Annotated in this window: 107 protein-coding genes, 1 tRNA gene and 1 riboswitch (1 of these 109 cut by a window edge); of the genes, 42 read left to right on the forward strand and 66 right to left on the reverse strand. The window is 67.1% G+C overall.

The window, feature by feature from the left end; genetic code table 11:
* Positions 1–34 precede the first annotated feature (34 nt).
* From ACRDNQ_RS06565 to ACRDNQ_RS06590, 6 genes are all read left to right on the forward strand, one after another.
* Complete coding sequence (locus ACRDNQ_RS06565) at positions 35–757, forward strand: adenylate kinase (RefSeq protein ID WP_431829079.1); 723 nt, start codon at positions 35–37, stop codon at positions 755–757.
* Between the two features lie 34 nt (positions 758–791).
* Positions 792–1,073, forward strand: coding sequence for a DUF4212 domain-containing protein (locus tag ACRDNQ_RS06570; RefSeq protein WP_431827856.1), 282 nt, complete (start codon positions 792–794; stop codon positions 1,071–1,073).
* Positions 1,074–1,089: 16 nt separating this feature from the next.
* Positions 1,090–2,856 (forward strand): sodium:solute symporter family protein, encoded by a 1,767-nt coding sequence (locus ACRDNQ_RS06575; protein WP_431827857.1) that lies wholly within the window; start codon positions 1,090–1,092, stop codon positions 2,854–2,856.
* A gap of 97 nt (positions 2,857–2,953) precedes the next feature.
* A complete protein-coding gene (locus ACRDNQ_RS06580) occupies positions 2,954–4,780 on the forward strand; it encodes a DUF294 nucleotidyltransferase-like domain-containing protein (protein WP_431827858.1) in 1,827 nt (608 codons plus the stop codon).
* Between the two features lie 30 nt (positions 4,781–4,810).
* Positions 4,811–5,332, forward strand: a complete 522-nt coding sequence (locus ACRDNQ_RS06585; protein WP_431827859.1) for a hypothetical protein — start codon at positions 4,811–4,813, stop codon at positions 5,330–5,332.
* 4 nt (positions 5,333–5,336) lie between these two features.
* Positions 5,337–7,163 carry a 3'-5' exonuclease gene (locus tag ACRDNQ_RS06590; protein WP_431827860.1) on the forward strand — a complete coding sequence of 609 codons (1,827 nt, stop codon included), beginning with the start codon at positions 5,337–5,339 and terminating at the stop codon, positions 7,161–7,163.
* 9 nt (positions 7,164–7,172) lie between these two features.
* Here the strand turns inward: ACRDNQ_RS06590 and ACRDNQ_RS06595 are convergent, their stop codons facing one another.
* Positions 7,173–7,445 (reverse strand): DUF6455 family protein, encoded by a 273-nt coding sequence (locus ACRDNQ_RS06595; protein WP_431827861.1) that lies wholly within the window; start codon positions 7,443–7,445, stop codon positions 7,173–7,175.
* A gap of 78 nt (positions 7,446–7,523) precedes the next feature.
* The gene (locus tag ACRDNQ_RS06600; protein ID WP_431827862.1) at positions 7,524–8,288 is read right to left on the reverse strand and encodes a M48 family metallopeptidase; all 765 of its coding nucleotides are present in this window, start codon (positions 8,286–8,288) and stop codon (positions 7,524–7,526) included.
* Between the two features lie 106 nt (positions 8,289–8,394).
* Between ACRDNQ_RS06600 and ACRDNQ_RS06605 the strand changes: the two genes are divergently transcribed.
* The 4 genes from ACRDNQ_RS06605 to ACRDNQ_RS06620 all read left to right on the forward strand — a co-directional run bounded on the left by ACRDNQ_RS06605 (position 8,395) and on the right by ACRDNQ_RS06620 (position 10,384).
* A complete protein-coding gene (locus ACRDNQ_RS06605; RefSeq protein ID WP_431827863.1) occupies positions 8,395–8,760 on the forward strand; it encodes a thiol-disulfide oxidoreductase DCC family protein in 366 nt (121 codons plus the stop codon).
* A gap of 39 nt (positions 8,761–8,799) precedes the next feature.
* Positions 8,800–9,039 (forward strand): hypothetical protein, encoded by a 240-nt coding sequence (locus tag ACRDNQ_RS06610; RefSeq protein WP_431827864.1) that lies wholly within the window; start codon positions 8,800–8,802, stop codon positions 9,037–9,039.
* Positions 9,040–9,116: 77 nt separating this feature from the next.
* Complete coding sequence (locus ACRDNQ_RS06615; protein WP_431827865.1) at positions 9,117–9,695, forward strand: nitroreductase family protein; 579 nt, start codon at positions 9,117–9,119, stop codon at positions 9,693–9,695.
* Positions 9,695–10,384 carry an EI24 domain-containing protein gene (locus ACRDNQ_RS06620; RefSeq protein WP_431827866.1) on the forward strand — a complete coding sequence of 230 codons (690 nt, stop codon included), beginning with the start codon at positions 9,695–9,697 and terminating at the stop codon, positions 10,382–10,384. Before ACRDNQ_RS06615 ends, ACRDNQ_RS06620 begins: the two co-directional genes overlap by 1 nt.
* A 17-nt stretch (positions 10,385–10,401) precedes the next feature.
* Here the strand turns inward: ACRDNQ_RS06620 and ACRDNQ_RS06625 are convergent, their stop codons facing one another.
* Entirely contained in the window at positions 10,402–10,689 is a 288-nt protein-coding gene (locus ACRDNQ_RS06625) for a DUF1467 family protein (protein ID WP_431827867.1), read from the reverse strand.
* Positions 10,689–11,093, reverse strand: a complete 405-nt coding sequence (gene mce / locus ACRDNQ_RS06630; RefSeq protein ID WP_431827868.1) for a methylmalonyl-CoA epimerase — start codon at positions 11,091–11,093, stop codon at positions 10,689–10,691. The genes ACRDNQ_RS06625 and mce overlap by 1 nt, the downstream gene beginning before the upstream one ends.
* Before the next feature lie 137 nt (positions 11,094–11,230).
* Between mce and ACRDNQ_RS06635 the strand changes: the two genes are divergently transcribed.
* The 4 genes from ACRDNQ_RS06635 to modC all read left to right on the forward strand — a co-directional run bounded on the left by ACRDNQ_RS06635 (position 11,231) and on the right by modC (position 14,242).
* Positions 11,231–11,614 carry a winged helix-turn-helix domain-containing protein gene (locus ACRDNQ_RS06635; RefSeq protein ID WP_431827869.1) on the forward strand — a complete coding sequence of 128 codons (384 nt, stop codon included), beginning with the start codon at positions 11,231–11,233 and terminating at the stop codon, positions 11,612–11,614.
* 69 nt (positions 11,615–11,683) lie between these two features.
* Positions 11,684–12,451 carry a molybdate ABC transporter substrate-binding protein gene (gene modA / locus ACRDNQ_RS06640; RefSeq protein ID WP_431827870.1) on the forward strand — a complete coding sequence of 256 codons (768 nt, stop codon included), beginning with the start codon at positions 11,684–11,686 and terminating at the stop codon, positions 12,449–12,451.
* 4 nt (positions 12,452–12,455) lie between these two features.
* Positions 12,456–13,154: a molybdate ABC transporter permease subunit gene (modB, locus tag ACRDNQ_RS06645; protein ID WP_431827871.1), complete on the forward strand. Its 699-nt coding sequence runs from the start codon at positions 12,456–12,458 to the stop codon at positions 13,152–13,154.
* The gene (gene modC, locus ACRDNQ_RS06650) at positions 13,151–14,242 is read left to right on the forward strand and encodes a molybdenum ABC transporter ATP-binding protein (RefSeq protein WP_431827872.1); all 1,092 of its coding nucleotides are present in this window, start codon (positions 13,151–13,153) and stop codon (positions 14,240–14,242) included. Before modB ends, modC begins: the two co-directional genes overlap by 4 nt.
* On the opposite strand, the gene ACRDNQ_RS06655 is transcribed toward modC, so the two are convergent.
* The 10 genes from ACRDNQ_RS06655 to ACRDNQ_RS06700 form a co-directional block, all read right to left on the reverse strand.
* The gene (locus ACRDNQ_RS06655; protein ID WP_431827873.1) at positions 14,239–16,140 is read right to left on the reverse strand and encodes a beta-galactosidase; all 1,902 of its coding nucleotides are present in this window, start codon (positions 16,138–16,140) and stop codon (positions 14,239–14,241) included. The genes modC and ACRDNQ_RS06655 overlap by 4 nt on opposite strands.
* The gene (locus tag ACRDNQ_RS06660; RefSeq protein ID WP_431827874.1) at positions 16,137–16,997 is read right to left on the reverse strand and encodes an SMP-30/gluconolactonase/LRE family protein; all 861 of its coding nucleotides are present in this window, start codon (positions 16,995–16,997) and stop codon (positions 16,137–16,139) included. Before ACRDNQ_RS06660 ends, ACRDNQ_RS06655 begins: the two co-directional genes overlap by 4 nt.
* On the reverse strand, positions 16,994–17,596 hold the full coding sequence (locus ACRDNQ_RS06665; protein WP_431827875.1) for a 2-dehydro-3-deoxy-6-phosphogalactonate aldolase: 603 nt from the start codon (positions 17,594–17,596) through the stop codon (positions 16,994–16,996). The genes ACRDNQ_RS06660 and ACRDNQ_RS06665 overlap by 4 nt, the downstream gene beginning before the upstream one ends.
* Entirely contained in the window at positions 17,593–18,435 is an 843-nt protein-coding gene (locus ACRDNQ_RS06670) for a 2-dehydro-3-deoxygalactonokinase (RefSeq protein WP_431829080.1), read from the reverse strand. Before ACRDNQ_RS06670 ends, ACRDNQ_RS06665 begins: the two co-directional genes overlap by 4 nt.
* A gap of 68 nt (positions 18,436–18,503) precedes the next feature.
* Positions 18,504–19,271: an SDR family NAD(P)-dependent oxidoreductase gene (locus ACRDNQ_RS06675; protein WP_431827876.1), complete on the reverse strand. Its 768-nt coding sequence runs from the start codon at positions 19,269–19,271 to the stop codon at positions 18,504–18,506.
* A gap of 4 nt (positions 19,272–19,275) precedes the next feature.
* Positions 19,276–20,982: an IlvD/Edd family dehydratase gene (locus ACRDNQ_RS06680; RefSeq protein WP_431827877.1), complete on the reverse strand. Its 1,707-nt coding sequence runs from the start codon at positions 20,980–20,982 to the stop codon at positions 19,276–19,278.
* 46 nt (positions 20,983–21,028) lie between these two features.
* Positions 21,029–22,375, reverse strand: a complete 1,347-nt coding sequence (gene melA, locus ACRDNQ_RS06685) for an alpha-glucosidase/alpha-galactosidase (protein WP_431827878.1) — start codon at positions 22,373–22,375, stop codon at positions 21,029–21,031.
* Complete coding sequence (locus ACRDNQ_RS06690) at positions 22,372–23,217, reverse strand: carbohydrate ABC transporter permease (protein WP_431827879.1); 846 nt, start codon at positions 23,215–23,217, stop codon at positions 22,372–22,374. The genes melA and ACRDNQ_RS06690 overlap by 4 nt, the downstream gene beginning before the upstream one ends.
* 1 nt (position 23,218) lies before the next feature.
* A complete protein-coding gene (locus ACRDNQ_RS06695) occupies positions 23,219–24,148 on the reverse strand; it encodes a carbohydrate ABC transporter permease (protein ID WP_431827880.1) in 930 nt (309 codons plus the stop codon).
* 103 nt (positions 24,149–24,251) lie between these two features.
* Positions 24,252–25,502, reverse strand: a complete 1,251-nt coding sequence (locus ACRDNQ_RS06700; RefSeq protein ID WP_431827881.1) for an ABC transporter substrate-binding protein — start codon at positions 25,500–25,502, stop codon at positions 24,252–24,254.
* 164 nt (positions 25,503–25,666) lie between these two features.
* Here ACRDNQ_RS06700 and ACRDNQ_RS06705 point away from each other — a divergent pair, with 164 nt between their 5' ends.
* Together ACRDNQ_RS06705 and ACRDNQ_RS06710 are read left to right on the forward strand one after the other, a co-directional pair.
* Positions 25,667–26,497, forward strand: coding sequence for an IclR family transcriptional regulator (locus tag ACRDNQ_RS06705; protein WP_431827882.1), 831 nt, complete (start codon positions 25,667–25,669; stop codon positions 26,495–26,497).
* Position 26,498: 1 nt separating this feature from the next.
* Positions 26,499–27,557: an ABC transporter ATP-binding protein gene (locus tag ACRDNQ_RS06710; protein WP_431827883.1), complete on the forward strand. Its 1,059-nt coding sequence runs from the start codon at positions 26,499–26,501 to the stop codon at positions 27,555–27,557.
* A 3-nt stretch (positions 27,558–27,560) separates the two neighbouring features.
* On the opposite strand, the gene ACRDNQ_RS06715 is transcribed toward ACRDNQ_RS06710, so the two are convergent.
* Entirely contained in the window at positions 27,561–28,406 is an 846-nt protein-coding gene (locus tag ACRDNQ_RS06715) for an MBL fold metallo-hydrolase (RefSeq protein WP_431827884.1), read from the reverse strand.
* Entirely contained in the window at positions 28,403–29,326 is a 924-nt protein-coding gene (locus ACRDNQ_RS06720; protein ID WP_431827885.1) for a hydrogen peroxide-inducible genes activator, read from the reverse strand. Before ACRDNQ_RS06720 ends, ACRDNQ_RS06715 begins: the two co-directional genes overlap by 4 nt.
* A gap of 159 nt (positions 29,327–29,485) precedes the next feature.
* On the opposite strand from ACRDNQ_RS06720, the gene katG reads away from it, so the two are divergent.
* Positions 29,486–31,657 carry a catalase/peroxidase HPI gene (gene katG / locus ACRDNQ_RS06725; protein ID WP_431827886.1) on the forward strand — a complete coding sequence of 724 codons (2,172 nt, stop codon included), beginning with the start codon at positions 29,486–29,488 and terminating at the stop codon, positions 31,655–31,657.
* A gap of 75 nt (positions 31,658–31,732) precedes the next feature.
* Here katG and ACRDNQ_RS06730 read toward each other — a convergent pair whose 3' ends face one another.
* From ACRDNQ_RS06730 to ACRDNQ_RS06745, 4 genes are all read right to left on the reverse strand, one after another.
* Entirely contained in the window at positions 31,733–32,365 is a 633-nt protein-coding gene (locus tag ACRDNQ_RS06730; RefSeq protein WP_431827887.1) for a nucleoside/nucleotide kinase family protein, read from the reverse strand.
* A 2-nt stretch (positions 32,366–32,367) separates the two neighbouring features.
* A complete protein-coding gene (locus ACRDNQ_RS06735; RefSeq protein WP_431827888.1) occupies positions 32,368–33,144 on the reverse strand; it encodes an ATP-binding cassette domain-containing protein in 777 nt (258 codons plus the stop codon).
* Positions 33,144–34,217, reverse strand: a complete 1,074-nt coding sequence (locus ACRDNQ_RS06740; protein WP_431827889.1) for an ABC transporter permease — start codon at positions 34,215–34,217, stop codon at positions 33,144–33,146. The genes ACRDNQ_RS06735 and ACRDNQ_RS06740 overlap by 1 nt, the downstream gene beginning before the upstream one ends.
* 121 nt (positions 34,218–34,338) lie before the next feature.
* Positions 34,339–35,301, reverse strand: a complete 963-nt coding sequence (locus ACRDNQ_RS06745; RefSeq protein WP_431829081.1) for a sugar ABC transporter substrate-binding protein — start codon at positions 35,299–35,301, stop codon at positions 34,339–34,341.
* A gap of 265 nt (positions 35,302–35,566) precedes the next feature.
* On the opposite strand from ACRDNQ_RS06745, the gene ACRDNQ_RS06750 reads away from it, so the two are divergent.
* Positions 35,567–36,832, forward strand: a complete 1,266-nt coding sequence (locus ACRDNQ_RS06750; protein WP_431827890.1) for an ROK family transcriptional regulator — start codon at positions 35,567–35,569, stop codon at positions 36,830–36,832.
* A gap of 10 nt (positions 36,833–36,842) precedes the next feature.
* On the opposite strand, the gene atzF is transcribed toward ACRDNQ_RS06750, so the two are convergent.
* Genes atzF through ACRDNQ_RS06795 form a run of 9 tightly spaced genes read right to left on the reverse strand, consistent with a single transcriptional unit; the run spans position 36,843 to position 46,062 of the window.
* Positions 36,843–38,657: an allophanate hydrolase gene (gene atzF / locus ACRDNQ_RS06755; protein ID WP_431827891.1), complete on the reverse strand. Its 1,815-nt coding sequence runs from the start codon at positions 38,655–38,657 to the stop codon at positions 36,843–36,845.
* A complete protein-coding gene (locus tag ACRDNQ_RS06760) occupies positions 38,654–39,007 on the reverse strand; it encodes a cupin domain-containing protein (RefSeq protein ID WP_431827892.1) in 354 nt (117 codons plus the stop codon). The genes atzF and ACRDNQ_RS06760 overlap by 4 nt, the downstream gene beginning before the upstream one ends.
* Positions 39,000–39,668, reverse strand: coding sequence for a cysteine hydrolase family protein (locus ACRDNQ_RS06765; protein WP_431827893.1), 669 nt, complete (start codon positions 39,666–39,668; stop codon positions 39,000–39,002). Before ACRDNQ_RS06765 ends, ACRDNQ_RS06760 begins: the two co-directional genes overlap by 8 nt.
* Positions 39,668–41,197: an ABC transporter ATP-binding protein gene (locus tag ACRDNQ_RS06770; RefSeq protein ID WP_431827894.1), complete on the reverse strand. Its 1,530-nt coding sequence runs from the start codon at positions 41,195–41,197 to the stop codon at positions 39,668–39,670. Before ACRDNQ_RS06770 ends, ACRDNQ_RS06765 begins: the two co-directional genes overlap by 1 nt.
* A complete protein-coding gene (gene biuH / locus ACRDNQ_RS06775) occupies positions 41,194–41,871 on the reverse strand; it encodes a biuret amidohydrolase (protein WP_431827895.1) in 678 nt (225 codons plus the stop codon). Before biuH ends, ACRDNQ_RS06770 begins: the two co-directional genes overlap by 4 nt.
* A complete protein-coding gene (locus ACRDNQ_RS06780; RefSeq protein WP_431827896.1) occupies positions 41,868–42,878 on the reverse strand; it encodes a formamidase in 1,011 nt (336 codons plus the stop codon). Before ACRDNQ_RS06780 ends, biuH begins: the two co-directional genes overlap by 4 nt.
* A gap of 10 nt (positions 42,879–42,888) precedes the next feature.
* Complete coding sequence (locus ACRDNQ_RS06785; protein ID WP_431827897.1) at positions 42,889–43,812, reverse strand: ABC transporter permease; 924 nt, start codon at positions 43,810–43,812, stop codon at positions 42,889–42,891.
* On the reverse strand, positions 43,812–44,906 hold the full coding sequence (locus ACRDNQ_RS06790; RefSeq protein ID WP_431827898.1) for an ABC transporter permease: 1,095 nt from the start codon (positions 44,904–44,906) through the stop codon (positions 43,812–43,814). Before ACRDNQ_RS06790 ends, ACRDNQ_RS06785 begins: the two co-directional genes overlap by 1 nt.
* A 34-nt stretch (positions 44,907–44,940) precedes the next feature.
* Positions 44,941–46,062, reverse strand: coding sequence for a BMP family ABC transporter substrate-binding protein (locus ACRDNQ_RS06795; RefSeq protein ID WP_431827899.1), 1,122 nt, complete (start codon positions 46,060–46,062; stop codon positions 44,941–44,943).
* Positions 46,063–46,214: 152 nt separating this feature from the next.
* Here ACRDNQ_RS06795 and ACRDNQ_RS06800 point away from each other — a divergent pair, with 152 nt between their 5' ends.
* The 3 genes from ACRDNQ_RS06800 (at position 46,215) to ACRDNQ_RS06810 (ending at position 48,495) form a co-directional block, all read left to right on the forward strand.
* Positions 46,215–47,117, forward strand: coding sequence for a LysR family transcriptional regulator (locus ACRDNQ_RS06800; protein WP_431827900.1), 903 nt, complete (start codon positions 46,215–46,217; stop codon positions 47,115–47,117).
* Between the two features lie 125 nt (positions 47,118–47,242).
* Complete coding sequence (locus tag ACRDNQ_RS06805; RefSeq protein WP_431827901.1) at positions 47,243–47,836, forward strand: DUF308 domain-containing protein; 594 nt, start codon at positions 47,243–47,245, stop codon at positions 47,834–47,836.
* 62 nt (positions 47,837–47,898) lie between these two features.
* Positions 47,899–48,495: a DUF2238 domain-containing protein gene (locus ACRDNQ_RS06810; RefSeq protein WP_431827902.1), complete on the forward strand. Its 597-nt coding sequence runs from the start codon at positions 47,899–47,901 to the stop codon at positions 48,493–48,495.
* On the opposite strand, the gene arfB is transcribed toward ACRDNQ_RS06810, so the two are convergent.
* The 6 genes from arfB to ACRDNQ_RS06840 form a co-directional block, all read right to left on the reverse strand.
* On the reverse strand, positions 48,492–48,905 hold the full coding sequence (gene arfB, locus ACRDNQ_RS06815) for an alternative ribosome rescue aminoacyl-tRNA hydrolase ArfB (RefSeq protein ID WP_431827903.1): 414 nt from the start codon (positions 48,903–48,905) through the stop codon (positions 48,492–48,494). The two genes, ACRDNQ_RS06810 and arfB, sit on opposite strands and share 4 nt — an antisense overlap.
* A 251-nt stretch (positions 48,906–49,156) precedes the next feature.
* Entirely contained in the window at positions 49,157–49,777 is a 621-nt protein-coding gene (locus tag ACRDNQ_RS06820) for a queuosine precursor transporter (protein ID WP_431827904.1), read from the reverse strand.
* A gap of 66 nt (positions 49,778–49,843) precedes the next feature.
* Positions 49,844–50,725, reverse strand: a complete 882-nt coding sequence (locus tag ACRDNQ_RS06825; RefSeq protein ID WP_431827905.1) for an esterase-like activity of phytase family protein — start codon at positions 50,723–50,725, stop codon at positions 49,844–49,846.
* Positions 50,701–51,561, reverse strand: coding sequence for a penicillin-insensitive murein endopeptidase (gene mepA, locus ACRDNQ_RS06830; RefSeq protein WP_431827906.1), 861 nt, complete (start codon positions 51,559–51,561; stop codon positions 50,701–50,703). The genes ACRDNQ_RS06825 and mepA overlap by 25 nt, the downstream gene beginning before the upstream one ends.
* Positions 51,537–52,931 (reverse strand): MFS transporter, encoded by a 1,395-nt coding sequence (locus ACRDNQ_RS06835; RefSeq protein ID WP_431827907.1) that lies wholly within the window; start codon positions 52,929–52,931, stop codon positions 51,537–51,539. Before ACRDNQ_RS06835 ends, mepA begins: the two co-directional genes overlap by 25 nt.
* 28 nt (positions 52,932–52,959) lie before the next feature.
* Positions 52,960–53,490, reverse strand: a complete 531-nt coding sequence (locus ACRDNQ_RS06840; protein ID WP_431827908.1) for an acyl-CoA thioesterase — start codon at positions 53,488–53,490, stop codon at positions 52,960–52,962.
* 135 nt (positions 53,491–53,625) lie between these two features.
* Here ACRDNQ_RS06840 and ACRDNQ_RS06845 point away from each other — a divergent pair, with 135 nt between their 5' ends.
* The 3 genes from ACRDNQ_RS06845 to yaaA all read left to right on the forward strand — a co-directional run bounded on the left by ACRDNQ_RS06845 (position 53,626) and on the right by yaaA (position 56,896).
* Positions 53,626–53,916, forward strand: coding sequence for a YggT family protein (locus tag ACRDNQ_RS06845; RefSeq protein WP_431827909.1), 291 nt, complete (start codon positions 53,626–53,628; stop codon positions 53,914–53,916).
* Positions 53,917–54,012: 96 nt separating this feature from the next.
* A complete protein-coding gene (gene recQ / locus ACRDNQ_RS06850) occupies positions 54,013–56,049 on the forward strand; it encodes a DNA helicase RecQ (protein ID WP_431827910.1) in 2,037 nt (678 codons plus the stop codon).
* Positions 56,050–56,101: 52 nt separating this feature from the next.
* Entirely contained in the window at positions 56,102–56,896 is a 795-nt protein-coding gene (gene yaaA / locus ACRDNQ_RS06855; protein ID WP_431827911.1) for a peroxide stress protein YaaA, read from the forward strand.
* Here yaaA and ACRDNQ_RS06860 read toward each other — a convergent pair.
* From ACRDNQ_RS06860 to aroC, 4 genes are all read right to left on the reverse strand, one after another.
* Positions 56,860–59,766 (reverse strand): ATP-binding protein, encoded by a 2,907-nt coding sequence (locus ACRDNQ_RS06860; RefSeq protein ID WP_431827912.1) that lies wholly within the window; start codon positions 59,764–59,766, stop codon positions 56,860–56,862. The genes yaaA and ACRDNQ_RS06860 overlap by 37 nt on opposite strands.
* A 90-nt stretch (positions 59,767–59,856) precedes the next feature.
* Positions 59,857–61,032, reverse strand: coding sequence for an acetyl-CoA C-acyltransferase family protein (locus ACRDNQ_RS06865; RefSeq protein ID WP_431827913.1), 1,176 nt, complete (start codon positions 61,030–61,032; stop codon positions 59,857–59,859).
* A 91-nt stretch (positions 61,033–61,123) separates the two neighbouring features.
* A complete protein-coding gene (locus ACRDNQ_RS06870) occupies positions 61,124–61,549 on the reverse strand; it encodes a MarR family winged helix-turn-helix transcriptional regulator (RefSeq protein ID WP_431827914.1) in 426 nt (141 codons plus the stop codon).
* A 97-nt stretch (positions 61,550–61,646) separates the two neighbouring features.
* A complete protein-coding gene (gene aroC, locus ACRDNQ_RS06875) occupies positions 61,647–62,747 on the reverse strand; it encodes a chorismate synthase (protein ID WP_431827915.1) in 1,101 nt (366 codons plus the stop codon).
* 214 nt (positions 62,748–62,961) lie between these two features.
* On the opposite strand from aroC, the gene ACRDNQ_RS06880 reads away from it, so the two are divergent.
* The 6 genes from ACRDNQ_RS06880 to ACRDNQ_RS06905 all read left to right on the forward strand — a co-directional run bounded on the left by ACRDNQ_RS06880 (position 62,962) and on the right by ACRDNQ_RS06905 (position 68,545).
* On the forward strand, positions 62,962–63,546 hold the full coding sequence (locus ACRDNQ_RS06880; RefSeq protein WP_431827916.1) for a hypothetical protein: 585 nt from the start codon (positions 62,962–62,964) through the stop codon (positions 63,544–63,546).
* A gap of 18 nt (positions 63,547–63,564) precedes the next feature.
* Entirely contained in the window at positions 63,565–63,912 is a 348-nt protein-coding gene (locus tag ACRDNQ_RS06885) for a YciI family protein (protein ID WP_431827917.1), read from the forward strand.
* Positions 63,909–64,961: an RNA polymerase sigma factor gene (locus ACRDNQ_RS06890; RefSeq protein ID WP_431827918.1), complete on the forward strand. Its 1,053-nt coding sequence runs from the start codon at positions 63,909–63,911 to the stop codon at positions 64,959–64,961. The genes ACRDNQ_RS06885 and ACRDNQ_RS06890 overlap by 4 nt, the downstream gene beginning before the upstream one ends.
* Before the next feature lie 214 nt (positions 64,962–65,175).
* Positions 65,176–65,282: riboswitch (TPP riboswitch) on the forward strand.
* 53 nt (positions 65,283–65,335) lie between these two features.
* A complete protein-coding gene (gene thiB, locus ACRDNQ_RS06895; protein ID WP_431829082.1) occupies positions 65,336–66,313 on the forward strand; it encodes a thiamine ABC transporter substrate binding subunit in 978 nt (325 codons plus the stop codon).
* The gene (locus ACRDNQ_RS06900) at positions 66,289–67,857 is read left to right on the forward strand and encodes a thiamine/thiamine pyrophosphate ABC transporter permease ThiP (protein WP_431827919.1); all 1,569 of its coding nucleotides are present in this window, start codon (positions 66,289–66,291) and stop codon (positions 67,855–67,857) included. The genes thiB and ACRDNQ_RS06900 overlap by 25 nt, the downstream gene beginning before the upstream one ends.
* The gene (locus ACRDNQ_RS06905) at positions 67,850–68,545 is read left to right on the forward strand and encodes a thiamine ABC transporter ATP-binding protein (RefSeq protein WP_431827920.1); all 696 of its coding nucleotides are present in this window, start codon (positions 67,850–67,852) and stop codon (positions 68,543–68,545) included. Before ACRDNQ_RS06900 ends, ACRDNQ_RS06905 begins: the two co-directional genes overlap by 8 nt.
* Before the next feature lie 53 nt (positions 68,546–68,598).
* On the opposite strand, the gene ACRDNQ_RS06910 is transcribed toward ACRDNQ_RS06905, so the two are convergent.
* The 8 genes from ACRDNQ_RS06910 to dapF form a co-directional block, all read right to left on the reverse strand.
* Positions 68,599–69,426 (reverse strand): cytochrome c1, encoded by an 828-nt coding sequence (locus tag ACRDNQ_RS06910; protein ID WP_431827921.1) that lies wholly within the window; start codon positions 69,424–69,426, stop codon positions 68,599–68,601.
* Positions 69,427–69,444: 18 nt separating this feature from the next.
* Positions 69,445–70,794, reverse strand: coding sequence for a cytochrome b (petB, locus tag ACRDNQ_RS06915; RefSeq protein ID WP_431827922.1), 1,350 nt, complete (start codon positions 70,792–70,794; stop codon positions 69,445–69,447).
* Positions 70,795–70,807: 13 nt separating this feature from the next.
* The gene (gene petA, locus ACRDNQ_RS06920) at positions 70,808–71,371 is read right to left on the reverse strand and encodes a ubiquinol-cytochrome c reductase iron-sulfur subunit (RefSeq protein WP_431827923.1); all 564 of its coding nucleotides are present in this window, start codon (positions 71,369–71,371) and stop codon (positions 70,808–70,810) included.
* 155 nt (positions 71,372–71,526) lie between these two features.
* A complete protein-coding gene (locus ACRDNQ_RS06925) occupies positions 71,527–72,174 on the reverse strand; it encodes a LysE family translocator (protein WP_431827924.1) in 648 nt (215 codons plus the stop codon).
* Positions 72,171–72,776: a glutathione S-transferase gene (locus ACRDNQ_RS06930; protein WP_431827925.1), complete on the reverse strand. Its 606-nt coding sequence runs from the start codon at positions 72,774–72,776 to the stop codon at positions 72,171–72,173. Before ACRDNQ_RS06930 ends, ACRDNQ_RS06925 begins: the two co-directional genes overlap by 4 nt.
* A complete protein-coding gene (locus ACRDNQ_RS06935; RefSeq protein ID WP_431827926.1) occupies positions 72,776–73,054 on the reverse strand; it encodes a hypothetical protein in 279 nt (92 codons plus the stop codon). The genes ACRDNQ_RS06930 and ACRDNQ_RS06935 overlap by 1 nt, the downstream gene beginning before the upstream one ends.
* A gap of 143 nt (positions 73,055–73,197) precedes the next feature.
* Entirely contained in the window at positions 73,198–74,466 is a 1,269-nt protein-coding gene (gene mtaB, locus ACRDNQ_RS06940; protein WP_431827927.1) for a tRNA (N(6)-L-threonylcarbamoyladenosine(37)-C(2))-methylthiotransferase MtaB, read from the reverse strand.
* Positions 74,463–75,260 (reverse strand): diaminopimelate epimerase, encoded by a 798-nt coding sequence (gene dapF, locus ACRDNQ_RS06945; RefSeq protein ID WP_431829083.1) that lies wholly within the window; start codon positions 75,258–75,260, stop codon positions 74,463–74,465. Before dapF ends, mtaB begins: the two co-directional genes overlap by 4 nt.
* 177 nt (positions 75,261–75,437) lie before the next feature.
* On the opposite strand from dapF, the gene ACRDNQ_RS06950 reads away from it, so the two are divergent.
* Positions 75,438–75,513, forward strand: a tRNA-Lys gene (locus ACRDNQ_RS06950).
* 370 nt (positions 75,514–75,883) lie between these two features.
* Here the strand turns inward: ACRDNQ_RS06950 and ACRDNQ_RS06955 are convergent.
* From ACRDNQ_RS06955 to ACRDNQ_RS07020, 14 genes are all read right to left on the reverse strand, one after another.
* Positions 75,884–77,863, reverse strand: coding sequence for a cytochrome c3 family protein (locus ACRDNQ_RS06955; RefSeq protein ID WP_431827928.1), 1,980 nt, complete (start codon positions 77,861–77,863; stop codon positions 75,884–75,886).
* Entirely contained in the window at positions 77,860–79,173 is a 1,314-nt protein-coding gene (locus ACRDNQ_RS06960) for a hypothetical protein (RefSeq protein ID WP_431827929.1), read from the reverse strand. Before ACRDNQ_RS06960 ends, ACRDNQ_RS06955 begins: the two co-directional genes overlap by 4 nt.
* Positions 79,170–80,738 carry a VWA domain-containing protein gene (locus ACRDNQ_RS06965; RefSeq protein WP_431827930.1) on the reverse strand — a complete coding sequence of 523 codons (1,569 nt, stop codon included), beginning with the start codon at positions 80,736–80,738 and terminating at the stop codon, positions 79,170–79,172. The genes ACRDNQ_RS06960 and ACRDNQ_RS06965 overlap by 4 nt, the downstream gene beginning before the upstream one ends.
* Positions 80,738–81,751 carry a vWA domain-containing protein gene (locus ACRDNQ_RS06970; RefSeq protein ID WP_431827931.1) on the reverse strand — a complete coding sequence of 338 codons (1,014 nt, stop codon included), beginning with the start codon at positions 81,749–81,751 and terminating at the stop codon, positions 80,738–80,740. The genes ACRDNQ_RS06965 and ACRDNQ_RS06970 overlap by 1 nt, the downstream gene beginning before the upstream one ends.
* Positions 81,748–82,266 (reverse strand): DUF4381 domain-containing protein, encoded by a 519-nt coding sequence (locus tag ACRDNQ_RS06975; protein ID WP_431827932.1) that lies wholly within the window; start codon positions 82,264–82,266, stop codon positions 81,748–81,750. Before ACRDNQ_RS06975 ends, ACRDNQ_RS06970 begins: the two co-directional genes overlap by 4 nt.
* Entirely contained in the window at positions 82,263–83,240 is a 978-nt protein-coding gene (locus ACRDNQ_RS06980; RefSeq protein ID WP_431827933.1) for a DUF58 domain-containing protein, read from the reverse strand. The genes ACRDNQ_RS06975 and ACRDNQ_RS06980 overlap by 4 nt, the downstream gene beginning before the upstream one ends.
* A gap of 10 nt (positions 83,241–83,250) precedes the next feature.
* Positions 83,251–84,267, reverse strand: coding sequence for an AAA family ATPase (locus ACRDNQ_RS06985; protein ID WP_431827934.1), 1,017 nt, complete (start codon positions 84,265–84,267; stop codon positions 83,251–83,253).
* The gene (locus ACRDNQ_RS06990; RefSeq protein ID WP_431827935.1) at positions 84,264–84,722 is read right to left on the reverse strand and encodes a hypothetical protein; all 459 of its coding nucleotides are present in this window, start codon (positions 84,720–84,722) and stop codon (positions 84,264–84,266) included. The genes ACRDNQ_RS06985 and ACRDNQ_RS06990 overlap by 4 nt, the downstream gene beginning before the upstream one ends.
* The gene (locus tag ACRDNQ_RS06995) at positions 84,719–85,681 is read right to left on the reverse strand and encodes a haloacid dehalogenase-like hydrolase (RefSeq protein WP_431827936.1); all 963 of its coding nucleotides are present in this window, start codon (positions 85,679–85,681) and stop codon (positions 84,719–84,721) included. Before ACRDNQ_RS06995 ends, ACRDNQ_RS06990 begins: the two co-directional genes overlap by 4 nt.
* 344 nt (positions 85,682–86,025) lie before the next feature.
* Entirely contained in the window at positions 86,026–87,606 is a 1,581-nt protein-coding gene (locus ACRDNQ_RS07000; protein ID WP_431827937.1) for an arylsulfatase, read from the reverse strand.
* Between the two features lie 182 nt (positions 87,607–87,788).
* Positions 87,789–88,148, reverse strand: coding sequence for a response regulator (locus tag ACRDNQ_RS07005; protein WP_431827938.1), 360 nt, complete (start codon positions 88,146–88,148; stop codon positions 87,789–87,791).
* A 61-nt stretch (positions 88,149–88,209) separates the two neighbouring features.
* Positions 88,210–88,824, reverse strand: coding sequence for a response regulator transcription factor (locus ACRDNQ_RS07010; RefSeq protein WP_431829084.1), 615 nt, complete (start codon positions 88,822–88,824; stop codon positions 88,210–88,212).
* Positions 88,825–88,829: 5 nt separating this feature from the next.
* Positions 88,830–90,704: a sensor histidine kinase gene (locus ACRDNQ_RS07015; protein WP_431827939.1), complete on the reverse strand. Its 1,875-nt coding sequence runs from the start codon at positions 90,702–90,704 to the stop codon at positions 88,830–88,832.
* Positions 90,705–90,883: 179 nt separating this feature from the next.
* Positions 90,884–92,434 carry a winged helix-turn-helix domain-containing protein gene (locus tag ACRDNQ_RS07020; RefSeq protein WP_431827940.1) on the reverse strand — a complete coding sequence of 517 codons (1,551 nt, stop codon included), beginning with the start codon at positions 92,432–92,434 and terminating at the stop codon, positions 90,884–90,886.
* 135 nt (positions 92,435–92,569) lie between these two features.
* On the opposite strand from ACRDNQ_RS07020, the gene ACRDNQ_RS07025 reads away from it, so the two are divergent.
* The 4 genes from ACRDNQ_RS07025 to ACRDNQ_RS07040 all read left to right on the forward strand — a co-directional run bounded on the left by ACRDNQ_RS07025 (position 92,570) and on the right by ACRDNQ_RS07040 (position 95,909).
* Positions 92,570–92,932 carry a cupin domain-containing protein gene (locus ACRDNQ_RS07025; RefSeq protein WP_431827941.1) on the forward strand — a complete coding sequence of 121 codons (363 nt, stop codon included), beginning with the start codon at positions 92,570–92,572 and terminating at the stop codon, positions 92,930–92,932.
* Positions 92,933–92,943: 11 nt separating this feature from the next.
* Entirely contained in the window at positions 92,944–94,023 is a 1,080-nt protein-coding gene (locus ACRDNQ_RS07030; RefSeq protein ID WP_431827942.1) for a PLP-dependent cysteine synthase family protein, read from the forward strand.
* Positions 94,024–94,069: 46 nt separating this feature from the next.
* Positions 94,070–94,342, forward strand: coding sequence for a nickel-binding protein (locus tag ACRDNQ_RS07035; RefSeq protein ID WP_431827943.1), 273 nt, complete (start codon positions 94,070–94,072; stop codon positions 94,340–94,342).
* An 82-nt stretch (positions 94,343–94,424) separates the two neighbouring features.
* Entirely contained in the window at positions 94,425–95,909 is a 1,485-nt protein-coding gene (locus ACRDNQ_RS07040; protein ID WP_431827944.1) for a pyridoxal phosphate-dependent decarboxylase family protein, read from the forward strand.
* Positions 95,910–96,098: 189 nt separating this feature from the next.
* Here ACRDNQ_RS07040 and ACRDNQ_RS07045 read toward each other — a convergent pair whose 3' ends face one another.
* Positions 96,099–97,220 carry a cobalamin-independent methionine synthase II family protein gene (locus ACRDNQ_RS07045; RefSeq protein ID WP_431827945.1) on the reverse strand — a complete coding sequence of 374 codons (1,122 nt, stop codon included), beginning with the start codon at positions 97,218–97,220 and terminating at the stop codon, positions 96,099–96,101.
* Between the two features lie 521 nt (positions 97,221–97,741).
* Between ACRDNQ_RS07045 and ACRDNQ_RS07050 the strand changes: the two genes are divergently transcribed.
* Positions 97,742–97,918, forward strand: coding sequence for a hypothetical protein (locus ACRDNQ_RS07050; protein ID WP_431827946.1), 177 nt, complete (start codon positions 97,742–97,744; stop codon positions 97,916–97,918).
* 33 nt (positions 97,919–97,951) lie between these two features.
* On the opposite strand, the gene ACRDNQ_RS07055 is transcribed toward ACRDNQ_RS07050, so the two are convergent.
* From ACRDNQ_RS07055 to ACRDNQ_RS07070, 4 genes are all read right to left on the reverse strand, one after another.
* Positions 97,952–99,880: an acyl CoA:acetate/3-ketoacid CoA transferase gene (locus ACRDNQ_RS07055; protein ID WP_431827947.1), complete on the reverse strand. Its 1,929-nt coding sequence runs from the start codon at positions 99,878–99,880 to the stop codon at positions 97,952–97,954.
* Positions 99,881–99,956: 76 nt separating this feature from the next.
* Positions 99,957–100,799, reverse strand: coding sequence for a CpsD/CapB family tyrosine-protein kinase (locus ACRDNQ_RS07060; RefSeq protein WP_431827948.1), 843 nt, complete (start codon positions 100,797–100,799; stop codon positions 99,957–99,959).
* 51 nt (positions 100,800–100,850) lie between these two features.
* Entirely contained in the window at positions 100,851–102,401 is a 1,551-nt protein-coding gene (locus ACRDNQ_RS07065; RefSeq protein ID WP_431827949.1) for a GumC family protein, read from the reverse strand.
* Positions 102,398–103,252, reverse strand: a complete 855-nt coding sequence (locus ACRDNQ_RS07070) for an ExeA family protein (protein ID WP_431827950.1) — start codon at positions 103,250–103,252, stop codon at positions 102,398–102,400. Before ACRDNQ_RS07070 ends, ACRDNQ_RS07065 begins: the two co-directional genes overlap by 4 nt.
* A 573-nt stretch (positions 103,253–103,825) precedes the next feature.
* On the opposite strand from ACRDNQ_RS07070, the gene ACRDNQ_RS07075 reads away from it, so the two are divergent.
* From ACRDNQ_RS07075 to ACRDNQ_RS07100, 6 genes are all read left to right on the forward strand, one after another.
* On the forward strand, positions 103,826–104,413 hold the full coding sequence (locus ACRDNQ_RS07075; RefSeq protein WP_431827951.1) for a sugar transferase: 588 nt from the start codon (positions 103,826–103,828) through the stop codon (positions 104,411–104,413).
* A gap of 170 nt (positions 104,414–104,583) precedes the next feature.
* Entirely contained in the window at positions 104,584–107,007 is a 2,424-nt protein-coding gene (locus ACRDNQ_RS07080) for a tetratricopeptide repeat protein (protein WP_431827952.1), read from the forward strand.
* Between the two features lie 131 nt (positions 107,008–107,138).
* Positions 107,139–107,765 carry a polysaccharide biosynthesis/export family protein gene (locus ACRDNQ_RS07085; protein ID WP_431827953.1) on the forward strand — a complete coding sequence of 209 codons (627 nt, stop codon included), beginning with the start codon at positions 107,139–107,141 and terminating at the stop codon, positions 107,763–107,765.
* Positions 107,766–107,809: 44 nt separating this feature from the next.
* Positions 107,810–109,153, forward strand: coding sequence for a hypothetical protein (locus ACRDNQ_RS07090; RefSeq protein WP_431827954.1), 1,344 nt, complete (start codon positions 107,810–107,812; stop codon positions 109,151–109,153).
* A 72-nt stretch (positions 109,154–109,225) separates the two neighbouring features.
* Positions 109,226–109,915, forward strand: a complete 690-nt coding sequence (locus ACRDNQ_RS07095; RefSeq protein ID WP_431827955.1) for a rhomboid family intramembrane serine protease — start codon at positions 109,226–109,228, stop codon at positions 109,913–109,915.
* Positions 109,916–110,017: 102 nt separating this feature from the next.
* A protein-coding gene (locus tag ACRDNQ_RS07100; RefSeq protein ID WP_431827956.1) for a calcium-binding protein crosses the window boundary here: on the forward strand, positions 110,018–110,875 show its 5' end (the start). 858 nt of this gene lie beyond the right edge of the window; the window shows 858 of its 1,716 coding nt (coding positions 1–858); the start codon lies at positions 110,018–110,020; its stop codon lies off the right edge, out of view.

Below are 110,875 nucleotides of genomic sequence, written 5' to 3' on the forward strand. Positions count from 1 at the left end.
GATGAGCCCGGACGGCGCCCCTTTGCCGAGCGGCATGGTTACCGGACCGGTCCTGATCCTGCTTGGCCCGCCGGGGGCGGGCAAGGGCACGCAGGCGCGGCTGCTGCACGAGCGCTATGGACTTGTGCAGCTTTCGACCGGCGAGCTGCTGCGCGCCGCGGTCGCGGCCGGCACCGAGGCCGGACAGAAAGCGAAGGTGGCGATGGAGGCGGGCGCCCTTGTTTCGGACGAGATCGTGCTGGCGATCCTGGCCGACCGGCTGGTCGGGCCCGATCTGGGCCAGGGCATTATCCTCGACGGGTTTCCGCGCACCGCCGCGCAGGCGCGCGCGCTCGACGCGCTTCTCGAGACGCGCGGCCGGCGGATCGCCGCGGCGATTTCGCTGGAGGTGGACGATTCCGCGATGGTCGAGCGCATTTCCGGGCGGTCTGCCTGCGCGGCATGCGGAGAAGGCTACCACGACAGTTTCAAGCCGCCCCGCAAGCCCGGCGTTTGCGACAGCTGTGGCGGAACGGCCTTCATGCGGCGCGCAGATGACCGCGCGGCGCTTGTCACATCACGCCTCACCGCGTATCACTCTGAAACCGAACCGCTTATCGGCTACTACAGAGAGCGGGAGGTGCTGCATGCGGTCGACGCGATGGCCGAGATCGCCGCGATTGCAGGGGCTTTGGGACAGATTGCGCAGGACGCGATCGCCCGAGGCGGGAAGGAATGGCCCGCCGCCAAGGCGGGTCTGACAGGGGAACCAAACTGAGACGCCGCCGCGGCGGCATTAGGGACGGAGAAACATGGCGGAAAGTTCGAAACGCACGGCCGGCTCGGCCGACAGGAATGCCTACTGGTCAGCCAACGTTCGGTTGATCCTCATCTCACTCGCGATCTGGGCGATCGCCTCGTACGGCTTCGGCATCCTGCTTCGGCCGATGCTTTCGGGCATCGCCGTCGGCGGCACCGATCTCGGCTTCTGGTTCGCGCAGCAGGGGTCGATCCTCGTCTTCCTGGTGCTGATCTTCTTCTATGCCTGGCGCATGAACAAGATCGACCGCGAATTCGGCGTCGAAGAAGAATAACCCAGCGGAGGACATGATGGATCAGTATACCCTGAACCTTCTCGTCGTGGGCGCGTCCTTCGCGCTTTACGTCGGGATCGCGATCTGGGCGCGCGCCGCGTCCACCTCGGAATTCTATGCCGCTGGACGCGGGGTCAACCCGGTCATCAACGGCATGGCAACGGCGGCCGACTGGATGTCGGCGGCCTCGTTCATCTCGATGGCGGGCCTGATCGCCGCCGTCGGCTACAACAACTCGTCCTTCCTGATGGGCTGGACCGGCGGCTACGTGCTTCTGGCGCTGCTGCTTGCCCCCTATCTGCGCAAGTTCGGCAAGTACACCGTTCCCGAGTTCATCGGCGACCGCTTCTACAGCCAGGGCGCGCGCATCGTCGCCGTGATCTGCCTGATCGTGATCTCGGTCACCTACGTGATCGGGCAGATGACCGGCGCAGGCGTCGCCTTCTCGCGCTTCCTCGAAGTCGAGATCTCGACGGGCCTCTACATCGCCTCGGCGGTCGTGTTCGTCTACGCCGTTCTCGGCGGGATGAAGGGCATCACCTATACCCAGGTGGCGCAGTACTGCGTGCTGATCGTGGCCTACACGATCCCGGCGATCTTCATCTCGATGCAGCTGACCGGCAACCCGATCCCGGGCCTTGGTCTGTTCTCCGACCACACGGCTTCGGGCCAGCCGCTGCTGACCAAGCTTGACCAGGTCGTCACCGATCTTGGCTTCGCGCAGTACACCGCCGCGACGTCGCCCTGGTCGATGGCGCTCTTCACGCTGTCGCTGATGATCGGGACCGCGGGTCTGCCGCACGTGATCATCCGCTTCTTCACCGTGCCGAAGGTTTCGGACGCGCGGTGGTCGGCGGGCTGGGCGCTGGTCTTCATCGCGCTGCTCTACCTGACCGCTCCGGCGGTGGGGGCGATGGCGCGCCTGAACATCATCGACACCATCTATCCCAACGGCCCCGAGAACGAGGCGGTGCTTTACGAAGAGCGTCCGGACTGGATGCGGAACTGGGAAGTCACCGGCCTGATCACCTTCGAAGACAAGAACGGTGACGGTCGGATCCAGTTCTACAACGACAAGAACGAAGGGTTCGCGGCAGCCGCAACCGAGCGTGGCTGGGCCGGAAACGAGTTCACCTACAACAACGACATCCTCGTTCTGGCCAACCCCGAGATCGCCAACCTTCCGGGATGGGTCATCGCGCTCATCGCGGCGGGTGGTCTGGCCGCGGCACTTTCGACGGCGGCAGGCCTGCTTCTGGCCATCTCGTCGGCGATCAGTCACGACCTCATCAAGTCGACGATCAATCCCAACATCTCCGAACGGTCGGAACTGCTTGCCGCCCGTATCTCGATGGCGGGGGCGATCGTGCTGGCGACCTATCTTGGCCTGAACCCGCCGGGCTTCGCCGCCCAGGTGGTGGCACTGGCCTTCGGTCTGGCGGCGGCGACGATCTTCCCGGCGCTGATGATGGGGATCTTCTCGAAGCGGGTGAACTCCGCCGGGGCGATCGTGGGGATGCTGGTCGGCCTTATCGTGACGGCCGTCTATCTCTTCACCTACCTTGGCTGGTTCTTCATCCCGGACACCAACATGCTGCCGAACACGGCCGACAACTGGCTTTTCGGCATCTCGCCGCTGGCCTTCGGCCCGATCGGCGCGGTCCTGAACTTCGCTTCGGCCTACATCGTGTCCGGCATGACGCAGGAGCCGCCGGAGGAGATTCAGGAACTGGTCGAATCGATCCGCGTGCCGCGTGGCGCGAGCGGCGCGACCGGCCACTGAGCCCGATGTGCGGGCCGGGGCAACCCGGCCCGACACCGCACCAACCGGCCGCGCGCGCACGACTGCCCGCGCGGCCTTTGCTTTCCAGGACACCCGCATGACGCCCTCGTCCGACGCCACGCTGAGCTTTCTTTCCTCGGTGCATCCCTACGACAGCCTGCCCCAGGCCGAACTTGCCACGCTTGCCGGGCAGATTGCCCAGCGCAGGGTCGCCGCGGGCGAGACGATCTATGAAGCCGGCCAGCCGCTTGAGGGCCTTTACATCGTCCAGTCCGGGCAGGTGGACGTCTTCGATACGACCGGGCACCAGATTTCCGCCCTTGGCCCGCGCAACTCATTCGGAGAGCGCGGCCTCATGCGCGACGGGCGCGCCGCCACCACCGCGCGGGCAGCGACCGAGGCGCTGCTTCTGGTTCTGGCGCCCGAGACGTTCCGCGCGCTGACCGAAGACCACACCGCCGTTCGCCGCTTCTTCGAACGCGGGGCCGCGGCGGCGCCCGCCCGGCGCTCGGACCTCTCCACTCAGAAGGTCGAGGCATTGATGGCCCGCGGCCCGATCTCGGTCGCGCCCGACGCGACCCTGCGCGAGGCCGCCGGCCTGATGCGCGACCACAATGTCTCCTGCCTGTGCGTGGTCGAGGGCGAGCGGCTGACCGGCATCCTCACCACCGGCGACGTGACCGAGCGCGCCGTGGCCGAGGGTCTGTCGGGCGACACGCCCGTGTCCGGCATCATGACGCCGGGCCCCTTCGCCCTGTCGCCGGCGGCGCTTGGATCGGATGTGCTGCATGCCATGCTCGAACGGCGGATCGGCCATCTGCCGATCACCGAGGGCGGGCGGCTTGTCGGCATCGTGACACAGACCGACCTGACACGGTTCCAGGCGGTGTCGTCGGCCCGGCTGATCGGCGAGATCGCCCGCGCGCCGGACGCAGCGGCCATCGCGCAGATCACCGCCAACATCCCGTCCCTTCTGGCGCAGCTCGTCGCCGCCGGAAACCGGCACGAGGTGGTCACGCGCCTTGTCACCGACATCGCCGATGCCGCGACACGGCGCCTTCTGCGGTTGGCTGAGGACCGGCTTGGGTCGCCGCCGGTCCCCTATCTCTGGCTGGCCTGCGGAAGCCAGGGCCGGCAGGAGCAGACGGGCGTGTCGGACCAGGACAACTGCCTGTTCCTTTCTGACGACGCCCGGCCCGAGCATGACGCCTATTTCGCCGAACTTGCGGCCTTCGTCTCGGACGGGCTGAACACCGCCGGCTACATCTATTGCCCAGGCGAGATGATGGCGACGACCCCGCGCTGGCGCCAGCCCGTACGGGTCTGGCGCGATTATTTCCGGGGCTGGATCGCCAAGCCGGATCCAATGGCTCAGATGCTGGCCTCGGTGATGTACGACCTGCGGCCGATCGGTGGCAACGAGGGCCTCTATGCCGGCTTGCAGAGGGAGACGCTCGAAGCCTCGGCGGCGAACTCGATCTTCATCGGCCACATGGCCTCGAACGCACTGAAGCACACCCCGCCGCTGGGGCTTCTGGGCGGCTTCGCCACGATCCGGTCGGGCGAGCACAAGTCCGAACTGGACCTGAAGATGAACGGCGTCGTGCCGATCGCCGATCTTGGCCGCATCTACGCGCTGCGTGGCAAGCTGACCGAGATCAACACCCGCGCCCGGATCGTCGCCGCCACGCAGGCCGGCGTGGTCAGTCCCTCGGGCGGGTCCGACCTTCTGGCGGCCTATGACCTGATCGCCGACCTGCGCCTGACCCACCAGGCCGACGAGGTGCGCAACGGTCACAAGCCCGACAACTTCATGGCGCCCTCAAGCCTCTCGGCGCTGGAACGCAGCCACCTGCGCGACGCCTTCGTCGTCGTGCGCACCATGCAATCGGCCCTGAGCCATTCCCACGCCGTCATGAGCTGACGCGGACCGCAGGCAAAGGAGACCGCAGCCTTGATCTTCGAATTCATCGCAACCGTCGTATCGGGGTTCGCCGCCGGCGGCATCGCGATGGCGCTTCGTCGACTGAGTGGGGGACGGCTTCCGAAATGGCTGACCCCTGCCGCGGCGGGGACGGCGATGATCGCCTTCGCGATCTGGTCGGAATACAGCTGGTTCGCCCGGACGAGCAATGCGCTGCCCGACAGCTTTGTCGTGGTGTCGCAGAACAGTTCGAGCGCCCCGTGGCGCCCCTGGACCTATCTGCGGCCGATGACCGACCGCTTCGCCGCGATCGACACCGCAAGCATCCGCAAGAACGCGTCCGTTCCCGACCTGCGTCTTGCCGACACCTATTTCTGGGGCCGTTGGGCGCCGGTGAACATGGTGACGGTGGCCTTCGACTGCGCCGGACACCGACGCGCGCCAATGGTCGAGGGGATTACCCTGGCCGATGACGGCGCGATCCTTGGCGCGACCTGGCTGGCCGTGCCCCCCGACGACCCGACCCTTGCTGCTGCCTGCGCGGAAGGATGACCCGATGGGCGAAAAGCTGAGCCTGAGACTGCGCATCTTCCTGTTCTTCGCGCTGATCGGACTTGGCGGCGCGGCGGTGCTGGGCGCGGGCCTGTGGGTCGGCTTCCGCCGGTTCGACGCGGCCAATCCCGCCACCGCCTTCTGGGTCTCCGGCATCGTCGGCGGGCTTGGCATTCTTGGGCTGGCGGCCTGGGTCTGGCTTCTGTTCGACGAGAACGTGGCCAAGCCCATCCTGAAACTGGCGGGCGGGCTGCGCACCCATGCCCATGCAGCGGGCGCGGCGGCGATCGACGAAGACGCGGCACGCTATCTTGGCGATCTTGGCCCCGCTGCGCAGGCGGCGGCGCGGCGGCTGGCGCGCGCCACGGGCGAGATGTCGAGCCTTCTGACCGAAACGACCGAGGGGATCGCCCAGGAAAAGGCGCAGCTTCAGGCGCTTCTCGCAACGGTGCCGGCGGCGATCCTGATGTGCAGCGCCGACCATCGCGTGGTGTTCTACAACGGCGAGGCCGCCGCGCTGCTTGACGGTGCGCCACCCCGGCTGGGTCGCCCGATCTTCGACGCGCTGAGGCGCGAACCGGTCGAGGCAGCCCACGACAGGATCGAGGACGGTGGCGATACCGAGTTCGTCTGCGGTGCCACCGGCAGCGACCGCACGATCCATCTGCGGATGCGCCGCGCGGCCGAAGGAACCGGCTATACCCTTGTGCTGCGCCCGCTTGGCCGGATCTCTACCTCGCGCGAAAGCTGGCCGGTCACCGATTTCCGGGCTTCGGCGCTGGCGCGCACGCTGGATCGGCTGCTTGGCGCCCGAGGCCTTTCGGTGGAAGCCGCGGCGGGAACCGCGCGGCTGTCGGGCGACCCGCTTCAGCTTGCCGCGCTGCTGGGCCACCTCGTGGCGCGTCTGTCGACGACCGGGGCGCGGTCCTTCTCGTTACTTATCGCCGAGGCGGGCGATCCCGTCGACGTCACCCTTGGCTGGGCCGGCGCCCCACCGACAGCGCGCGAGCTTGACGGCTGGCTCGAGGACGACCTCGATCCCGGCGTGTCCTATGTCTCTGGGCGGTCGGTCCTTGACCTGCACGGCACTGCCATCACGTTGGCCGAGCCAAAGGCCGGCCGGTCGGCGCTGCGGCTGACCGTACCGCGGGCCAAGGGCGACCCGGGCGCACCGTCGCTACGCGCGGTCTTCGATTTCGCCCTTGCCCATCCCCTGCCCGACAGCACCGACCGCCTGCGCGACCGGGTCTTCGTCGTCTTCGACACTGAAACGACGGGCCTCGACCCGCAGCGCGACGAAATCGTGCAGCTTGCCGCGCTGCGCATGGTGAACGCGCGCATCGTCGCCGACGAGGCGTTCGAAACGCTCGTCGATCCCGAACGCGGCATCCCGGCCGCGTCGACCAAGGTGCATGGCATCTCGGACGCGATGGTCTGCGACGCGCCGCGCATCGACACCGCCGGGCGCCTTTTCCACCGCTTCGCCGAGGACGCCGTCCTGGTGGCGCACAACGCGCCCTTCGACATGGCCTTCTTCACCCGCCATGAAGGCCGCATCGGCCGGCGTTTCGACAACCCCGTGCTCGACACCGTTCTGCTGTCGGCCATCGTCTACGGGCAATCCGAGGATCACAGCCTCGACGCGTTGATCGCGCGCCTCGGCATCACCATCGACCCAGCCCTGCGCCATACCGCGATGGGCGACGCGCAGGTCACGGCACAGGCGCTGGAGCGGCTGATTCCGCTTCTCGAAGAGATGGGACTGGTCACGCTGGCAGACGTGATCGCCGCGGCGCGGCGCCACGGCCGGCTACTCAGGGACCTGAACTGACCCCGCCCGTCACCGAAGGCGTGGAAGCTCGGCGAAGAAATCCTTGTTCTGGCAATAGCCCGGCGCCGCCTCTGCGCGGTCCGGATGATCGGCTTCCCAGGCTGCGCAGGATCCCGGGTAGGGGCACTGGCAGCACCGGTCGAGGATTGATCCCAGGGCGTCGTCCGTCACCCGGCCGTCGACCACGCGGTCGCCCAGATCGACGCCAAGACGCCGCACCATCCCGCGGGCCAGCCGCGCATGTGCGGCGCGATCACCCTTGGGGAAAGTCTCGTCGGTCATCGCAAGCCTCCTGCTACCCTATGGGGCGCAGGCTGTCACCGGCAGCGGGCAACCACCCTGATCTGGATCAAGCGGGGGTCAAAGACCGGCGGCGGTCTGGCGCACCACCTCGATCCGCTGGGCGTTCGGCGGGTGCGAGCCGAGGAACCGGTCGCCCGGATCGGGGATGCGCGCAAAGAATTCGGCCCCCCGCAACGGATCGAAACCCGAGCGGGCCGTGATGACGGTGCCAAGCTGGTCGGCCTGCAGTTCGTAATCCTTAGAAAACGCGCGCGAGCCCACGGTCGCGCCAAGGTCCTGTGCCAGCGCGACGCCGTCTCCGTTGAAGCCCCCCGCCTGAGCCAGCGCCCCGGCCACGACCGCGCCCAGAACCGCGGTCTGCTGGGTCTGCGGGATATGGCCGAGGATGTGGTGTGCCGCCTCGTGACCAAGGACGAAGGCAAGCTCGTCGCCGTTGCGCGCCGCCTGCACCAGCGCGACGTTGAACACGATGATCGGGTTGCCGGCCCGGTCAAGCGTCTGGAAGGCGTTGGCCTGCTTGCGCGGGTCCTCGTCGATCAGGATCGTTAGGTTGCATTTCGCGCCATTGGTGCGGCGAAAGCATTCCTGTTCGGCCACCGGCTCGACCCGCGCGGCGACGGCCGCAAGCCGCGCGGCGGCGGGGCTTCGGCTGCTTGCGACGGGCACCGGCGTCGGGCGCGGCGCGGCTGCCTGGGATGTGGTCTGGCTGGGCGAGGTCGGCGTCGGGCCGGTCGACACCGGGGCGGGCGGGGCCACCGTCACCGTGCAGGCCGCAGTTGCGGCAACAAGAAGGATCGAGGCGGTGGCCTTGCGAAACAGCATTCTGGGCGTGTCCCTTGCAGATGACAGGCGTTAGCTAGGCGGCCCGACGCGCCGCCGCCAGAGGTCGCCCCCTCGACAGCGCGCAGATCCGCCTACATTGATCGCCATGGCCGAGATCGACGTGATATTCAATAACACCTGCCCGATCTGCGCGCGCGAGGTCGGACACTACCGGCGCGCGGCCGAAGACGCGGGCGCGCCGATCGGATTTCACGGTCTGGACGATGCGGCCGTTGCCGCCTGCGGCCTTGACCGCGATGCGGCGGCGCGCCGGTTTCATGTCTGGCGCGACGGAGAACTCCTGTCCGGCGTCGATGCCTTCGTCGCGCTTTGGCGCGAATTGCCGCGCTGGCGATGGTTGGCGCGCGTCGTGTCGCTGCCCCTGGTGCGCCCCCTTGCTGGGGTGGCCTATGACCGCGTCGCAGCCCCGCTGCTTTACGCGATGCACCGCCGGCGCGAAGCCCGGCGATAATCGGTTGCGCCGGCGCAAAGGGAACGCCACTCTTCGCCCATGTTCACGATCGAGCACGAATTCGACGCAACCGTCGTCACCCTGGTGGACGAAGCCGCCCCGCACCGGCAGGAGGACGTGACCGTCACCGCCTTCGAGGACTGCGTCACGGTCGAGCAATACGACCCGCGCACCGACAGCGTGCAGAAGATCACCCTGTCGCTTGCGCAGGTCGGTGATCTTACCGCGGCGCTGAACCTGCCCGAGGGCGTCTATCGGCGCAAACCCTCGGGCGGTTAGGGGGAATTCCGTCGCGGTCCTTGACCCCCGGGCGGCGACGTCCGACATGACGCCATGATCCCATCAGCCGAGGCCCCATGCCCGATCCGAACCAAGCCGCGCTCGACTTCCTTCTGACCCGCCGGTCACGCCCGGCCAAGATGCTGACCCGCCCAGTGCCGGACCGGGCCGCCCTTCGCACGCTTCTGACCGCCGCCGCGCGCACGCCGGATCACGGCAAGCTCGAGCCCTGGCGCTTCATCGTGCTCGAGCGCGCGGCGCTTGAGCGCCTCGCCGCCGCCGTGCCGGCGGCCGGGCTGCGCCTTGGGATCGAGCCCGAACGCGCCGCCAAGATGCAGGCGCAGTTTGCCGAGGCCGACCTTGCCGTGGCCGTCGTGTTTTCGCCGAAGGAAAGCGACAAGATCCCCAAGGTCGAACAGCTTCTGTCGGCGGGCGCGGTCTGCCTTGGACTTCTGAATGCGGCCCTTGCGGCGGGCTGGGGCGCGAACTGGCTGACCGGTTGGGCCGCGCATGACCCCGAGTTCGTCCGCCATCACCTTGGCCTTGCCGAACGCGAAAGCATCGCCGGCCTGATCCACATAGGCACCGCGCAATCCGCGCCGCCTGACAGGCCGCGCCCCGACGTCGACGCGATCACGACCTGGGTCGTGGACTGATGGTCGGCGATTTCCTGAAGGCGCTTGGCCAGATCGGCGACCCGCGTTTTGCCCGGGTGCTTGGCATCGGGCTTGCGCTGACCGTCGGTCTACTCTTCCTCGTGACCGCGCTTCTCGTGACCGTTGTCGGCTGGTTCGCGCCCGAGGTGGTGACGCTCCCCTGGGTCGGCTGGCAGATCACCTGGATCGATAACGCGCTGAGCTGGGCGATCGTCCCGCTCATGCTTGTCCTGTCGGTCTTTCTGATGGTGCCCGTCGCCTCGGCCTTCACGTCGATCTTCCTGGACGAGGTGGCGGATGCGGTCGAAGGCCGGCACTATCCACACCTGGCCCAGGCGCCGCGCAGCAGCTTCGCGGACAGCCTGATCGACGGCCTGCGCTTTCTTGGGGTGATCGTCGCGGCGAACCTTGCCGCGCTGCTGCTTTATCTGGCTGTCCCACCCGCGGCGCCGGTGATCTTCCTGCTGCTGAACGGCTATCTGCTGGGCCGGGAATACTTCACGCTGGTCGCGATGCGCCGGCTGGGACGCGACGGTGCGCGGGCCGCGCGGTCACGTCATGCGGGGCGGATCTGGATCGCGGGAACGCTGATGGCCGTGCCGCTGACCATCCCCCTTCTCAACCTGCTGGTGCCGGTTCTGGGCGCGGCGACCTTCACGCACTTCTTCCACCGGGTCGAGAAACTCTGACGGTGGTCCGGCGCGGTCTAGCCGTCGCGCAGCGATGGCGCGCCGTAGGGGCGCAGGAAATCCAGGTCGTCCAGGCCAACGGCGCCCGACAGGATCACCGCGGACAGCACGGCCCAGATGACGACGGCGATCCCTGTCGTCACCACGATCTTGCGTCGCATCTGCAGGTTCGCCGGCGCGCCGGCCTGGGTGCCAGGGACGATCTGGCCCTGGTCTCCCTGTGTCTCAAGCCGGATCGGCAGGACGATGAAGAGAACCATGAACCAGACGACGGCGAACAGGACGATGGCGGAAACGATGCTCATCAGACCTGCTCGAGTTCGATGAGCGTGCCGTTGAAGTCCTTGGGATGCAGGAACAGGACGGGCTTGCCGTGGGCGCCGATCTTGGGTTCGCCCGACCCGAGCACGCGCGCGCCTTCGGCTTTCAGCTTGTCGCGCGCGGCAAGGATGTCGTCGACCTCGTAGCACAGGTGGTGGATGCCGCCCGAGGGGTTCTTCGCGAGAAAGCCCGCGATGGGCGAGGCATCGCCAAGCGGGTAAAGCAGCTCGATCTTGGTGTTCGGCAGGTCGATGAACACGACGGTGACGCCGTGATCGGGTTCGTTCTGGGGATCGCCCACCCGGGCGCCCAGCGTATCGCGGTATTGCGCGGCGGCGGCCGCCAGGTCCGGCACCGCGATCGCCACGTGATTGAGCCGTCCGATCATCGCCTTCTCGCCTTCCGATCTCTCTTGTCGGGTTATGGGCAGCCAGGCGGCCGCGCGCAAGGGCGCGGCGCTGCCCTGGGGCGCGGCATTGCGCCCGCCATGTGGTGCCGCGGGAGCGACTGCGATAAGCTTTGCCGATGACCACGCCCCCGCCCGACCGCCTGCCCGATCCGACGCTGCGCATCCGCATCGTCTTTGGCGACGCGGCCATGCTGGGCCCGGGAAAGGCCGAACTTCTGTCGCTGATCCGGGAAACCGGGTCCATCGCCGCGGCGGGCCGCGCCATGTCGATGAGCTACAAGCGCGCCTGGTCGCTGATCGAAGAGATGAACGCGGCCTATCGCGCGCCCTTGGTCGAAAGCACGCGCGGCGGCGCGAAGGGCGGCGGCGCGCGCCTGACCGAAGCCGGCGACGCGGTCCTGGGCCACTACCGCCAGCTCGAAGCGATCCTCGCCGATGCCGGCGCAGACCACATCACCGCACTTAGGTCGATGCTTCGCGATATGTCCGCCGAAAGATAACGCTTGCCTTCACGATGGCTTGCCGGCGATATGTCCAGCGGAACATATCCCGTTCAGCGAGCATCGACCATGACCCGCAGACTTGCCGCAGCCCTTGCCCTTGTCACCACCCTTGCGGCCCCCGTCCCGGCCCAGGCCGACGAGGTCGTCGTCTTCGCGGCCGCGTCCATGAAGACGGCCCTCGATGCCTTTGCCCGGTCCTGGTCGGCCGAAACCGGACACGCGGTCACGATCTCCTACGCCGGCTCGAACCAGCTTGCGCAGCAGATCCTCCAGGGCGCGCCGGCCGATGTCTTCATCTCGGCGGCCGTCACCTGGATGGACGAGGTCGAGAAGGCGGGCCTCGTCGTCCCCGGCACGCGCAAGGATTTGCTTGGGAACACCCTTGTCCTGATCGGCCACGGCAAGGAGGCCGCTGAAATCGACATCGGCCCCGGCTTCGACCTTGCCGGCATCCTCGGAGACGGCAAGCTGGCCATGGCGCTTGTCGACGCGGTGCCGGCCGGCCAGTACGGCAAGGCGGCACTGAGGTCGCTTGGGGTCTGGGACGCGGTCGCGCCTTCGGTCGCGCAGTCCGACAACGTGCGTGCCGCCCTTGCGCTGGTCGCGACCGGCGAGGCACCCTTCGGCATCGTCTATGCCACGGATGCGGCGGCGGAAGACAACGTGACCGTCGTGGGGACCTTTCCGGCGGACAGCCATCCGACGATCGTCTATCCCTCGGCGCTTCTGACGGAAGCCGCCGACCCGGCCGACCGCGAATTCTACGCCGCGCTGACCACCTCGGAGGCGGCCAGCGCCGCCTTCGAGGCGCAGGGCTTCGCGGTGCTCGATTGACGACATGGCGGACTGGCTGACCCCCGAGGAATGGCAGGCAGTGGCGCTGAGCCTGCGCGTGTCACTCTGGGCCACGGCGGTGAGCCTGCCCCTCGGTCTTCTGGTGGCTTATGCGCTGGCCCGCTGGACCTTCCCGGGGCGGCAACTGCTGAACGGGCTGGTCCACCTGCCGCTGATCCTGCCGCCGGTCGTCACGGGCTATCTTCTCCTGCTGACCTTCGGGCGACGGGGCGTCCTTGGCGAACCATTGGACGAATGGTTCGGCATCGTCTTCGCCTTCCGCTGGACGGGGGCGGCGCTTGCGGCGGGCATCATGGCCTTCCCGCTGATGGTGCGGGCGATCCGCCTGTCGATCGAGGCGGTGGACCCAAAGCTTGAACAGGCGGCCGGCACCCTGGGCGCCTCGCGCCCCTGGGTCTTCCTCACCGTCACCCTGCCGCTGATCCTGCCCGGCATCATCGCGGGCGCCATCCTCGCCTTCGCGAAGGCGATGGGCGAGTTCGGCGCAACCATCACCTTTGTCTCGAACATCCCGGGCCAGACCCAGACCCTGCCCAGCGCGATCTATTCGTTCCTTCAGGTGCCGGGCGGCGAAGGCACGGCGATGAAGCTTGTGCTGATCTCGATCGCGGTCGCCATGACGGCGCTGTTCCTTTCCGAAGTCGTGGCACGGAAGGTCGCCGCGCGGGTCGGCGGGCGATGACGCTGTCGGTCACTGTCCGTCAGGCCTTCGGGGCCTTCACCCTTGACGCCGCGTTCGAGGCCCCGCGCGGCATCACCGTGCTGTTCGGACGCTCGGGGTCGGGCAAGACGACGGTCGTGAACGCCGTCGCGGGGCTTCTGAAGCCCCAGTCCGGCCGGATCGCGGTCGACGGTCACGTCCTGCTGGACACCGCCCAGAGGATCTTCCTGCCTCCGCACCGCCGGCGCATCGGTTATGTCTTTCAAGAGGGCCGCCTCTTCCCGCACCTGACCGTCCGCCAGAACCTTGGCTATGGGCGCTGGTTCGCCCCCAAGGAGGCACGGCGCGAGGACTTTGCCCACGTCGTCGAGATGCTGGGGATAGGGCCCCTTCTCGACCGCCGCCCGGGCGGCCTGTCGGGGGGCGAGAAACAGCGCGTGGCCATCGGGCGCGCGCTACTGTCCGCGCCCGAGATCATCCTTGCCGACGAACCGCTCGCCGCCCTCGACGAGGCGCGCAAGGCCGAGATCCTTCCCTATTTCGAGCGGCTCCGCGACGAAGTGGCGGTGCCCATCCTCTACGTCAGTCACTCTGCCGCCGAGGTGGCGCGCCTTGCCACCACCGTCGTCGCGATCGAGAACGGTCGGGTCACACGGGCCGGCCCCGCGGCCGACGTGCTGGGCGACCCGGCCGTGACCCCCCTTGGCCCGCGCGAGGCCGGCGCGATCCTCGAGACGCGTGTTCTGTCCCACCACGACGACGGATTGACCGAGCTTGCGGCCGGCGACGATCGGCTGTTCCTGCCGCGCCTGCCCAGTGCTGTCGGAACGCCGGTCCGGGTTCGGATCGCCGCACAGGACGTCATGCTGTCGGTGCCCCGCCCCGCGGGGATGTCCGCGCTGAACATCCTGCCGGCGACCGTGGCCGACGTCCGCTCGGGCGACGGGCCGGGAGCGATCGTGTCGCTCGACACCTCGGCGGGGCGGATCCTCGCGCGGATCACCCGACGCTCGGCGGCGGCGCTGGGTCTTGCGCCCGGCACCGCCTGCCATGCGGTCATCAAGTCCGTTGCCGTAGCCCCCGAAAACGTGGGCGGGTCGTCGCGCTAAAGCGGCCACCAGGCCACGCCGGCGGGCGGCAGTGTCTGCCCCTCCCACGTCACCGGCTCGGGCGCGTAGTTGAAGACAAACCGGTGGGTCCCCGTGTCGCGCAGGCGCAGGCCGTCGGGCAGATCGACCGTGGCGATCCCCGCCTCGCGGCAGGCGTCGGCGACGATGGGCGCCCAGCCGTCGGCATCCGGCCATCCGGCGACGTAGCGCAGCCGCGCGTCGCCCGCCACGGCCGGCCGCCCGTCGGCGGTCATGGCAAGCGGCGTGCCGGACCCTTCCAGATGCTCGAACCAGTGGCGGAAGGCCCCGCCGTCCGCAAGCGGCACCGTGGCCGCCGGCGGCAGGCTTTCAACAAGGTCGACGGTCCAGTCGAGCCCCTCGATCGCCGGTGGCAGCGGCACGGGAATCGCCATATGGGGCGTCTTGGCGTTCGTCCGGGGACCAAGAAGCAGCACCGCGCCGCTCTTGCGCAGGGCCTGCAAAAGCGCGGGTGGCACATGGCCAAGACCCGGCGCAAGGATCAACCTGTACTGCGACAGGTCGGCCGCCTCGGGCGGCAGGATGTCGATCGACAGGCCCTTGCGGCGCAGCGCCCTGTAGGTCTCGAACATCAGGCGGAAATAGCTGAAGTCGCGCCCTTGCGGCTGAACCTCCCACATCCACGACGAGGCATAGTCGAAGATCATCGCGACCTGCGCCTGCGCGGTGCCGACCTCGGGCAGGTCCCCGATCTCGCGCGCCACCTGTGCGGCCTGCGCCAGCGCCGGCGCGGGCGCGCTGTCGGGGCGCAGAAGGCCCGCGTGCATCTGTTCCTGCGCGAACGGCGCCTGGCGCCAGCGGAAATAGCACACCGCCTCGGCGCCGTGGGCGAAGGCCTCCCAGGCCCAGAGCCGCGCCATGCCCGGCAAGGGGGCCGCGTTCCAGGGCGCCCAGTTCACCGGGCCGGGCTGCTGTTCCATGATCCACCAGCGGCCCCGCCCGACGGCGCGGTAAAGGTCGTGGTGAAAGGCCTGGTTGTCGGGATCGCCCTGCCGCAGGAAGCGGGCGCGATGCGCCTCGTCGGCGTCGAGACGGTCGGACAGGAAGCCAAGCGGATAGCTGTCCCAACTGGCGATATCAAGGTCGGCGCCCACCGCGAAATGGTCGAACGACACCTCACGCCCCATGTAGTTGTGGATCAGGGGCGCGTCCGAACGCGCGCGCAGGATCTCGGCCTGGTTGCGGTTGAACCGCACCACCTGGTCCGACGAGAAGCGCCGGAATGCCAGAGAATGCGCCGGGTTCGGCTCGGTCACGGTCAGGTTCGGCAGGTCGATCTGATCGAAGCTGTCGACCTCCATCGACCAGAAGACATTGCCCCAGGCGCGGTTCAGCGCGTCAGGGCTTTGGTAGCGCTGCGCCAGCCAGTCGCGAAACGCGCGGCGGGCGGCGTCGGAATAGCTGAGCGTCGTGTCGTGGCAGCCGTATTCGTTGTCGATCTGCCAGGCGCCGATGCGCGGATCGCGCCCGTAGCGGTCGCCGAGGACCGTCACGATCCGGCGGCATTCGGCCAGATAGCCGTCGTGGCTGAAGCAATAATGCCGGCGCGAGCCGAAGCCGCGCGGGCGTCCCTGCGCGTCGAGCGCCAGCATGTCGGGATACTTCTCGACCACCCAGCGCGGCGGTGTGGCGGTGGGAGTGCCAAGCACGATCTTCAGACCCGCATCGGCCAGGATCCCGATCGCGCGGTCGAGCCAGTCGAAATCGAACCGCCCCGGCGCGGGCTCGAGGCGCGACCAGGCGAATTCGCCGATCCGCACCCAGGTCAGCCCGGCCTCGGCCATGCGCCGGGCGTCCTCGGCCCAGATCTCTTCCGGCCAGTGTTCGGGATAGTAGCAGACGCCAAGCGTGCGTTTCAAAGGATCACCCTGTGTTCGGCCTGTCCCGTTCCGGCATCGGCCACGGCGAAGGTCATGCCCTGCTCGGGAACGGCCAGTTGCGCGTCGCTCAGAAGCTCGAGCGCCGAGGTGCAGTAAAGCGTGGTCAGACCCGGCCCGCCGAAGGCCGGGCACGAGGTATGGTCGGCCGGGAACGCCACGGCGTGCTGGAAGTGACCGGCGGCGTCGTAGCAGGCCACCCGACGCGCGCCCCACTGGGCGTTCCAGAAATTGCCCTGTGCGTCGCAGACCGCGCCGTCCGGGTTCAGACCCTCGGGGCGCAGGTCAAGCCAGGGTTCCGGATCGCCCGCGGGCCAGCCATCGCGGGGATCAAGCCGCTGGCGCATCACCACGCCGGTCGTCGTGTCGGTGAAATGCGCGTGCCCGCCGTCGGGCGCGAAGCAGATCGCGTTGGGGATGGTGAGGCCGGCATGAAGCCGGCGCACCTCGCCCCGGTAGAAGCGCCAGATCGCGCCGACGCCCTCTTCCTTCAGCTTGCCCATCGTGCCGATCCAGAACCCACCCCAGGGGTCGGCCCGGCCGTCGTTCGACCGGGTCGTCGGATCGTCGTCCTCGAGCGGCGCGACGGTCTCGGCCGCACCGCTTTCAAGATCGAAGAGAAAAAGCTTCGTCTCGCTTGCGATCAGCAGGCGGTCGCGATCCACCCAGCCCGTGGCCGACACATGTTCGGGGAACTGCCAGACCTGCGTCTCGCCCCCCGTCCGCGTCAACAGGCGATGGCCGAGGATGTCGAACCAGAACAGCTGCCCGCGCTCGGGGTGCCAAAGCGGGCCTTCGCCCAGCGCGCAGCGGGTCGGGTCGAAGACCTGCGCGCTCATGCCGTCTCGTCCCAGGCGGCGACCATGACGCGGGCTTTCGTGGCGACGTCCCCGGCAGTGTCGCCAGGCGCATAAAGCGAGGTGCCAAGTCCGAACCCGTCGGCCCCCGCCCCGCGCCAGGCGGCGAAATCGGCGGCGCCGACACCGCCCACCGCGAAGACCTGCGTGCCCACCGGCAGCACCGCGCGCAGCGCACGAAGGCCGCCGGTGCCCATCTGCGAGGCCGGAAAGATCTTCAGCCCATGCGCCCCGGCCTTGAGCGCGGCGAAGCATTCGGTCGCCGTGAAGACGCCGGGGAAGCTTTCCAGCCCCATCTCGCGGGTCGCGCGGACCACCTCGAGGTCGGCGTTGGGCGACACGATCAGCCGGCCGCCGGCATCGCGGACCCGGGCGACCTCGCCCGTGGTCAGCACGGTTCCCGCACCGATCAGGGCGACATCGCCGAAGGCCCGCGCCATGGCGGCGATGCTGTCGTAGGGATCGGGTGAATTCAGCGGGACCTCGATCCGGTCGATTCCGGCCTCGATCAGGGCGGCGGCGACCGGGGTCGCCTCGTCGGGGCGAAGCCCGCGAAGGATCGCGATCAGGGGGCGGCTCATCGGGTCGTCTCCATCGTCGCGAGGCGGGCCGCAGCCAGGCCCGCCCGGGTCATCGCGGCCCCGTCCGCGGCCCGCGTCGGCACGCCCTGCGCCCCCAGCGCCGCAGCATAGATCGCCGACAGCCTTGGCGCGCCGACCAGCGCCACGTCCTGTCCCAACCAGTAGGGCCGCGCACCTGCCAGTTCCAGGCCGATCAGCGCGCCCGACAGCCGCGCCCGCGCCACCGAGGGATCGAGCCCCTTCAGAAGCGCCTCGGCCCGGATCGAGAACAGGCGTGCGGCGATCGCCTCGGGGCGCGACATCGCATCCGAGACAGCCTGCACGAAGGCCTCGGCATCCCAGCCCTCGCCCACGGTGTGCCGAAGGACCGAGGCCGTCGAGAGAAGTTCGAACAGCTCGCCCGTCATGAAGCTGCGGAAGCTCACGATTTCACCGGCCGAGACCTGGACCCATTTCGAATGGGTGCCCGGCAGGCAGATCACGCCGTCGAACCCCGGGGTCGTGGCCAGAAATCCGGCGATCTGCGTCTCTTCGCCCCGCATCACGTCGGCGGGGTCAAGCTGGCGCACCCCGGGCACGACGCGCACGTCAATCCGGGGATCGGTGACCGGTGCCGCGACCAGCGCGCCGGGAAGCGGGCGACACGGCACCGTGGCATAGGGCGCCTCGACCCAGCCCTGACGAGAGCCGACCATGCCGCAGGCCACGACAGGCATGCGTGCGGACCCCAGCCAGGGCCCGATCAGGCGCAGCAGCGCGGGTTCGAATCCGGTGCGCGACAGCCGTCCCATGCCGTCGTCCGACGCAGCTTCGGCGCGCATGGTCCCGTCCGGCGACATGGCCCAGGCGCGCAGGTGCGATGTGCCCCAGTCGACTGCGATCCAGTCGGCGTATTCGGTCTCGCCGCTCACCCCGTCACCACCACGCCGCCGTCGATCACCAAGGCCTGACCCGTCATCGCCTTCGAGGCGTTCGAGGCAAGGAACAGGCAGCCGCCCACGATATCCTCGGGTTCAAGCGCATCCTTCAGGCATTGGCGATCCAGATGCCCGGCCAGCCCTTCCTCGGTGACCCAGAGATCCTTCTGCTTCTGGGTCAGCACCCAGCCGGGCGCCAGTGCGTTGACGCGAATGCGGTCGGGCCCGTACTCGCGCGCAAGGCTGCGGGTCAGGCCGTTGATGCCCGAATTCGCCGTCGTATAGACCGGGTAGCCCGCGTTCCCCATCATGTAGCTGATCGAGGTGAAGTTCACGATCGACCCACCGCCCACGGCCTGCATCCCCGGGATCACCGCCTGCGCGGCGAAGAAGTAGGCCTTGAGGTTGATGGCGATGGACCAGTCCCAGAAGGCCTCGTCGACCTCCAGCGGATCGTGGCGCTTGTCGTTGGCCGCGTTGTTGACCAGCACGCGGATCGTTCCCTGCGCTTCGGCGGCGGTGGCTATGCAGGCCTTCAGACGGGCGATGTCGGTGATGTCGCAGCTTTGGTAATGCGGCCGGACGCCGTGCTTCTGCTCCATGGCGTCACAGAAGGCCGTGGCGTCCGAGCGCTGGACGAAGGCCACCCTCGCACCCTGGCCCATGAACCCGTCGGTCAGCGCCGCGCCGATGCCGGATCCGCCCCCGGTGATGAAGACGGAAACACCCTGAAGGTCTGGAAAGATCGGAAGTGTCATCGGGCTAGTGGCTTTCTCTCCAGGGAATGCGCGTGTCCTTTCCGACCAGGAAGTCGAGGTCGGCCCCCGTGTTGGCCTGGGTCACGTGGTCGACGTAAAGCTTGCCGTAGCCGCGCGTGAACGCCGGCGGATCGGGCTGCCAGGCCGCGCGGCGCGCGGCGAGCTCGGCCTCGTCCACCAGAAGCGTCAGCTCGCCCTTCGAGGCCGAAACCCGGATGCGGTCGCCGGTCTTCACCAGCGCGAGCGGGCCGCCGGCCTGCGACTCGGGGGCGACGTGAAGGATCACGGTGCCGAAGGCCGTGCCGGACATGCGCGCGTCCGACACCCGCACCATGTCGCGCACGCCCTCGCGCACCAGCTTCGCGGGGATCGGCATGTTGCCCACTTCGGCCATGCCGGGATAGCCCTTGGGCCCGCACCCCTTCAGGACAAGGATCGTGTCGGCCGTCACCGGCAGGTCGTCGCGGTCGATATTGGCCTTCAAGTCCTCGATGGTCTCGAAGACGAAGGCCTCGGCCTCGTGCTCGAGCAGCGCGTCGGTCGCGGCCGAGGGCTTCACGATGGCCCCGTCGGGAGCAAGGTTGCCGGTCAGAACCCGAAGGCCCGCGGCCGGCTTCAGCGGCGCGTCGAAGGGATAGATCACGTCGCGGTCGAAGACCTCGGCCCCGTCCGCATAGGCCGAGATGTCGCCGCCCATGACCGTGGTGGCCTTGCGCAAGTGGCCCGAAAGCTCCTTCAGCACGGCGGGAATGCCGCCGGCATAGCAGAAGTCCTCCATCAGGTACTTGCCCGAGGGCATGCAGTTCACCAGCAGCGGGATCCTGGACCCGATCTCGAAGTCCTGAAGCGTCAGGTCGACGCCGACCCGGCCCGCCAGCGCAAGGATATGGACGACCGCGTTGGTCGATCCGCCCACGGCCGCATTGGCGAGGATCGCGTTTTCCAGCGCGCCGCGCGTCACGACCTTCGACAGGCGCAGGTCCTCTTCGACCATCTCGACGATCCGCCGCCCGGTCATGTGCGCCAGCGCCTTGCGGCGGGCGTCGACGGCGGGAAGCGTGCCGTTGGTGGGCAGGCACATGCCCATCGCCTCGACAAGGCTCGACATCGTCGAGGCCGTGCCCATCGTCATGCAGACCCCGGCCGAGCGCGACATGCCGCTTTCGGCCGCCATGAAGTCCTTCAGCGTCATCTCGCCCGCGCGAACCGCTTCCGAGAACTTCCAGACGTCGGTGCCCGAGCCGATGTCGCGACCCCGGTACTTGCCATTCAGCATCGGCCCGGACGAGACGACGATGGTCGGCAGATCGACCGAGGCCGCGCCCATGAGCTGCCCCGGCGTGGTCTTGTCGCAACCGCCCAGAAGCACGACGCCGTCGATCCCGTAGGCGCGGATCGCCTCTTCGACATCCATCGCCAGAAGGTTGCGGAACAGCATGGCGGTCGGCTTCATCTGGGTCTCGCCGGTGGACGAGACGGGGAATTCCACCGGGAAGCCCCCCATTTCCCAGACCCCGCGCTTGACCGCCTCGGCGAGGTCGCGCAGCCCATGGTTGCAGGGGTTGAGTTCCGACCAGGTGTTGCAGATCCCGATGATCGGGCGGCCGTCGAAGACGTGATCGGGAAAACCCTGGTTCTTCATCCACGAGCGGTGGATGAAGCCGTCCTTGTCGAGCTTGCCGTACCAGTTCGAGGATCTGCGTTTCGTCATCGGGGAATGTCCGCCTCCGGCGGGAGTATTTGGAAAGAGAAGAACATCACGCCGCGCGGCGCGGGCGCGCCCAGTCCGGCAGCCAGTCGACGTGGGCGGCGAGCAGGTCGTCGACAAGGCCGCGGATCTGCCGCAGGTCGAGCTCGGCGGCGGTGTGGGGATCCATCATGGCGGCGTGGTAGACATGTTCGATGTTCTCGTCGAGCAGCGCGCGCACGGTGAGTTCCTGCACGTTGATCTGGCTGCGCATCAGCGCGACGAGCTGCGGCGGGATGTCAGCGACGACCGAGGGCTGCACGCCGTTCTTGTCGACAAGGCAAGGCACCTCGACCGCGGCGCCTGCGGGCAGCTGCGGGATCTGCCCGGTGTTGGGCAGGTTTCCATAGGCCACATACGGCGTATCGGTCACGATCGCGTTCATCATGTCGGCGGCGAACTCGTGGGACTTGCGCACCTCGAGCGTCGCGGCGGACTTGAGCGCCTCGGCCTGGGCTTTCCAGCCGGCGATCTGTTCCTCGCAGCGCTTGGGGTATTCGTCGAGCGGGATGCCGAAGGACCGGATCAGGTCGTCGCGCCCCTCCTTGATGAACCAGGGGACGTATTCGGCCAGATGCTCGGAACTTTCGGTGCAGAAATAGCCCAGATGCTCCATGACCTCGTAGCGGACCCGGTTGGGGCAGCGCGTCATGTGCAGCGGCGGCTTCGGCAAGCGGCCGGCGCGGTAGCCCTCGTGCAGGCGGGGATAGAGGCTTTTGCCGGTCTGGTCCTCGAGCCGCAGGAAGAAGGCCACGTGGTTCACGCCGGCCACCTTGAACCGGATATCGGCGGGCGCGAGGTCAAGGTCGTGGGCCAGTTCCTCGACCGTGTTCTGCACCGAATGGCATAGCCCCACCTGCCGCACATGCGGAAAGCGCTCGGCCAGCGCCCAAGTGTTGATCGCCATGGGGTTGACGTATTGAAGCATCAGCGCGCCGGGGCAGACGGCCGCCATGTCCTCGGCCACCTTCCACAGGTGCGGCACGGTGCGCAGGCCGCGCATGATGCCGCCGACGCCCAGCGTGTCGGCAATGGTCTGGCGCAGACCATAGGCCTTGGGGATCTCGAAGTCGGTGACCGTGCAGGGGCGATAGCCGCCGATCTGGAAGGCGGTCACGACGAAGTCGGCGCCCTCAAGCGCGCGGCGCCGGTCGGTGTAGGTCTCGACCCGGGCGCCCGTGCCCATCGCGGCGATCATCTTCCTGGCCACAAGCTCGGATTCGGCCAGTCGCCCTTCGTCGATGTCCATCAGCGCCACGGTCGCGTCGCGCAGGGAGTCGAAATGCAGCATGTCGCCCACGATATTGCGCATGAAGATCGTCGATCCCGCGCCGACGAAGGTGAGCTTGACGGTCATTTCACGGCTCCAAGCGTGAGGCCGGCGATGAAGTGCTTCTGCATCAGGAAGAACATCGCGACAGGGGGAAGCGCGGCCAGGATCGAGCCTGCCGACACGAGGTGCCACTGCGCGATCCACTGGCCGTTCAGCGACGACAGGCCCGCCGTGATCGGCTGGGTCTGCGGTGTCGACGTCAGCACCGTCGCCCAGAAGAAATCGTTCCAGATGAAGGTGAAGACCAGCACCGACAGCGCCGCGATCGCCGGCCGCATGAGCGGCAGCACGATGAACCAGAAGATCCGCCATTCCGCGACGCCTTCGACGCGGGCGGCCTCGATCAGTTCATAGGGCAGCGCGCGGATGAAGTTGCGCATGAAAAGGGTGCAGAACCCGGTCTGGAAGGCGACATGAAAGAGGATCAGCGCCGAATAGGTGTTGTAGATCCCGAGGCTCACCGAAAGCTCGCGCACGGGCACCATCAGGATCTGGAAAGGCACGAAATTGCCCGCCACGAACATGAAGAACACCAGCAGGTTCGACCGGAACCGATAGATCCCCAGCGCGAAGCCCGTCATGCACGACAGCGCGACCGCGCCGATCACCGTGGGGATCGTCACGATGAACGAGTTCAACATGTAGCGCCCGATCGGCGAGTTGCGGAAGACGTCGGCGTAGTTGTGAAAGGCGATCGCCGACGGCATCCCGAAATAGTTGCCCTGGGCCAGGTCCGCACCGGGGCGGACCGATGTGATCGCCACCCCGATCAGAGGCAGAAGCCACAGGATCAGGACGATGGGCAGCGCCACCTGGTAGGCAATGCGGGAGGAGGCCGAGACCTGCTGGATCGGACGGGGAAACATCTCAGTATCCCTCCCTCTCGTCGCGGACCATCTTCCAGATGAAGCCGGTGATGAAGACCATCATGATCAGGAACAGGACCACCGCGATCGCCGCGCCGTAGCCCATGCGATAGCCGTATTCCGACAGCGCCTGTTCGTACATGTAGAAGCTCAGCACCCGGGACGATCCGAACGGACCACCGTCGGTCATGATCGAGACAAGGTCGAAGCTGCGCAGAGCACCGATGATCGTCACCACGAAGGCGATGAAGGTGGCCGGGCGCAGTTGCGGCAGGATCACGTGCCAAAGCATCCGCCAGCCCTTCGCGCCGTCAAGGCGGGCGGCCTCGACCTGGTCGGCGGAGACGTTATTCAGGCCGGTCAGATACAGGATCATGCAATAGGCCGTCTGCGGCCAGAGGCCGGCGGCGATGATTCCGTAGGTCACAAGGTCAGGATCGGCCAGCACGGCGACCCCGTCGCCCGTCATCCATTCGATGAGCTTGTAGAACAGCCCGAAGTTCGGCGCGTAGAACCACGAGAACATCAGGCCCACGACGACCTGACTGATGACGAAGGGGAAGAAGAAGAGCGATTTGTAAAGCCGGATCCCCCAGACCGTCTGGTTCAGGAAGATGGCGATGAAAAGCCCCATGGGCACCGCCAGCAGGTACAGCACCAGCCAGATGACGTTGTTGTTCAGCGAAACGGTGAAGGCCGGATCGGTCCGGAGTTCCTGGTAGTTGGCCCAGCCGATCCATTCCCTCTGACCCAGCCCGTCCCAGTCGTAGAACGAGATCACGAAGCTTTGGAAGATCGGCCAGAGCACGTAGATGGTGAACATCAGAAGACCGGGCGCCAGGAAAAGCCAGGGCGTCAGACGCTGCTGGTTTCTGCGCCACCAGCCCGATCCTTGACGGCGGGCGGGAACGGCGGGTTCGACGATCGCCATGCGCGGGCCTCCCGGTGCGGCGGGCGGGCGCGTCCGGCCTCTGCCCGTGGTCGTGTCCTTGCGGAAACGGCGGCCGGTTTGACCCCGGCCGCCGCATTGTGCGTCAGTTGTAGATGCGCTGACGGGCCTGCTCGAGCCGCTCGAGGATGGCGTCAAGCTGCTCGGGCTGAACCATGAACTGCTGGAAGCCCTCCATGCCGACCTTCGCCATTTCGGCCGGCGCGTCGCGGTCGAAGAACTGCGCGATGCCACCATCGGCGGTCGACAACATCTCGAACCCGGCGACAAGGAACGGATCGTCGGCGTTGACGCTTGCGTTCTTGTTCGTCGGCAACTGGCCCACGGCCGCGTTCCACTTGGTCTGCGCCTCGGGCGAAGCCATGAAGGCGAGGAACAACTTGGCGTCCTCGACGTTCTGTGCGCCCGCCGGGATGTGGATCGTGTCGGTCGGCGCCTCTTCGGCCCGCGCGATGCCCGGCGTGATTTCCGGGAAGACCATGAAGCCGAGGTTGTCGTTCGTCATGCCGCCTTCCTTGAAGACGCCCACGGCGAAGTTGCCCATCACGTAATGGGCGGCCTTGCCCTGCACGAGGATCGCCGCCGCGTCCTGCCAGTCGATCGCGGCGTGGTTTTCGGTGATGTAGGGCTGGATCTTGGCGAACTCGGCGAAGACCGCGCGCACGCTGTCGTCGGTCCAGGGGATCTCGCCCGCGGTCAGTTGCATGTGCCAGTCGTAGCCGTTCGTGCGCAGCGACAGGTAGTCGAAGATGCCGGCCCCCGGCCAGAGCGCCTTGGTGCCAGTGGTGATGCAGTCGATGCCGGCAGCCTTGAACTTTTCGCAGTTCTCGAGGAATTGCGCCCAGGTCACGCCTTCGGGGCCGGGAACGTCCACGCCCGCGGCGGCATAGGCGTCACGGTTATAGTAGATGCCCCACTGGTAGTAGGTGTAGGGGATCCCCCACTGCTTGCCGTCGATGGTCATCGAGGGCAGCGAGGCCGACAGGCTGTCGGCCAGGCCGTTTTCGGCCCAGACATCCGAGACATCCATGAACTGCCCCGCACTGACGAAGGGCGCCATACGGTTGCCGGCGTACCAGTTGGCAAGGTCCGGCGCGTCGGCAGTCAGGAAGTTGCGGATCGCCGTCTTGTAGCCTTCGTGATCGAAGTTGTTGAGCTGCACGTCGATATCGGGGTTTGCGGCCTCGAAATCGGCGATTAGCGCTTCCATCGCGGCAAGCGGGATCGGATCGTAGTCGGCGTTGTATTTCAGGACGCGCTGCTGCGCATGCGCCGCCCCCGTGGCAAGCACGGCGACGGAAAGCGCCAAGGCGGCGCGCCGGGTGATCTGGAACATGCTGGTCCTCCCTAGGTCAGTTCCACTATGTTGAGTTTCATTATTCGAAACTCGGTTTTGTATATTGAAATCATAACCGCGACTCGCCTATGCTTGTCAACAGTCCGGTGAGGCGCCGCCAAAAAGGTCGCCCGGACGGGCCCGGACGGGGGAGGGAAGGGGACATGGCCGCAGCAGGTTCGGGAACCGGCTCTGCGCCCGCATCGGGCGACGGCACCGTCGGCAAGGCGCTTGACGTCCTCGACCAGATCGCCGCTTTCGGCCGCCCGGTCCGCTTCGCCGAATTGCAGGCGGGCTCTCGCTTCCCCAAGGCCACGCTCTATCGTTTTGTACAGACGCTGACGAACCAGGGGATGCTGACCTTCGATCCCGACCGGCACACCTATGCGCTTGGCGTGCGGCTGGTGCGCCTGGCCCATGCCGCCTGGCAGCAGTCGTCGCTTGCCCCGCTGGCTCGTCCGCATATCGACAGGCTGGCGGCAGAGGTGGGCGAGACGGTGCACCTGGCGCAACTGGACCACGCGCAGGTGCTGTACGTCGACAAGCGCGATCCCGAACGTCCGGTCGCCATGTTCAGCCAGGCCGGCAAGGTCGGACCGGCCTATTGCACCGGGGTCGGCAAGGCGATGATGGCGTGGCTGGACGAGGATGCGCTTGCCCGGGTGATCCCGCAGCAGTCGTTTCACCGATTCACGCCATCGACCATGACGACCGAGGCCCAACTGCGGGCCGAACTGCTGGCGATCCGCGCGCGCGGCTTCGCTTACGACCGTGAGGAGCACGAACCCGGCATCATCTGCGTGGCGTTGCCGATCCTGTCGCACACCGGCCGCGTGCTGGGTGGCCTGTCGGTGACCACCTCGACCGCGCGGCGCTCGCTGTCCGACATCGAGGCGCTGGTGCCGCGCATCCGCCGGACGGCGCAGGCGATCTCGGCCGAGGCCGATACCTGGCATTTTCCCGAAGAAACCGAACCAAGAACAAGGACCGCATGACATGTCCGGAGTGACCCTTGAACGCGTGATCAAGCGCTACGGCGACGTACAGGTGATCCATGGTGTGAATCTGTCGATCGAGCACGGCGAGTTCGTTGTCTTCGTGGGTCCCTCGGGCTGCGGGAAGTCGACGCTTCTTCGCATGGTCGCGGGCCTCGAGGAGACGACCGAGGGCCGCATCTCGATCGGCGAACGGGACGTGACACGGGAAGACCCCTCCGAACGCGGGGTAGCGATGGTGTTCCAGACCTACGCGCTTTACCCGCACATGACGGTCGAGGAAAACATGGGCTTCGGCCTGCGCATGACCGGCCATCCCAAGGCGGACATCGCGCGCAAGGTCGGCGAGGCGTCGAAGATCCTCAAGTTGGACGACTATCTCAAGCGCAAGCCCAAGGCGCTGTCGGGCGGGCAGCGCCAGCGTGTGGCCATCGGCCGGGCCATCGTGCGCGGGCCCGAGGTGTTCCTGTTCGACGAGCCGCTGTCGAACCTCGACGCGGAACTACGGGTCGAGATGCGGGTCGAGATCGCGCGCCTGCACAAGGAAATCGGCGCGACGATGATCTATGTCACCCACGACCAGGTCGAGGCGATGACGCTGGCCGACAAGATCGTGGTGCTGCGCGCGGGCCGCATCGAACAGGTGGGCGCGCCGCTTGACCTTTACCGCGACCCCGACAACCGCTTCGTGGCGGGCTTCATCGGCTCGCCCTCGATGAACTTCCTTGCCGCGACGGCCCGAAAGGGCGCGGTCGAGGTGCCGGGACTTAAGCGCGAGGTCCCGACTTCGGCGACCCTTCCGGCTTCGGGACGCGCGATCACGCTTGGCCTCAGGCCCGAGCATCTGACCGTCGATCCCTCGGGCGATACCCATGTGGTCGAGCTGACCGAGGCGCTGGGCGGCGTGTCCTATGCCTATCTTTCTTGCGCGACGGGAGAGCGCCTGATCGTCGAGGAACGCGGCGACGAACGCTCGCGCGAGGGCGCGCGGGTGGGCGTTGCCTTCGATCCGGCCAGGGCGTTCCTTTTCGATGCCGAAAGCGGGCTGCGGATCAGATAGCGATCACAGCGCGATTTCGAGCCCGTCGCGGCCGACGGTCACCGGCCCGTTCCAGACCCCGGCGCAGCGTGCCAACCAGTCGGCCTCGGTGAAGCGGGGATCATCCACCGGGATAAGGTGGTTGAGGACAAGTCGCCCGACGCCCGCCCCCCGCGCGATCCGTGCGGCGTGGTCGGCGGTGGTGTGGGCGGCATGTAGGTGCGCACGCAGGCGGTCGCCCAGCCCGGTCTTGCGCACGATCTCTTCCACGCCCTCGGGCAACATCGCCTCGTGCACCAGCACATCCGCCCCCTGCGCGAACGCGGCAAGCGGCGGGTGATGCGCGGTATCACCCGACAGGACGACCGACCGGCTGCCGTCGATCCGCAACGCGTAACAGGGCGCGATGGGCGGGTGCGGCACCTCGAGGGCGCGCAGGGTCAGTCCCGGTTCGTTCAGAACCTCGCCCTCGGCAAGGATCGAAAGGTCGACCAGATCGGTCAGGGGTCTGCGCCCCTCGTCCTCGACCCGGATCGCAGTGTCGACGGCCATCGACGCGAGAAACCCCTGCCAGTAGCCGTCAATCCCCGCCGGCCCGAGAACGCGGATCGGGCGTGCAAGGCCGGTGGTCCAGGCCGTGTGCAGAAGTGGCCCAAGCTCAAGGACATGGTCGGAATGCAGATGCGTGATCAGCACCAGATCCAGTGTCCGCAGGTCCACGCCGGCCTCGACCAGCGACCGGGTCGCGCCGATGCCGCAATCGACGAGGATCCGCCGCCCGTCCAGTTCGACCAGCGTCGCGGTCGGCATGGCGCCGCCCTGGCGGATCGCCGGCCCCCCTTTCACGCCCAGAAGCACGATGCGGTTCACGGTCCGCCCTCCGTTTCGCGGCCGGTTCGCAGCCCGTCGGCCGTCTCGCGCACGATCTCGGCGATTTCGAGAAGCTGCTTGGTCAGCGGGCTGGACCGGCGCCAGACCATGCCGATCGTCCGCGAGGGCCGGGGTGCGCCGAACTGGGCGACCGCGACCGACGCCGACCGGGTTTCGACAGGCACCGCCATCTCGGGAAGAAGCGTCACCCCGATGCCGGCGCCCACCATCTGCACAAGCGTGGACAACGAACTTCCGTCGAGGATCTCGCGCGGGGGGGCGGGCTGCATGTTGCAAAACGACAGCGCCTGATCGCGGAAGCAATGGCCCTCTTCCAGAAGCAGAAGCCGCATCTCGCGCAGCGACTCCGGCCCCGGGACGGGCTTGCCCGCGTCCTCGCCCGGGCGGACCAGGACGAAGGCTTCGCTGAACAGCTCGACTTCGGTCAGCGAGGGCTCTGAAACAGGAAGCGCCACGATCGCGGTATCAAGCCGCCCTTCGGCCAGTTCCAGAAGAAGCTTCGGCGTCACCGTCTCGCGCACATGAAGGTCAAGCTCGCCATGGCGTTCAGTCAGGCGGCCGATCAGGGTCGGCAGAAGGTAGGGCGCGATGGTTGGAATCACCCCGATCCGCAGCCGTCCCGCCAAACGGTCGCGGGCCGCCCGCGCCAGATCCTCGAGCTCGTCGACCGAACGCAGGATATCGCGGGCGCGGGCGGCGAACTCTTCGCCCAGACCGGTCAGGCGCACCTGCCGCGCGCCGCGCTCGAAAAGCGGGGTGCCGAGCGTATCTTCCAACTCCTTGATCTGCATCGACAAGGCGGGCTGCGAAATCGCGCATGTCTCGGCCGCGCGGCCAAAGTGGCCGTGCCGTGCCAGCGCCTCGACGTAACGCAACTGGCGAAGGGTGAGGCTGTTCATAATTTTTTCTTATCACCGCGATCAGAAAATACAACTTAAACTGATATCGCATCTTTGGTATAGCCGGGGCGGCGATGCTTGTGGGTGCCCCCGCCTTGGCGAATCGGGCGCCCTTTTCCGCAGCCGTTGATAACGACGCAGCCACGATCGGAGAGAGAGATGGACGGAAACGACAGCCCGAGCACGGGCAAGTGCCCGGTAATGCATGGCGGCAATACCGAAGTCGGCAAGGACGTGATGGAGTGGTGGCCGAACGCGCTGAACCTCGACATCCTGCACCAGCACGACAGCAAGGCGAACCCGCTGACCGGGTTCGACTATCGTGAAGCCGTCAAGACGCTCGACTTCGAGGCGCTCAAGCGCGACCTCACCGCGCTGATGACAGACAGCCAGGACTGGTGGCCGGCCGACTGGGGCCACTACGGCGGCCTGATGATCCGCCTGGCATGGCACTCCGCGGGCTCGTACCGGCTGGCCGACGGCCGCGGCGGCGGGGGGGCGGGCAACATCCGCTTCGCGCCGCTGAACTCGTGGCCCGACAACGGCAACCTCGACAAGGCCCGCCGGCTGCTGTGGCCGATCAAGAAGAAATACGGCAACAAGATCAGCTGGGCCGACCTCATCCTTCTGGCCGGCAACATCGCCTATGAATCGATGGGGCTGAAGACCTACGGCTTCTCCTTCGGCCGCGAGGACATCTGGCACCCCGAGAAGGACGTCTATTGGGGCGCCGAGCGCGAATGGCTGGCCCCGTCCGACAGCCGCTATGAGGACGTGCTGAAGCCCGACACGATGGAGAACCCGCTGGCCGCCGTCCAGATGGGCCTGATCTACGTGAACCCCGAAGGCGTGAACGGCCAGCCCGACCCGATCAAGACCGCCGCGCAGGTGCGCGAGACCTTCGCCCGCATGGCGATGGACGACGAAGAGACCGCGGCGCTGACCTGCGGCGGCCACACCGTGGGCAAGGCGCACGGCAACGGCGACGCGGGCACGCTTGGCGCCGAACCCGAAGCTGCCGGGATCGAGAACCAGGGTCTTGGCTGGATCAACCCCAACCTGGGCGGCAAGGCCACGAACGCCATCACCTCGGGCATCGAGGGGGCCTGGACCACGCACCCCACGAAGTGGGACATGGGCTATTTCAAGCTGCTCTTCGGCTATGAATGGGAGCTGACGAAATCGCCCGCCGGCGCGAACCAGTGGCGCCCGATCGACATCCGCGAAGAGGACATGCCGGTCGATCCGACCGACGCGAAAAAGCGCGTCATGCCGATGATGACCGACGCCGACATGGCGATGAAGATGGACCCGAGCTATCGCGCCATCTGTGAGAGGTTCATGGCCGATCCGGACTACTTCTCGGACACCTTCGCGCGCGCCTGGTTCAAGCTGACGCACCGCGACCTCGGCCCGCGCAGCCGCTACATCGGGCCGGACGCACCGGCCGAAGACCTGATCTGGCAGGACCCGGTTCCGGCCGGCACCACCGGCTATGACGTAGCCGCGGTGAAGGCCGCCATCGCCGCAAGCGGTCTCAGCGTCGCCGACATGGTCGCGACCGCCTGGGACAGCGCCCGCACCTTCCGCCAGTCCGACCTGCGCGGCGGCGCGAACGGCGCCCGTATCCGCCTTGCCCCGCAGAAGGACTGGGAGGGCAACGAACCGGCGCGTCTTGCCCGTGTCCTTTCGGTGCTGGAACCGATCGCGGCGAAGCACGGCGCCAGCGTCGCCGACGTGATCGTGCTGGCCGGCAACGTCGGGGTCGAAGCGGCCGCGAAGGCGGCGAGCTTCGACGTGACGGTTCCCTTCACGCCCGGACGCGGCGATGCGACCGACGCGATGACCGACGCCGACAGCTTCAAGGTTCTCGAACCGCTGGCTGATGGCTTCCGCAACTGGATGAAGAAGGACTACGTCGTCGCCGCCGAGGAACTGATGCTCGACCGGGCGCAGCTCATGGGCCTGACCGGCCCCGAGATGACCTGCCTTGTCGGCGGCCTGCGGGCGATGGGCGCCAACCACGGCGGCACCAAGCACGGCGTCTTCACCGACCGCGAGGGGGCGCTGACGACCGACTTCTTCGTCAACCTGACCGACATGGCGTGGAAATGGGTTCCGAAAGGCACGAACCTTTACGAGATCCAGAACCGCAAGACTGGCGCGGTGAAGTGGACGGCCACGCGCGCCGACCTTGTCTTCGGGTCGAACGCCATCCTGCGCGCCTATGCCGAGGTCTATGCCCAGGACGACGGCGCCGGGAAGTTCGTCGACGACTTCGTCGCGGCCTGGACCAAGGTGATGAACGCCGACCGCTTCGACATCGCCTGATGTGACCTATGCGCCCGGGCGGGATACCCGGCCCGGGCGCCCTTCGCCGCTTTCGGCGCCCTTAGCTGCCTGCCGTCAGTCCCGAAGGACAAGATCGGCCGGCAGGCTTCCCTCGACCACCCGCAGCGCGTTCGGAATGTCGTTGCCAAGGGCCCGCGCCTCGGCGGCGGCCGGATCGTGCCCATAGGCCAGCCAGCGGTCGATCAGGCGCTGCCGCAGCACATCGACCGGCGGCGACAACATCACGGACAGGTCCCAGAGCGGGTGAAGCCGGCGCCAGGGGTCGTCGTCGAGCAGCAGGTAATTGCCCTCGACCACCGCGATCCGGTGCCCGGGTTCGACCACCGCCGCCCCGGCGATGGCGATGTCACGGGCCCGGTCGAAGCCGGGGATCACCACTTCGGGGTCCTGCCCCAGGCGTTCGATCATGCGCAGGACACCCAGCCCGTCGAAGGTTTCGGGCGCGCCCTTCCGCGCCCTCAGGCCCCGTGCGTCGAGCACCGCATTGTCCAGATGAAAGCCGTCCATCGGCACCAGCGCGGCACGGGCCGCATCGCGGTTCAGGCGGTCGACAAGGGCGCGGGCCAGCGTCGACTTCCCTGCCCCCGGCGGCCCCGCAACCGCGATCCGAAGCCGCAGCGGCGCAGGCGGCAGCCCGAGGATGCGCGCGGCCAACGCCTCGACAGTCCCTTCGTCCGGTTCGGCCATGGTCAGGCGGCGATCGGCTCGGCCGGCGGTTCCTTCGCGCCGGTCATGAAGGCCACCGCATCGCTCATCGTGTAGTCGGCCGGCTTGATCACGCAAAGGCGTTTGCCCAGACGGTGAATGTGGATGCGGTCCGCCACCTCGAAGACATGGGGCATGTTGTGGCTGATCAGGATGATCGGAATCCCGCGCGAACGCACGTCGAGGATCAGTTCAAGCACCCTCCGGCTTTCCTTGACGCCCAGAGCAGCCGTCGGCTCGTCAAGGATGATCACCTTCGACCCGAAGGCCGCCGCCCGCGCCACCGCGACGCCCTGCCGCTGTCCGCCCGACAGCGTCTCGACCGCCTGCCGGATGTTCTGGATCGTCATCAGGCCAAGCTCGTTCAGCTTCTCGCGGGCGAACTTCTCCATCGCCGCGCGGTCAAGCTGGCGGAAGACCTGCCCCATGATTCCGGGTTTGCGCAACTCGCGCCCCATGAACATGTTGTCCGCGATCGACAGCGCCGGCGACATGGCAAGCTGCTGATAGACCGTTTCGATCCCATGGTCGCGCGCGTGGATCGGCGAGGTGAAGTTGACGCGCTGGCCGTCAAGGAAGATCTCGCCTTCGTCAGGGATCACCGCGCCCGACACCGCCTTGATCAGCGTGGACTTGCCCGCCCCGTTGTCGCCGATCACGGCAAGGATCTCGCCCGGGAAAAGTTCGAAGTCGCAGTGGTCAAGCGCGATGACGCGGCCATACCGCTTGACCAGGTTCCTTCCCTGAAGAATGGGTTGCATCAGACCGACACCTTTCTGATCCACTGGTCCACGGCAACCGCCGCGATGATAAGAAGACCGATGAGAAGGAAGGTCCACTGCGCGTCCGCACCCAGAAGGCGCAGGCCCAGCGTGAAGACCCCGACGATCAGCGCTCCGAACAGCGCCCCCAGGATCGACCCCCGCCCGCCGAACAGCGAGATGCCCCCGATCACCACGGCCGTGATCGATTCGATGTTCCCAAGCTGGCCCGAGGTCGGCGAGACCGAGCCTATCCGTCCGATCAGCGCCCAGCCCGCGAAGGCGCAGATCAGGCCCGAAAGGACATAGACCGACACCAGCACCTTCTTGACCTGAACGCCCGAAAGCTCGGCCGCGTCCGGATCGTCGCCCACGGCATAGACATGCCGGCCCCAGGCGGTGTGGCGCAGGGCATAGGCCAGCACAAGGATCAGCGCGACCATGAAGACGACGCCGACGGTGAAGACCGCGCCGCCGACGTTGAACTTGGTTCCGAAGAACTGAAGCAGCGGCGCGGTCGCCTCGATGTCCTGGGCCCGGATCGTCTCGTTCTTCGAGTAAAGGAAGTTGGTGGCCAGAACGATCTGCCACATCCCCAACGTGACGATGAAGGGCGGCAGCTTCATCACGGCGACAAGCCAGCCGTTGATAAGCCCGCAGAGCGCGCCGCAGAGAAGGCCGCAGACGATGGCCAGCTCGACCGGCATCCCGTAGCGGAAGGTGAACTGGCCCATCACGACCGACGACAACACCATGATCGCGCCGACCGACAGGTCGATGCCCTTGGTCAGAATGACAAGCGTCTGCGCGGCGGCAAGGATGCCCACGATCTGAACCTGCTGAAGGATCAGCGTCAGCGCGAAGGGCGAGAAGAACTTCGTCCCGAGAAGCGTGCCGAAGACCAGGATCGACAGAAGCAGCACGATCAGCGGCACGAGCGAGGGGTTCATGTGCAGCGTGTGCTGCAACTTGTGGACGAAGCCTTTGCGGTGATCGTCGAACTCGGCAACGGTCTTGCTGGCATTCGAAAGCGCGGATTCGAAGTCCTGCGCCTTGGACGGGGCGTCCGACATGAAGTCCTCCCGGTCTTGGATGCGTCTTGCTGCGCCTCGCCGCACTCTAGGGGCGCAAGGGTGCCTCCGTCCAGTTCGGCGGGGCACAGAGCGCCCCGCCGACTCTTGTCTCAGAGCGGAATCAGCCCCAGCAGAGGTTCATGCCCTCTTCGACCGAGATCGATTCGACCCCGTCGACCGGCTGGCCGGTCACCAGCGCCACACCGGTGTCGAAGAAGTCCTTGCCCGGAGTCGGCTCGGGCTTCACGCCTTCCGCGGCCCACTTCGCGATCGCCTCGATCCCGAGGGACGCCATCAGCAGCGGATACTGCTGCGACGTCGCGCCGATCACGCCGTCGGCCACGTTCTGAACGCCGGGGCAGCCGCCGTCGACGGACACGATCAGCACGTCGTTCTCGCGGCCGATGGCCTTCAGCGCCTCGTACGCACCGGCGGCGGCGGGCTCGTTGATCGTGTGGACGAGGTTGATCATCGGGTTCTTGGCGAGGAGGTTCTCCATCGCGCGGCGCCCGCCTTCCTCGTTGCCGTCCGTCACGTCGCTGCCGACGAGCCGCGGATCGGTTTCGTCGCCGATCACGTTGGGGTCGGCAAGATCGATGCCGAAGCCCTGCAGGAAGCCCTGGTTGCGAAGCACGTCGACGGTGGGCTGGCTGATGTTGAGGTCGAGCGTGGCGATCACCGCGCTATCGGCATCGGCGCCCATCTTGGCCTTCGCCCACTGGCCGATCAGAAGCCCGGCCAGGAAGTTGTCGGTGGCGAAGGTCGCGTCGGCGGCGTCGACAGGCTCGAGCGGGGTATCAAGCGCGATGACAAGGATGCCGGCGTCCCGGGCCTGCTGCACGGCCGGCACGATCGACGACGTGTCCGAGGCGGTGATCAGGATGCCCTTCGCGCCGTCGAGAATGCAGGTCTCGATGGCCTGAACCTGGGTCTCGTGGTCGCCATCCACCTTGCCGGCGAAGGACTTGAGTTCGATGCCCAGTTCGGCGGCCTTGGCTTCGGCGCCTTCCTTCATCTTCACGAAGAAGGGGTTGGTATCGGTCTTGGTGATCAGGCAGGCGCTGACCGAATGACCCGCCGCCATGGCCGAGCCCGCAAAGGCGAGCGTGGACAGAACGGCAGTCGAAGCGGCAAGCGCCTTGAGGTTCGTCTTCACAATGGTGTCCTCCCAGAACAGTTAGGTCCCGGCACATTTGCCGGTTACGGACGGAGCAGTTTTCGTCACCGCCCTCGCGGCACAGAGTAACCGCGAGTCACCGGCAGCTGTCAATAAATAAATCACTCTGACTTATTATTGACAGGCCGCGCCCGCCTAGCCATTCTGCCCGGGCCATTTCGGGGAGGAAACGGTGCAGCGGAACGGCGTTCTGACCGGCGAGGCCACTGGGTTCGAACCCGCCGTGCGGGGGACGAACCAAAGTGGCCTGCGCGCCCACAACGAACGGCTGGTGCTCACGCTCGTACGTCAGCACGGTCCGCTGTCGAAGGCCCAGATCGCCCGGATGTCGGGGCTTTCCGCGCAGACCGTGTCGGTCATCATGCGCGCGCTTGAGGCCGACGGGTTCCTGGTGAAGGGCGACCCGGTGCGCGGCAAGGTCGGCCAGCCCTCGGTTCCGATCGCGCTGTCGCCCGATGGGGCACATTTCTTCGGACTCAAGATCGGCCGCCGCAGCGCCGAACTGGTGCTTGTCGACTTTCTTGGACGCGTCGTCTCGCGATCGTACCTGACCTACCGCTATCCGACGCCGGAGGGCGTGATCCGCTTCGCCCGCGACGCGCTTGGGCAGATCACCGATCAGATCGACGCCGAAACGCGCCAGCGCATCGCCGGGCTTGGAATCGCGATGCCGTTTCAGATCTGGGATTGGGCGCGCGCCATCGGCCTGCCGCCGCATGCGATGGATGCCTGGCGCGACACCGACGTGCGCGCCGAGATCGAGATGATCTGCGGCTATCCCGTCTATCTCCAGAACGACGCGTCGGCCGCCTGCGGAGCCGAGCTTGTCTTCGGAACCGGCGAAAGGCCCGGCGACTTCCTGTACTTCTACGTCGGCTATTTCGTGGGCGGCGGGGTGGTGCTGCGCGACAATCTCTTCACCGGCCACAGCGGAAACGCGGGCGCACTTGGGTCGATGCCGGTGCCGTCGCCGGATGGGGAGGTCGTGCAGCTGATCGAACTGGCGTCGCTGGCGCAGCTCGAGGCGCGGATGCGCGCGGCGGGGCAGCCGTCCGAAAGTCTCTGGATCTCGCCCGAGGGCTGGCAGGCCGGCCCCGAGGTCCTCGTGCAGTGGATCGAGCATGCCTCATACGGTCTGGCACATGCCATTGCCGCCGCCTCATCGGTGATCGATTTCGAAGCGGTGCTGATCGACGGCTGGCTGTCGCAGGGGTTGCGCCGCGATCTGGTCGACGCGGTGGCCCGGCATCTTGGCCGGATCGACCTTGCCGGGATCACCGCACCCTCGGTGCGCGAGGGCAGCGTCGGACCGGACGCCCGCGCCCTGGGGGCCGCCAGCCTGCCGCTGTCCTACCGTTTCCTTGTGAACACCGGCGCAGGTTTTGGCACAGGTCTGGGCGCGGGCCTTTCGGCGCCGGCCCACATGGCCGAGGCGTAAGGCCGCCCGGTCAGCCCGCGCGTGAGGCCAGATAGACGCGCCAGCCGCCGTGGTCCGTGATGTCCCGCGCACCGTCGATGCCCGCGGACTCGACCAGAAAACCCGTCACCTCGCGCCCGTCCGTCAGGCGCACCCGGCCAAGGCCAAGCGGCATGGGGATCTGGCGCAGGAGCGCCCCGAAGCCACCTTTGGGCAGTGCCCAGAGTTCCAATGCGATCGATGCCCCGCCCTGCGGGACTCGCAACAGGCCCGGGCGTTCCGGCGGCCCACCCGCCAGGGCGAAAAGCCGGTAGTCGGCCGATGTCGACGCTGCCTGAAGGAACCGCCCGCCCAGCGCGGTGATCTGACCATTCAGGGGCAGACCGGACATGTGCGCCCCCACAAGGGCGATCGTGGCTTCATCAGCCAAGGCGTCCGCAGGGAGATCCGGCGCGGCCCGCAAGGGATGACCGGTTGCCCCAAGGGCGGGCGCGGCCGCCGCGTGCAAGCGCTGCGCCAGCCCGGCCGCAAGGGCATCGTGCCCGGCCCGCGCCAGAAGGGTGACGCTACCAGGCCGCCCGTCGACCCTTGGCCCGGTCGGGACGGCGATCCCGCACAGGTCCATCAGGTTAACGAAATTCGTGTAGGTTCCAAGCCGGCTGTTCGGCCCGACCGGATCGGCGTCAAGATCTGCAAGGCCGTAGAAGGTGGGGATCGAAGGCACGCACAGAAGATCGGCCCCCGCCATCAGGCCTTCGGCCCGACGCCGCAGATCGGCAAGGCGGTAGATGCCCCGGAAAGCATCCGCCGCCGACAGTCCGTCGGCCGCGCCGATGATGCGGGCCGTCACGGGATGCACTGCCGAGGGGTCGCGGCGCATCAGATCCTCGACCACGGTCATCCGCTCGGCCACCCAGGCGCCTTCGTAAAGCATCCGCGCCACGTCGAAGAAGGGCGTGAAATCGATCTCGACGATCCGCGCGCCAAGCGCGGCAAGGCGCGCAAGCGCGGCATCGAAACTCACGGCCTGCGCGGTGTCGCCGAAGAATTCGCGGCTCTGTCCATCGGGCACGGCCACCGTCAGAATCGGGGGCGGCGCGACAAGGGGCGGCGCCGGAAGCGCCCGGGAATAGGCATCGCCCGCGTCGAAGGCACAGGCGGCGCGGAACGCCGTCCAGGCATCGGGCACGGTCAGCGCGAAAACCGAAATCGTGTCGAGCGTCCGGCAGGCCGGGACGACTCCGGTCGCGGACAGCGCCCCAAGCGACGGCTTCAGACCCACGATGTTGTTCAGCGCTGCAGGGACACGCCCCGACCCGGCCGTATCGGTACCAAGCGCGAAGGACACGATTCCCCGGGCCACCGCCACCCCCGACCCCGAGGACGACCCGCCCGGCACGATCTTCGGATCGATCGCGTTGCGCGGCACCCCGTAGGGCGAGCGCACCCCGACAAGGCCGGTCGCGAACTGGTCGAGGTTGGTCTTGCCGATGGGAATCGCGCCCGCGGCCCGAAGCCGGGCCACGACGAAGGCATCGGCGGCTGGGACATGGGCGAAGGCCGGGCAGGCCGCCGTCGTCGGCAGGCCGCCCACGTCGATGTTGTCCTTCACTGCGAAGGGCACGCCCCAAAGCGGGAAGGCGTCGGGTTCGAACGGCGGAAGCGCTGCCGCCTCGGCCATTGCCTCGGCCTCGGGGCGCTGGGTGATGAAGATCGCCGGGTCGGCCGCCGCGTCGAGGCGCCGATAGGCCTCGGCGATCACGGCTTCGGGCGACAAGCCTGCGGCATAGGCAGCGTGCAGGGCGGCGATGTCGAAGGACAGGTGCGCGGGATCGGGAAGCGTCATGTGTCCTGAGGCCTGTCGCTGAGGAATTCCACGGGAAGGGTCCACTGGATCAGGACGACACAGCCATCGTCGGACCAGACCCGGTGCGACGTGCCTTCGGGGTTCAGGATCAGGGCCCCCTCAGCGTAGGTTCCCCGATCGTCCGACTGCGTGCCTTCCAGCACCAGGATCGTCTCGAGCCCGCGGTGGTAATGCGCGGGCACCCCCGCCCCTGGCGCATAGCGCAAAAGCGCCACCGCCGGCGGACCATCGTGCAGGCGCGCGATATCGACGCCCTCGCGGAAGGGGGCGAAGGGGGCGTCGCGCCAGCCGCCGCTCAGAAGGTCGGGCAGGTGAAGCGGCTCAGGCACCCAGCGCCCTCCGAACCTCGTCGGTGGTCGCGGTCCAGCCAACGATGGCGCCCTGCGCCCGCACCATGGCCAGCGTCGCGGCCTTGAATTCGGGAAAGTAGCTTTCGGTCGCATCTTCGACCAGCAGGCAGTCGAAGCCGCGGTCGTTGGCTTCGCGCATGGTGGTCTGCACGCAGACTTCGGTGGTGACGCCCGCGAAGAGAAGCGTGGTCACCCCAAGACCCGACAGCACCTCCATCAGCGGGGTGGCATGGAAGGCGCCTTTGCCGGGCTTGTCGATCACCGTCTCGCCGCCCAAGGGCAGAAGGTCGGGCACGATCTCGGCGCCGGGCTCGCCCGCGATCAGGATCCGGCCCATCGGCCCGGCATCACCGATCCGCGCCGATGGCTTGCCGCGCAGGCGCTTGGCCGGCGGGCAGTCCGACAAGTCCGGCAGATGGCATTCGCGGGTGTGGATCACCGGCATCCCCGCCGAGCGCGCACCGTCGAGCAGACGCGCGACCGTGGGCACGATCGCCTGAAGGGGCCGCACATCGTTGCCCAACGAGGCGCCAAAGCCCCCGTCCTCGATGAAGTCCCGCTGCATGTCGATCACGATCAGCGCCGTGCGGGCCGGATCGAAGGTGAAGGCGAAGGGCAGTGCCCCATCGATCCGCGCCATCAGGCGTGTCCCCCCATGTGGTGGCCGATCTCGGCCAGACTGGCGGCACCGGCCGGCGCCTCGAAAGCGATGCGCCCTTCTGACATCACGAGGATTCGGTCGGAAAGCTCCATCACTTCGTCCAGATCCTCGCTCATCAGAAGGATCGCGGCGCCCGCGTTGCGCGCCGCCATGATCCGTGCGCGGATCTCGGCCACGGCCGAGAAATCAAGGCCGAAGCAGGGGTTTGAAATCACCAGAAGGCTCACGTTGCCGGTCAGCTCGCGGGCCAGCACCGCGCGCTGGACGTTCCCGCCCGAAAGCGCGGCGATGGGCGCGTCAAGCGAGGCCGCCTTGACCTTGAACGACGCGACCAGTCGTTCGGCCCGCTCGCGCATCTCGCGTCCCGAAAGCCAGAAGCGGCGGCCCGACCCGTTCAGGTCGAACGTGCGGAAGGCGATGTTCTCGGTCACGCTCATCCGGCCGGCGCAGGCGTTGCGCAGGGGCTCCTCGGGCAGGAAGCGCACGGCAAGCGCGTGCGCCTCGTCCCGGGTTGCGCGGTAGGGCGCACCCTTCACCCGGATCGTCCCGGCTTCGGCGGGGCGCTGTCCCGTCAAAATCTCCATCAGCTCGACCTGACCGTTGCCCGAGATGCCGGCGATGCCCACGACCTCGCCGGCGCGGACGGTCAGGCCGTCGATCGCGATCTCCTTCAGCCCCGAGCGGTCACGCGCGCGCAGACCCGAAAGCTCAAGCACCGGCGCGCCTGCCTTGCCGGTCCGCGCGGCAGGCGCCCGGGCGGCCTCCGCGCCGATCATCATCGCGGCCATGTCTGCGTGATCGAGATCGGACACCTGGCCCGAACCCACATGGCGGCCGCGGCGCAGAACCGACACCTCGTCGGCGAAGGCGGTCACTTCGCGGAACTTGTGGGTGATCATCAGCACGCTGATCTCGCCCGCCCGGCACATGGCGCGGACATGGCCAAGCACCTCGTCGGCCTCGTCGGGCGTCAGCACGCTGGTCGGCTCGTCGAGGATCAGGAAGCGCCGCCCGAGGTAAAGCTGCTTGAGGATCTCGAGCTTCTGTCTTTCGCCCGCCGACAGCCGTTCGACCGGAAGGTCAAGCGGCACACGGAACGGCATCCGGTCCATGAAGGCCGCAAGCGCCGCGCGCTCGGCCGCCCAGTCGATGACGGCGGGCGTGTCGCGGCGGCTGATCACAAGGTTCTCGGCGGCCGTCAGCGACGGGACCAGCGTGAAATGCTGATAGACCATCCCAAGGCCCAGGGCATGGGCGTCGCGCGGGTCGCGCACCAGGGCCTCATGCCCGCCCACGAGCATTTGCCCGGAAGTCGCGTGGTAGAACCCCATCATGCATTTGACGAGCGTCGACTTGCCTGCCCCGTTCTCGCCCAGAAGCGCATGGAAGCTTCCCGGATGGACGCGGATCGACACGTCGTCGAGCGCGGTGAAGCCGCCGAAGCGCATGGTCATGCCAAGCGTCTCGACGCCAAGCGCGCCGTTCGGGTGTTCGCCCGGCGAACTCATGGCAGCGCCGCGATCAACGTCGCGCTGTCCGACAAGGCACCGAAGACCCCGCCCTGCATCGTCACCATCTTCAGCGCAGCCTCGTGATTGCCGCGGTCGGTCGCGCCGCAGCAATCGGACAGCACGAGGCATTCGAAACCGCGGTCGTTTGCCTCGCGCATCGTGGTCGAGACGCAGACATCGGTGGTGATGCCCGTCAGGATCAGATTGTCGATGCCGCGCGTGCGCAGGATCAGCTCGAGGTCGGTGGCGCAAAAGCTGCCCTTGCCCGGCTTGTCGATGATGACCTCGCCGGGTTCGGGATAAAGGTCGGGGATGATGTCCCAGCCCGGTTCGCCACGGACCAGGATCTTGCCGCAGGGCCCGGGGTCGCCGATGCCCGCACCGATCTGCTGACTTCTCCAGCGCTTGTTCGCGGGCAGGTCGGCAAGGTCGGGCCGGTGGCCTTCGCGGGTGTGGATGATGGGGTAGCCCTTCGCCCGCATCGCCGTCAGCACCGCCTTGATCGGCCCGATCGGTGCCTGCGTCATCGACAGGTCATAGCCCATCATGTCGACGTATCCGCCGGTGCCACAGAAATCCGTCTGCATGTCGATGATGATCAGCGCGGTGTTCTCGGGGCGCAGATCTCCGTTCCAGGGCCAGGCATAGGGATTGGCGGCAAGCGTGGTCATTCGGCGGCCTCCTTGCGGCCGTAAACCCGGGTCGGCGCGGGAAAGCCGCAGGTGGTGCCGTCGGTCACGCGCACCTCGTCCTCCCAGGGCAGGCGGTATTGCCCGGCCACGAGATCCTGCATGAAGGTATAGGGGCAGTCCTGCGCGCCGCCCTTCACGGCGGTGAAGCCGCGATGTCCCAGCTGGTAGATGTTGTTCTCGACGCCCCAACCCGCGCGCGCCTCGCGCACCAGATCGGGCCGCACCTCGGCGGTGATGATCTCGTCGGCGCGCCCGGTGGTGCCATGGGCCAGGACCGCGCCGTCGAAGTTCACGATCATCGCTTCGCCCATGCTGTCGAACGTGCCGTCCGATCCGCACATGCAGACGTTCGCCGTGACCATCAGGTTGCAGAAGCTGTTCGACTGGTTGGTAAAGCGCCAGGCCTCGCGGATGGGCGCGGTGTAGCCGGCGGTGCGCAGCATGATCTCGGCCCCTTTGTAGGCGGCCTCGCGCGCCATCTCGGGGAACATGCCGTCGTGGCAGATGATCAGCGACAGCTTGCAGCCCTTCGGCCCCTCGATCACCGGGATGCCCAGATCGCCGGGCTCCCACGGTTCGACCGGGACCCAGGGGTGGAGCTTGCGGTAATAAAGCCGCAACTCGCCCGTGTCGTCGATCACGATCCCCGTGTTCCAGGGGTTGCCGCCAGGGTTCAGTTCCATGATCGAAAAGCAGCCCCAGATGCGGTTCTCGCGGCAGGCCGCCCGGAAGGCCGCGACCTCGGGTCCGTCGATACGGCACATGATGGCGGGGTTCGTGTCCATCGACAGGCCGTGCAGCGCGTATTCGGGGAATACCACAAGGTCCATCGTGGCCATGTTGCGCCGGGCCTTGCCGACAAGTTCGACAATCCGCGCCGTCTGGCGTGCAAGATCTTCGGGCGTCGCGACCACCGGCAGTTGCAGTTGCACCAGACCGATGACGACGCCGTTCTGCGACTTGTTCAGCCCTCCGAGTCCGTTCATGGATGCCTTCCTATTTGGTGATCGAAAGCTCGCCCGGCGCGCCGGCCATGGCGCGGTTGGGCGATGACGTGGCGATGAGCAGCCCAAGCGTCAGGACGTAGGGCGCGGCGTAGAAGAGGTAGTAGCCCGAGGTAACGCCCACCGATTGCAGCGCCGGGCCCAGCGCGCCCGCGCCGCCGAACAGAAGCGCCGCCCAGATGCAGGCGATCGGGTTCCAGCGCGCGAAGATCACGAGGGCCACGGCCATCAGGCCCTGCCCGGACGAGATCCCTTCGTTCCAGCTGCCGGGATAGTAAAGCGAAAGGTAGGCCCCGCCGATCCCCGCCAGCGCGCCGCCCGCCGCCGTCGCGGCGATGCGGATCGGCACCGGCCGCAGACCCATGGCGCGGGCGGCATCGGTGGAATCGCCCACGACGCGCAGGATCAGGCCGACCCGCGTCGTGCGCAACATCCAGGCGATCGCCACCGCAAGGACAAGGCCGATCAGGAACAGCACGTTGACGTTCAGCGCCGCCTGAACCTGCGGGATGTCGGACCACCAGCCGAAAGAGATCGACGGAAGGTCGGGCGCGACAGGCTGGATGAAGGGCTTGCCGAAGTAGAAGGCCATGCCCAACCCGAACAGCATCATCGCGATCCCGATCGCGATGTCGTTGACGCACGGGATCGAACAGATGACCCCGTGCAGCAGTCCGAAGGCAGCACCCGCCACCGCCGCCGCGCCGACCCCCACCCAGGCCGACCCGGTGAGGTAGGCGAACGCGTAGCCCGACATGGCGCCGAAGACGAGCGTGCCCTCGAGGCCAAGGTTGATGCGGCCCGACCGTTCGGTCAGCAACTCGCCCAGGCTGACGAACAGGAACGGCGTGGAAACGCGGATCGCCCCGCCGACGATGGCGACAAGGATCGACCAGAGCCCGAGATCCCCCTCCATCAGCGCCTCCACTTTTCGGGGACGAACGGCTTGAGCCGTCCGTACAGCGCGTCGGACATCAGGATCGCGATGAAGACGAAGCCCTGAAGGACAAGCACGGTGGCGTCAGGCAGGTCCATACGCCGCTGGATCAGGCCTGACGAGGCCTCGAACCCCGCAAGCAGGATCGCGACCGGGATGATGACCAGCGGATTGTGCCGGGCAAGAAAGGCCACAAGGATGCCCGTGTAGCCATAGCCCGAGGCGAGCGACCCGTTGGCCGATCCATGCACCGCGCCGACCTCGAACAACCCGGCCAGTCCGGCGAAGGCGCCGGCAAGTCCGGTGAAGCCAAGGATCAGCCGGCCCACCGGCAGACCCTGCACCTGCGCCGCCCGCACGTTGCCGCCGGCGATGCGCGCCGCGAACCCCCAGGTGGTCCGGTCGATCAGCACCCACGAGATCACGCAGGCCAGAACGCCGAAGGCAAGGCCCCAGTGAACATCGAGACCGGGTATGCCCCCGATCCGCAGCGTCTCGGGCAGGAGCGCGGTCGAGGGCTTGTTGAGGCTCGAGGGATCGCGCAGCGGTCCTTCGATGAGGTGGTTCATCAGCGCGATGGCGATGTACGCCAGAAGCAGGGACGAGATCGTTTCGTTCACGCCGCGATAGTGACGCAGCGCCCCGGCGGCGCCGATCCAGACCGCACCGACCAGCATCGCGCCAAGTCCCATCAGCGGCAACGCGACAGCGGCGGGTGCGCCCGACAGGACCACGCCCAGTGCGCCCGCGGCGACGCCCCCAAGAACGATCGCCCCTTCGCCGCCGATCACCACAAGACCTAGACGCGCGGGCAGCGCGACGCAAAGCGCGGCGAAGAGAAGGGGCGCGGTGCGCGACAACGTGTTCTGCCAGGAGAACGCCGATCCGAAACCGCCCTGCCAGACCAGCGAAAAGAACTGCGCGGGTGACTTGCCCTGGGTCAGAAGGAACAGCCCGAAGGCGGCAAGGCCCGCCAGAAGGGCCAGAAGCGGGATGACGACAGGCTCGGCCCGCCGGGCAAGCGCGGGGAGAAACACGCCCTCCGGCCGGCCGATGATCGCCTGTTCTGCCATGTCCGCCTCTGGCCCCCTGGGTCCCTGCCCGAACTCAGGACGTCGAGCCGATCACGCCCTCGACAAGGTAGTCCATGCTTTCAAGCGCGATGTCGGTTTCGACCAGCGCCTCGCCTGCGGCCAGAAGCGCGTTGCCGGCGTTGTCGTTGAGCGGACCCCTGATGACCGAGAAGCCACCCGCCATGATCTCGGCTTTCGTGGCCTCGAACTGGGCGCGCGCGGCGTCGGTCACGGCGGGGCCAAGCGGCGACATCTTGATGAAGCCGTCCGCCAGGCCGCCCCGCACGAAGTTCGGAATGGTGCCGCCGTCCAGCACGGTCTGGACCATCCCGGTGTAGACGCCGGCCCAGTTCCATTCGGCCCCGGTCAGGTACTTCTCGGGGGCAAGCGCCGACTGATCGGCATGGTAGCCGCAGATGTAGCACCCGCGCCCGGCGGCGGTTTCCATCACAACCTTCGGCCCGTCGACATGGCAGGTGATGACGTCGCAGCCCGCGTCCGCCAGCGCATTGGTCGCCTCGGCCTCTTTCACGGCCAGCGACCATTCGCCGGTGAAGATCACCTGGCAGGTGATCGTGGGGTCCACGGCGCGCGCGCCAAGCAGGAACGAGTTGATGTTCAGCAGCACCTGCGGGATGGGTTTCGCCGCCACGAAGCCGATCTTCTTGGTCTGGCTCATGTGCCCGGCGACGATGCCGTTCAGGTACTGGCCCATGCCGATGTAGCCGAAGTAGCTGCCCACGTTCGTGGGCATGCCGTCGGTCCACAGGCCGGCCGCATGCTGGAAGCGGACATCGGGGTACTTCGGCGCCAGTTCCAGAATATGCGGGTTGAAGTAGCCGAACGAGGTCGGGAAGATCAGCGAGGCCCCGTCCAGGTTGATCATGGATTCCATGGACTTCTGGACGTCGATCGTTTCGGCGACATTCTCTTCCTCGACGACCGTGACGCCCTCCATCGCCTTCACGGCGGCGGCGCCTTCCGCATGGGCCTGGTTGTAGCCGAAATCGTCGCGGGGGCCGACGTAGATGAAACCGATGGTCAGCGGTGCCTGCGCGCGGGCCATGCCGGGCAGGCCAAGGGCGGCTGCGGCGCCAAGGGCGGCGGTGCCCGACAGGAAGCGGCGGCGATTGAGGGCGGGCGTCGTCAGGATCATTGCGGAAAGCTCCGAGGAATGGGGCGCCGTCGGTGCGGCGCCGGTGCGGCGGATTCGTCTGACCCCACGCTCACCAGATTGAACCGCTGCTGTCTCCTGCTAAGATTGCACTGAACCGCTGCATTTCTTGCAGCAGTTAAACGGAGACACCGATGCGCAGCCTTCTGCCGCTCCAGTTCGTCGACGCCATCGCCCGCGCCGGGTCGATCCGCAAGGCCGCCGAAGGTCTGGCCATCACGTCGACGGCCCTCAACCGGCGGCTTCTTGCGCTGGAAGAAGAGCTTGGTGTGCCGATCTTCGAACGCCTGCCAAGGGGGGTCCGCCTGTCCACGGCGGGCGAATTGCTGATCCACCACCTGCGCAGCCAGGCGGCCGATTTCGAGAAGCTCAAGGGCCAGATCGCCGATCTGCGCGGCGAACGGCGCGGACATGTGGCCATCGCCTGTTCGCAGGCCTTCCTGCCCTACTTCCTGCCCGAGCAGATCGGCCGGTACCGGCGCGAACACCGCGGCGTAAGCTTCGGCGTGCGGGTTCGCGACCGCGCGGCGGCCGAGTCGGCCCTGGCCGATCACAGCGCCGACCTTGCCCTGATCTTCGAGCCCGTCCGCCTGTCCGAGGTGCAGCTTCTGGCCAGCGCGCGGCAAAGCATCCACGCGGTCATGGCGCCCGACCACCCGCTGGCGGGCCAGTCGACGATCCGCCTGAGGGACTGCGCCCGCTTTCCGGTGGCGCTTCCCACCACGGTCTACGGGGTGCGCCACCTGATCGACCTTGCCCTTGTCCGCACCTCGATCGAGCTTCAGACGATGGTCGAGGCCGACAGCTTCGACTTCCTGCGCCACTACCCGCGACAGGAGCAGATCATCAGTTTCCAGATCCCGATCGGGTTGCCGCCCGGCGACGGGCATCGGGCGCTTGTCTCGCGTCCACTCGACACCCGCGACGTGCCGGCGGGGCGCCTTTACCTGTGCCAGCTGCGCAGCCGCACCCTTCCGGTGGCGGCCGCCAAGTTCGCAGCACTTCTCGAGCGCGAGATCGACCACATCGCGGATTGAGGCGGACACGGTCAACCGCTCGACGACGCAGGCGACCCGCCCCTCGCCGGATCGGTCGGGCTCTGATAGTCTTGGCCCGGACTGGCGTCGCAGGCCACAGCGCCGCAACCAAGAGGGAAGCCGGCATGACCCACACCGACCCGCAGGCCGAGGCACTGCGCGCCGCGGCCACGACGACGATGCGCGGGCTGTCGCGCACCTACGCCCTGCGCGGGGCGCTTGCGCTGGCGCTTGGGATTGTCGCCCTGTTCTGGCCCGAACAAAGCCTGTCGCTTCTTCTTCGGATCGCCGGGGTGTTCCTGATCCTTGACGGAGCGGCGACGCTTTTCGGGGCGCGGGGCCGGGCCGGCGCGCGGGCCGACACGGGATCGGGCATCGTCGGGCTGATCGTGGGCCTTGTCCTTCTGATCCTGCCCGCGACATCGCTGAAGCTTGCCTTCTTCCTGATCGGCGTCTGGGCGCTGGTGACGGCGGGAAGCTACCTTGCCAGCTGGTGGCAGATGCCGAAGGCCTATCCGGACCGCGATGCCGCGCGGAATGCCGGTTTGCTGGCGGCGCTGGTGGGTCTTGTTCTTGTGATCTGGCCCGGCACGGGGCTGGTCCTGACCGGTTGGGGCATCGCGCTGGCCGCGTTCGCGATCGCCGCGACGATGTTCTTCCTGGCCGCGAAGTTTCGCGGCGCGAAGACACGTCTTTTTGAGGGTGGCCGCCGCCCCTGACCGGCGCCCGCCGCTTGACCGCGGTCAACGCGCCTGCCCCCGGCGGGGCCTAGCGTCAACCCATGACCCGCGCCCCGAACCGCAGCGAAATCGCCGTCGCGCTTTTCACCAGCGCCTATGTGTCGATCTTCACGGCCTGGTTCTTCTCGAAGGGTAACTACGAATTCATCGTCTATGTCCTGACGATGCTCGCACTGATGGCGTTGATCGGCCTTTCGCTCGGCAAGGCCGAATACCCGCCGGCAATCCTTTGGGGCCTGTCGCTTTGGGGGCTGATGCACATGGCCGGCGGCGGTGTGCCGGTCGACGGCTCGGTCCTTTACAACCTGGTGCTGGTCCCCGTCGCCACGGTCGATGACAGCGTGATCCTGAAATACGACCAGTTCGTCCATGCCTTCGGCTTTGGCGTGACGGCCTGGCTCTTGCACCATCTGCTGACCCGCCATTTCCCCGACACGCGCGGCACGACGACGGCACTGGCCTTTCCCGCACTGGCCGCGATGGGCCTTGGCGCAGTGAACGAGATGATCGAGTTCACCGCCGTGCTTCTGGTGCCCGACACCAACGTGGGGGGCTACATCAACACCGCGCTTGACCTTGTGTTCAACGCGCTTGGCGCGGTCATCGCGGTCACCTGGATCGGGCTACGCGGGCGCTAGTCGTCGATCCGGCCGCGCATCGCCTTCACCTCGGCCCGCGCCTTCTTCGACTTGATCCGCCGCTCGACCGACCCCTTCGTGGGCTTGGTCGGACGCCGCGGCTTGGGCACGACGGTCGCCGCGCGGACAAGCTCGGCCAGCCGGTCGCGGGCGATCTCGCGGTTGCGGGCCTGGCTTCGGGTGTCATCGACCTGGATCACCACGGCGCCCTCCTTGGTCCAGCGCCGCCCGGCCAACCGCTTCAGCCGCCGCTTGACCGGCTCGGGCAGGCTGGGCGAGCGCTCAGCCTCGAAGCGCAGCTCGACCGCGGTCGAGACCTTGTTGACGTTCTGCCCGCCGGGGCCCGAGGCGCGCACGAACTGCTCGGTCAGCTCCCATTCGGCGATCTCGATCTGGTCGGTGATGCGCATGGCTGTTCGGGTCCTGCCAATCGAAAAGGGCCACCGGAGTTCGGTGGCCCTTCGAGTTTCTTGGGAGATGGGCCAGTTAGGGACTGGAGCCCAATCTGGAGAGTTCGACCCTTGGGGTTGCCCTCAGGCCTCGGTCCTCCTGACTGTTCCGACACCTCTCTCCAATATCACTCTAGACACTGGACCACCTCCTTTCAAAAAGTTGACCGATGAAGGAAGGGTGCCACAGATCTTGTGTTTGTCAAAGGTTTTCACGCAACCCCTGCCGCAAGACGCCGCACAATGAGGCGAAACGGCACAAGGGCGATCACGGCGAGGGCAAGTTTGACACCCCAGTCCGCCAGTGCCAGCGAAACCCAGAGCGGCACGACAGGCCCCGCACCCAGCAGCGGCAGCGCCTCGTTCGCCCAGGACACGTCGTTGCCGGGTTCAAGGAAGGCGAATTGCGCGCTGAAGGCGATGGTGAAGAAAAGCGCGGTGTCCACCGACGATCCGATCAGGCTCGAGACGACGGGCGCGCGCCACCAGACACCCGCCCGCAGCCGGTCGAAGATCGCGATGTCGAGAAGCTGGGCGGTCAGGAACGCCAGACCCGAGCCCACCGCGATGCGCCAGGTCACGAGCGGCCCGAACTCACCCTGGATCTGCGTGCCGATGACCGAGCAGATCACGCCTGTCACGAAACCCGCGAAGACGACCTTGCGCGCCAGCGCCGGCCCATAGACCCGGTTCATCACGTCGGTGACAAGAAAGGCCAGCGGATAGGTGAAGGCGCCCCAGGTCAGCCATTGGCCGAAAAGGAACTGCACAAGGATGTTCGAGGCCACGACGATGGCAGCCATGGCAAGAATGCCGGGAAGAAGGCGGGACATGGATCGGGTTCCGTTTTGACAAGGTCGCGGAGACTTGGCCCCCGGGTCGTCCGGGAACGGCGCCGATTACTCCTGCGCGGGCTCGGCGGTCAAGCGGAATTCGACGAAGGTCGTGGGCTCGCTCGGGCGCTGGTTGTTGTCCGAGACCATCGTGATCCGAAGGCCCTGATCGTCGCGCCAGAGAGCGATCCCCTCGAGATTGGTGAATTCACCCGGGCGGCTGGTCCAAAGGATTTCGCCCATGCCGTCAGGGGTCTCGAAGCGCCGGATCCGGTTCTGCCACCACAGCCCGAGGGTCAGCTTCCGTTCCAGCAGGTATAGCCGCCCCTGATCGTCGTAATCGGCCCCGACAAGGGCGAAGGCGTCAAGCGGGGTGATCTTGCCGGCGATGTCCCATTCGTTGCCGTTCAGGCGATAGACTAGGAACCCGTCTCGGCCCGGTCCCACGGATTCGGGAAAGGCATAGACCGTCCCGTCGGGGGCAACCGCGATCGCCTCGAGTTGGCGATTGTCGAAATAGTCGTGGAACGTGGGATGATCCCGCGTCGGATTTGCCCGCCCGCGCAGGTCGTCGTAGCGCGAGACATGGGCCCAGCGCTCGAACGCGACAAAGGCGGTGCCGTCGGGAAGCATGGCCAGCCCTTCGGCATCCGACCAGTCGCCCACGCGCCGCGCCGTGACTGGAAAACCGTCCTGCCCCAGAAGGGGCGCGATCCGCGTGACGGTGACCTTGTCGAGCGTCCCGTCGCCAGTGCGCGTGACCGCCCCGGTCAGATACCATCCCCGGTCGGTGACCGCCCAGAACCGGCTGCCGTCGTCCGAAAACTCGAGACCCGAGACCCCGTTCACCGCCTCGAAGCCCCATTCGGTCGCGCCGACGAAGCTCAGTTCGTCGGCCGCGGCGGGCAGGGCAAGAAGGGCGATCAGCGCGACAGGACTTGCGCGCATGCCTGGGGCAGATCTGCGAGGACAAGCTCGCGCCGCGGCTGCGGCTTGGGCGCATTCGGATCGGGCGGCGGCGGGTTGAGGATGTTGTTCACCCACTGGCGGGCCTCGTCGCAGCCGTCACCGGCCGGAATCGTATCCTGTTCGACACAGGCGCGCGCGCCCCTGGGGCAGTTGAGGCGGACATGGAAGTGATAATGATGGCCCCACCACGGCCGGACCTTGCGCAGCCACGACCGATCGCCCTTCTCGTCGTTGCACATCTGCACCTTCGCGCCCGGGAAGATGAAGATCCGCGCAACCGCCGGGTCCTTCGCCGCCGCGCGGACGATCTTGTGATGCTCGGCCGTCCAGCTTGAATTGACGTAAGCGCCGTTCGCCCGCTGCATCGAGATCGACGAAAGATTCTCGCGCTCGGACCTGCTGAGGTTCAGCCGCTGCGGCGGCAGCATCCAGATGTCGGCGTCGAGCCCCATCTGGTGCGAGGCATGGCCGGTCAGCATCGGCCCCCCGCGCGGCTGCGAGATGTCGCCCACGTAAAGCCCGTTCCATCCCGGCTGCGTCGCGGCATAGGCCGACAGGCGCTGCAGGAAGTCGATGGTGTCCGGATGGCCCCAGTTGCGGTTGCGCGACAGGCGCATCGCCTGCCAGGTCGGGCCGGTTTCCGGCAGCGGCACCGCGCCGGCAAGGCAGCCTTTCGAATAGCTGCCGAAGGGTTCGGATCGGTGGGCCGAGGGCGACTTCTCGCGTCCGAAAAGTTCCTTGGCCGTGGGCGCCGCCTGTACGGGAAGCGCGAGGGTCAGAAGAAGCCCGATCAGGGCGAAGGCTGTGCGTCCCATGCGGCTGCTCGATCTCCGTAGGGTTTCACCCACCGTAGCAGAAACAGCCCCACAAGGAACAGGACGATCAGCGGGGTCACGCCAAGTTGCTGGCTTCCCGTCAGGTAGGTCACCGTCCCGATCGACAGGGGCGCCAGGAACGAGGTCGCCTTGCCCGCCAGCGCGTAAAGCCCGAACGCCTCGGTCATCCTGTGGGGATTGGCCTGCCGCACCATCATCGTTCGGCTGGCCGACTGAAGCGCCCCGCCCGCTGCGCCGATGACGGCTCCGATCGCATAGAAGGTGATGTCGGGCAGCCGCGAGGCCGCGTCGACCGGCACGCCGAAGACGCTTGTCCGCGACACGAAGACCGTCGCGAGGGCCGCCACGGTAAGCGCAAGGATCGAGGCCGAGATCACCGGCCTCGGCCCGAAGGCGACATCGGCCTTGCCGCCGATCCATGCGAAGACCGCTCCCAGAACGATGGCGAGCAGGCCGAAGATGCCGGTGTCGACGACGCTCCAGTTCAGGACGCCCGCGGCATAGATGCCGCCGAAGACATAGATGCCGTTCAGGGCGTCGCGGTAGAACATCGACGAAGCGAGATAGGCCAGAAGACTTGGCGTCCCGGGAAGGCTGCGGATCGTTCCGGCAAGCCCCTTCAGCGCAAGCATGACGGCGCCCTTGGGCGGGCGGATCGACCGGGGCTCGCGCACCCAAAGGAAAAAGGGGATCATGAAGACGATGAACCACAGCGCCGTCAGCGGTCCGACGAAGCGCGTTCCTTCGCGCGCGGCGGGGTCAAGGCCCAGCGCCGGCGGCTGACCAAGCATGGTGGTGCCGTTCGGACCCTCGGCGAAGAACGCCAGCATCAGGATCAGCGCAATCAGGCCGCCGACATAGCCGAAGGCCCAGCCATTGCCCGAGATTCGACCGATCTCGTCCCGCGACCCAAGGTCGGGAAGCATCGAGTTGGTGAAGATCGTCGCGAACTCCATCCCGATGAGGCCCACCGCGAACAGGAACAGGATGAGGTAGAGGTTGAAGTCGTCCGGCGCCGCCAGCCAGACGCCCGCGCTGCCCGCGACGTACATCGCCGAGAAGATCCAGATCCAGCGCATGCGACTGCCCGAGGTGTCGGCCAGCGCGCCAAGGACCGGGGCAAGAAGGGCGATGACCACGCCGGCGGCACCGATGCCGAACCCCCAGGCGGATTGCGCCGCGGTGCCGTCGCCCAGCACTTCCTTGACGTAGGGTCCGAAGATGAAGGTCAGAAGCAGCGTGTTGTAGGGCTGGCTTGCCCAGTCGAAGAAGAACCACCCCCAGATCCGCCTTCGCGTCGAGATCGCCGCCATGCCTGCCCTCGTCTGCCCCTTGAGGGGACTAGACACCGGGTCGACGGGCCGCGCAACGGAAAGATCAGAAGGGCATCGGCGGCCAGGGCCGCAGAGATTCCGCGTCACTCCAGGCCCGCACCCAGTCGGGCAGGGGCAGGTCGGGCACCTCTCCCAGGATCCCGGCCAGCCGCGCGGTCGGCACCATCCCTGACCGGTCGGTCACGGCCATGCGAAGAAGGGCGTGGCTGGTGCATTCGCCGTCTCGCCACATCGACTGCTCGGCATAGGTGAAGCGCTCGTCCCAGCCGGCGACACGGCTGCGCATCTCGATCCGGTCGAACGCGCGCACGCGGCGGCGGTAGCGCACGCTCGACCCGGCGATGGTGCCGGCAAGGCCATGACGGCGCATCGTGCCGGTCAGGCCCATGCGCTGAAACAGCACCATCCGACCGATGTCGAACAGCGTCAGGGTTCGGCCGTTGTTCATCTCGAGGAAGACGTCGATATCCCACGGCCAGCAGACATGATGCGAGACATGCGTCTCTCCCAGCTTCAGCGGGGGCGCGTTGCGGTGCTTGACCAGTTCCTTGGCAAGACGGACGACGGGATACACGGCGGGATGTCCTTTTTGCGCGAAGACCTGTCGCCGCCGCGCGCCCGCGTCAAATGCGACGTTGCGGCAGACCCGCGCCTTGCCACCCCGCCGCCCCCGTCATAGGTATCGCCCCAAAGCAAGGAGCCGCCCCGCATGGTGATGATCTACGAACTGCTGAAGCTCGTCCTCGATGTCGTGTTCTTCATCATGATCCTGCACATCGTGATGAGCTGGCTCATCACGTTCAATGTCCTCAACCTGCGCCAGCCCCTGGTCGCGCAGCTCTGGGACGGACTGAACCGGCTTCTCGAACCCGCCTATGCCCCGATCCGGCGGATGCTGCCCAACACCGGCGCGATCGACCTTGCGCCGCTTGTCGCCTTCCTCATCGTGATCGCCCTGCGCGACATCATCCTTCCGCGCCTGCTTCTTGTGGGCATATAGGCCGCTCGAAGCCGCAACTCGGCGCTTGTTCACCGATTCCTCATATGGAACACTCCATGGGGAACGAGCGGTAACGAACAAAGGCCAACAAGGCGCATGACCACAGGCAGGGACCTTCTGTCCTCCGTCTTCGGATTCGACGATTTCCGGCCCGGACAGGCCGAGATCGTCGATGCCGTCACACAGGGCGAGAACACGCTGGCCATCATGCCCACCGGCGGCGGCAAGTCGCTGTGCTACCAGTTGCCCGCGCTTCTGCGCGACGGGGTGACGCTGGTCGTGTCGCCGCTCATCGCGCTCATGCGCGACCAGGTTCGCGCGCTTCAGGCCGTGGGGGTCGCGGCGGGGGCGCTGACCTCGGCCAATACCCCACACGAGATCGAGGCCGTGTTCGAATCCATCGACGCGGGCGAACTCAAGCTGCTCTACATGGCGCCCGAACGGTTGTCGGCCGCCGCCACCCTGCCGCTTCTGCGACGCGCGCGCGTCAGCCTGATCGCCGTCGACGAGGCGCATTGCGTCAGCCAGTGGGGTCATGACTTCCGCCCCGATTACCTCGAGATCGGGAAGGTCCGCCGCGCCCTTGGCGTGCCGCTGGCCGCCTTCACCGCCACCGCGGACGCCGAGACGCGGGACGAGATCGTCGCGCGCCTGTTCGACGGGCAGGTGCCCCGCACCTTCCTTCGCGGCTTCGACCGGCCGAACCTGCACCTTGCCTTCGCCGTCAAAGATCACCCGCGCGCGCAGATCCTGTCCTTCGCTGCCGCCCGCCGGGGCCAATCGGGCATCGTCTATTGTGCGACCCGCGCCAAGACCGAAACGCTTGCCCAGGCGCTGGCCGAAGCCGGGCACCCTGCCTGCGCCTATCATGCCGGTCTCGACCCCGACAGGCGCCGCGAGGTCGAGGAACGGTTTTCGTCCGAGGACGGTCTGATCGTCGTCGCCACGGTTGCTTTCGGCATGGGGGTCGACAAGCCGGACGTGCGCTGGGTGGCCCACGCCGATCTGCCGAAGTCGATCGAGGCCTACTACCAGGAAATCGGCCGCGCCGGCCGCGACGGGGCGCCGGCCGACACGCTGACGCTTTATGGTCCCGACGACATTCGCCTGCGGCGGTCGCAAATCGACGAAGGGCTGGCGCCGTCCGAACGCAAGGCAGCGGACCACGGACGTCTCAACGCGCTTCTGGGTCTGGCCGAGGCGCAGGGCTGCCGCAGGTCGGTCCTTCTGCGCTATTTCGGGGAAGACCCCCCGCCCTGCGGCGCCTGCGACCTGTGCGACCGCCCGCCCGAGACCTTCGACGCCACCGAGTCCGTGCGCATGGCGCTGTCGGCGGCCTTGCGAACCGGCGAAAGCTTCGGGACCGGGCACCTCATCGATGTCCTGACAGGCACGGCGACCGACAAGGTCCGCGCCCGCCAGCACGACGCGCTTCCGACCTTCGGCGTCGGCCGCGCCACGACACGGGCAGAATGGCAGGCGATCTTCCGCCAGATGATGGGGCGCGACCTTCTGCGTCCCGACCCGGAACGCCTTGGCGCGCTGCGCATGACCGAGGCCGCGCGTCCGGTCCTGCGCGGCGAGGAACAGGTCACGCTGCGCCGCGACACCATCACGCGCACGGCCCCTGCCCCCGCGCGGGCCCTCGTCTCGGACGACGACGCCCCGCTTCTGGCGGCGCTCAAGGCGCGCCGCCGGGCCTTTGCCGAGGCCGCGCGTGTGCCCGCCTATGTCGTCTTCACCGACCGCACTCTGATCGAGATGGCCGAACGGCGGCCCGGCACACTGGACGAGATGGCCCGGATCGGCGGCGTCGGCGCCACGAAGCTCGAGCGGTATGGGGCGGCCTTTCTCGAAGTGATCCGGGGCGAGGCCCCGGACGAGGTTCACCCCGCGCGGCGGAAGCTTGCCGGCCAGGCGTCGGGCACGGTCTATGACCGCCTTGTCGATGCCCAGGCGCAGCTTTCGCGGGGTGAGGATGGCCGCGACAAGCCTCTGTCGTGCTCGGCGTCGCTTCTTGCGCGTGTGGCCGAACTGGGCCGGGCCGATGCCGCGCGCCTGCGCGCGCTTCTGGGCGACCGGCGTGCCGAACGGTTCGGCGACGCCTTCCTTGCGGTCCTGCGCGACGCTTGAGCGACGCGGCTTGCGGATTAGGTAGCGGCAGGAACAGGAAAGGAGCTTCGCGATGCTGATCGTTCTGTCACCGGCCAAGCGGCTCGATTGGTCCGAAACGGGGCTTCAGACCACCGAACCCGTCTTTCCGCGCGATGCGGCGCGACTTGCCGGACACGCCCGCCAGCTGACGCTTGGCGATCTGAAGGCGTTGATGGGCCTGTCAGATGACCTTGCGCGCCTCAACCGTGACCGCTTCCGGGCCTTCACACCCGACCCCGACCCGGAAACGACGCGCCCCGCAATCCTCGCCTTCGCCGGCGACACATATGTCGGCCTCGATGCGCGGTCACTTGACAGCGAAGCGCTCGACTGGGCGCAGGACCATCTGCGCATCCTCTCGGGCCTTTACGGTCTGCTGCGCCCCCGCGACGCGATCCAGCCCTACCGGCTCGAGATGGGCAGCCGTCTGAAGACGCGGCGCGGCACATCGCTTTACGACTTCTGGGGGGACCGGATCGCAACGGCCTTGAACGAGGCGGCCGGCGCAATCGGCACGGACGTGATCCTGAACTGCGCGAGCCAGGAATACTTCGGCGCGGTCGATCGCAAGCGCCTGACGGTGCGGGTCCTGACCCCCGCCTTCCTCGAGGACCGCGACGGCGAGGGTCGGACCATCGGACTTTTCGCGAAGCGCGCCCGGGGCGCAATGGCGCGCTTCGTCATCGACCGTCGGATCACCAGCCCCGAGGGTCTGAAGGAATTCGACACGATGGGCTACCGCTTCGACCCCGTGGCAAGCACGCCCGACACGCCGGTCTTCCGGCGGCCCTATGGCGCCGAGGAGGCGCTGAAAGAGGCGTCATAGCTTCGGCGGCGGAACAACAAAGGCGCAGGTGGGCCTTCGGCGATATCGTCGCTCAGACCGCCTGCCTTGGCGCCGGCATCGGGGGTGACGGGGCCGGACAGGTCACCCGTCGCGGGGGCGTCGGCCACCCTGCCAGACGGCGCCTCTGACACCCTGGCTGTCTCGCTTTCCGCACCGGTCGCGATCCCGGCTACTACCCATTCGACAGACGGGACGGGGTGCCCGGAAGGGTTGGCGTCCGGCCGCTCGGTCGCCAGGTCGGTCGCCGTGTCGGCGTCAGCCGAAACTTCGGCATGCTCGGGTGCCATGAAGGCCGGGCGTTGCGGCGCCCTTGCACCGGAACCGCCCGACGGCTTCGAGGCCTGCGTTGGCTCGGGCGAGGTGGCGGCGGTTCCGTCCGCAGATTCCGCAGCCTCGGCGCATGGGCCGGAGGCGTCTAAAGCGGCAGGATCGATGAGAGCGGAGTCCGTTCCATCCGGGTCCCGCGCGACGCCTGTCCGGGGACCCGACCCTGCCCTGCGATCGTCGATGCCGAGGTCCGCCTCGCCGTCCTGCGCATCCAGGACGCCCGGCGTGGGCCGATCGGGCGCGGGGATCGGTGGCAGCGCGTCTTCCGGGCAGGCCACAAGGATGTATTCCTCAAGCGCGGTCTTCTTCAGCGGCTTGGTGAGGTAGTAGTCAACCCCGGTCGCAAGAATTTCGCGTGCATGATGTTCCATCGCATGGGCCGTGATCGCCACGATCGGCGTTCGCGGCAGGCCCTCTTCCGCCTCGATCGCGCGAATGCGGCGGGCGGCTTCCTTGCCGTCCATGAGCGGCATCGAGATATCGGTGAAGATCAGGTCGGGGCGGGCGCGGCGGAAGCTTTGCACCGCTTCGGCACCATTGCCCACGATTTCAAGCTCGATCGCCATGGCCTTCACCATGCTCGAGAAGACGAACTGATTGGTCTTGTTGTCCTCGGCCAGCAGCACCCGCATCTGCCGTGGCCCGTCGCCCCCCAAGGTCTCGGGCCCATCGGGATAAGGTTCGGCGCGATCCGCATCGATCGGCTGCCGGGCCGCAGGGTCCGCCTCGGCACCGCAAAGCGGCACCTCGCGTGACGCGCCCGGCGCGACCGCGCCGGCGGGCTTGACGGCCTGCGCAAGCACCGCCGCGAGTTCGCGGCGCATCAAGGGCCGGGCCATCGCGGCCGTCACCTCGAAGGGGGGCGCAGGTTTGGCGCTGGGGGAGGCGGTCAGAAGGAAGACCGCCGGTCCCTGCCCGGGCACTGCCCACCGGCCCTGCACCAGCGCTTCGGGAAGTCCCGGCGCCTGGGCAAGGGCCGCGGCGACGAAAACCGCGTCCTGCGCGGCAGGATCGACGGCGTCTTCCCAACGCTCCACCACGTCGACCGAAAGCCCCAGGGCGACCAGTTGCTTCTCGGTGATCGAGCGCGCGATCCCGGGGGCGTCGATCAGAAGCGCCCGCCGCATCCAGTCGGGGGCGCGATAGGGCTGGTCAAGCGCGCCCTTCGCCGCCGCCATCGTCACGTGGAAGCCAAAGCCCGATCCGCGCCCAAGCTCGGACTCGACCCAGATCTCGCCGCCCATCAACCCGACGAGACGCCGCGTGATGGCCAGACCAAGGCCGGTGCCGTCGTGCAGCCGGGCACTTCCCTCGTCGACGCGATTGAACTCGCCGAAAATGTGTTCAAGCCGGTCCACCGGGATGCCGATGCCGGTGTCTTCGACAGTGACGTGCACGCGCCACGTCCCGTCGTCGTCCGCCGGCAGCCCGACCACCGCGATCGAGACGTGTCCGGCGTCAGTGAACTTGATCGCGTTGCCGACAAGGTTCGTCAGGATCTGCCGGACGCGGCCCGGATCGCCCACGAAGTTGGTGGGCAGGAACATGTCATAGTCGACGGCGACCTGCAGGCCCTTGTCCTGAGCGGCCGGCAGCAGCAGGGTCACAATCTCCTGGATGCAGCGCTCAAGGTCGAAGGGCTCGGGGTGCAGGTCCAGCTTCTCGGCCTCGATCTTGGAGTAGTCGAGGATATCGTTGATGATGACCAGAAGCGCCTCGCCCGAGTTCTTGATCGTCTCGACATACAGTCGCTGCTCGTCGCTCAGCCCGGTTTCTTCAAGAAGCTGGGCCATGCCGACGACCCCGTTCATCGGTGTGCGGATCTCGTGGCTCATGTTGGCGAGAAAGGCGGACTTGGCGCGGTTCGCGGCCTCGGCCTTGTCGCGCGCATCCTCAAGCTGGGCCTCGCGCCGGATCGTCTCAGTGATGTTGAGCGCAAGCGTGACCATGTCGCCGTCCCGCGTGCGCCGGTCGATCAGCTTGACGAACTCGCCATTCCAAAGGCGCAGGACGATCGGTTCGATGACCTCCTGTCGCCAGCGCGCGCGCATCATCTCGCGCCAGTCCGACCGCGTCAGACCTTCGGTGTCGACGATGCCTTCGTCGGTCATCAGGTCCAGCAGCATGTCGGTGTGGATGCCCGGGCGCACCATGTCGAGCCCGTCGAACGCCGCCAGATAGGCGCGGTTCGCCGCCACCATGATGTTCGCCGAATCGAAAACCGCGAACCCGTCGCGGATGGTCTCGAGCGAATCCCAAAGCCGCCGTTCGGCGATCTGAACCGCGCTTTCGGCCCGGGCAAGATGCTGCTGGGCGACCACGAAATCGTCGCGCAGGGTCTCGGCCTGCCGCCGCGCCGCCTCCACTTCCTGCCGCTGACCGATGACTTCTTCGGAAAGACCCCGCGCATGCGCCGCGATAGCGCCGTTGGCCGAATAGAGTTCGGCCCGCTTGAGGTCGAGCATCCGTTCAGCGGCAAGACGCGCTCGCCGCTCTTCCGCCAGCCGGTCGGTCAGATCCATCGCGCGCCTCCGTTTTGCCCCGTGTCCGAACGGGCCGATCATCGCGCGCGGGGTGTAAAGAAGCCCTTAAGTCCGGCCGGCCGCCCTCGGTCAGATCCGCTCGATCGCAAGGGCGATGCCCTGCCCTCCGCCGATGCACATCGTCACCAGCGCAAGGCTGCCGCCGATGCGGTCAAGCTCGTACATCGCCTTGATGGTGATGATCGCGCCAGTGGCCCCCACGGGATGTCCGAGCGCGATGGCCCCGCCATTGGGATTGACCTTGTCGTCGGGCAGGCCCAGTTCGCGGCTCACCGCGATGGCCTGCGCGGCGAAAGCCTCGTTCGATTCGATCACGTCGAAATCGCCCACGGCAAGGCCCGTCCGCTCCAGCAGGCGGCGGACGGCGGGCACGGGCCCGATCCCCATGACCTCGGGGCGCACCCCGGCATGGGCATAGCCCCTCACGCGGAAGCCGGGCTTCAGACCATGGGCCTGCGCCGCATCGGCGCGCGCCAGAACCAGTGCCCCCGCCCCGTCGTTCAGCCCGCTCGCGTTGCCGGCCGTGACCGTCCCGTCCTTCCGGAAGGCCGGCCGCAGACCGGCCAGAGCTTCGGCGGTGGTCGCTTTAGGATGCTCGTCGGTGTCGAAGGCAATCGTCTCGCGCCGGCCCTTCACCTCGACCGGCACGATCTGCGCGGCGAACCGCCCTTCGGCGATGGCCCGCGCCGCACGCGCCTGGCTTTCAAGCGCGAAGGCGTCCTGCGCCGCGCGCGTCACACCGTGCTCGTCGGCCACGTTCTCGGCCGTCACCCCCATATGACCGGTGCCGAACGGACAGTTGAGCGCCCCCAGCATCATGTCCTGCGCCGGCGTGTCGCCCATCTTCTGGCCCCAGCGCGCGGTGGGAAGGATGAAGGGGGATCGGCTCATGCTTTCGGCTCCGCCCGCCAGTCCGAAATCGGCATCGCCCAGCTCAAGCGCCTGAACCACCGACACGATCGCCTGCACACCCGAACCGCACAAGCGGTTGACGTTCATCGCCGGAACGGTCTCGGGCACGCCGGCCTCCATCGCAGCGGCCCGACTCAGATACATGTCGCGAGGCTCGGTATTGATGACATGTCCGAAGACGACCTGACCCACCGCGCCTGGCTCGATCCCCGCGCGCGCGATCGCCGCGCGCGAGACCGTGGCGCCCAGCGCGATCGGCGGCGTTGCCGCAAGCGCTCCGCCGAAGCTGCCGATCGCGGTGCGCGCACCGGAAAGAATGACGATGCCGGTCATGGGGGCCTCCCTCCTGTAATCCCGCCATCCATCCTAGCGGTCGGCGACCGCGTGCGCATCCCAAACGCTGCGTCGTCGCGCCAGCGCCCGGTCAGCGAAGCGTGGTCAGAACGGCAAGCGCCGCGCGAAACGCCTCGCCATGGTCGCCAAGCTCGTCCATCACCCGGGCTTCATAGGTCATGGCCTCGGGCAGAACCTTGTCGACCAGCGCACGCCCGGCTTCGGTCAATGACAGCTCGACCAGACGGCGGTCGCCGTTGTTCACCTGTTTCGAGACATACCCCGCCGCCTCGAGACGGCTGGCCGCCCGGCTGATCTTCGATTTGTCCATCTCGACCCTGGCGTGGATCTCGCGCACGCTGACCGCGTCGACGCGGCTCAGGTACGCCAGAACCCTCCATTCGGGTATCGAGATCCCGAACCGCTTCTGATGCGTTCGCGCAAATTCCCTGCTGACCCTCTCAGCCGCCACGGCAAGCTGATAGGGCAGGAATCCCTCAAGGACGAACCTCGTCACTTTACTCTCCCCTGTCACCACACATCCGCAAGGACGCCACGAAAGGCGCCACGACGCAAGTCGCGGGTCCATGATTGGGAGCGAAACCCCGAAATTTTCAGCCGAAAGTGCCCCGCAGCCCGCCGGTCTGGCCCCGATCCAGCAGGATATGGTCCAGCAGGACGCAGGCCGCCATCGCCTCGGCCACCGGGACCGCGCGGATTCCGACACAGGGATCGTGCCGGCCCTTGGTCACAAGGTCGACTGCCTGCCCGGCCCGGTTGATGGTCCGGCGCGGCGTCAGGATCGACGACGTTGGCTTCACCGCAAAGCGCACCACGATGTCCTGACCGGTCGAGATGCCGCCAAGGATGCCGCCAGCATGGTTCGAGGCATAGACCGGACCCTCCGGACCCATCGAGATCTCGTCCGCGTTCTCGACGCCGGTCAGCGCGGCCGACGCCATCCCGTCGCCGATCTCGACCCCCTTGACCGCGTTGATCGACATCATCGCCGCGGCCAGATCGGTGTCGAGCTTGCCATAGACCGGCGCGCCAAGACCTGGCGGGAAGCCTGTGCAGGCCACCTCGATCACCGCGCCGACCGAGTTGCCCGATTTGCGCAGATCGTCCAGATACTCGGCCCAGTCAGCCGCCGCGACGGGGTCGGGCGTCCAGAAGGGATTGCGGTCGATCTCGTCACGATCAAAGCGCGCGCGGTCGATCGCCCGTGGACCCATCTGCACCATGTAGCCGGTGATCGACGCCGCCGGCAGCAATCGTGCCAGCGCCGCCCGCGCCACGCCGCCCGCGGCCACCCGCGCCGCCGTTTCACGCGCGCTCGACCGGCCACCGCCGCGATAGTCGCGGATGCCGTACTTCTGCCAGTAGGTGATGTCGGCGTGGCCCGGACGGAACGCCTCGGCGATCTCGCCGTAGTCTTTCGACCGCTGATCGGTGTTGCGGATCATCAGCTGGATCGGCGTTCCGGTGGTCCGCCCCTCGAAGACACCCGACAGGATCTCGACTTCGTCAGCCTCGCGGCGCTGGGTCGTATAGCGCGATTGCCCGGGCTTGCGCCGGTCAAGCCAGACCTGGATGTCGGCCTCGGCCAGCGGCACGCCCGGGGGGCAACCGTCGACGGTCGCGCCCAGCGCCGGCCCGTGGCTTTCGCCCCAGGTCGTCACGCGGAAGAGATGTCCGAATGTGTTCAGGCTCATGCGGCGACGCCTACCCCCAAACCGTCCCCGCCTCAAGAAGCGGAACGCAAGGCGCCTCCATCGACCCGGAAATATCCCGGGGGCGTCGCCGAAAGGCGACGGGGGCAGAGCCCCCGCACCTCTTTTTTCTGGCCCGATGTAGGAATCCGCCCCCCGCAGGACGTCTTCTGGGTATCGGCGTCAATCGGGGCGTCGGCCAGATGGAGACAGACCAATGAAAATCCTTCTTTGCGCCCTCGCGGTTTCGACCGCCGCGTGCGCCGCCCTGCCGGCGCTGTCCGACGCCTCTGGCGCCGCGACGCTTCGGACGCTTCACGGAACCTATGTCAGCCCCGCCGTCGAAGAGTGGTACGGTGGCTACGGCACGCGAGAGTTCGTCTTCGCCGACGGGCAATGGAGCCTCATCTTCACCCATGCTCTCGATCCCGCGATGACGATGCGCACGTTCCAGTTCCGCACCGGCGGCGCCTATCGCGTCGGCGCGGCCTCGCAGATCGTCGAAGGGGCCTACGACACGGTTTTCGACGAGGATTGGAAACATGTCACCCTGCTCACCGACGTGCCCGAGATCATCGCCGGGATGGGCATGGCGGACTGCGGACTGACCGTGAACCTCGAAACCGACATCTCCGCCAGCGGCTGCGCCGCATGGGCCCCGGTCGCGGTCTGTGGCGAGGATCACGATCTGATCGCTCTGTCCGACGAAGGGCTTCACTTCGGCCAGCGTCCCGCCGACAACGACATGTGCACAGCCGACAAGCGGCCCACCGCCCTTCTTCCCGCCGTCGTGGCGCGCTGACGATCAGAGGACAGACCGATGAAATACATGATGCTGCATTACACCCTGCCGGGCGACGGCTCGGCCCCGGCGCCCGAATCCATGGATGTTTCCGTCTGGGCCGCCTACACGCAGGCGCTGATCGCGTCGGGTATCTTCGTCTCGGGCGACGCGCTTCTGCCACCGCATACCGCCTCGACCCTGCGGATCAGCGACGGCGTGCGGGATATCCAGGATGGCCCCTATGCCGCCAGCAAGGAGCATCTTGGCGGCTACTACATCGTCGACGTGCCAGACCTCGACACCGCGCTTGACTGGGCGGCGCGAAACCCGGCGGCCGTCTTCGGCGCCGTCGAGGTGCGACCCGTCCTGACCCTTGGCGAATGACCGGACCGGCCTCTGCCGAGATCGAAAAGGTGGCGCGCCTGTCCTACGGCAGGCTCGTCGCCACCCTGGCCGCCCGCACCGGCAGCGTCGATGCGGCGGCCGACCTTCTGTCCGACTCGCTTCTGCGCGCGCTTGAAACCTGGCCCGAACGCGGCATCCCCGACCGGCCCGAGGCCTGGCTGATCGCCACGGCGCGCAACCGCGCCACCGACGCGGTCCGGCACGCAAGGGTGGCGCGGGCTGCCGAGGCCCATCTTGTCCTTCTGGAAGAGGAACGCACCGAGATGGCCGAGGCCGTCACCCCCGACCAGACGCTGAACCTGATGTTCGTCTGCGCCCATCCCGCGATCGACGCCCGGATGCGCACGCCGCTGATGCTGCAACTGGTGCTCGGGCTTGACGCGGGCCGCATGGCCCAGGCCTTTCTTGTCCCGCCCGGGACGCTGGGCCAGCGGCTGACCCGGGCCCGGGCCAAGATCGAGGGGGCGCGCATCGGCTTTGCCCTGCCCGAACCTCAGGACATGGCGCCGCGCCTCGGGCATGTCCTCGACGCGGTCTATGCCGCCTACACCGTCGGCGCCGACGGCCTTGCAACCGGCGACGTGAAGTCGACCTCGCTTGCGCAGGAGGCGCTGTGGCTCGCCAGTCTCCTTGCGGCCCGGATGCCGGATCAGCCCGAGGCGCAGGCGCTTTTCGCGCTCATGCTTTATTCCGAAGCCCGCAGACCGGCGCGCCGGGGCGCCGAAGGGGCCTACGTCGCGCTCGAGGACCAGAACCCGGCCCTGTGGGACGCCGCGATGATCGCCGAGGCCGACGCCGTCATGCGGCGCGCCACGGCGAACCCCACATTGGGCCGCTATCAGATCGAGGCGGCGATCGAGGCCGTCCATTCCGACCGCCGCCGCACCGGCTGCACCGACTGGCCGGCGATCGCCGGCCTCTATCGTGGCCTTCAGGCGCTTCATCCCACGATCGGCGCGCTGACAGGCCTTGCCGCCGCGCTGGGTGAAACCGAAGGCGCGCGGGCGGGGTTGGCGGTCCTTGACTAGGCCGACCTGGCCAGACGGGCCACCTACCAGCCGTGGTGGGCGGTCCGCGCCCATCTTCTTGCCGCCGCGGGCGAGCTTTCCGACGCGGCCGGCGCCTATGACCGGGCGATCGCGCTGTCCGACGATGCCACGGTCCGCGCCTTCCTTGCGCGACGCAAGGGCGCCCTTCCCCGATCATGAGGGCCTTGCGCCCGGCCGCCGGAGGACTATGTTCGGCCCTACCTCGGGGTGCCCTGCAACAGGGCTGAGATGCGCGGCATGCGCGAACCCGTCGAACCTGAACCGGCTAATACCGGCGGAGGGAAGGTCAGAGCGTTCCTCTACCCGAACCCCGCCCGGCATGCGTAGAGGATGACATGAAGACCACCCTGACCATGACGGCGCTTCTGTGTGCAACGGCCCTTGCGGCGCAGGCACAGGACAGACCCGTCCTTACCGTCTATACCTATGACAGTTTCATCTCGGACTGGGGCCCCGGCCCCGCAGTAGAGGCGGCCTTCGAGGAAACCTGCGACTGCGACGTGCAGTTCGTCGGCGCGGGCGATGGCGCGGCGCTTCTGGCGCGGCTTCAACTGGAAGGCGCCAGGAGCGACGCCGACGTGGTGCTTGGCCTTGACACCAACCTCACCCGCCGCGCGGCAGAAACCGGGCTTTTCGCCCCCCATGGCCGCACCGGCCTTGCATTCGATCTGCCGGTGGCCTGGGACGACCCGCTGTTCCTGCCCTTCGACTGGGGCTACTTCGCCTTCGTCCATGACACGACGCGCCTGCCGGAACCGCCCACCAGCCTTCGCGCCCTTGCCGACAGCGATGTCTCGATCCTGATCCAGGACCCGCGATCCTCGACCCCCGGCCTGGGACTTCTGATGTGGGTGAAGGCGGCCTTCGGGGACGAGGCCCCCGCGCTTTGGGAGGCGTTGTCCGACAACATCGTCACGGTCACGCCCGGCTGGTCCGAGGCCTATGGCCTGTTCCTTGAAGGCGAGGCCGACATGGTGTTGTCCTACACGACCTCGCCCGCCTACCACCTTATTGCCGAGGGCGACGCGACCAAGGCCGCGGCGCCCTTCGAGGAAGGCCATTACATGCAGGTCGAGGTCGCGGGCCTCCTGGCCTCGTCCGACCAGCCGGCGCTCGCGCAGCGATTTCTCGACTTCATGCTGACGGACGCGTTCCAGTCGGTCATCCCGACGACGAACTGGATGTATCCCGCGGTAACGCCGAACGCGGGCCTGCCTGACGGCTTCGAGACGCTGATCACCCCTGAAACAGCGCTTCTGATGTCGCCCGACGAGGCCGAGAAGATGCGCGATGGCGCGCTGGACGAATGGCGCGCCGCGCTGAGCCGCTAGCGGTCGCGGCGGGGGCCGGGGCTGCCGCGCTTGTCGCGGCCTTCGTCGCCGGCCCCCTGATCGCGGTCTTCCTGCGGGCCGAAACGCCTGCCGTCCTCGGCCCCGCCGACTGGGCGGCGGTGCGCTTCACGGTGGTGCAGGCCTTGGTGTCCGCGGCCCTCAGCGTGGCGCTTGCCATTCCCGTGGCGCGGGCGCTTGCGCGGCGCGACTTTCCCGGGCGGCGGCTTCTCGTCACCCTTCTTGGGGCGCCCTTCATCCTTCCCGTGATTGTCGCGGTCCTTGGGCTTGTGGCCGTCTTCGGACAGAACGGGCTGGTCAGCCGGGCGCTCGGGGCTGCGGGGTTCGCGCCGTTGTCGATCTACGGCGCACATGGGGTCATCCTGGCCCATGTTTTCTTCAACCTGCCGCTTGCCACGCGATTCCTTCTGCAGGGCTGGCAATCCGTTCCCGCCGAACGCTTCCGGCTTGCCGCCTCGCTCGGGATGAGCGCGTCCGACATCGCACGCACCATCGAACGGCCGATGCTGCGCGCGGTGGCCCCCGGCGCGGCGATGGTGATCTTTCTCGTCTGCCTGACCAGCTTCGCCGTCGCCCTTGTCCTTGGCGGCGGCCCCCGGGCCACGACGGTCGAACTGGCGATCTATCAGGCGTTCCGCTTCGACTTCGATCTGGGCAAGGCGGCGCTCCTGGCGCTGGTTCAGATCGTCCTTACCCTGGCGGCCACGGCCCTGGCCTGGCGGCTTACGACGCCATCGGGCTTCGGCACCGGGCTGGACCGCCCGGTCGCACGCTGGGACGCGCAGACCCCGGCCCTTCGCGCCATCGACATCGCCGCGATCAGTCTTGTCACGTTGTTCCTGTTGCTCCCCCTGGGCGCCGTGGCCGCGGCGGGGCTGCCGCGCCTTGCCGAGCTGCCTGCCGGGATCTGGCCGGCGACGCTGCGGTCGATCCTCGTGGCGCTGGCTTCAGCCGCACTGACTTTGGGCCTTGCCAGCGCCATCGCCGCGGGCGCCGCCAGCCTTGCCCCCCGCGCGCCGGGACGCGCGGGTCTGATCGAGGGCGCAGGCTATCTGACGGTCGCGGCCTCGTCCCTTGTCATGGGCACGGGGCTGTTCATCCTTCTCTACCCGCTTGCAGATCCGCGCGCGCTGGCCCTTCCAGTGACCGCGCTTGTCAATGCGCTGATGGCACTGCCCTTCACGCTGCGGGTCCTGATGCCGGCGGTGTCGGAGACGTTGCGCGACTATGGCCGCCTTGCCGACAGCCTTGCCATGCCGCTCCTCGCACGGCTGCGCCTGGTCTACCTGCCGCGCCTCTCGCGCCCGATCGGGTTCGGCGCAGGCCTTGCCGCGGCGCTGTCGATGGGCGACCTTGGCGTCATCGTGCTCTTCGCCGACCCTCAGGCACCGACATTGCCGCTGCAGGTCTACAACCTCATGGGCGCCTACCGCATGGCAGACGCCGCCGCCGCCGCCCTTCTTCTGGTGACGATCAGCCTTGCCCTGTTCTGGGTCTTCGACCGCGGGGGCCGGCGGAATGCTTGAGCTTCAGCGCCTGCGGTTCACCCGGGGCGACTTCACCCTGACCGCCGACTGGACGGTCGACGCCGGCCAGCGCGTGGCCATCGTCGGCCCCTCGGGGGCGGGGAAATCCACCCTGCTGTCGCTGATCGCCGGGTTCGACAGCCCCGACGAGGGCCGCATCCTCTGGCAGGGGCGGGATCTCACACCGCTGGCGCCGGGCGCGCGCCCGGTCTCGACGATCTTTCAGGACCAGAACCTCTTTCCCCATCTCGACGTGGCCGCGAACGTCGGGCTTGGCGTTTCGCCGGCGCTGCGCCTGACCCAAGGGGATCGCCGCAGGGTCACGGACGCGCTTGCCCGCGTCGGCCTTACGGGGTTGGAGGCGCGCAAGCCCGGCGATCTGTCGGGGGGCCAGCAGGCCCGCGTGGCGCTGGCGCGCACATTGATCCGCGACCGTCCGCTCATGCTTCTGGACGAAGCCTTCTCGGGCCTTGGTCCCGCGCTCAAGGCGCAGATGCTGGACCTTGTTGCGGAGTTGTCGGAAGAGGCGGGCATGACCGTCCTCATGGTCAGCCACAGCCCGGGCGATGCGCGCCGAATCGCGGACGAAACCATCTTCTTCGAGAACGGCCTTGCCCATCCGCCGCGACCCACACAGGCCCTCTTCGACAATCCGCCCGAGGCGCTGCGCGCCTATATCGGCACATGAAAAGGGGCGCGCCACACAGGCGCGCCCCGACGTTTGTCACCTGAGGCGGGTGCTCATTCGGCCGGCTGCGTGCCCTTGGCCGCGCGCTTGACCGGCGCCCAGATGCGCTTGTTGGTCAGGTAAAGCATCACCGCAAGGATCGACAGCATCAGCACGCCGGTGAAGCCAGCCTGCTTGCGCGCCATCATCTTCGGTTCGGCTGTCCACATCAGGAAGGCGGAAACGTCCTGCGCGATCGACTCGAGATCCGTGGGCGCACCATCCTCGAACACGACGTCGTCACCCCAGAGCGGCGGCGCCATCGAGATCCAGCCCCCCGGGAAGGCGGTGTTCTCGTAAAGGATCGTGCCCGCCTCTTCCTTCTCTTCGCCGGTATAGCCGGCCAGGAGCGAGGCGATGTATTCGGCGCCGCCCATGCCGCGGAACAGCTGGTTCAGGCCGGTACCGTAGGGGCCGTGGAAGCCAGCCCGCGCCTTGGCCATCAGGCTGAGGTCCGGGGCGTTCGCCAGATTCGACCCTGGAAAGTGGTCGGTCGGGCGCGCCGGACGGAAATCGCCTTCGCCATCCAGGAGGGTCGGATCCCAGACCTCGTAGAACTCGGCATAGGCCCGGACCTGATCCTCGGGCAGGCTTGGCCCGCCCGGATCGCCCAGCGTCCGGATCGGCACCTGCTTGAGGCCGTGGCAGGCCGAACAGACTTCGGTGTAGACCTGAAGACCGCGCTGAAGCTGCATCGTGTCGTAGGTTCCGAACGGCCCTTCGAACGAGAACGAGAAGTCATGCACATGGCCCGTGGTGCCGGCGGCCTGAGCGGCCCCCGAGGACAGCCCAAGGGCCAGCCCAAGTGCGGCGATGGCGGAAAGTGTCACGCGTTTCAGCATTTTCTCAGCTTTCCTTTCTCACTCGGCCGGGGTCGGGTCGGCAAGACCGCCACCGGTCGATTTCGACTTGCCGTAGGTGGCCTTGAAGTCGTCTTCGATCGTCGCGGGCTGCGGCAGCGGCTTCTCGATCACGCCCAGAAGCGGCAGGATGACGAGGAAGTACGCGAACCAGTAGGCCGATCCGATCAGGGCGATGTAGGGATAGATCCCCTCGGCCGGCATGGCGCCGACCCACATCAGGACCATGAAGTCCACGACCAGCAGCCAGAACCACCACTTGAACATCGGGCGGTAACGACCCGACCGCACCGACGAGGTGTCAAGCCAGGGCGCCAGCGCCATCACCACGATCGCGCCGAACATCGCCAGCACGCCGAAGAACTTGGCGTCGATGATGCCGCCGGTGATGAAGGACGCGAACTGCACGACCCAGACGCTGTCGTCGAAGGCCCGCAGGATCGCGTAGAACGGCAGGAAGTACCATTCCGGCACGATGTGCGCGGGCGTCGCGAGGGGGTTCGCCTCGATGTAGTTGTCGGGGTGGCCCAGGTAATTGGGCATGAAGCCCACGACCGCGAAGAACACCGCCAGGATCACGACCAGCGCGAACAGGTCCTTGATCACGAAGTAGGGCCAGAAGGGCAGCGTGTCACGCTCGGCCACGTCCTTCGAGGTGCGCCGCACCTCGACGCCCGTCGGGTTGTTGTTGCCCGTGGTGTGGAAGGCCCAGATGTGAAGCACCACCAGCCCGAGGATCACGAAGGGCAGCAGGTAGTGCAGCGAGAAGAACCGGGTCAGCGTGGCGTTGTCCACGGCCGGCCCGCCCAGCAGCCAGGTCTGAAGGCTTTCGCCCACGAAGGGAATCGCGCCGAAGAGGCCGGTGATCACCGTGGCGCCCCAGAAGGACATCTGGCCCCAGGGCAGCACGTAGCCCATGAAGGCGGTGCCCATCATCAGCACGTAGATCAGGATGCCGATGATCCAGGTGACTTCGCGCGGCTCCTTGTAGGACCCGTAGTAGAGCCCCCGGAAGATGTGGAAGTAGACCGCCAGGAAGAACAGTGACGCCCCATTCTGGTGCAGGTAACGCAGCATGAAGCCGCCGTTCACGTTGCGCATGATGTGTTCGACGCTGGCGAAGGCCAGCGACGTGTCGGGCGTGTAGTGCATCACCAGAACGATGCCGGTGACGATCTGCAGCACGAGGCAGAAGGTCAGCACGATGCCCCAGATCCACATCCAGTTGAGGTTCTTGGGCGTCGGGATCATCAGCGTGTTGTAGATCAGATCGACGATCGGCAGCCGGCGATGCAGCCACTTCTCGGCGTTGCTCTTCGGCTCGTAATGATCGTGGGGAATTCCGGACATTTCCTGTTCTCCCTTACCCGAGCTGGATCGTCGTTTCGTCAACGAACGCCGCCACCGGAACCGGAAGGTTCCGCGGGGCGGGTCCGCGACGGATGCGGCCAGCGGTGTCGTAGTGCGATCCATGGCAGGGGCAGAACCACCCGCCGTAATCCCCGGCGCCATCCCCCAGAGGCACGCAGCCAAGGTGGGTGCAGACGCCCATCATGACCAGCCACTCGCCGGCTTCGTCGAGGGTCCGGTTCTCGTCGGTGGCCGGATCACCGGCCGCGATGTTCGCGTTCTCGGCCAGAGGGTCGATCAGGTCGGAAATCTCGACCTCGCGACCGGCAAGGATTTCTTCCTCGGTCCGCCGCCGGATGAAGACGGGCTTGCCCAGCCATTTCACCGTCAGCTGGGTGCCGACGGCCACTTCGGAAACGTCGACCTGGATCGAGCTCAGCGCCTGAACATCGGCGGACGGGTTCATCTGGTTCACCAGCGGCCAGACCGCCGCCCCGCCGACAACCAGTCCGGTGCCGGCCGTGGCATAGAAAAGAAAGTCGCGGCGTGTGCCTTCGTCGTTTTCTGCGTGGGACACGGTATTCTCCATCTCCGAAGCCCGCGACGCGGGCCAACAGGCATAGCGGCCGCATCCACAGGGCGGCCATTCCCGCGGCTATGTAGCGGCGTGTCTTGGTGGCGTCCAGCGCACAATGCCGCGAATTCCCTGCGCCTTTGGTCGCATGGGGGCGCCTACAGCGCCCGGGCAAGCAGGGGCGCGGTCAGCCTGACGGCGAATCCCAGGAAGAAGACGCCAACGCCAAGGTTGATGAGCGGAGCCGCGCGCAGGTAAAGCGCGGCCGCCCCGCGGGTCGAGAAGATCGCGGCATAGAAAGTATGGATCCCCAGCGACAGAAGACAGGCCCCAAGCGTCAGAAGCGCGATGTCGCCGGCCGAGGCCTCGGCCGTCGGGAAAATGCCCAGGATCGCGATCCAGGTGGTCAGCGCCTTGGGATTGGTCGCGTTGATCGACAACGAGCGCAGGAAGGACTGGCGCGGCCCAAGCCCGGCGACGCCCCTCAGCGTCGCCTCACGCCCCGAAACGCCCTGCCAGCCTGCGCGGATATACCTGGAGGCAAACCAGATCAGAAGGACGGCGGCCATCACGGTCAGCGTCTCGTGCGCATAGGGCACGACGGCGAAGACGGCCGTCATCCCAAGCGCCATCCCAAGGCACCAAAGGCCGATGCCAAGTCCCACCGCCGCCGCCGACGCCAGCCCGGCCACGCGCCCCGATCCCATGGCCGCGGTGATCGTGTTCAACACGTTCGGACCCGGCGACAGGATGTTCAGCGCAAGGATCGTCCACACGGTGAGAAAGGCACTGGCGGGCAGCGTCACGCGGGCGGAACCGTCGCCTCCATGCTGGGCCTGGCCGAGAACGTCCCGTACCACGCCGCCAGCGATGGGCGCCCGGCGCGCCAGTTGCGCGGACCGTGGCGGAAATCAAGGTAGCCCAGCGCGCAGCCGACGGCGATCTGGCCCATGTCGAGCTTGCCGTGAAGGTGGCTCATCCAGCGCGCTTCGATCGCATCAAGGGCGCGCGCCGCCTTCGTCCACTGTGCCTCGACCCAGGCCTCGCTGCGCATCGCCTCGTCGCGCACCCGGCCTTCGTAGACCATCAGGACAGCCGCATCCATGATGCCGTCCGCCGTCGCCTCGAGCGTCAGCGTCTCCCACAGGCTGCGGTCGGGATAAAGGCCGGACCCGGCCAGGGCGTCGAGATAGCGGCAGATCACCCGGCTGTCATAGATCGCGGGGCCGTCGGCGCGCACCAGCGTGGGGATCTTGCCCAGCGGGTTCTTCGCCTTGTTCTGGTCATCGGGCGCCAACGGGCTGTTCGCGACGGCGACGATCTCGACATCGCCCAGAAGCCCGGTTTCGTGCAGAAGCACGCGCACCTTGCGGCAGAAGGGCGACGCGGCGCTGTCAAACAGCTGCATCAGACGCGGCGCACACGGATTCGCGTCAGCGCCGTCGCGTCGATCTCGATCCCGGGACCACCCGTACCGAAGCGGAAGGTCCGCTTCATGCGGCCGCTGGCGTTCATCTGCTCGGCGTCCTTTCGCCAGAACAGACCTTCCCCGGTCTCGTCCATGGCGTCCTCGGCGCGCTGATCGCGGCGGGCAACGGCCGCGCTGCGGGTGATCGCGTAGGTCGCAAGCGCAATCGCGCCATAGCGCAGCGCGACACCGGCGATGGGGGCAAGGGGCAGGGCCATGGGTCGGTTTCCTTCGATCCGTCTCCTGGTCGTCTGCCACAGGATATGGGAAGCCGTTCGTCCCTGTCCACTGGCATCCCATGCGTGGGTATCAGTGCACGGACATCGGAGGCGCCGGCGTCGACGGCAGTCGGGGCGCCGGTCTAGAACGCCGCCGCCTGAAGGCGGGCCTCGGCCACCCCGGCCATCCGTGTCCGGACGATGTCGCCCACGGGCTGATCGGACGCAAAGTCGACCTCGGCGAAGGTCTCGGTCCGTCCCATCCGGGGGCTTTCCATGAGCACCGCCGCCTCGGTCCCGACCAGGGACGCAAGGTGCCGCGCGGCAGCCCGGTCGCCAGCCGCGCGCAGGCGCGCGGCCCGGTCGCGGATCGCCTCGCCCCGAACCTGGGGCATCCGGGCCGCCGGGGTCCCTTCGCGCGGGGAATAGGGAAAGACATGCAGCCAGGTCAGCCCGCACTCTTCGACCAGCTTCAGCGAGTTCTCGAACATCGCATCCGTTTCGGTGGGAAACCCCGCGATGATGTCGGCGCCGAAGGTCATTCCGGGCCGCAGGCGCCGGGCCTCTTCGCAGAAGCGAATCGCGTCGTCGCGCAGGTGCCGCCGCTTCATCCGCTTGAGGATCAGGTCGTCGCCGGCCTGCAGGCTGAGGTGAAGATGCGGCATCAACCGCGCCTCGGTCGCGATCGCCTCCATGAGATCCTCGTCGACCTCGATCGAATCGATCGAGCTGATCCGAAGGCGCGGAAGCTCGGGCACCAGCGTCAGGATGCGCCGGACAAGATTGCCGAGCTTCGGCTGACCCGGCAGGTCCGCCCCCCAGCTTGTCAGGTCGACCCCGGTCAGCACGACCTCGTTGAAGCCCCTGGCCACCAGCCGGCCGATCTGGTCCACCACCACGCCGGCCGGGACCGAGCGTGAATTGCCCCGCCCGTAGGGGATGATGCAGAAGGTGCAACGGTGATCACAGCCGTTCTGGACCTGGACATAGGCCCGGCTTCGGGTGCCGAATCCGTCGATCAGATGGCCCGCGGTCTCGGTCACGGCCATGATATCGTCGACCACGACTTTCTCGGTCTCGCCGATCAGCCCGCCCGCAAGACCTGCCCAGGTCTCGGGCCGGCCCTTTTCGGAATTGCCCAGCACAAGGTCGACCTCGGGCATCGCCGCGAAGGTCGCGGGCTCGGTCTGGGCAGCGCAGCCCGTGACAATGAGGCGGGCGGTCGGGTGCTTGCGCCTGAGGCGCCGGATCTCCTGCCGGGCCTTTCGCACCGCCTCGGCCGTCACCGCGCAGGTATTGACGACCACCGCGTCGCCAAGGCCGGCCGCGGCCGACATCTCGCGCATGGCTTCGGTCTCGTAGGCGTTCAGACGGCAACCGAAGGTCGCGAAGACGGGCGGGTTGGCGTTCATGTCGCCCCCTGGTCTAAGTGCAGCACCCCGTCGAAGACATGCGCCATGGGTCCGGTCATCCAGACGCCATCGTCGCGCCAGTCGATCTCGAGCGTGCCGCCGTCGACGATGACCGCGACCCGGCGTCCGACAAGCCCCCGCCGCGCCGCCGCCACCGCCGCCGCGCAGGAACACGACCCGGAGGCGAGCGTGACGCCCGTGCCGCGTTCCCAGATCCGCACGCGGAGGGTGGCGGGGTCACGGACCTCGACCAGTTCGACATTGGTGCGTTGCGGAAACAAGGGGTGCGTTTCGAAACCGGGGCCGATGGCGGCGATATCCGCCGCCTCGGCGTCGTCGACGAAGAAGGTGCAGTGGGGATTGCCCATCCCTGTGGCCACCGGATCGCCCGCGATCGGCAGGTGAAGCGTGTCCATCGCTTGTGCGAGGGGGATTTCGTCCCAGGCCAGAAGCGGCGCGCCCATGTTCACCCGGGTCAGACCGCCGCCCGCATCCTCGCAGGCCAGAAGTCCACGCTCGGTGCGCAGGGTGACTGAGGCCTTGCCCTCGGTCGCCATAAGGTGCCGCGCGATGCAGCGCGTCGCGTTTCCGCAGGCCGCCGAGGTCGTTCCATCCGCGTTGAAGAAGGTCAGCCGCGCGTCCGCCTCTGCGTCGGCGTCGATCAGCGCAAGCTGGTCGCACCCCACACCGCGATGACGGTCCCCGATCAGGCGCACCTCGTCGGCGCGCAGATCGACCGGATGGCTTCGCCGGTCGATCACGACGAAGTCATTGCCAAGCCCGTGCATCTTCATGAACGGCACGGAACGGGAGGGAGCGGTCCTGCGCATCGCGCGGCATATAGCGGCTGTCCGGCATCTTGGGAAGCGCGAGGGGCGCGCGAGGGGCGATTGTGCCTTGACGCTTCGCAGAGTGGGGTTTAGTGACCCCCTCCGTGCGGGGACGACTGTCGCCGTGCGACCTTGTGGTATGGGCCGTTAGCTCAGTTGGTAGAGCAACTGACTTTTAATCAGTGGGTCACTGGTTCGAATCCAGTACGGCTCACCACTTGAAACAAGGGCTCGGCCGGAAACGGCTGAGCCCTTTGTTTTTCGGCACAGCCATCAGACAGCTACGGGAATGGCAGGTTGCCTCCAGACTCGGTGCCGCGCCACGATGAGGCCGCGGCCAGCCCAAGGTGCGCCGCAACGGCCATTGCGGCGCGAGGGCGGTCCCGCCCGTCCGCACCCACAAAAGAGAGACGCCGTCCACGAAATCCGGGCAGGTTCTTGCCGGACAGGGCATCGCGAACGTGCACGGCACGACGATCCCTTCCGGCTCGTCGCTCAAAGGTGCGCCACCATACACTTTGGACTCCGGGATGTGTCCCGGGCGGTCGTCTTAGGTATCGCCCGCCTTCTGGAGAGACGCCCCGAAGTCATGGCTGTTCGACCGTGGACGACCGAGGCGGCAGCAGCGCGTCCGGCGGCATCGGTGCGCCGCCAAGTTCCGCCCGGAAGCCCAGAAGGGTCAGGTCGTCGGGAAGCACCGCCAGCGCCTCGTCCACGATCGCGAGCGCGCGCTCGGGGCCCTCGATCGCTGCAGCAATCCGAACCCTCATGACCCAGGCTTCCTGGCGTTGCGGATCCATCCGCACGACCTCGGCGAAGGCGCGATCCGCCGCCTCTAGGTTCCGCATGGTCAGCGAAATGCCCGCGAGCTGCAGGTGGGTTTCGGGAAAGTCGAGGCGGCTCGCCATGGCGGACTGCCATTCCCCCATGGCGGCCCGGAAGGCCGCTTCGATCCGGCCCGGGTAACGGGCCACGGGCGCGTCGAGCAGCGCGCGCGCCGCCGCGATCCGGACAGACCGGATCGGATCGTCGAGCAGGTCCACCACCCGCACCACCCGGTCCTGCGGCGGAGCAAGGCGTTGCACCCCGACGGCGGCGGCGCGGACCAGCGGATCGGGATCGGACAGAAGCGGGACAAGCCGCTCGGCCACCTCCTCGCTCTCGGACTGCTCCAGAAGCCACGCAGCCGTTGCCCGCACGATACCGGGTGCGTCTGCGTCCATGGCAAGCGTGGCAAGGCCGCCCGCGCCCGCTACGGGATTGTCGCGCCCGCGCGCAAGGGTCAGGCCGTAGTGGTCGCCCCGGTTGTCGCTTTGCGGAAAGCGGCGTGCGATTTCAGCCGCGGCCCAGTCCGCGCCCTTGTCGGCATGGCATGTGGTGCAGGCGTCCGGCGCGCCTGTCACCGCCGCCAGATCGGGGCGCGGCACGCGGAACGAATGGTCCGCCCGCCAGTCGTTGCCCATGTAGACCTGTTCGGGCGCGTGGCAGGACTTGCACTGCGCGGCCTCCGAGCCTTCCTCGTGGAAATGGTGGGCGCGCGTGTCGTACTCGGCCGGCGTCAACGTCGGGAAGTCCGGGTTCCCGGCGGGCGAATGGCACTGCGTGCAGACGGCATTGCCATCGGCCACGAGGTCTGCCCGATGCGGGTCGTGGCAATCAAGACAGCCGACGCCCTTGGCGTACATCTTCGACTGCAGGAACGATCCGTAGACATAGACCTCGTCGAGGATTTGCCCGTCGGCGTGATACTGACCGGGGCGGAGGAGGGCCAGGCCGTAGGAATCGTGATAGGGCGTGCCCGGCAGGGGTGAGGCGTCGTCATGCGCTTCGCGCCGGGAATGGCAGGTCGCGCATTGCTGGATCGTCGCTTCGGTCGTGCCGAAGGTCTGGGGGAAGCCATAGCCGGGTGGGGTGGGCGCCTCGCGGGTTGTGCCCAGGGCCTCCGCCCAGGCGAGATGCGCCTCGCCCGGGCCGTGGCAGGCTTCGCACCCGACGCCAATCTCGGCCTGTACCGAGGCGTAGCTGCGCGTCTGGGCGTCGTAATTCTTCTCATAGCCTGTGGCGTGGCATTCCGCGCAGCGCGCGTTCCAGTTCTTGTAGTGACCGGTCCAGTGAAGGCCGTCGTCGGGCGGCAGGTCCTGACCGGGGTAAAGGTGAAACCAACCACCCGTCTCGGTGTCCCAGACCACGTCGAAGCTTTGCAGCCGACCCGGCTCGGTCTCGAGGAGATATTGCTGGAGCGGCTCGATTCCGGCAACCGAATGGACCCGGTAGTCGGTCGTGGCGCCATCCTTCTCGGTTACCTCCACATGGTAGTCCCCGCCCTCGATGCGGAAGCGCGCCGTCATCCCGTCGTGCTCGAAAACGGTGCCGTCGAAATCGGCCACGATCGTTTCGGGCGAGGGCCAGGTCCAGGCAAGCGCATGGTGCGAACCCTCCCAGGCCTCTGCGGTCTCTTCGTGGCAGGAGACGCAGGACGCGGACCCGACATACCCCTCGCCGGCCGGTGCGAGCCCCGGAAGAAGAACCACCAGCGTGGTCAACGGGAGGAGAAGGCGATGGATCATGTGGTGGCTCCAGGGTTCAGAGGCGGAAGCGCGCTGATGTGCGCGCCGGCGTTCGCAGGTCGCCGAACAGCGCGCAAGGCGCCGTCGAGCGCGCGCCAGGCGTCATCCGGGCTGGTCGTCGGTTCGTTGCCCGAGCCGTAGCGCGCGCGCCCGAGCGTGGCGAGTGCCTTCTGCACGTCCGGATCGCGGCGCGGATCACGTCCCTCGGTGCGGGCCGCCCAGAGATCGAGCGCGGGGTGAAGCGTGGCGTGGTCGCGCCGGGCAACGACATGCGCAAGCGCGCGCCACGCATGGCTCTCCGACGCCAGCCGGGCGGCACGCCGCGCGGCGACCCGCCGGCGCAGGGACGGCAGGACCAGGCGCAGGCAAAGCGCGAGGAGCGCCGCGAACGCCACCCCGGCTGCGGCAAGCATGGCAAGCCGCAGGCGCCCGTCGGGATCCGCGAGGACGGCGGGAGGGCCGTCGACCGCGATCGCCACGGCGTCTGCGCGCGCCGTCTCGACCGTGCCGGTGTCGATGTCGAACCATTGCAGCACGACTTCCGGAAGCGTCCCCGACCCGCCGCCTTCGGCGACATAGGTGACGCTTTCCACGCGGCTCCCCGCAAGCTGACCACGGTTTTCCGTCTCTTCGACGACGGGGGTGTCGGGATAGGCGGCAAGGCCCGCGACCTCACCGGGCGGCAGAAGGGCCGGCAGGAACATGGGCGAGACGCCCGCCACCTCGACGGTGATCGTGCGCGTGATGCTGTCGCCCGGGACCATGGCGGATGGGTCGCCCGCGATCTGCTGGGTCAGCGACAGGTCTGACGCGGCGACGAAGGGATCGAGCCCCTCGGCAGCCTCGGGCAGCACGCCGGAAAGTGCCAGCGCCCCGGTCGAAAGTGTCGTGCGCACGGGCCCGTCCGCGGTGGCGTCCGCCCAGGTCACGACGACCTCCTGCGCGGGAAGCGCGAAGGCGCCGGGGAGCATCGGGGATATCCGGTAGCGCCGCGAGATGCCTGACCACGTGTCGCCGTCGATCCGCTCGGACACCGGGCTGGTGCCGCCTTCGGGCACCCGGACCAGCAGGTTCGGCGCCTCGAATCCTGGCCACACCGGCGGGGCCGTCATGAAGCTCGGAACGAGCACGGTGAGACGGAGGGTCAGGAACTGCCCCGGAACCGCCTCTGTCTCGGGGAAATCGACGCGCAGGACCGGCTGCCCGGAAGATGCCTCCTCGGGCGGCGGCGCCGGGTCGGCCGACTGCGCCTGAAGCGGCTGGCCGGCCAGAAGGGCGGCAAGGATGAACGCGGTCGGGCCGGGCCTCATTCGGTGCCCTCCTCGCCGCCGCCGTCGGCCGCCACGGGATTGGACACGCGCGCCGCGTCCTCGATCGCGAAGCGGATGCGCAGGAAATCCCCGGTGCGCGTGTCGACCGTGTTCATCCACTGCTCCGTCGACATAAGGCCGGGCCCGTCACCCTCCTCGGGCACCTCCATCTGGGTCTCCGTGCCGCGTCCCGCCTCGTTGTCGAGCACGACCTCGTCTGCGCCGATACCGGCATCTTCTCCGGTGTCCTCCGCTTCACGCAGGTCCTCCACATACTCGACGATCCGCCGCGCCTGTTCGAGGTTCTCGGCGGCGCCGGGGAAGTCGGGGTCGCGCGCCACCGCCGTCTCGAAGCTGCGCACCCCGTCGCGGTATCCCCGCGACTTGATGTGCGCCATGCCCTGGATGAACGCCGCCTCGGCGGTCTCGACGCGGTCGAGAACGGTCACAGCATCCTCGTACTGTCCGTGCCGGTAGAGCGCATAGCCGCGCCAGAGGGGGTCGACGAAAAGTTCTGCCGCGCGGCCGAAGTCCCGGTTCTCGTAAGCGAGCCGGCCCTGCTGGTCCGGCGTGAGGAACCAGTCAACGAGGCCGTCGGCGCGGGCGGCACCCGGCAGCCCGCACGCGACCGCAAGCGCGGCCAGCGCCGTCCAGCGCATCGTCCAGCCGCGTCGGAACCACAGCAGCAGAAGTGCGGCCGCCGGCCAGGCAAGCCAGTGCGCGCGGTCCTCCCACGGCTGGTCGCCGTCTTCAAGCTGCGCGCGGGTGTAGGCGGCGTTCAAAAGCGCGTCGATGCGGCGGATGTCGGCGTCGTCGGGCGTGACCGGCACGACGGGCAGACCCAGCGCATCGATGCCCCGGTCGCGCGCCCCGTCAGGAAGCATCGCGAGGACCGAGACCGCCTGTCCGCTTTCGCCGAGCGCGGGGACGTCCGCGGGATCGATGCCGTCCGTCACGAAAAGAATGCCGCCCACCCCGCCGTCCGCCTCTTCGGCGAGAAGCGCCTCGGCCAGGGCGAGCGCATCGGCCGCGGCCGCGCCCACGGCCGGCATGATGTCGGGCGACAGGCCGGCGAGATAGGGCACCATCACGCCGGGGTCCTCGGTCATCGGAACAACGACATGGGCGGTGCCGGCATAGGCGACGAGCGCCGTCCGCGCGCCCGCCCGCAGGTCGAGGAAATCGCGGATCTTCTGCTTGCCGCGCTCCAGGCGCGACGGCGCGATGTCGCCGGCTTCCATGGACGGCGTGACCGCCAGCACCACCACGGCCGGAGCCGACTGCGCGGCGAAGGGGTCGGGCACGCGCGACCAGGTCGGGCCGGCAGCACCAAGCGCCGCAAGCGCGAGCGTGAGCGCCACCCCGTCCACGGGTCTGAGCCGCCCCGCCCCGCCCCGACCGACCGTCAGGGCCTGTCGCAGATGCGGGGCAATGCCCTCCGCACGAAGTCCGCGCGCGCGCGCGGACCGCCGCACCGACCACCACAGGACCAGGATGACCGGCAGAAGCGCAAGCCAGAGCGGGCGCAGGAAGTGGAACGCCTCGAGGAAGAGTGCGGCATCCATCACGGCGTCCCCGTCGCCAACGCCCGGCGCCCCGCCGCGCGCCGCCTCGTCGCCCCGAGATGGAGAATCGCCAGCGTGCCAGTCCCGATCACCGCCGCCGAGGCGAGCGCCACCCACGACAGGGACTGGCGCGGTCGGTAGGACAGCGTCTCGACCTCGCGCGGGGCGAGCGCGTCGATCCGATCATAGACCTCCTGCAGCGCGCGTTCGTCCTCGGCGAAGAAATATTCTCCACCGGACCGGTCCGCGACGGCCTGGAGCGTGGCAAGGTCCACCCGGTTTTCGCCCGTGGCCTCGGGATCGCCAACGCCGATCGAGTAGATCTCGACGCCCCTGTCGGCGGCGATCTCGGCGGCGTTGACAGGGCTCATCCGGCTCGCCGTGTCCGATCCGTCGGACAGAAGGATCAGAAGCCGCTGGTCGATATCCGATGCCTCGAAGGTCCGGATGGCAAGCCCGATCGCGTCACCAAGCGCCGTGTGCGGCCCCGCCATCCCCACCTCCGTCCGGTCGAGAAGAGCGAGAATCGTGTCGAGGTCGTCCGTCAACGGGGCCTGAAGGTAGGCGGCGGAGCCGAACACGATCAACGCCATCCGGTCGCCGTCGCGGCCCGCGACGAAGGAGGTCACGACGTCGCGCACGCCGGCAAGGCGCTGCTTGCGCCCGCCGTCCGGGGTCGCGAAGTCGCGCGCGTCCATCGAGCCCGAGATGTCGATGGCAAGGACGACGTCGCGCGCGGCGCGTTCGGTCGTGACCGGCGGGCCCACGCGCTCGGGCCGGGCAAGCGCCAGCACGACCAGCCCCCAGCAAAGCGCGCCGGCTGCCGTGGCGAACCACGGCCGCGACAGCACCGCCGCACCGGCGCGCGGTTCGACGCCCGCGGCCTCGGTCACGCGGCGGAAAAAGGGGAACCGCACCGCTTCCTCGCGCTCCCGGTGCGGCGGAACAAGGCGCCACACAAGGATCGGCAGGGGCAGGAGCCATAGCGCCCAGGGCGCGGCCAGGCCAATCATGCGGCATCCCTCTGCCGCCGCGCGCGGCTCTCGTTCGGCGGCTCGCGCCGATGGGTGCGAAGCCAGCTCTCCGCCGCGCGCCGCAGCGCCGGCGAAGCCGTCGTCGCGCCGCCGCGCCAGGGCGCCGTGACAAGCTCGCGCCCGGTCGTCTCGGAAAAGCCGTCCGGCCCGGTGCGGTCGAGAAAGGCAATCCAGTCCGCGCCCGCAAGCCCCGCGACGTCCTCGCGGGGCCACGCCGCAAGAGCGGCGCGGCGCAGGACCACCGCGATCTCTGCCGGCGTCGTCGCTTGCGCCAGTTCGGCCAGCGCGGCCTGCCGATAGGCATTGGCGCGACGGTGCGCCACCCGTCGCCGGACAAGCCACACGAAGAGCCCCGCCGCGATCACGGCGAGCAAGGCCCAGCCCCATGTCTCCGGAACAAGCGGGACGGGCGCAGGCTCGGACGGCTCGATCAGCGCGTCGATCAGATCGACGAGGTTCACCGGACCCGCGTGATCGGTCTCGCCCCCGTTCATCGCGGACCAAGCCCCATGAGCCGACGCATCTGCGGCAACGTCTCCTCGGCGGCGCTGAGCGGAAGAACGGGCACGCCGAAGCGGCGCTGCCAGTCGAGCACTTCCGCAAGCCGGCCCGTCGCGAAATCGCGCAACCGTCTGCGCGAGTCCGCGCCGCGCGTGTCGATCTCGGCCTGGAGCGTGCCGTCGGACACGACGAGCCGAACGTTCGTCTCAAGGCCTTCGCCCAGGGGATCGGTGACCGTGACGAGGACCAGATCGTTCCTCCGCGCAAGCCCCGAGACGATGCGCGCCGTCTGGTCGTCGATTCCGTCGAAGTCGCTCAGGACGATGACAAGGTGGTTGCGCGGCGCGATCCGGGCCACGGCGCGCATCACCTGCGTCAGCCCGACGGGTTCGACCGCCGGTGCATCCGGGCGCAGCAGATCGTTCGCCTCGGCAAGGGCTGAAAGGAACCGGTTCAGCGCGGCCCGGCTGCGCTGCGGCCGGACTTCGGCGACCACCGCGTCGCCGAAGACGATTCCGCCGACGCGGTCGCCCTGATCGAGGATGCGGAAGGCCGACAGCGCGGCGGCCTCGGCGGCGGTCACGGACTTCATGTTCAGCACCGAACCGAAGAACATGCTCATGCGCTGGTCCACGACGATCAGCGCGGGGCGGTCGCGTTCCTCGGTCATGACCCGGACATGGGGGCGGCCGGTGCGGGCCGTCACCTTCCAGTCGATCGCGCGGATGTCGTCACCCGGCAGGTAGTCGCGCAGGTCCTCGAAGTTCAGACCCCGTCCGCGCAGGCGCGAGGCATGGCGGCCGTTCAGGATCGAGCGCGCCGGCTGGCGCGGCAGGAAGCTCAGACCCGTCGCACGCCGATCGAGGGTGCGCAGGTGCTCGAGATCGGCATGGATGCGCGGGTCACGGGCCACTCGCGGCGCGGCAGGCAGCGTTGCGGTGCGGATTCGGGCGGCGCGGTCCTGCATGGCCTCTTCCTCAGGGCAGCGCCACCTGACGCACGATCTCGGCCACCACGGCGTCCGGCGTGACGCCTTCGCCCTGCGCCTCGTAGGTAAGGCGCAGCCGGTGCCGCATGACGTCGGCGACGATGGCGCGCACGTCCTCGGGATCGACGTAATCGCGCCCGGCGAGCCAGGCATGTGTCCGGCCGCACTTGTCGAGCGCGAGAGAGGCGCGGGGCGAGGCGCCGATCTCGATCCAGCGCCTGAGGTCGTCACCGAAGTCCGCCGGAATGCGCGTCGCGTTCACCAGATCGGCCATGTAGCGTTCCATCTCGGGCGCGACATGAAGGGCGGCGATGGCGCGGCGCGACGCGAAAACGGCGTCCTGCGGGATCGGCTCGGGCATCGTCTTGTCTTTCGCGTCGTCGGTGGTCTGTGCCGCCTGTTCTTCTCCGCGTACCAGCCGGATCACCTGGACCTCGTCCTCGACCGGCGGGAAGGTGATCATGACGTGCATTAGGAAGCGATCCATCTGCGCTTCGGGCAGCGGATAGGTTCCCTCCTGCTCGATCGGGTTCTGCGTGGCCATGACCATGAAGAGCGGCTCCATCCTGTGCGTCGTGCCGGCCACCGTCACCTGTCGCTCCTCCATCGCCTCGAGCAGCGCGGCCTGCACCTTGGCGGGGGCGCGGTTGATCTCGTCTGCCAGCACGATATTGGCAAAAATCGGTCCCGGCTCGAACCGGAACTCGCCGCCCTTGTCGGACTGGTAGTAGACCTCGGTCCCCGTGACGTCCGAGGGCAGGAGGTCCGGTGTGAACTGGATGCGCGAGAAGTTGCAGTCGAGATTCCGGGCGAGCGCCTTGATCGCGCGCGTCTTGGCAAGGCCGGGCAACCCCTCGACCAGCAGGTTGCCGTTCGCCAGCAGCCCGATCAGCAGCCGCTCGATCACGTCGCGCTGGCCGATGATCGCCTCGCCCATCCGCGTCCGCAATTCCTCGATCCGCTCGCGGGCCGCGGTTTCGTCTGCCGGTCTGCCTGACTCGTTCATGCCATCTGATCCCCCGTTTCGCCGGCAAGCCTCGCCCGGGCTGCCGTCGTGGTCTTCCAGGCCGCGCCGATGACCTCCGGGACGTGCGGAGCAAGCTCTTGCAGCGCCTCCGACGGCACGGCCGAGACAACGAGCGGCATGCACCACGTGTTGCCGGAGGCGACGACGCACCGGGGCGGATCCTCGCGGGCGGTGGCCCCGATGGCCTCTTCGCAAACCTCCCGGTAGCCGACCCAGAGCTTTCGCGCGTCGGGGTAGGCGACAGAGACCCCGGCGGGTTCGGACGCGTCGAAGCCCTTCAGATGGAACCTCTTGTCGCCCTCGGCGCGATGCCGCTTCGCAAACTGTTTTCGGTTCAGAGCGAACTCCGACTTCTCGGGTGTCGGGCGGGCCGGCGCGGGGAACCGAGCATGCGCCGAGGTGGCGACCGCCGCGACTGGCCAGACGGACCTCATCTGGACCATACCTGCTCCCAGTCCTCGGCCACGTCGACGAACAGCCAGCCCCGGCCAGGGCCCGCATCGAGGCCGCCGACGCGTTGCCCGGCGCGGCTGTCCGGGTCGCAGGCGGCCTCGTGTCCGCCGTCTGTGTGGTGGACGATCATCGCGAAGCGGGCGCCGCCCCCCGCCACGGTGTATGCGGGCATCTGGAAGTCTCCGTCCCAATTGCCTACCGCGAAGATCGGTCGCCGTCCGATACGGCTTTCGAGTCCGACGGTCTTTCCGGCCTTGTCGCCCCCGAAGGCGATGCCGGGCAGCTTCAACACCTGCGCGGTCCCATCGTCTGGTTCCGTCGGGTTGGCCGATCCCAGGACATGTTCGGGCGGGATGCCATAGGTTTCTTCCGCGAGGATACGCAGGAAGTGCACGCTGCCGTCCGAGACGACCCAGGTCTCGAACCCCTCGTCCCGCAGGTAGGCGAGAAGCTCGAGCATCGGCTGATAGATCATGTCGCGGTAGGGTAGTCCCGTATCGGGGTGCGTCGCGGTCCGCAGCCAGTCCCGCACGTCGGCCTGGAAGTCAGGCACGAACATCCCCGAATGCAGGACATTCAGAACCTCGATCGCGCCTTTGGCGCCGCCGGCGCGCATGGCTTCCACGTCCCCCGCGCAGGCGGCCCGCAGGACATCGGACGTCAGGATGGATGGATCGGCCACGGCTTTTTCGCGCAGCCGGTCCATCGCGTGGATGAGCTGAAGATGCACCGCCTGCTCGGCCCAGAGGCACCCGTCGTCGTCAAAGACGGCGATCCGGTTTGCCGGAGTGACGTAATCGGGAGAGGACGGGTCGGTCACGCTTTCGACAAAGGCGATGATCCTCGCTTTCGCCACGGTGTCGTTCCACGAGGGCAAGGGATCGGCAAGAACAGGGGCAGCGTCGCCGAAATTGAACAAGATGGCGATGGGCTGGTGCATCTGATCGCTCCCTTGGGGATCGGCTGCGCGGCGTCAGGTGGTGCCGCGGCCGATCATCTACTGCCGGCAGGCCCGCACCTGTCCTGGCACCTGCGCACCGTTGGGTGTGAGGACGGTGACCTCGCGTGGTTCGACAAACGTCGATCCGTCGGGTCGTTGCCCGCCGAGGCCGCAAGCGTGAGGGGGGATGAGAATCAAGAAACGAGGGCTCATGTCGTAGGTTCTTCCTGACTCAACGCACCGCGGGGAGCTGGCCGGCGGCGGGCCGCCCGAGGGAGCGCTGGGCCGCCGCCGACCGTCGAGCGACGCCCCGGATTCGTGTCCGGGGCGTCAGGTTGCATGGGCTACTGGGCGCCGCCGGGCTGCGACAGCGTTTCCAGCACCTTGTCGAGGCTGAAGGAAGCCGCTTCCTGCCGCGGCGGATATTCCTGGAAGGTCGCCAGGAAATTCGCCACGTACTGCTGCGCCGGCACGAGCATGAACGCACGGTCGAGCATCCAGTCGTAGTAGGTGTTCGACGTGCGGTAGGCGCGTTCGTACGGATCCTGGCGCAGGTTGAAGATAAGCGGCGTCCGCAGCGGCGTCAGCGGCTGGACCCAGGCCCGGAAGGTCGACCAGGCTTCCTGCTCGAGGAACATGATCTTCCAGTCCATATAGCGAAGGGCCATCAGGTCTCCGTCGTCGGAGAAGTAGAAGATCTCCTTGCGCTCGCTCTCGTCGGTCTCGCCGGTCAGCATCGGCAGGATGTTGTAGCCGTCGAGATGGACCCGGTAATCGCGACCAAGCGACTGGTTGGTGACGCCATCGAGAAGATCTTCCTTGATCGTCTCGTTGCCCGCTGCGGCAAGGAAGGTGGGCAACCAGTCCATGTGGTGGACGATTTGGTTCGAGACCGATCCGGCTTCGATCTGACCCGGCCAGCGGACCATTGCCGGCACACGCCAGGCGCCTTCCCAGTTCGTGTTCTTCTCGCCCCAGAACGGCGTCATCCCGGCGTCAGGCCACGTGTTCATGTGCGGGCCGTTGTCGGTCGAATAGAGCACGATCGTGTTGTCTTCGATTCCAAGTTCCTCGAGCTTCGCGAGGAACTGACCGATGTGCATATCGTGCTGAACCATGCCGGCCTGGTATTCGCTCAACCTGCGCCCTGCGATGTCGTTGGCCTCGGCGCGGAAGTCGTCGGCGACGTGGGTCCGGAAGTGCATCCGCGTGCCCGACCACCAGACGAACCATGGAACGCCCTCGGCCTCTTTCCGCTCGATGAAGTCGAGCGCGGCGGCCACCGTCTCGTCGTCGACGGTCTCCATCCGCTGGCGTGTCAGCGGACCGGTATCCTCGATCTCGCCATCGGCCGACGAGCGGATAACGCCGCGCGGGCCGAAACGCTCGCGGAAGGTCTCGCCGTCGGGCAGCACCAGATCGCCCGGATAGTCCTCGTTCTCGGGCTCTTCCTCGGCGTTCAGGTGATAGAGGTTGCCGAAGAATTCGTCGAAACCGTGGTTCGTCGGCAGGTGCTCGTCGCGGTCGCCGAGATGGTTCTTCCCGAATTGGCCGGTGGCGTAGCCCTCGTCCTTCAGGAGGCCGGCGATCGTGGGATCCTCGACCTGCATGCCTTCTTCGGCGCCGGGAAGTCCGACCTTGGAAAGGCCCGTACGGAACACCGACTGGCCCATGATGAACGACGCGCGTCCGGCGGTGCACGATTGTTCGCCGTAGTAGTCGGTGAACATCATGCCCTCGGCCGCGATCCGGTCGATGTTGGGTGTCTCGTAGCCCATCAGGCCGAAGGTATAGGCCGAGATGTTCGATTGCCCGATGTCGTCGCCCCAAATGACAAGGATGTTGGGCGGATCGGCATCCTGGGCATGGGCCGCCGCCGCTCCGAGAGCGAGGGCCAGCGTGGTTGCGAACCTGAGGTTGATCATGGGGCGTCGTCTCCCTGGTTTTGAACTGCCCGAAAGCGGGCGTCGTTCGGGAGACAGCGGTTGCGACCGGAAAGGCGTGGCCTGGTCAGCCATCCCCAAAACTGCCCCTAGCCTGACTGACGCCGGGTAAGCCCGATAGTTGGACCAAAGGCCAATGCGCTCGCTCGGCCGGTTTGGTCGCTTTAGGACGCGAGGAACTTTTCGAGGTCGTCGGCGCGAAGCGGCTTTCTGAGAAGGAGGCTGGCCCCAGCCGCGCGGCAGGCGTCGGCCGCGCCTTCGGTTTCAAGGCCCGACATCACAAGGATTCTTGCCTCCGGCCACCGGGCCAGGACGCGCGCGACAAGCGCGGGGCCCGACGGCGCGGGCATATGAAGGTCAAGAAGGACATGCGTGGGCGGTGCAGCGCCCATCCCGTAAAGCAGCGCATTCCCCGAGGTGAAGGCGAACGCCTCGTGACCGAGCGATATGGCTAGCCGCCGAAGTGCTCGCCCCACGCCCGGATCGTCATCGACGATGGCGATGCAGAAGGTGTGTTCGCCCATCTGACGAAACTATCCTGATGCGCCCGGGCGCGGTAGTTGGACCGTAGTCCAATACCGGCCTTCACGTGCGATCGCGATGCCGCACGACCATCGTCACGAGATCCGCAAGCGTCTGGGCGCCCATCTTTCGCATGACCCGAGCCCGATGCACCTTGACGGTCTTTTCGACGATGTCGAGGTCATATGCGATCTGCTTGTTCAGCCGACCGGCAACCGCGGCGTCAAGAACTTCCCGTTCGCGTGCCGTAAGGCTGTCGAGGCGCGCCTCGAAGTCGTCCGACGCGGCCCTTGCCTCGCGACGTGCGCGGTCGATGCCGATCGCCCGTTCGACGGTGGTCAGAAGAACCTCCGGTTCGACGGGTTTGGTAAGGTAATCAACGGCCCCGTCCTTCATGGCGCGGACACTCGACCCGATGTCTCCTTCTCCTGTCAGGAAGATGACAGGCAAGGGCGCCCGTTTGCCGGACAGCCAGCGCTGCACGACATGGCCGTCGATTTCGGGCATCTGGCGGTCGAGGATGAGGCATCCCGGCGTCTCAGGATCGAGGTCGCGGAGGAAAAGCCTCGCATCCGTATAGGTGCGCGCGTCGAACCCCGCCGAGCCGAGCAGCCGCGCGAGCGACTTGAGTACCGAGAGGTCGTCATCGACGATGTGAACGATCGCATTGCCCGCCATAGGGTTCACCGGGGCGGCAAGGCGAGCACGACGCGGGCGCCATGATCGCAGGGCGCGAAGGCGATCGTTCCATTGTGCGCCTCTGCAATCGTCCGGCAGATGGCAAGACCCATGCCAAGACCGTTCGCCTTGGTCGTGACGAAGGGTCGGAACGGGTCTTTCGCCGCTGCGCCGGCAAGTCCGGGACCCGTGTCTTCCACCGCGATCATCCGCCAGCCGTCCGGGCGCTCGGCCGTTTCGATCGTCAGAACCCGCTTGTCGCTTGATGCTTCGGTCATGGCGTCCATCCCGTTCAGGATCAGGTTGAGCAGAATCTGCTTCAGCTGTTCGGTGTCGCCAAGGACCAGCAGGGGCTGCGGCGCGGGCCGGAACAGGATCTGGACGTCGCGGAGCAACGCCTCGCTCTGTATCAGCGCGGTGACGGCCTTTGCCACGTCGTTCAGGTCCACCGGCCTGAGGTCGATGGACTTCCGGTACATCAGGGTTCTCAGGTCCGAGATGATCTTCGCCGCGCGCCGGTCATCTTCGGCGATGTCCGCGAGGATCTCGCCGACCTCCTCGAGATCGGGTGGCGACTTGCGCAGAAGCCGCGTCCCGGCTTCGGCGTTCGCAAGGATTGCGGAAAGAGGCTGATTCAGTTCGTGCGTGATGGCCCCCGAAAGGGCGCCAAGCTGCGAAACACGCGAAAGCCTTGCCACCTCAAGCCGATGCTCGGCGGCTTCGCGCTGGGCGACCTGCCGCCGACGCCCCTGCACGATCAGCGCCGCGATCGTCGCGGATTGCGCCAGGACCACGGCGGCCACCGCCACGATCGTCGTGCGGTAGCGCTCCCAGACGCTTGGCGTGTAATTGAGCAGGACCGCGTCGAGCGGCCGAAGCGCGGGATCAAGACCAAAGCGTCGCAGCTGCGCCCAATCCAAGACGCTGGCATGCGGAACGGAAATGACCGTGCCCTCGCCAAGACTGCCGGCGATCGCGTCGACCGCCAGCCCGCCGACGGTGCGGCCCACATCCTCGAAGCTTTCGACCACGCCACCCACCACGCCGTTTTCGATGAAGGTGCTGTAGACGCCCCACGACGGCGCACCCGAGCGCGCGGCGATGAGGCCGGCAGCTTCGGCAGGTATGAAGCGCGCGCCGGCGGCGTCCTCGAAGATCGTGAGGATCAGGAGAATCGTGTCTGCGCCGAGGGCCGCGGCAGCGGTCTCGAATTCGGACAGGGTCAGGCCTGAAACATATTCGACCTCGAGCCCTTGCTCTTCGGCAAGCGCCTCCTGGGCGGTTCTTTGCCAATTCCTGTCGAACTCGGACGACCCGGTGAACACGACCAGTCTTCGGGCATCGGGCTGCATCCCTTTCGCCAGCGCGACAGTCTCGCCAACATCGAACGACGTGATCGCGACGTGGGTATCGGGCGGCAGCGCGTCTCCGATGCTTCTCTGCGTGATCGCTCCCGCAACGACAGGCGCACCCGGCGCAAATTGGTCCCGGTGTGCCATCACGAGCGTGTACGCCGCCGGACCGACGGCGACAATCACATCGACCGGCGTAGCCGCGTACTTGCGCACCAGCATTTCGACAAATGCCTGGTCCTGCGCCTCTTCGGGAAACTGCTGGATGGCGCGAAACTCGGTGTAAAGTTCGTGGCGCGGCGATAGCGCCTTTTCCAGCACCTCAGACAGCCCTGTCGCTATTCGCAGGTTCGCGGTCAGGGTGCTCGTGTCCGAATACACGACCAGGATGCGCGGCGGCCGATCCGCCGACTGGGCCCCGGCGATGAAGGGCACAAGCGCCGCAAGCAGAAGCGCCGCGAGAAACGCCCGGACCCTACGGCGGTCGGTCGGCCGCGTCAGGTGAAACAAGTAGTATCCCGCAGGCATGCTCAATTGGCGTCTTGGTCCCTGCCTCAAGGTCAAGGTCTAAGTCGCAGACCTGAGATGTCCAGTCACCTTGTGCGATCGCCGCCCTTGCCGAGGAGCGGCTTGCAGACCAGGCAGCTTCGAATTCCGGCCGGGGTCCGGGCCATTCGCAAGCCTTGCTGCGGGCGACGGAACGTCGCTCAGAACCCGTGCCGGCGCAGTTCGGCCGCGATGACCGACCGGGACGCGATGTCGCGCGAGGGAAACGCGTTGAAGTAGTCCCTTGAGGACGCGTCGGGTTTCCGACGCCGGACTTCCCTTCGCCAGCGCGACGCATGGTCGTGTTCGCCGGCAAGACCACAAGCCACGACTGCGATCATCGCGATGAGATAGTGCGCGCCAGACGTCGACGCCGCCCGCTCGGCCCAGCGGGCCGCCTCTGGATAGTCGCCCTGCTGGACGAGCATCTGTGCCCGAACCCCGTGCATTCCGTACAGAAGCGGGTCGAGAGGGCTCAACGCAAGCGCCGTTTCAAGTTCGGTGGTCGTGGCCTTCGGGTCACCAAGGAGCATGGACGTGAAGGCCGAGGCATAGAAGCCCTGCGCAAAGTTCGGATTGAGGACCGTGGCGCGCGACAGCCATTGCCGCGCCCCTTCGAGGTCGTGCGTCAGCCAATGCGAGCGGCCCATCGTGAAGGTCACGAAGGGATCGAGCGGGTCCAGTTCGAGCCCGCGTTCGGCGTGCGCGCGCGATGCCGCGACGGCGGCGGGCACATCCGGTGCGATGCGCAGGAAGGCGTCGAGAAAGCTGGTGAACGACAGGCCGGCCTGCGCCCGCGCCAGCGACGGGTCGAGCCGGGCCGCGCATTCGAAATGGTGCCGCGCGGCAGCGTTGTCGCTGGCGGTGAACCGGTAGAGGTGGCGCAGGCCGATGTGATAGTTCGCCCAGGCGTCGAAGCGTTCCGCACCCGTCCGAAGGGCAAGCTGCGCTTCTGCCGCCGGCACGACGATTTCGAGTGCGGCGATGATGTGGACCACGATCCTGTGTCGCAAGTCGTCGATTTCCTCGACGGCTGCGGTAAGGCGCTCGCCCCAGATGACCTCGGCGCTTGCGCCGTCGGTAAGTTCGAGGGTTACGGATAGGTTGCCTCCGCTTGCCTCGATGACACCGGAAAGAACATAGCGCACGCCAAGCGCCGTCGCGGCAAGGTCGACGTCAGGTGCCGCCTGCCTGAACCGGAACGACGAGCCGCGGGCCGTCACGGACAGCCAGCGGAGCCGCGAGAGCGCCTGGATGATCTCGTGCGGGATGGCATCGGCGAGGATGGCGTATTCCGCGTCCACGGCCAGCGGCGTGAGCGGCAGAACGGCGATCGAGGGCCTGCCGGTGCGCGGCGGCTGCGCGCCCACGTCCGGTTCGCGCACCTTCGGTCGGGCCGGAGGGTCCCCGGACACATCGGGCAGGAACCTGAAGCCCCTGCCGTGAATCGTGCGGATGACCTGCTGCCGCACGCCGTTGTCGCCAACCGCGGCCCGGACCGAGCGGATCCGGCTTGAGATGCTGGCGTCCGAAACCGCCGCGCCGTCCCAGACGGCCTCTGCAAGCTCGTCCCGCGACACCAACCGGTTCCGGTTCCGCACGAGGTGGATGAGCATGGCGAGCACCTGCGGCTCGACCCGCACCCGCTCGCTGCTGAACGTGAGTTCGAACCGTTCGGGGTCGAGCCGGAAGGCGCCGAATTCCCAGGTCATCCGGACAGCATACGCCAGAATTGTCGCGGCTCTGCACGAATTCTTCATGAACCGATCAAGCATCCGAAACGCCAGTCCGTACCATGGCCACGTTCCGTTCTCTGGCGGGACATGGGCACAGCCCGGGAGGACGCGATGAAAGCGATCGAAACCAGACGGTTCGAAGATGCGGACCAGATCCTCGACATGAAGGAGCGCGGCGGCATCTCGATCCTGACGATGACCGACGGCAGCACGGGCATGCACGCGATCTTCGAGCCCGGCTGGACCTGGGAGGCCGACGAGAAGCCCCTTCTCGGCTCGCCCGAATCCTGCCCCATGCGTCACACCGGCTACTGCATCTCGGGCCGGCTCGTGGTTCGCATGATCGACACGGGCACCGAGACGCACATCCGCAAGGGCGACTTCTTCGAGATCCCCCCGGGGCACGATGGCTACGTCGAAGGCACGGAACGCGTGGAGCTCATTCTCTTCGCGGCGCCCGAACACCCGCATTGAAGGAAACCGGCATGGACGCGAAGACACTCCGCAGAACCCTCGGCCGTGGGCGCCTCTACGAGTCGATCCTCGAGACGGTCGGCGACACACCGGTCATCCGGATCAACAACCTTGGGCCGAAGGGCGTGCGGCTTTACGTGAAGGCCGAGTTCTTCAACCCGGCGGCGTCCGTGAAGGACCGACTCGCGCTCAACATCATCGAGGCCGCGGAACGAAGCGGCGCCCTGAAGCCCGGACAGACCGTCATCGAAGCGACCAGCGGCAACACCGGCATCGGGCTTGCCATGGTCTGCGCACAGAAGGGCTATCCGCTGGTCGTGACGATGGCCGACAGCTTTTCCATCGAACGCCGGCGGCTGATGCGGATGTTCGGTGCGAAGGTTGTGCTTACGCCGCGCGCCCAGAAGGGCATCGGCATGTACAGAAAGGCCGCCGAGCTTGCCAGGGCCCACGGCTGGTTCCTTGCCCGCCAGTTCGAAACCGAGGCCAACGCCGACATCCACGAGGCGACGACGGCGAGAGAGATCGTGGGCGACTTTGCGGGCGACCGGCTCGACTATGTCGTCACGGGTTACGGGACTGGCGGGACCGTCACAGGCCTTGCCCGCGTCCTGCGACGCGAGCGCCCGGAAACGAAGATCATTCTGAGCGAACCCGCAAACGCCCAACTGATCGGCAGCGGGGCGCCCCAGAAGCGCGGCGCGGACGGGTCGCCCGCGGAAAGCCATCCGGCTTTCGAGCCGCACCCGATCCAGGGCTGGACGCCGGACTTCATCCCCAAGGTCCTGCAAGAGGCGATCGACGGCCTGGGCTATGACGATCTGGTTCCCGTGTCCGGCGCCGACGGCATCGCCTGGGCGCGGAAGCTGGCGCAGAAAGAGGGCATCCTCACCGGTGTCTCGGGGGGCTCGACCGTCGCGGTTGCCATGGGAATCGCCGAACGGGCAGAGCCGGGGACGGTGATCCTCGCCATGCTTCCCGACACCGGGGAACGCTACCTCTCCACCCCGCTGTTCGAGGCGATCCCCGAGGACATGGACGACGAGGAGCGCGCGATTTCCGGGTCGACGCCCGGCTGCCAGATGACCTGAAACCGATGGACCAGCACGATGGAGGACGTGAAGAATGGAACTTTACATGATCCGGCGCACGAGCGCCTGGAAAGACCCCGCAGAGCTTGAGAAGACGGCAGCGGAATCTGCGCGCGTCGGCAACGAGGAGATGCAGGACAGCGTCCGCTGGATCCGATCCTACGTGATCAGGGAGACCGACGGACGGCTTGGAACCTGTTGCATCTACGAGGCCGTGGACGGGGACGCGATCCGCGAGCACGCACGCCGTGTCGGAATGCCCGGGGATGATTTTCTGCCGATCGCCAAAACCGTTGTCGTGCGTCCGGACCCGAACTGAAGCCGCTGCCAGGGAAGCCCGGACATTCGCTGTCCCGCGGGACCCCGGGGGAGGCCCCTGGGGCAATCGTGAAGGACAGGCGATGACGGAAGATCGCGCCCTTGAAGACAAGTTGGCCCTGGATCCCGGTGACTGGGACGAGTTTCGGGCCGTGGCCCGATCTGCCGTCGACGATGCGACGGACAGGATCCGCGACCTGCGGGATGGGCCGGTCTGGCGGCCCATGACGGACGATGTTCGCGCCTCGTTCACAGGCCCCATTCCCACGGGCCCGACAGCGCTTGCCGAGGTCTACCGACAGGTCGCCACGCGGGTTTTTCCCTACGCCATGGGCAACGTCCATCCAAGGTTCTTCGCCTGGTACATGGGGGCAAGCGACCTCAGCGGCGCACTGGCTGACTTCCTTGCGGCGGTCGATGGCTCGAACCTTGGCGGGGGCGACACGGCCGCGAGCCTTGTCGACCACCAGGTCACCCGCTGGGTGCGCGACATGATGGGGTTTCCCGACGGGGCAAGCGGCGCCCTTGTCTCGGGGGGCTCGATGGCGAACATCGTCGGCCTGACCGCGGCGCGCAACGCCATGGCGGGCATCGACCTCCGGCAGGACGGCGTCGCGCAGCTGGAGCGACCCCTGGCGTTCTACGCCTCGGACCAGGTTCACAGCTGCCACCACAAGGCGATGAACCTGCTTGGCCTTGGCGCGAAGGCGCTTCGTCATGTGCAGACCGACGCAGCGCTCCGCATGGATCTTCGCGCGCTTCAGGGCGCCATCGACGCCGACAGGCTCTCCGGGATGCGGCCGGCCTGCGTCATCGCGACGGCCGGTTCAACCAACACCGGCTCGGTGGACGATCTTGGCGCCATCGCCGACCTCTGCCGACGCGAGGGGATCTGGATGCACGTCGACGGATGCATCGGCGCGCTCATTGCGGTTGCGCCGAAGAACGCGCACCTCGTGGCCGGGATGGAGCGCGCCGATTCCCTTGCGCTTGACCTGCACAAGTGGCTCCATGCCCCCTTCGACGTGGGCTGCATCCTTTTGCGTGACCGCGCGCTTCACCGCGCGACCTTCGCCGAGAACGCAGAGTACCTCCAGCGCGCCACGCGCGGGATCGCGGCGGCCGAGTTCCTCCACGACTACACGCTCGAGACCACCCGGGGGTTCCGCGCGCTGAAGGTCTGGATGATGTTGCAGCACCACGGGGTCGACACCTTCGGACGTCTCATCGACCGCAATATCGCTCAGGCGCGATATCTTGCCGAGAAGATCGAAAGCAGCGCGTTGCTGGAGCGGACGGCGCCGGTCGCCACCAGCATCGTGTGCTTCCGCTTCAATCCCGGCGGGTTGTCCGAAGACGGGCTTCGAGAGGCAAACACCGAAATCCTGTTGCGCCTGCAGGAATCCGGGATCGCCGTCCTGTCCGACACCACGGTTCGCGGCAGGCACTGCCTGCGCGCGGCCTTCTGCAACCATCGCACCCGCACATCGGACATCGACCTTCTTGTGCAGGAAGTCGAACGGTTCGGCACGGGCGTCCTCCGCGAACGACCGTCACTTTTGGAGTGACCCTTGGTGCGCGCGTCGGTCCGGCGGCGGGATTCTCGGGCCTGACGCCGTATCGTCCCGCGTCAGATGCGGCCGTCCGGAAGCCTACCTCCGGCCGGGGCAGGTCTTCGCGCAACGGCAATCCGGCTTGCCACTGCACAACGCCGACATCCCCTGCCCACCGTGCCCGAGACTGACCCGCGAATGGGGTCATCCCGCGGCGCGCGCCCCTTCGCCGAGGACCGCAAGCTTTGACCAGGCAATCTCGGGATCGACCGCGCCGAAGCCCGCGAAGGTGCCGAAACCGCAATCCGACCCGGCGATCACCCGCTCGGCCCCGACGATGTCGACGAAGCGGTCAAGACGCTGGCGCACGAGTTCGGGGTGCTCGACGAAATTGGTCGTGGTATCGACGACGCCGGGCACCAGCACCTTGTCGTCGGGAATGTCGGCGGCGCGATCGCGGAACACCGCCCATTCATGGCCGTGCCGGGGGTTCGACGTCTCGAACAGGACATAGCGCGCCTTGACCGACATCAGCGTGTCGAACATCCGCGCCATGGGGATGTCGCAGACATGGGGGCCCTCGTAGTTGCCCCAGCAGATATGCACCCGGATCTTCTCGGCCGGCACGTCGGACAGCGCGTGGTTCAGCGCCTCGACGTGGGACTGGGCGACCCTCACGAAGTCGTCGTCCGAGAGGTTGGTGAACAGCATGTGCCGCGACAGGGCAAGGTCGGGACAGTCAAGCTGAAGATCGAGGCCCGCGGCAACGATGGTCTGGTATTCCGACTTCATCGCGTCGGCCAGCGCCGCCAGATAGGCCTCGCGGCTCGGGTAGTGGGCATTCTGGAGGAAAAGCGAAATCACGCCGGGGGAGGCGGCATTCATGAAGCCGCGTTCGGCGCCATGGGCCGCCATCGCCGCCTGAAGATTGGCGATGTCCTTCCGAAGCGCGTCCTGATCCTTCGGCCGCACCTCGCCCACGCACATTGGGCGCGCGAACTTCGGGCCTGTGCCGGACATGGCGAGGCGGTCCAGAAAGGTCGGGTAAAGTTTCAGGTCCGCCGGCACGGTGCGCGGTCCATCGCCGCCGAAGCCCGTGTAGCGGTCCTTGACGTATGTGGCATAGCTGATCTTCGAGGTCTCGCCGTCCGAGACGATGTCGATACCCGCAGCGGTCTGGCGGCGGACGACCTCGTGGACCGCTTCAGCCATCACCAGGTCGAAGGCGGCCGGGTCGTGATCTTCGCCCCGTTCGCGCGCGAAAAGCTGATCGACCACGGCCTGGCTGCGGGGAAGGCTTCCGACATGTGTCGCGAGAAGGGGCATTTCGGTCCTTTCCAGGGGGCCGCCTGGCGTGTGCCCCGCAAAGTCATTCGTCGGGTTCAGTCAGACGGCCGTCGCGCCCCGGTCGGCGCCCGCGCCCCTGATCCTGAAGCCGCAACAAAGCGTCCTGTAATCGGAAACATCCACGGCCATCTTGTAGCGCTCCGAACAAAATGAAGCAATATCAATTTGTTAAGTTGCAATCCGGCCATCCGCCTCCTGCCGCATTGGCAAGGCCGGCTGGAGCCTTGCTACGGAGATGCCACGATTTCAGTGGATTTAGTCGAAGTAATGCCTCATTAGTATTGCTAATTGGTATGCGTAGGTAGTGAGTGAAATGTTTCCCCGATCCGCAGGTGACGGCGTGTGTTGCCCCCGGCGGGACGGACGTGAAGAGTACCTGGGGTAAGGTGTGAAGACGATGTTGATGTATGTAATCGGTTCCTTGAGTTTCCCCTGCCCCGATGCGTCCGGCCCCACGCGGCCGGACGCATCGCGGCACGTGACACGGAAGGGTTGAGGCCATGATGACCCTTCTTCTGTCCGGCGCGGCCGCACTTATCTTGCTGGCGATCCTTTGGGTGCGCGTGACCAAGCGCGATCAGGCAAAAGCGCGCCACAAGAAAGTCACCTCGCATCTCGACTGGCGCGCCCCGGTCCGGTCGAGCGGCCGCATGCGGGCACGGCCCTCGCGCATCTGACGGACGCCGGGCCGGCCTCGTCCGTCCCTCGAGTTACTTCCGCGTCTCGAGAAAAGCGCGGGCCTCCTCTGCGGTTTCGAAGATGTGGGCGGGCCTCTGTCGCCCCAGCGCCGCACCCAGCTTCATCCGCATGAACGCCGATCCCGCATATCGGGTCACGCGGCCATAGAAGCGTGACTCGAGGTCCCTCACCATCTCTGCATAGGTCGCTTCGACCGCCTCGTCGATCCGCGCGCCGTCGTAATTGACGATCACGTCTACCCGCCGGCCGAGCGGCGCGCAAAGCTGCTCGACGCGCGCGCGCACGCGCTCGACATCGGATGGCGTCCGAAGGCGCAGCTTCTCGAAATTGATGAAGAGGCGCCCCGACCTCGGGTCGAAAGCGATCCGCTCCTCGAGGTCGAGATGAAGAAGCTCGCGCCGCAGGTTCATCGGTTCGGGGCGGAACAGCCGGGCGTCCATTTCGGCGACCTCGCCGAGGATCGGGGCAAAATCCATAAGCGCAAGGATGTCGCGGTCGATGTCGATCCCGGGCGCAACCTCAGTGAGGCGCAGACCGTCGGGCGTCAGTTCGAACACGCAGCGCTCGGTCACGTAAAGCGCCGGTCGGCCCTGGGCCGCGGCGTGCGCGCCCGCGAAGGTGACGTGACCGACCGCGGCAAGGAACTTGCGCGCCCGTCCTTCTTGCGCGATGGCCAGCTTGCCCCCGGAGATGTCCAGAAGAAGCCCGCCCGCCGTGAAGGTCCCGGCGAAGACCACCCGACGGGCATTCTGACTGATGTTGATGAACCCGCCCGCGCCGGCAAGCTTCGGCCCGAAGCGCGAGACGTTCACATTGCCAGCGGCGTCCGCCTCGGCCATGCCCAGAACGGCGAGGTCGAGGCCGCCGCCATCGTAAAGATCGAACTGCTGGTTCTGCGCGACGATGGCGTCGGTGTTGATCGCGGCCCCGAAGTCCAGCCCCGACGCCGGACGGCCGCCGATGACGCCGGGTTCGGCGGTCAGCGTGACCTGATCGAGAAGGCCCTCTTCATCGGCAACGGCCGCGACACCCTCAGGCATGCCGATGCCAAGGTTGACGATCCCGTTCACCGGCAACTCGAAGGCGGCTCGGCGCGCGATGATCTTGCGGGCATCTAGTGGCAGCGGTTCGGTTGCACCGTCGGGCGCGCGGAACTGTCCGGCAAAGAGGTGCGAATAGGCTGTGGCATAGGTTTGCATGTGGTTTTCGGGCCGCGCCACGACGACTGCATCGACCAGCGCGGCGGGAATGACCACGTCGCGCGGGTTCAGCGCCCCGCGCGCGGCGATGCGTTCGACCTGGACGATCACCATGCCGCCCGAGTTCCTGACCGCCATCGCCTGCGCGAGGTTGTCGATGATCAGCGCCTCGCGCTCCATCGAGATGTTGCCCTGCGTGTCCGCCGTCGTGCCCCGCAGAAGCGCAACGTCGATCGGGAAGGCGCGGTAGAACAGGCAGTTGCGCCCACCCAGCGAGACGAGCTCGACAAGGTTTTCGGTCGTCGCGGCGTTGAGCTTGCCGCCGTCAAGGCGCGGGTCGACGAAGGTGTGCAGCCCGACATGGGTGATGGTGCCGGGCTTTCCCGCGGCGATGTCGCGGTAGAGGTGGCTGATCACACCCTGCGGAAGGTTGTAGGCTTCGATCCGGCCCGACGTCGCGAGTTCGGCCACCTTCGGGATCAGCCCCCAATGGCCGCCCACCACACGGCGAAGCAGCCCGTCGTGGCCCAGCCGGTTCAGGCCGCGCGCCTTTCCGTCGCCCTGCCCCGCAGCAAAGATCAGCGTCAAGCCGCGCGGATCTCCGGTTTCGAGAAAGCGCTCTTCAAGGGCCAGAAGCAATTCGTCCGGCACGCCGATGCCGACGAATCCCGAGGTCGTGATGGTATCGCCCGGATGGATAAGGGCCACGGCGTCGGCAGCGGGAATGATCTTCGTCTTCACTGCGTGCCCTCCTGCCCGGGAAGGCTACACAGACCTCCGCCCAAGAGCGAGAGGACGTGCAGGATCGTCCCTGTGGTCAGTATCCGCCGTAGGGATAGCCCGTTTCTTCCTCGTGGAAGCGGCACTTGTTGAGCACGACGCCAAGCACGTTGGTATGTTCGGCGATCTGACGCTCGCAGGTGTCGACCTGCGAAACCGATGTGATTTCGGCCCCGGCGATCAGAAGCACACAATCGACATTCTTCAGGAACCCGGTCGTGTCGTCGCTGGCAAGGATCGGCGGAAGATCGAAAAGCATGAGATCGGGCTGATATTCGGCCTCGATCGCGTCGAGCTGGCGCCCGGTGGCATCGCGCTGAAGCAGCTGCGCGCTGTCCTTGCTGGCGCCATTGCTGAGCGACAGAGCGACGTTGTCGCCAACCCGAAGGGCCTGATGCTCGAAGTCGACGGTGCCGCTGAGAAGTTCACGAACGCCGTGGTCGGGCCTGGCCCCCAGTATCCGGGCAAGGGAGGGACGACGGAGATCGAGGTCGAAAAGAATCACGCTTTTGTCGAGCTGTCGGGTGAAGCCCAGCGCAAGGTTCGCCGCGGTCGTCGTCTTGCCGCACCCCATCGTGGGCGACGTGATCGCAAGCCGTTTCCAGCCGTTCTTGCGCATCTGTAGGATCGTCTTCGTGCGCAGAAGATCGAATTCGGCCGCGGAATCGCCCCCGCCGTAGGAAAAGACCCGGTTGCGGACAAGCAACGTCGGGTCAAGGTCGATTGGACCGAGGCCATGCCAGAGCGGCGCGGTTTCGCGGAAGCCCTGACGCTCTTCGCGCGGTCGCGGGGCGACCTGATCCTTCACCGTCGGCGCCGGAACCGTCGACCCGTCCCGCTTCTTGCGGGCCTTTTCGAGGGCAAGTTGGAGCTTTTCCATCACCTGTTCCTTACTGGCAACTTGAGACCCGGCATCACAGGACCCCGCGGATCAGAACGGCATCATATCGCTGAGGCCCAGTTTGTCGGCCACGCGCGAAAACAGAAGATCGAGCGGCAGGTAATAGGTGTGGGCCGCCCAAAGTGTGACCGCCACGGCAGCCACACCGCCGCCGATCACGATCGACCAAAGCAGACGGCGGCGTCGGCGTTCGGTATCGGTCTCGATATACGAGAGCACGGCGAAGGGCGTGATGCCCAGCGCCGTCGTCAGTTCCCGGGGGCGTCGGATCGCCGTATTCAGAAGCTCGAGCAGGACGAAAAGACCGCCCGCCGCGAGGAACCCGGCAAGAACCCCGGCCTGGGCGATGCGCGGCCGGTTCGGGCCCGTCGGATTGGTGGGAATCGATGCCTGTTCAAGAACAGTGATGCGTTCGCCCTTCGACAGAAGTTCGATGCGCTCGCCGGTCTGGGCCTGGGCAAGGCGCGCGACGGCGGCGTTGTACTGGGACTGGATGTTAGTGTAGTCGCGCTCGAGCGCCTCGAGCGCGATCGCGTTGGCCGGCGTGCGGGCGATCGAGTCCGAGACGCGTCCGAGTTCCGCTCCGGCCTCGTCGACCTGCCGCGCAATGTAGTCGATCTGCGCCTCGATCTGTCCGATCTCGACGTCGAGGATCGAAGCCGGTTCCTCGCCTTCCGTCGCGACGCCGGGGGACTGGGCTGCGACAGCCGTCTCAAGCTGGGCGATCCGGGTGCGCAGCAGGACCACCCGCGGATTCTGTTCCGAATAGATCGTGAGAAGATCGTTCAGCTGACGCTGCAGTTCCTGAAGCTGGCGCTGCTCGGGCGTGAGATCCGCCTGGTTGACAAGCCCGAGCGAACCGCTGGCCTTGTAGATCGCGATGATGCGCTCTTTCTGTTCCGTCAGTTCGTTGATCCGGCGCTCGCCTTCCGCCACACGCTCCTGCAGGAAGGTCTGGCGGCTCAGGCGGAACTCGAGGTTGTCGGGAAGGGCATCCGCATTGCTTTGCTTGAAGCGAAGGATGCGGTCCTTCTGGATGTCGAGGTCGGCACCAAGGCGGTCGACCTCCTGCCGGAAGAACACTTCGGTGTCCTCGGCCCGGTTGGTCCGGTAACGGACGTTCTCGTCGAGGATCAGCGTCACGAATTCGTTGACCACGCCGGCGGCAGTCCGGGGGTCGGAAGCCTCGAAGCTGATGGTCATCAACGTCGCCCGGTTGCGCCCGCTGGTGCTGCGCACCTGGGTCTTGCGGCGCATCTCTTCCACGACGGTATCCGGCGTCATGTTCGCGATGTTCGGGAAGACGCTATACTTGTTGGCGACGTCGATCAGGTTCGCGCGCGTCAGCAAGCGCTGTTGAACCAGATCCAGCTGCTCGGCCGCGTCGGTCTGGACCGTCGACGGCGCAAGGTTGTCGGGAATCGCGGCCGCTTCGACCAGCAGGCGGGCGCTGGTGCTGTAGACCGTCGGCGCCTGGACCGCGACCGCAACGCCCAGCCCGGCAACGACAAGGACAGTGAGCGCCATGAAGGGCAGACGGCGCCAAAGAAGAGCGAGGTAGAACTTGATCTGGGATTTCATTCCGCCGCATCCCCCATGACATCGGGCGTACTCACAAAGATGCCGTCACGGATGACCTCGTTCACGATCTCGCGTCCGATGGTCTTCCGCTCTTCCGTGGCGGCATAGACAAGGCAGAAGTCACACAGCTTGTTGACAAGCCGCGGCACCCCGCCGGTCTTTTCGTAGATCACGTCGACGGCGTCGGGCGAAAACTCGGTTCCGGTGCCCCCGGCGTGCTGCAACCGGTGCTGGATGTAGCCCTGCACGGTGGCAAGATCCATAGCCGGGATGTGATAGGTGGCGGTCACGCGCTGAGCGAACTGGCGCAGTTTCGGCTGCAGGATCAGATGGCGAAGCTCGGGCTGGCCGACAAGGATCAACTGCAGCAACTCGTCCTTGTTCGAGTTGATGTTCGTCAGCATCCGCAGCTCTTCAAGGCCTTCGACCGACAGGTTCTGCGCCTCGTCGATGATCAGCACGACACGCCGCCCCTCGGCGTATTCCCCGATCACGAAGTCCTGAAGCTGCTGGAACAGCGCCACATAGGACCCCGAAAGGTCCGCCGCGATCCCAAGCGCGTTCAGCACCCACTGCAGAAGTTCACCCCGGTTCCCCTGCGCGTTCGAGATGAGGCCGACGGTGACGTCCCGGTCGAGAAGGCGTAGGAGCTTCTGGATCAGGGTGGTCTTGCCGGCCCCCACTTCGCCCGTGACGACGGTGATCGGCGCACAGGTCAGCACGCCATATTCGAGCACCGAGAAGGCGCGCCGGTGCGCCCGCGACCAGAACAGGAAATCAGGATCGGGCAGCAGGGTGAACGGCCGCTCGTTGAACCCGAAGAACTCAGTATAAAGGCCGTGGCCCGCCATCACGCCTATCCGTTACGCCCGTCCGCGGCACAAATCGTGCCGATACATTGCCTGAACTTGGGGCCTGCCCCACAAGATTGCCATTCTAACACGTTCTTCTTGTCCATCTTGTGGCAAATCTACACGAAAGCTTGACCGCATCCACACCAGGGGCGGCCAGGAGCACCGATGTTGCATCTGGGCCGACAGTGGAGGCCTTCGCTTCGGTTTGTTTCGCTGGCATCCGCCCCGTCCGGTTCGACAACGTATCGAAAAAACCCTATCTCGGGCAATCCGCCACAAGTTTCAGATCGTTATCGCGGCTGCTTAAGATGCAATCACATAAAAAACTTCAAAAAACTGCGCCATGATGATACCCACGGTCTGTCCGGGCAGATGCGTGATTCTGAGTCGTCGCCGGGCATGTTGACGAGTGAACAGCTGCCTGCAGTAATAAAAGGTGCCGGTTTTGTCCGGTAGGGTAATATGACAGTTCCTGTTACTGACGTTTCCAACAGCATCAAGGTCACTGGTTTCGACCAGAGCGTTGCGTCCAAGGCGCTCGCCAGGAAACCTGCACCATACAGAACCTATGTGAAGCGCCTGCTCGACGTGACGTTCGTGCTGGCTGCATCCGTGGTGGTTGTTCCGCTTGTCGCCGTACTTGCCGTGGCGGTCTGGATGGGGGGCGGCTCGCCCTTCTACACCCAGACGCGCGTCGGTCGTGGCGGGCGCACCTTCCGCATCTACAAGCTTCGGACCATGGTCCCGAACGCCGAGGCCATTCTGGCCGAGCGGCTGAGCGAATCCCCGGCCCTGCGCGAGGAATGGAACAGCACGCAGAAGCTCAAGGAAGATCCCCGGATCACGACCTTCGGGCGCCTGCTGCGCAAATCCTCGCTGGACGAACTGCCGCAACTGATGAACGTGCTTCGGGGGGACATGTCGCTTGTGGGACCTCGCCCGATGCTCGAATCCCAGGTCTCGCTTTATCCGGGCAGCGCTTACTACCGCCTGCGTCCCGGTCTGACCGGGTTCTGGCAGATCTCGGATCGCAACGAATGCGACTTCTCCGACCGCGCCAGGTTCGACGAGGCCTACGATCGCAGCCTTTCGCTGGGGACCGACCTGCGGGTTCTGGCTGCGACGGTAGGCGTTGTGCTTCGCGGCACCGGCTACTGATCCAGATCGGTCGGAGCGTCTTTCGCAAGCCGGTTGGTCAGCCCGCGAGTCCCAACAATGCTCACGGAAAGTTTCCGGATCGCGTGACCACCGGGGTGGCCGCGTGACATAACCGGCGCTAATCTGCGCCGGCAATCTCGGGAGGAATGACGTTGCCTCGATCGCGCGTGATGACCGCTGCCATCGCCATGTCGCTGGTGGTGCTTCTTTCGGCCTGCGAAAGCTCGGAAGAACGGGCCGAGAAGCACTTCCAGAGCGGCGTCGAGCTTCTTCAGTCGGGCGACGTCGAGCGCGCTCTGGTCGAGTTCCGCAACGTCCTTCAGCTGAATGCGAATCATCGCGAGGCCCGCGTCGCCTATGCCGGCGTGGTGCTGGGCCAGGGCCGCATCGGCGAAGCCTACCGCCAGTACCTCTGGCTGGTGGAGCAACAGCCCGACGACATCGACTCGCGTCGCAAGCTGGCCGAGCTGGCCGTCATCCGCATGGACTGGCAAGAGGCCGAACGCCACTACGGCCCGGCCGCCGAACTGGCGCCAGACGATCCGGTGGTCCGGTCGGTCGGCCTTGCCCTTGCCTATCGTCAGGCCCTGATGAACGAAGACGTCGCTGCACGCGATGCCACCGTCGCAGAGACCGAAGCCTTTCTTGCCGAACAGCCCGACAGCATCATCCTCCACCGCATCCTTGTGGATGGCTACCTGCGCGCCGGACGCCGCGACGCCGCGCTCGAGATGGTCGACAAGGCGATCGCGCTGGAGCCTGATAATCGCCAGCTCTATACGGTCCGTCTTGGCCTTCTCGCCGAACTTGGCAACGCCGAGGCGATCGAAGCCCAGATTCTGGACATGCTCGCCCGCTTCCCCGAGGATGAAAGCCTCAAGCCGACACTGCTGCGTTTCTACATGTCGCAGCAACAGGCCGACAAGGCCGAGCAGTTCCTGCGCGATCAGGTGGACCCTGCGGGCGAGAACATCGAACCCTTCGTCGAACTCGTCCAGTTCATCGCAACGGTCAAGACCCGCGAAGCGGCGCTGGCCGAACTGGATGCCGAACTTGCCCTGCGTCCCGGAAACCGCGTCGTGCAGGCGCTTCGGGCCGGACTGATCTTCGAACTGGGTCAGACCGATGAAGGGATCGCGGCGATGGAAGCCGCGCTTGCGGGCGCCGAGCCTTCGGAAGAAACCAACAATCTGAAGATTGCGCTTTCCCGCATGTTGGCCGTGATCGGCAACGACGTGGGCGCGCGCCGCCTTGTCGAGGAAGTCCTTGTGGCCGATCCCAGCCATGTCGAGGCGCTCAAGATGTCGGCGCGCTGGAGCATCGACGGGGACAACCCGGACGCCGCCATCGCATCGCTGCGCACGGCGCTTGACCGGTCGCCGCAGGATTACGAGGCGATGACGCTCATGGCCGAGGCGCATCAGCGCAACGGCAGCCGCGAACTGGCGCGGGATCTGCTTTCCCTTGCGGTCGAAGCCTCGAACAACGCGCCCGAGGAATCCATCCGGTACGCACGTCTTCTGGCCAGCGAAGACAACATGCGCGCGGCGGAGGACGTCCTGATCAACTCGCTGCGGCTGGCACCGAACGATATCGATCTGTTCTCGGCGCTTGGCGAGATCTACGTCGCGACCGAGGACTGGGCCAGAGCCGAACAGGTCGCCGCCAGTCTGCGCCGCTTCGACACGGAAGATGCGACAGCGGCCGCCGACAGTCTTCAGGTGGCGATCCTCGCGGCGCAGGATCGCGGCGAGGAAACGATCGCCTTTCTCGAACAACTGGCGCAAACCGACAGCAGCCAGGCCGTGGGTGCGCAGATCGCGATTGCCCGGGCGCATCTCGCCGCCGGAGACGCGACCGCCGCCGTGCGCGCGGTCGAGGCGGCGCTTGGCGAAAACCCCGACAACCCGTCGCTGCGCTTCGCCGCCGGCGCGATCTATGGCGCGACCGGCGATCTGTCGTCGGCAGAGCGGGAATACCGGACGCTTCTTGAAACCAACCCCAACGCCGAGCGGGTCTGGCTTGAACTGGTTCGGGTTCAAAGCGCGCAGGGCAATCGTGAGGATGCCCTTGCCACACTCGAGCAGGGTCTGACCGCGCTTCCGGGCGCGCCGAACCTTCTGTGGGCACGGGCCTCGGTTCTTGAACAGGACGGCGACTTCGAGGGCGCGATCGCGGTCTACGAAACGCTTTACGAGCAGGATTCAAGTTCGCCCGTGGTGGCCAACAACCTTGCCAGCCTGATCACGACCTATCGCGACGACCAGGAAAGCCTCGACCGGGCCTACGCCGTGGCGCGCCGCCTGCGCGGAACCGAGGTGCCGGCGTTCCAGGACACCTATGGATGGATCGCCTATCGTCGTGGGGAATACCAAGAGGCGCTCGCGCATCTCGAACCGGCAGCGAACGCGCTGACCGAAGATCCGCTTGTGCAGTTCCATCTTGCAATGACCTATGACGCGCTGGGCCGGCCAGAGGACGCGCTTGCGCGGTTCCGGAGCGCCGTCGAACTGGCAGGCGAGGCGGACACGCGTCCGCAATTCGCAATCGCCCGGACACGGATCGCCGAGCTTGAGGCCCCCGCGAACGACTAGGCGCGGCCTGAAACGGTCTTGAAAAGTGTGACCTCTTCGTAACGGAAGGGAATCAAGTCGTTGTTTCGGGAGATGGATCGCCGCCTGTCCCTTTCCCAAATCCCTTGTTGGCGGCTATAGTGCACGGGGGAATGTCCCTGTTTGCCCCAAGGACGGTGAAGATGAGAACGTTCGTACTGACCCTGATCACGATCTTCGTGGCATCAATCGCAGCGGCTCAGGATGGCTACAGGGTGAAGGCCGGCGACACGTTGTCGGTCGAAGTGCTCGAGGATCCGCAACTGAACCGCGCGCTTCTGGTGACGCCCAGCGGCACCATCAGCTTTCCCTTCGCCGGCACTCTGACTGCCGCCGGACGGACCACGGACCAGATCGCCGCCAGCATTGCGGACTCGATCGCGTCGAATTTCGCCACGTCGCCGAATGTTTTCGTCTCGGTTCAGTCCGTCGCGCCCAGTGTCGCCGGGCCGGCAACGGCCGCAACCATCGACGTCTTCATTCTGGGCGAGGTCAACAATCCTGGCACCGTCTCGATCGAGCGGGGCACGACGTTCCTTCAGGCATTGGCACAGAGTGGCGGCTTCACGCGCTTTGCCGCGACCAAACGCATCCAATTGCGCCGCTACAATCCGGCCACCGGCGAAAGCAGCGCTGCGATGTTCAACTTCCGCGCCCTTTCGCAAGGCGGGGCATTCAAGGATTTCCCGCTGGCCGACGGGGACATTATCCTCGTCCCGGAGCGACGACTATTCGAGTAGGGTGAATGGGGGGCACGAGCAGAATAACAAAGAAAACGGGTCTTGTGGTCGCTGCCGGTCTGACGGTGGTGGCGGGCAGCGCCGTTTCGCAGGAAGGCGGCCTTACCTTCTCGGGACGCTTCGCCGAGTCGCTTGAGTTCAGCGACAATCCGGATTTCACCGAGGATTTCTCGGGGACGGCGCTGACGTCCCGCACAACGCTGGGTTTTGGCCTGGCAAGCGTGACCGCCGCGCAGTCCTTGGCCCTCGACCTCGGTGCGGCCTGGCGCTACACGCTTTCGACCAGCGACAATCAGCCAACCCGCGAAGGCCTGACCGATCCCTTCGTTCGGCTTGACTACGAACGCAATTCGGCCACGTCTCTTCTGGGCTTCGACGCAAGCTATTCGGAAAGCGACACCGGCGATCTGAACTTCGTCACCGATCCGGATTCACAGGACATCATCGTCGACGACGACGGCACGGTGGCACGAACCACGCTGAACTTCGGACTCGACACCGGGATCGGCGAACCCTTCGGCCTTTCCGTCGACGCCGGATACTCACGCCGGACCTACTTCGACACGACCGACCCCGATCTGGTCGACAACGAGACGTTCGACCTCAGGGGCGTCGCGCGCTTCCGGATCACGCCCACGACCGACGCAAACCTGATCGGCGCGTATATCGACGACCGCGAGTTCGACACCGTGGACGGATACGAGCGCAGCACCGTCCGCCTTGGCGCCGGGATAGACCACGAGATCAGCGGCACCCAGCGCTTTGGGTTCGACGTGACGGCGGACACGATCGACACGACGGAATCCGGCGCCACGACCACGGAAGAAGGCTATTCCTTCATCCTTGCCTATGACCAGGACCTCATGAACGGCGGGTTCTCGGTCGAGGCATCCAGCATCCTGGAAAACATCGGAACGCGGAACTCGGTCAGCTTCTCGCGCAGTCTCGACTTGCCAGATGGCGGGCTGTTCCTTCTTGTCGGCCTGACCAACAACGACACCAGCGACGTCAACGCCCTTATCGGCGTCGACTACACGCGCGATCTTTCGGATGGGCAACTGACCGCCCGGGTTCGGCAGGACGTCACCCAGTCGTCGACCGAGGACAACGAATTCCTCAACCGCCTGATCAGCATCGACTACGCGAAAGAGGTCAATTCGGTGAGTGGTTGGCAGACCTCGATCGGCTACAACGAATCCGAGGACCTCAGCAACGGGTCGGTCGACAGCCAGGCGCGCTTCGAGATCAGCTATCGCCGCGATCTGACCCAAGACTGGGACATCGTCACCGGCTACCGCTATCGCGAACAGAGATCGACGGACGAGAACGACAGGACGTCGAATACCGTGTTCCTGACGCTTCAGCGCGATTTCCAGGGCCGTCCCTGACACTTCGGCCCGGACACACGATCAAGTACGGGGATAACTTGATTTTCCTTGGCGCGGCGTCAGGGTGACCGCATGGCGACCGACGCGCAGGATCAGCAGACAGACAGCCCACGCAGGCGCCCGGGGTTCGGGATCAGTCCGGCAATCCTTGCGGTCGCGGCAGTCTGCGTGCTGGTCGAGGCGGTGCTGTTCGCGTCGGACCTCGGGGCCATCGGCAGTGCCCGCCTTCGCCAACAAGCCTATGAATACGGCGGGTTCTGGCCGGGGCTGTTGCGTGACTGGCGCCCGAACTTCACGGCGCAGCCGTATCTGATGTTCGTCACCTATGCGTTTCTTCATGGGGGCCCGATCCACCTGGTGGTCAACATGATCACACTGGTGTCGCTGGGCTCGGCCGTGGTGATACGCGTGGGCCAGCGGGGATTTCTGCTGCTCTACCTCGCCGCGATGATCGGCGGGGCGGCGGGGTTCGGCTTTCTGGCCGAGACGGTCCGGCCCATGGTCGGGGCCTCGGGAGCGCTTTTCGGGCTCGCCGGTGGCCTTGTGGCCTGGGATTACGTCGACCGCTTCACAGTGCAGGAGGCGCTTTGGCCGGTGGCACGGGCGATCCTGCTTCTGATCGGGCTGAACATCGTGCTCTGGTGGGCGATGGGGGGGCAAATGGCCTGGGAAACCCACCTTGGCGGATTCGTCATGGGATGGATCGCGGCCCTTCTGATCGATCCTCGCAGCCACGCCGACCAGGACCCGCGCCAGACCTGACAGCGGCCAATCTGACACCGACCGAACCCCTCGGCTCTAAGCCATTCGTTAACGCTTTGTGTCTAGGCTCGCCGTGGCACCTGGTCACGAGTGGCGTTCGCGATGTCTGTCCTTGAGTTCGGGGGCCTCTTCGGCACGGTCGAAGACCCCTTGCTCCGCGGGCTGACGGCGCTTCATCGCGTCGAGATCGGCGGAGTGACTTACCTTGTCGCAGCAGGGCGCAACGGCCTTTCGGTGCTGCGGATCGGGACGGACGGGACGGCCGTGCCCGCGGGACAGCTTGTCTTCGAGACCGCCTTCCTTCCAGGCCTGACCCCGACGCTGTCGCCGAGTCCGTCAGCCGAAGGGATCCTTGCCCTGGGCGGGCAGATGCCAGGCGGCGTGTCGTTCGTCGAGATCGCCCCGGACGGGACCCCCACGGTGCGGGCCGCGCCATCCGACTGGCCGGTCAGCGCATCGCTGGTCTCGTCCATCGGGTCGGGCACCACCGCGTCGATCCTGAGCTACGATGCCTTCACCCGCGTCCTCAGACTTCACACACTCGATGCGCTGTCCGACATGTCCGTGTTCGCCGCCACGGCGCCGGGTGTCCTGACGGGCGTTCGGGCGCTGGCAGGTCTTGCGGTGGGATCGGCTGATTTCGCCCTGGTGGCCGACTCCAGAGGCACGATCGCGGCGCTGCGCGTTTCCGTGGACGCGGGATTCGTAATCACCGACCGGATCGGCCCGGCGGACGGGCTGACCATTTCGGCGGTGACCCAGCTTGCCCCTGTTCGCCTTGGGGCCGAAGCCTTCGTTCTTGTCGGCGCGGCAGGCTCATCATCCTTGTCCGTCCTGCGCCTTGACCCGACCGGGGCGCTGACGCTGACCGACCACGTGATCGACGCCCTGAACAACCGCTTTCAGGCGCTCTCGGCGCTGTCGGTAATTGCTGCGGGCGACAGGGTCTATGTCTTCGCG

It is taken from the genome of Saliniferula longa (genome assembly GCF_050789285.1).
Lineage (GTDB): Bacteria > Pseudomonadota > Alphaproteobacteria > Rhodobacterales > Rhodobacteraceae > CAVPWP01.

What these genes read in the sequence shown, in the direction of transcription:
- ACRDNQ_RS06970 (WP_431827931.1), bottom strand. Translation starts at nt 81,751, where the DNA reads ATGATTGGCCTGGCCGCGCCCTGGGCGCTATGGCTCCTGCCCCTGCCG.
- ACRDNQ_RS06795 (WP_431827899.1), bottom strand. Translation starts at nt 46,062, where the DNA reads ATGATCCTGACGACGCCCGCCCTCAATCGCCGCCGCTTCCTGTCGGGC.
- ACRDNQ_RS06635 (WP_431827869.1), top strand. Translation starts at nt 11,231, where the DNA reads ATGACCACGCCCCCGCCCGACCGCCTGCCCGATCCGACGCTGCGCATC.
- modB (WP_431827871.1), top strand. Translation starts at nt 12,456, where the DNA reads ATGGCGGACTGGCTGACCCCCGAGGAATGGCAGGCAGTGGCGCTGAGC.
- ACRDNQ_RS06680 (WP_431827877.1), bottom strand. Translation starts at nt 20,982, where the DNA reads ATGACGAAACGCAGATCCTCGAACTGGTACGGCAAGCTCGACAAGGAC.
- ACRDNQ_RS06885 (WP_431827917.1), top strand. Translation starts at nt 63,565, where the DNA reads ATGAAATACATGATGCTGCATTACACCCTGCCGGGCGACGGCTCGGCC.
- ACRDNQ_RS06575 (WP_431827857.1), top strand. Translation starts at nt 1,090, where the DNA reads ATGGATCAGTATACCCTGAACCTTCTCGTCGTGGGCGCGTCCTTCGCG.
- ACRDNQ_RS06570 (WP_431827856.1), top strand. Translation starts at nt 792, where the DNA reads ATGGCGGAAAGTTCGAAACGCACGGCCGGCTCGGCCGACAGGAATGCC.
- ACRDNQ_RS06580 (WP_431827858.1), top strand. Translation starts at nt 2,954, where the DNA reads ATGACGCCCTCGTCCGACGCCACGCTGAGCTTTCTTTCCTCGGTGCAT.
- ACRDNQ_RS07040 (WP_431827944.1), top strand. Translation starts at nt 94,425, where the DNA reads ATGACGGAAGATCGCGCCCTTGAAGACAAGTTGGCCCTGGATCCCGGT.
- ACRDNQ_RS07065 (WP_431827949.1), bottom strand. Translation starts at nt 102,401, where the DNA reads ATGAAATCCCAGATCAAGTTCTACCTCGCTCTTCTTTGGCGCCGTCTG.
- ACRDNQ_RS07010 (WP_431829084.1), bottom strand. Translation starts at nt 88,824, where the DNA reads ATGGCGGGCAATGCGATCGTTCACATCGTCGATGACGACCTCTCGGTA.
- ACRDNQ_RS06625 (WP_431827867.1), bottom strand. Translation starts at nt 10,689, where the DNA reads ATGAGCATCGTTTCCGCCATCGTCCTGTTCGCCGTCGTCTGGTTCATG.
- ACRDNQ_RS07030 (WP_431827942.1), top strand. Translation starts at nt 92,944, where the DNA reads ATGGACGCGAAGACACTCCGCAGAACCCTCGGCCGTGGGCGCCTCTAC.
- ACRDNQ_RS06820 (WP_431827904.1), bottom strand. Translation starts at nt 49,777, where the DNA reads ATGTCCCGCCTTCTTCCCGGCATTCTTGCCATGGCTGCCATCGTCGTG.
- ACRDNQ_RS06615 (WP_431827865.1), top strand. Translation starts at nt 9,117, where the DNA reads ATGCCCGATCCGAACCAAGCCGCGCTCGACTTCCTTCTGACCCGCCGG.
- ACRDNQ_RS06955 (WP_431827928.1), bottom strand. Translation starts at nt 77,863, where the DNA reads ATGATCCATCGCCTTCTCCTCCCGTTGACCACGCTGGTGGTTCTTCTT.
- ACRDNQ_RS06665 (WP_431827875.1), bottom strand. Translation starts at nt 17,596, where the DNA reads ATGAGCCGCCCCCTGATCGCGATCCTTCGCGGGCTTCGCCCCGACGAG.
- ACRDNQ_RS06990 (WP_431827935.1), bottom strand. Translation starts at nt 84,722, where the DNA reads ATGAGGTCCGTCTGGCCAGTCGCGGCGGTCGCCACCTCGGCGCATGCT.
- ACRDNQ_RS06860 (WP_431827912.1), bottom strand. Translation starts at nt 59,766, where the DNA reads ATGGATCTGACCGACCGGCTGGCGGAAGAGCGGCGAGCGCGTCTTGCC.
- ACRDNQ_RS07000 (WP_431827937.1), bottom strand. Translation starts at nt 87,606, where the DNA reads ATGATCAACCTCAGGTTCGCAACCACGCTGGCCCTCGCTCTCGGAGCG.
- ACRDNQ_RS06695 (WP_431827880.1), bottom strand. Translation starts at nt 24,148, where the DNA reads ATGGCGATCGTCGAACCCGCCGTTCCCGCCCGCCGTCAAGGATCGGGC.
- atzF (WP_431827891.1), bottom strand. Translation starts at nt 38,657, where the DNA reads ATGACGCTTCCCGATCCCGCGCACCTGTCCTTCGACATCGCCGCCCTG.
- modC (WP_431827872.1), top strand. Translation starts at nt 13,151, where the DNA reads ATGACGCTGTCGGTCACTGTCCGTCAGGCCTTCGGGGCCTTCACCCTT.
- dapF (WP_431829083.1), bottom strand. Translation starts at nt 75,260, where the DNA reads ATGAAGATGCACGGGCTTGGCAATGACTTCGTCGTGATCGACCGGCGA.
- ACRDNQ_RS06670 (WP_431829080.1), bottom strand. Translation starts at nt 18,435, where the DNA reads ATGTCGCCGGACGGGACCATGCGCGCCGAAGCTGCGTCGGACGACGGC.
- ACRDNQ_RS06710 (WP_431827883.1), top strand. Translation starts at nt 26,499, where the DNA reads ATGTCCGGAGTGACCCTTGAACGCGTGATCAAGCGCTACGGCGACGTA.
- ACRDNQ_RS07095 (WP_431827955.1), top strand. Translation starts at nt 109,226, where the DNA reads ATGGCGACCGACGCGCAGGATCAGCAGACAGACAGCCCACGCAGGCGC.
- aroC (WP_431827915.1), bottom strand. Translation starts at nt 62,747, where the DNA reads ATGAGCCTGAACACATTCGGACATCTCTTCCGCGTGACGACCTGGGGC.
- ACRDNQ_RS06975 (WP_431827932.1), bottom strand. Translation starts at nt 82,266, where the DNA reads ATGAACGGGGGCGAGACCGATCACGCGGGTCCGGTGAACCTCGTCGAT.
- ACRDNQ_RS07035 (WP_431827943.1), top strand. Translation starts at nt 94,070, where the DNA reads ATGATCCGGCGCACGAGCGCCTGGAAAGACCCCGCAGAGCTTGAGAAG.
- ACRDNQ_RS07080 (WP_431827952.1), top strand. Translation starts at nt 104,584, where the DNA reads ATGACCGCTGCCATCGCCATGTCGCTGGTGGTGCTTCTTTCGGCCTGC.
- ACRDNQ_RS06595 (WP_431827861.1), bottom strand. Translation starts at nt 7,445, where the DNA reads ATGACCGACGAGACTTTCCCCAAGGGTGATCGCGCCGCACATGCGCGG.
- recQ (WP_431827910.1), top strand. Translation starts at nt 54,013, where the DNA reads ATGACCACAGGCAGGGACCTTCTGTCCTCCGTCTTCGGATTCGACGAT.
- ACRDNQ_RS06810 (WP_431827902.1), top strand. Translation starts at nt 47,899, where the DNA reads ATGACCCGCGCCCCGAACCGCAGCGAAATCGCCGTCGCGCTTTTCACC.
- ACRDNQ_RS06880 (WP_431827916.1), top strand. Translation starts at nt 62,962, where the DNA reads ATGAAAATCCTTCTTTGCGCCCTCGCGGTTTCGACCGCCGCGTGCGCC.
- thiB (WP_431829082.1), top strand. Translation starts at nt 65,336, where the DNA reads ATGACGGCGCTTCTGTGTGCAACGGCCCTTGCGGCGCAGGCACAGGAC.
- ACRDNQ_RS06765 (WP_431827893.1), bottom strand. Translation starts at nt 39,668, where the DNA reads ATGGCGCGGATCGATGGGGCACTGCCCTTCGCCTTCACCTTCGATCCG.
- ACRDNQ_RS07085 (WP_431827953.1), top strand. Translation starts at nt 107,139, where the DNA reads ATGTCCCTGTTTGCCCCAAGGACGGTGAAGATGAGAACGTTCGTACTG.
- ACRDNQ_RS07015 (WP_431827939.1), bottom strand. Translation starts at nt 90,704, where the DNA reads ATGCCTGCGGGATACTACTTGTTTCACCTGACGCGGCCGACCGACCGC.
- ACRDNQ_RS06845 (WP_431827909.1), top strand. Translation starts at nt 53,626, where the DNA reads ATGGTGATGATCTACGAACTGCTGAAGCTCGTCCTCGATGTCGTGTTC.
- ACRDNQ_RS06890 (WP_431827918.1), top strand. Translation starts at nt 63,909, where the DNA reads ATGACCGGACCGGCCTCTGCCGAGATCGAAAAGGTGGCGCGCCTGTCC.
- mce (WP_431827868.1), bottom strand. Translation starts at nt 11,093, where the DNA reads ATGATCGGACGGCTCAATCACGTGGCGATCGCGGTGCCGGACCTGGCG.
- ACRDNQ_RS06700 (WP_431827881.1), bottom strand. Translation starts at nt 25,502, where the DNA reads ATGTTCCAGATCACCCGGCGCGCCGCCTTGGCGCTTTCCGTCGCCGTG.
- ACRDNQ_RS06790 (WP_431827898.1), bottom strand. Translation starts at nt 44,906, where the DNA reads ATGGCAGAACAGGCGATCATCGGCCGGCCGGAGGGCGTGTTTCTCCCC.
- ACRDNQ_RS06980 (WP_431827933.1), bottom strand. Translation starts at nt 83,240, where the DNA reads ATGCAGGACCGCGCCGCCCGAATCCGCACCGCAACGCTGCCTGCCGCG.
- ACRDNQ_RS06900 (WP_431827919.1), top strand. Translation starts at nt 66,289, where the DNA reads ATGGCGCGCCGCGCTGAGCCGCTAGCGGTCGCGGCGGGGGCCGGGGCT.
- ACRDNQ_RS06675 (WP_431827876.1), bottom strand. Translation starts at nt 19,271, where the DNA reads ATGACACTTCCGATCTTTCCAGACCTTCAGGGTGTTTCCGTCTTCATC.
- ACRDNQ_RS06740 (WP_431827889.1), bottom strand. Translation starts at nt 34,217, where the DNA reads ATGTCGGACGCCCCGTCCAAGGCGCAGGACTTCGAATCCGCGCTTTCG.
- arfB (WP_431827903.1), bottom strand. Translation starts at nt 48,905, where the DNA reads ATGCGCATCACCGACCAGATCGAGATCGCCGAATGGGAGCTGACCGAG.
- ACRDNQ_RS07050 (WP_431827946.1), top strand. Translation starts at nt 97,742, where the DNA reads ATGATGACCCTTCTTCTGTCCGGCGCGGCCGCACTTATCTTGCTGGCG.
- ACRDNQ_RS06610 (WP_431827864.1), top strand. Translation starts at nt 8,800, where the DNA reads ATGTTCACGATCGAGCACGAATTCGACGCAACCGTCGTCACCCTGGTG.
- ACRDNQ_RS06910 (WP_431827921.1), bottom strand. Translation starts at nt 69,426, where the DNA reads ATGCTGAAACGCGTGACACTTTCCGCCATCGCCGCACTTGGGCTGGCC.
- ACRDNQ_RS07020 (WP_431827940.1), bottom strand. Translation starts at nt 92,434, where the DNA reads ATGACCTGGGAATTCGGCGCCTTCCGGCTCGACCCCGAACGGTTCGAA.
- ACRDNQ_RS06960 (WP_431827929.1), bottom strand. Translation starts at nt 79,173, where the DNA reads ATGAGGCCCGGCCCGACCGCGTTCATCCTTGCCGCCCTTCTGGCCGGC.
- petB (WP_431827922.1), bottom strand. Translation starts at nt 70,794, where the DNA reads ATGTCCGGAATTCCCCACGATCATTACGAGCCGAAGAGCAACGCCGAG.
- ACRDNQ_RS06620 (WP_431827866.1), top strand. Translation starts at nt 9,695, where the DNA reads ATGGTCGGCGATTTCCTGAAGGCGCTTGGCCAGATCGGCGACCCGCGT.
- ACRDNQ_RS06780 (WP_431827896.1), bottom strand. Translation starts at nt 42,878, where the DNA reads ATGAACGGACTCGGAGGGCTGAACAAGTCGCAGAACGGCGTCGTCATC.
- ACRDNQ_RS06865 (WP_431827913.1), bottom strand. Translation starts at nt 61,032, where the DNA reads ATGACCGGCATCGTCATTCTTTCCGGTGCGCGCACCGCGATCGGCAGC.
- ACRDNQ_RS06825 (WP_431827905.1), bottom strand. Translation starts at nt 50,725, where the DNA reads ATGCGCGCAAGTCCTGTCGCGCTGATCGCCCTTCTTGCCCTGCCCGCC.
- ACRDNQ_RS06600 (WP_431827862.1), bottom strand. Translation starts at nt 8,288, where the DNA reads ATGCTGTTTCGCAAGGCCACCGCCTCGATCCTTCTTGTTGCCGCAACT.
- ACRDNQ_RS06965 (WP_431827930.1), bottom strand. Translation starts at nt 80,738, where the DNA reads ATGGATGCCGCACTCTTCCTCGAGGCGTTCCACTTCCTGCGCCCGCTC.
- ACRDNQ_RS06905 (WP_431827920.1), top strand. Translation starts at nt 67,850, where the DNA reads ATGCTTGAGCTTCAGCGCCTGCGGTTCACCCGGGGCGACTTCACCCTG.
- ACRDNQ_RS06770 (WP_431827894.1), bottom strand. Translation starts at nt 41,197, where the DNA reads ATGAGTTCGCCGGGCGAACACCCGAACGGCGCGCTTGGCGTCGAGACG.
- mepA (WP_431827906.1), bottom strand. Translation starts at nt 51,561, where the DNA reads ATGGGACGCACAGCCTTCGCCCTGATCGGGCTTCTTCTGACCCTCGCG.
- ACRDNQ_RS06785 (WP_431827897.1), bottom strand. Translation starts at nt 43,812, where the DNA reads ATGGAGGGGGATCTCGGGCTCTGGTCGATCCTTGTCGCCATCGTCGGC.
- ACRDNQ_RS06730 (WP_431827887.1), bottom strand. Translation starts at nt 32,365, where the DNA reads ATGGCCGAACCGGACGAAGGGACTGTCGAGGCGTTGGCCGCGCGCATC.
- ACRDNQ_RS06690 (WP_431827879.1), bottom strand. Translation starts at nt 23,217, where the DNA reads ATGTTTCCCCGTCCGATCCAGCAGGTCTCGGCCTCCTCCCGCATTGCC.
- ACRDNQ_RS06805 (WP_431827901.1), top strand. Translation starts at nt 47,243, where the DNA reads ATGACCCACACCGACCCGCAGGCCGAGGCACTGCGCGCCGCGGCCACG.
- ACRDNQ_RS06735 (WP_431827888.1), bottom strand. Translation starts at nt 33,144, where the DNA reads ATGCAACCCATTCTTCAGGGAAGGAACCTGGTCAAGCGGTATGGCCGC.
- mtaB (WP_431827927.1), bottom strand. Translation starts at nt 74,466, where the DNA reads ATGAACGCCAACCCGCCCGTCTTCGCGACCTTCGGTTGCCGTCTGAAC.
- ACRDNQ_RS06605 (WP_431827863.1), top strand. Translation starts at nt 8,395, where the DNA reads ATGGCCGAGATCGACGTGATATTCAATAACACCTGCCCGATCTGCGCG.
- yaaA (WP_431827911.1), top strand. Translation starts at nt 56,102, where the DNA reads ATGCTGATCGTTCTGTCACCGGCCAAGCGGCTCGATTGGTCCGAAACG.
- ACRDNQ_RS06705 (WP_431827882.1), top strand. Translation starts at nt 25,667, where the DNA reads ATGGCCGCAGCAGGTTCGGGAACCGGCTCTGCGCCCGCATCGGGCGAC.
- ACRDNQ_RS06660 (WP_431827874.1), bottom strand. Translation starts at nt 16,997, where the DNA reads ATGAGCGCGCAGGTCTTCGACCCGACCCGCTGCGCGCTGGGCGAAGGC.
- katG (WP_431827886.1), top strand. Translation starts at nt 29,486, where the DNA reads ATGGACGGAAACGACAGCCCGAGCACGGGCAAGTGCCCGGTAATGCAT.
- ACRDNQ_RS06930 (WP_431827925.1), bottom strand. Translation starts at nt 72,776, where the DNA reads ATGCAGCTGTTTGACAGCGCCGCGTCGCCCTTCTGCCGCAAGGTGCGC.
- ACRDNQ_RS06745 (WP_431829081.1), bottom strand. Translation starts at nt 35,301, where the DNA reads ATGGCGGCGGGTCATTCGGTCAGCGCCTGCCTGATCACCAAGACCGAT.
- ACRDNQ_RS07060 (WP_431827948.1), bottom strand. Translation starts at nt 100,799, where the DNA reads ATGGAAAAGCTCCAACTTGCCCTCGAAAAGGCCCGCAAGAAGCGGGAC.
- ACRDNQ_RS06590 (WP_431827860.1), top strand. Translation starts at nt 5,337, where the DNA reads ATGGGCGAAAAGCTGAGCCTGAGACTGCGCATCTTCCTGTTCTTCGCG.
- ACRDNQ_RS07025 (WP_431827941.1), top strand. Translation starts at nt 92,570, where the DNA reads ATGAAAGCGATCGAAACCAGACGGTTCGAAGATGCGGACCAGATCCTC.
- biuH (WP_431827895.1), bottom strand. Translation starts at nt 41,871, where the DNA reads ATGACCACGCTTGCCGCCAATCCCTATGCCTGGCCCTGGAACGGAGAT.
- ACRDNQ_RS06995 (WP_431827936.1), bottom strand. Translation starts at nt 85,681, where the DNA reads ATGCACCAGCCCATCGCCATCTTGTTCAATTTCGGCGACGCTGCCCCT.
- ACRDNQ_RS07070 (WP_431827950.1), bottom strand. Translation starts at nt 103,252, where the DNA reads ATGGCGGGCCACGGCCTTTATACTGAGTTCTTCGGGTTCAACGAGCGG.
- ACRDNQ_RS07005 (WP_431827938.1), bottom strand. Translation starts at nt 88,148, where the DNA reads ATGGGCGAACACACCTTCTGCATCGCCATCGTCGATGACGATCCGGGC.
- ACRDNQ_RS06720 (WP_431827885.1), bottom strand. Translation starts at nt 29,326, where the DNA reads ATGAACAGCCTCACCCTTCGCCAGTTGCGTTACGTCGAGGCGCTGGCA.
- ACRDNQ_RS06985 (WP_431827934.1), bottom strand. Translation starts at nt 84,267, where the DNA reads ATGAACGAGTCAGGCAGACCGGCAGACGAAACCGCGGCCCGCGAGCGG.
- ACRDNQ_RS06800 (WP_431827900.1), top strand. Translation starts at nt 46,215, where the DNA reads ATGCGCAGCCTTCTGCCGCTCCAGTTCGTCGACGCCATCGCCCGCGCC.
- melA (WP_431827878.1), bottom strand. Translation starts at nt 22,375, where the DNA reads ATGACCGTCAAGCTCACCTTCGTCGGCGCGGGATCGACGATCTTCATG.
- ACRDNQ_RS06935 (WP_431827926.1), bottom strand. Translation starts at nt 73,054, where the DNA reads ATGGCCCTGCCCCTTGCCCCCATCGCCGGTGTCGCGCTGCGCTATGGC.
- ACRDNQ_RS06565 (WP_431829079.1), top strand. Translation starts at nt 35, where the DNA reads ATGGTTACCGGACCGGTCCTGATCCTGCTTGGCCCGCCGGGGGCGGGC.
- modA (WP_431827870.1), top strand. Translation starts at nt 11,684, where the DNA reads ATGACCCGCAGACTTGCCGCAGCCCTTGCCCTTGTCACCACCCTTGCG.
- ACRDNQ_RS07045 (WP_431827945.1), bottom strand. Translation starts at nt 97,220, where the DNA reads ATGCCCCTTCTCGCGACACATGTCGGAAGCCTTCCCCGCAGCCAGGCC.